This is a genomic window from Aliiglaciecola sp. CAU 1673 (genome assembly GCF_029223185.1).
GTDB lineage: Bacteria > Pseudomonadota > Gammaproteobacteria > Enterobacterales > Alteromonadaceae > Bowmanella.
Genome location: NZ_JARHUG010000001.1, coordinates 1 through 115,343 on the forward strand (window position 1 = coordinate 1; position 115,343 = coordinate 115,343).

Below are 115,343 nucleotides of genomic sequence, written 5' to 3' on the forward strand. Positions count from 1 at the left end.
TGCCTGGCGGCCATAGCGTTACGGAACCACCTGAATCCATTCCGAACTCAGAAGTGAAACGTAACAGCGGCGATGGTAGTGTGGGGTCTCCCCATGTGAGAGTAGCACACCGCCAGGCTCCCAATAAAAGCAAACCCCGGTCTTAACAGGCCGGGGTTTTTGCTTTTAGCGCTGCCGCGCAGTATCTACCAAACACCGAAGACCATACCCATCGGACTGTGGCTAGTTCCTAGTTCCAACGGCAAGCAGTCATCTGTCATTCATCCATGAAGCTGTTTCCAGGTCGGCCGTCCAGGCCTCCCGTTCAGTCGGCTGCGAATGTCCACTGGACATTCGGTCCTCCTTCACCCCCATGTGAGAAGTTGACACTAAATCTAAGTTAATCAAAATCTTGCGTAGCGCGTAGCGCGTAGCGCGTAGCGCGTAGCTCGTAGCTCGTAGCTCGTAGCTCGTAGCTCGTAGCTCGTAGCTCGTAGCTCTAACCGTCTTCCCCTTTGTTGTAAACGGGAAACATAGTGGTCGTCGGTAGGGGACTCTCTACAGGTTCTTTTGGGCGTCCCAGGTGTCTTGGGTGATGCCTTGTTCCCTTAGAGAGGCTTTTTTAATCTTATTTGTTGCTGTGCGGGGGAGTTGGTCTTCGCTAACCAAGCGAATAAATCTGGGAATAGCATAGATGGGCATGGCTTGCTTGCTTTGTTGGTAGATGGCATTGGCATCTATGCTGCCATCGGTGACGATCACGGCCATAACTTCCTGCTCTCCCCCTGGAATATCTGAGGGGACACCAAATACGGCGGCTTCCTGCACACCTTTGAATGAAAGAAGTGTTGTTTCTACTTCAAATGAAGAAATGTTTTCTCCCCGTCGGCGCAGACAATCTTTAATACGGTCAACAAAGTAGAAATAGCCGTCTTTATCGCATCGTCCTGCATCGCCGGTGTGAAACCATAGATTTCTGAAGGCTTCGAGGGTTTTCTCCGGCATCTGGTAGTAGCCACTCATAAAGCCTCCGGCTAGCTTCGGGCGGACCTGGATTTCGCCTACTGTATCTGGTGGTAGCAGTAGGTCAGTCTGGGTATCAGCAATACGCACCTCAAAGTATTTGTCATAAGCTTTGCCACAACTCCCCGGACGTGGCTTATCCATGGGTGTGTAAAGGGGAATATTGACTTCAGACATGCCATACAATTCGATCATTGGGACACCGAAACGCACCGCAAACTTTTCGATAAATACCGGTGCGGCGGGCGCAGCTGCAATCACTTTAAGCTTGTGGGCTTTATCTAGTGTTGAAGGAGGCTGACGATCGATAAATTCGCTCATCACTCCCAGCAGGTTGGTATGAGTGATGTCATATTCAGCAATATCCTTAATCCAATTAGATGCACTGAATTTACTTCGGACTACTGCCGTAGCACCGGTTATCAGGCAGGCATAGAGCTGCATAAACAGGCCGTTGGCGTGAAAGAGAGGCATGCAAATATAGTATTTGTCAGTGTCCAGAAGCTTAAGATTATCAATAGTTCCCTGGCCAAAAAGGTAGCAATGGGCATGCGGCATCATGACTGCTTTTGAGGGGCCGGTGGTGCCGGATGTAAAGAGTAAGCAGGCCAGGTCAATAAAAGTCGATTTAGGCGGAGCCGGAACGCCGCATGATTTGGTGGCTCTAAACTGCAAGTAAGAGCGCAATTCTAATGAGTCAAATGAGGGGAGCGAATCATTGCTAATTACTATTACTTGCTGTAAGTATTCGAGCCTATCCTTCACCGCGGCAAGTCTTTGTAATCCCACCGAGTCACAAGCAAGAAACCGGCACTGGCTTAGATTGAGCGCATGTATCAAATAGTCGCTAACTAATTCAGTATTAAGAGCGACCATCACGCCGTCTGCTTGATGGCAACCCAGCCACAAACTTATAAATTCCGGACAATTGGGCAGCATCATCCCAAGTTTGTCGCCAGCCTCAAAGCCAATGCTACTAAGCTGGCCGGCTATAATCTTTGCCTCTTCGAACAGTTGCTGAAAGGTAAAACTGGGGCCATCGATAAAGCTAACGGCTAGTTTTTGCGGGCGCTCAGCAGCTTGCCGAGCCAACACTTGTGGTGTCGTCCATCGTGTTACTGCTTCAAATTCCATTGCTCCATCTCACGCACTTGCCGACTGACTTCTGGCCCTCCAAAACATTTTTATACCCTAACGCAAGAGTCATAAGCCAACCACAACACTTAAGTCTTAGAGCTACTAAGCCAGTCGGAATTGCTTTATCAGAGCGTTAAGTTCGCTTGAGAGGCCATTCAGTTGAGACGCATTTTCCAGACCCTGCTTAGATTCGCTCAGGAATTGCGAGGAAACTTGCTGGATCAGATCAGTATTAGCGTTGATCTCTTCCGTCACTGAATTCTGTTGTTCGGCTGCTGTGGCGATTTGAGTTGCCATTTTGCTGATAGTTTCGATGGCGCTGGCGATTTCCTTAAAGCTGTTTGAGGCATTTGCGGCATCAACCACACTCTCTTCGGTTAATGTGTAACATCCGTTCATCATGGTGACAGCCGAGTTAGAGGTGGACTGTAACGTACTGATCATACTAGAAATTTCTTCGGTCGAAGCGTGGGTTCTTTGCGACAGTACCCTAACTTCATCGGCGACCACTGCAAATCCTCTTCCCTGTTCACCAGCCCTGGCGGCTTCTATGGCTGCGTTAAGGGCTAAGAGATTGGTTTGCTCTGAGATCCCCCTGATGGTCGCCACAATACTGTTTATCTGCTGACTACCCTTCTCCAACTCTGACAACACTTCTGAAGCTTGTTTTACCATGTTGGCCAAGTTGCCGATAGAGGATTCAAATTTGGTCGCTAGCTGTCTTCCGCTTTCACTGACTTTAACGGTGTTATCAAGCTCACCCGCGGTTTGTTCCGCACTTTGCGCAATATCGCGGGTTGCCAGAGCAAGTTGTCGTACAGCCTCCGTGACCAGGCTTATCGACTCCTGCTGTTTGTTGGCTTGAGCCGCGCTTTCTTGAGCTAGTGTTGTGCTTTGCTGTGCTTGAGTATTCAACGCGGTGGCCGTATCCGATGCGCCCAGCAATGCACTATGTAACCTTTCGAAGAATCGGTTAACGGTGTCAATCAGAGGAGTCCTGTCCTCAGTTTTAATTCGTTCTGTAAGATTACCTTCAGCCCCTTGTTTAACCAGTCCTATAACATGATTAGCGGCCAAAAACTGGGTATTGCCATCATAGATATACAAGGTGGCAACAATTGCGCCGACTACGGCAATGACTACGTGATAAACCAAGGGGGCAAGTAGTCCCCATCCGGTCTCTGATCCCCAGGAAAATACCAGTAAAGGCTGTCCAAAAAGTTCAGCACCGATGTACTGGCAATAAGTTAATGTGAGGTGATGCAGAACCGTCAGAAGCACCAGCGCTATTAGAGGCAAAATATCCCGATAACGGATAAGAATGGTAAAATTCAGGAAAAACAGGAAATGGCCTTCTCCCAAACCATTAGACTGCTGAATGGTAATGGCCATCATCGCCGTCAAGCCTGTAGCCATGATCAGGCGGGACAGCAAAGTTCCCGGAATGGTTTTGTAAGCGAGAAAACACACCGCAAAGACCAGCCCACCACCAATCATACCCAGCTTAAAGTAGCCATGATGGAATGAGGTTAGAAAAGCCACGATCACGAAGTAGCCAAAGATCGCCATCAGAACCAATTTATCGGCGGTTTTGAAGTCCGCCGCGAAGCAATCCTTCATATAGTCATTCAGGCGATTGTCGTAGCAAACTAAAAGGTTTTTTAACATGGTGTTTCCTTTACTAGAACAGGTCTGCTTCAAGGTCTGATGCGTCGAAGGTGGACGGGTTATAGGTTTTGATCAAATGCCATTGCCGTTGCTTTTGAACTAACAAGTAGGTTCGACCATCATGCATAATTTGCTCACCCTGCTGCTGGATATTTAGCCCAAAGCTGTCTTTCAGTTTAGGCAACAGCTCCTGATCTGCATGTATGCCGATAAAGTCAGGATGAAAAAAGGAGGCATAGCGCTGTGCATCAGCAGAGTTGCTATTCGCATCGATATCCACAAAAACCACTCTTGGCCATTGTGTTTGGGGAACACGGTTCAACAGATTACGTAATGTGGCCAAGGTTGTTGGGCAAATATCCGGGCAACGGGTAAAGCCGAAAAATACAATAGCCTTATCTGCTTTTTCGGTTTCCAAAAACGGCGCATAGACTGGTTTGTCGCTGGACAGCGAGGTATAGGGCAGAAGGAAGATAACCCCGATAAGAATACTAAGCAGTAGTATTCCCCAGACTGTTTTAACAAACGACATACCGGCCTAAAACTAAATGGCTCAAGGTCATAGAGTAGTAAAAACCTTAGCAATTAGTTCACTGCCTCAGTAAATATATTTCCTTGGGGATCACGAGCAGCTATTCAGTACTCATGCTCAGCGGTTGCGTGAGGAGAGGTCCTGATTTCAAACTGCCAAGACAGCGTTGCGAGTTGCTGATAACACTCTGGCTGCGTTGGCTTTTGGCGTATTTGCAACTTGTAATGCCCGGCTTTAAGCGCATAAGCCTCAGTCAGGTCTAGTGTTGCTGATTGCTGCTGGCCAGGCGCCAATACAAGGGTATCTTCCTCCGTTGGTGCCCCACGCTTGGCCATTGGGCCTTGATAAGGCAGGGGTCTGTCAGTGCTAAGATCGGTGATAAGAAATAAATCAGACCAAAAGCCTTCCAGGGGGGTGTGCCAGATTAAAATCTGTAACTCGTCTTTGCTTTGGTTAGTCAGCGTAAACTGCAAGGGGTGTGGCTGACCCTCCAGGCTTATGGGGACAACGTCAAGCTGGCAATTCAGGTTATCCGCTTGGGTATTCATACAGAGCAGTAAAAAAATGAAGCAGAGCAGGCGGTACATAGACTGGCTTTAGGCGATGAAGCATAAAGCCAGTCTAGAGGGCTTAGTCTAGTAAGCTCAAGTTAGTTTTGCTTTGGCGTGTTCTCAGCAAAATACTCATGGCTGTCGGCATTGTTCAGAGCCTGATCCGGGTCGGATATTGCCAGGCTCTTGGCGCCTGATTGGCCGTAAACTACGTCATCGGTACCGGCAACTGCGGTAAAGTGGCTTAACTCATGCACGATAGTACCCGCGCGCGAGTCGGTGCCCAGCTCAGGAGCGCTCCAGAACGCGCGGCAAAGGTAGACTGTGTAAGGCTGGTTTGGGTAAACATAGGCGTAGTAGGTCTTTTTGCAGCTGCAATCGAAGGTTTTATCCTGATTGTCGATAGCATCGTTAATGGCGTTGAAGTTTGCCACTGCTTTGGCATAACGAGCACTGGTAGCTGCGCCAAACCAGGTTTGATAACGGGCGCTGGTATTATTGGCTGAATGACTGGCCAGGTAGGCAACCGAGTCATTGGTGATCTGATCCGCTGCGGTTATGGCTGACAGAATGTCATTTTTCTGGGCGTTGTCACAACGACCAGTAAAGCAGGTACCGCCTACGCAGTCACCGCTACCACCGCCGCCAGGGCCTTTACCGTTGCCGCTGCCTTTAGTGCTGATGCCGTCCAGCCACAGAGTTACAGCATTCGAATTCAGTGCTTCTACCTGACGTTGCTGCTTCTTGATTTGGCCGTTGTTAGCATCGAACAAGTTGAATGACTTCACCTGATAGGCGATTTCATAGGTACCGGCTTCGCTTAAGTCATACAAACCGGACAGCTCGAAAGTGCGGCTGATGGTTTCGCCAGATTTCAGTTTGATGAAATCTTTATCTTCAGGGGCGGGGCGCTTGTAGTGCGGACCGAAGAAAGACACGGTTTCACCGTTACGCTTTACTTCGAAAATCGCTTCTTCTTCCAGGTCTGCGTACCAGCTCAGTAGCTTTTGCGTACCTTTTCCGGTGTTTGTGATCTGCAAGGTTGCAGTAACGTTGCCGTTATCCTGCGCAGCCACGTCCAGAGCTACATCCAGTTCCTTGTTGCCTGCTTGGGCATTAAATACAGTAAGAATGCCCAAGGCACAAAGCGCCTGGAACAACTTAGGTAAATGCTTTGACATATCATGTTCCCGTTAGAGTTATTATTTTGGGGTCAGTACTGCTCGGCCTGACTTTTGGTCTTCTCGAACCGTCAGCAAATTAATTTGCGACCGTCAGATGTTACAGAATGTAACCGAAATGAAATAGCTTTATTTTTCACCATTTTTCAGTGGCTTGCATTTGAAGTGCTAGTCATAAGCACTGCAGTCAGTCACCAAGTGAGATGTGCTACCACTTCAGAACAGCAATTCCATTTTCTGAGAAGTTCCGGGCTGATATTATAATTTGATTATCATGTTTGAGAAGGAGACTGGCTTTGGAATCGAAAACTGCCCGCTTTACCGTGTTGATGGATCCACGCAAAAAACAGGCCTTTGAGCAGCTTTGTGCAGAACAGGACATCACGCCATCCCAAGTGGTTCGCCAATTGATTCGGGATTATCTGCAAAAACATGGTGTGAGTTACGCGACAGATGAGCCTGCCAGTAAGTAGTTACAGCCATCATATTGCGGAATGATAATAACATTATAATGATGTTATAATTATTGGCCGGGCATAGTCCGCCTATACATCCCGAACGGTAAGCGTCGGGTTATTTTGCAACTGATTACAGAGAATACTGCTTATGAGCGACACCTTACCTTCATGCCCACAATGCCAGTCTGAATATACTTATGAAGACAGAGGCCTGTTTGTTTGCCCTTCTTGCGGTCATGAATGGAAAGCCGGTGCTGAAGCGGCGCAGGACGGCCCGTTGGTGCGCGATGCCAATGGTAATCAGCTGCAAGACGGCGACTATGTGACCCTGATTAAGGATCTCAAGGTAAAAGGCTCATCCTCGGTGGCCAAAATAGGCACTAAGGTAAAAATCAATCGCCTGGTGGAAGGCGACCACAATATCGACTGCAAAATCGACGGCATCGGCGCCATGATGCTTAAGTCGGAATTTGTTAAAAAAGCTTAGTCAAAAGCCACTTATTCTTCACCAAGCGCCAGTACCTGTACCAAGGTCTGGCGCTGTTCGCCCACCAAATCGGCCAAACTGTATTTCCTCAATTCCGCAATAAAAGCTGCCGTGGCTTGATGCAAAATCTGCTTTAGCTTGCAGGCCGGTAAGATACGGCAGGGCGGTTGATGGCACTCCACCACTTGCATAGAGTTTTCCAGCAACAGCACCATGTCTGCCAGATTAATCGTTGCTGGCGCTTTATTTAATACGAAACCGCCGCCTTTGCCGCGCTTGGTTCTAATCACCCCGGCCTTGCCCAACTGATGAACGATTTTGTTGAGATTATTACGGGAAACATCGTAGATCGCGCTGATCTCATCGATGCTGGCCTGTCGTCCTTCAGGCAGTAGCGCCAGGTATATAAGGGTGCGCAGCCCATAGTCTGTGTAGCGTGTCAGTTGCAAGGTGATCTCCTGATGTGATCAAAAACCATTCAATTATATTGATCCGAAAATAAGATACATCTAATATGCACATTACAAAACATGCATGTAAAAGGTATCTATATGTCGCCTGAATCAACACTGCGAATTGCCAATTTCGCATTACTCCTTTTCTTCCTCGCTTTTTGTGTGTCTGTAGTACTTGCCTACGGATTTGAAAGCCAAATACCGATGATAGTGGTGGCGCTGTTGCATGTTGCGCAGTTGGTGCTGGCCGGCCTGGTCAAAGTGGCCTATGTGGTGCGCCTGGTATCGCAGAAGCAGCTGGGGATGGAGGTTTGTTGATATGCCGCAGCCTATGCATTCCCTGGATCTTGTTGCAGAAAATCGTATCCCTCCCATCTTGCGCCAGGCCTTTCGCCCTCTTTTTCTGTCAGGTGCTGTTTTTTCGGCGCTGGCTGTTCTGGTCTGGGGAATGTATTTGTCCGGATATGTGTTGCCGCAACCCTTTGGTGGTATGCGCTTCTGGCATGCTTTTGAAATGTTATTTGGTTTCGCTGGTGCCGCAGTGGTGGGATTTCTGCTTACCGCCGTACAAAACTGGACCGGACTGAGGGCCATTCATGGCAAGGCATTGGCACTGCTAGTTGGTTTTTGGCTAGTGGCGCGGATGATGATGTTTTGCGGTCATACGCCCGCTTTTTGGTTCTTGGCTTTTGCCAACAGCGGATTCTTTTTATTGGCCGCCATCGCCATGGCCCGTTTGCTGATCGCTGCGCAAAACTACCGCAACCTGTTCTTGGTCGCCTTGTTGTTATTGATGGCAGTGGCCAGTTTATTCAGCCTGCTTTCGGTGCAACTGGGAGACAACCAATGGTTTATTACCGGTACTCGTAGCGCCTTGATGATTATAGCGACCATGATGGTGATCATTGGTGGGCGGGTTATTCCCATGTTTACCGCCAACGGCACCGGGACCTTAAGAAAGCCCGCGATTCCCTGGCTTGAAGGGTTGGCATTGTCGCTATCCTGGGGATTAGCCATCATCACGCTTTGTGGAGGGCTTAGCCGACTGCCCTCGTGGTTGCTAAGTGCGTTATTTGGCTTGGCGGCGCTGGCTAATACCCTGCGTTTGGGGCGCTGGTTAACGGCAAAAGCCTTTAACGTGCCTTTGGTGTGGTCACTGCACTTAGCTTATGCCTTTATTCCTCTGGGCTTTGCGCTGTTCTCGCTGCATTTCGCCGGTGTGGCGGTGACCTTCAGTACGGCATTGCATGCCTTAACCGCCGGTGCCATGGGCAGTCTTATTCTGGCTATGATTAGCCGGGTGTCATTGGGCCATAGCGGCCGTGCCATTGTTGCCCATCCGTTGATGAGCCTGGCCTTTATGGCGGTGGCCTTGGCGGCATTAACAAGGATCCTGCTGGGACTTATCCCTTCCTGGCAAGGGCACTGGACTTTTATGCTCAGCACCGTGCTTTGGGCCGGTGCCTATCTGCTGTTTGTAATTTTGTATTTCCCCGCGTTGACCTCGGCCAGAATCGACGGGCGACCAGGCTAGATCCCTCCATTTGCTGCGCAAGAGCCTTTCGACCTCTTGCTCGGTGATCTTATGGATTGTGGCTTGTAATATTGCTGCGCTTTTCAAACAATGGACAAAAGTATTATCACGATATTCGCCATGCACAACGCATTCACTTTGGGATCCTGGACGGTGGAACCCGATAGCTGCCAACTTAAAAATGAGGCTGTGGTTAGAAGATTGGACTTCAAGCAGATGAAGTTGTTGTGCTTCCTTGCTGCGAATCAGGGGCAAGTTGTCAGCCGGCAATTGTTGCTGGATGAGGTCTGGCGGGATCAGGTGGTGGGGGATGATGTATTAAATGTTGCCATCAGCGGTTTGCGTAAAGCCCTGGACGACGACAGTCGCCAGCCTCATTTTATTCAGACCATTCCACGCAAAGGCTACAAACTGTTGGTTGAAACCGGCAGTGTGCCGGCAATCCCAGAAGCTAAAGAGCCACCCGTAAAAAGGCCTGGGCTACTTTGGTTTGCGAGCGCCTTTTCGTTACTGGTAGTCGCACTGGCCTGGACATTGTGGCCAGGCAAAACCGAGTCAGCCCAAACACGCCTGGCCATTTTGCCATTTACATTAATTGGCGCCGATAAGGCTGACCAGTATCTTGCCGAAGGCATAACCCAAAGCCTTATCGACAGCGTGGCAGCCGATAGTCCACTTTCCCTGATATCCCTGAACTCCGTTAAGGCGGTTGATCAGCAAGTGCAATCGTTGGCGGATATTGGGACGCAGCTTGACGTTGACTGGATTGTGCAAGGCAATGTGCAAGTAGAAAAAGAGCAAATGAATATCAGCGCCAAGTTGATGAAGCCAGGATCCCAGAGCATTTCATGGCAAACCTCATTGCAGACTTCCCGGGATCAGTTATTCAGTGCCCAGCGCAAACTGGCGCAGCAAATTGCCGGGCAATTCGGGGGCAAGGAGATAAAAGCCTCAGGCGCTATGAGTGAGCAGACTTATCAGGGCGTATTGCAAGGCAATTACTATCTGAATCGCTCAGAGCTGGAGGATGCCGAGAATGCATTTCTCAATGTATTAGTCAGTAATGAAAATACCGCTGCTGCCTATTCCGGGTTAGCCCAGGTATATTTTCTGCGCGCTTATCGTGCAGCAGAAAGAACTCGCGACTATCTGGCGGTGGCTGCCCGCTATGCCAGACAAGCTTACGCATTAGCCCCAGGCGATGAGGACAGCTTGTTGAATATGGCCCTTACGGCCTTTTATGTGGATAAGGACTATACCCGGGCCGATGCGCTATTTGCCCAGGCGTATGCACAAAATCTTCACGACATCATGCTGATGGAGTGGTACCACAATTATCTGCTGGCCACGGCCAAATTTGAAAAGGCCGCGCAGGTTAATCGGCAGATGCGCTTGGCCAGTCCCCTGGTGTTTAACAAAACCGCCTACTACGACACTTTGTATTACCAGCAAGATTTTGCGGGGGCGTTGTCAGAAATTGAAGCCATCAGCCCTTACTTAAATAGCCAGCGCTGGGTGCAAGGCGCCAGTGCCTGGGTTTACCTGGCCCAACGCGACTGGCAGCGATTTGCCGACCTTGTCCCGCCGATGCTGCGTGGCTATGGCATTGATAACCAAGGCATTGAAGCCTTTTTACAGCGGCTTCAGCAGCAAGGGATAGCATCTGCTATCGGCTATTTTATTGAGCTGACCGAAGATAGATTGGATAACTACAGTAAAGCAGAACTGTGGGCCAGTGTTGGCGAAGAGCAGAAGGCCCTTGAGGCACTGACACCGTTGGTGGAAAACCAGGAACTAAGGGTATTTCGTGTCAAAGTGGAGCCGACGCTGGCCTTGTTGCAAGGCACTGCGGCTTTTGAGGCGCTGATTGCCCCGCTTAATTTACCCGCTGTTGGCAAACGTTGAAGTGGCGCCCAAGGCGCCACTTCTTCATAGGTTATTGCTGGCGGGTAAACTCGTGCACATCTACTAAAGTGCGCTTGCCGTCTTTGTCCATATAGATCTCCGATTTCCAGGATGCATCATCCGAACGAGAGTAGGACACATACATCTGTTTGGGATACAAACGGGAAAGGCCATGGGATGCAACCTGCATCTGCCAGTTGGCCGCTTCACCGGGGTTGGTCTGTTCTTGCATGACGACAGTGCCGTCTTCCATGGTCAGGTTGAAGAAAACCTTCTGCTGCTCTCTGTCCAGCCCCAACAAACCGCTGGCTTTACCATATAACTGTCCATCCCAGTAAAGCTCCATATCGACCAGCAGAGACTTATTATTTGGCGCCCAGTAATAATGGCTTCGCTCTTCGAATCGACCCTTGGCATTACCGTGGGTGCTGACGCCTCTCCATTTGCCCACCATAGGGGCAAGAAAGGCTTGTTCCATCAAGGCGATGGTGTCTACCCAATCTTTACCCGTTACCAGTTCTGGCGTCAGCGTTTGGCCGGACCAAGGGGCCCGATAAACAAAGAAGTTACGGCTCCAATCGCCCTGATCAAAGTAAATAAAGCGGCCATCGGCACTAAAGGCAGAAAAATACTGATGGTCGACCTCTGAATGGGTCAGCCGGGTTTGTTTTCGGCTATTGATATCGATGGCATAAAGATCATGTTTTCCCGCTTCGTTGGGGGCGCTGAATACAATATTCTGGCTGTCGGGTGCCCAGGTAATAAAGTCCTGACGGATATCGTCACTGGTAATCTGAGTGAGCGTGTCAAAGGCGACATCTGCGACAAAAATATCCAGGTCCTGACCATCCTCACGGTTTGAGATGAAGGCTACATGTTTGCCATCGGGGGAGACAATGGGGCTTAGGTTACTGTCTTTTCGGTCCGGTGTGAGCACGTTTTCCTTGTCGCTATTTAACCACTTTTGCACAATCTCAGAGCGTCCCTGCGGGTACATGCGGCTGTATAGAATAGACTTTCCATCCGGCATCCAAACCGCGGCATGGCCTTTTCCTTCACCCTTTGTTAGTTGTTTGACCTCGCCGTTTTCTACAAAGATTTGATAGATTTCCAGGTCCGCCATGCTGGGGCCAGCAGAATAAATCAAAGACTGTCCATCCGGAGACCAGGAAGGAACAATTTCCCATCTGTCAGGCGTGTGTGTCAGCTGTTGTTCATTGCTGCCATCCACATCGGCCAAAAAAAGGTCCGGTAGCGCTTCTCCCCGGTAAGAGTAGTAAGCCATTCTTTTACCGTCAGGCGAGATAGCCGCCTTGAAATCCTTTTGCTGCTGGGCAGCGGCATTGGTTGTGCCAAGGGCTGCCAGGCAACCCAGAGTGGCAAGTAGTGGTGCAAAGGTTTTGCGGTTCATTTTGAGACTCCAATAGTGTCGGTGCTAACCGTTTGTTTAATTCGGTTGGCAGCTTAGGCAGGCGTCGCTATCGGAGTCCTTAGGGACTTCTAAAGTTTTCTAATTTAGGTATAACCAGCTGTATTTAAATGATTTATTCCTGATCATAATCATTACGCCGTTTTGGCTGATCGCTTAAATACTGCACAAATTCCACTTCAAAGCCGTCCGGGTCAAGGTAGTAAACGTTGCGCCTAGACGGTGCCGCGGCACCTTGTTTGGCTACAGCAAATCCGGCGGCATGCAGTCGGGTGATCAATGCATCCAGATTTTGGGTAATAAAGGCAAAGTGGGCCAGGCCCACCTGATGCCCGCTCAAGTTCCGGTTATCACCTTCGCCATGATCACTAAACGCTAAATACTGATAGTCATCGCCAAAATGCAGCCATTGTCTGGGTTTCCCTGACCATTCGCCGTTGCCGCCACCGCGCACCCACCAGTGGGGAAAGGCGGCCTGATAAAAGCGCAGGGAGCGGGGAATATCTTTGACCTCCAGATTTAAGTGTTCTAGTTGAATCATTTCCTTTCTCCTTATTTGTGCTGCCAGGTCATCACAAACAGGCGGCGCCAGGCCTGTTTTTTGTTTTGTGTTTCCTTCGTTTGTTGCGTGTTTTGTTGGTTTTGCATGTCTTGTCCTCCAGTTGGTTCAGGCGTAGGCTAAAACCTCAGGTTAAGTTGAGGTAAAGCGTTTTTTTTCGCTTTTTTGGAGGGGGAACATGTTAGAGGAAGCCAATCTCACCGTTGGCGCCGTGGCCAAACGTTGTGGCGTAAAGGTGTCGACTTTGCATTTCTATGAACAAAAAGGGCTGATTCGCAGTTGGCGAAATGCCGGTAACCAGAGGCGCTATAAGCGTGATGTGCTGCGGCGGATTTCTGTGATTAAGGCGGCACAGCGACTTGGCGTTAGTCTTGAAGAGATCGCTACTGCCTTTGCCAACCTGCCCGACAACCGCACACCGGACAAAGCCGACTGGGCCAAGCTGTCTCAAGCTTGGCGGGCAGATCTGGATGCCCGTATTGCCGCCTTAACGCAGTTACGGGATTCTCTGACCGGCTGTATTGGCTGTGGCTGTTTGTCCCTTGCCCGATGCCCCCTTTATAACCCTGATGATAAGTTTGGCGAGATTGGCGTCGGAGCGGTGAAACTATTGGGGTAGAGCCTGATGGCTCAGAAACGAAGTTGGGTAAGGAGAGTGGCCTAGTTGTTATCTTCCGGTTGACGCCAGTCTTCCAGACCATAAGCGGAGAGGATTTTTTGCAATTCTCCGGAAGCGCGCAGCTGCTCTGTGCCAAGGCTTAAGATATCCGCCCAGTGTGCCGAATCTTGTTTTGCCGGAGAAAAAGCTACAAACACGTTAGCAAAGTCATCCTCCAAAGAGAGGCTGCCTGCTTGTTTGAAGGAGGAGGGTGATGATTGAGACATCATATAATGTCTAAATACGGATTCGTCCTCAATAAAAATATCTATGCGTTTGGCGGAAAGCATTTTTAAGCCGGTTTTCAAGGGGCTGCTACCGTACATCACCTGGATATAAAAGGCGTTGTTTGGGTTGGCAATATAATCGTCCAATTTCGGACCATAACTGTACTCTGAGCTGACGCCCAGTATATTGTATTGCAGGGATTCTATTCCCTGATATCGCCATTGCGCATCCTGTCTGACCCAAAAGCTGTTTTTCATCCTGCCTTGCTCCACAAGCGGGAAAACAAAGTCACGGGCATCGGCTTTTGAAGCGCCAACCACAGCATCGAACTCACCTTGCCGGGTGCCTTGAATGGCCCGACTCCAGGGCATGATACGATACTCAATCTTAATACAGTGCTGGGCAAAAATGCGCTGTGCGATCTCGATCATAAAACCAGGATGTTCACTTTTAGGGGCGCAGTTGTAGGGGCACCAGCGATCGGCAGCGATTATCAGTGTTGGAGTTGGTGAACTTGCTGCCTGGGTGCACAGACAGAAGAACAGCAACAGGACAAGAATCTTGCCTCTCATGGAAACAATTCGCTGTGCAACATTGTTACAACCCTCTGTGATGTCCTTCAAGTATTAAGCATCTATTCAATCAGTCCATTCTATAACGACGTTCAGTAGACCTCTAACCTGGCGGTACCTTTAGATGCAGAACCTGTCGTTGGCTGAGGTTGAGTCCGGCGGTACTGTTGCCATAATGCTCTTCAAATAGCGCTTTGAAGCGGCCATTTGCTTGCAACGTTTCAAGTCCTTGCTGCAAGGGGACGGCTAGGGCGTTATCGTTCTTGTGAGTAAAGAAGTAATAGTTGTTAGGAAACCTCAGTAGCAACCTGGGCTCTATCATCAGGTTGCTCTTTGTCTCTTGACGGTTCTGTCGGGCCAATTCGCCTTGCACTGTTAGTACTGAGCGGGGAAAGTAATCCGCGATACCCTCTTCCAAAGCCTTAAACATGCCTTCGTAACTCTGCTGACCATTAATGTTCAAGCCGTTGAATCTCAACAAGGCATACTCTGACCAGCTGTATTTTTGTAAGCCAACCATTGTCGACAAATCATCGAGTGACTGAATCGATTTGAAGGCTGCTTGCTTGTTCTTGTTGATCAGCAACACCCTCTCACCGTGTAAACCATAATAAAGCGGGACCTTTATTGGCTGTAAGCGCGCTTCCAATTCAGGGGTGGTGGCAAACCAGCACAGGTTGATGTGCTCATGATTTGAGAGTGCCTCAACTGCACGCTTTTGATTCATGGATTCTGCGGTATAGGTGATCTGTGCCTTTAGACCTTGTGATAGCAACGCTTCTTGTAACAGCCTGAATAAGTAACTGTTGGGCTTATCATCTCTGTATGAGTGTTTGGGTAGAGTTAATGTGACGGAACTGAACGTCTGTGTTTGAGCTTCCTGCGCAGAGGCCTTCACGCTGAATAAAGACCCCAGGCAAACCAGCCATAACATCATAACCGCACCATTCGGTTTTATCTTACTGCTTACTCCCGGCGTGGCATGGATAAGCTGAGGCTTTTGGCGATACATCGACAACTACAAGATGATAATGATGCCTCTATTATAACCCTTGTTAGAAGCATGTTTAGGCAAAACGGGATCTTTGTCACTGGCGCCATATTTCCTGACCGTGTAGCCAGCATCTTGGTCACGGCCTGGTGTGAATTGGACCTAAAAGAATGTCAGTTCAGAAGACTCATCCTGCTTTTTATCTTTACTCCCCTGATGAACGTCTGCCTGTTCCATGGTGGTGTAGGTTTTTCTGAGCGTTTGCAACCAGTTCTCGATATCGATAGTGGATGGCCGTGCATTGTTTTGCAGTTGCTCTTGCCGCTCTTTAAGGGTTCGTTCGAGTTTTACCATATCGGCGCGTATGTGACTTAGGATCTGGCTGATTCGATCCTGGAACTGTAAGCCCACCAGCACATCCTGAATATCCGTTTGCACCTGGCTTCCGGCATCGTGAAGCGCTTGCGATGACTCAATAATGTCTCCACTGGCTTGTTTAAAGTCGTCAAGCACCTTACTTATCGCCTCCTGTGCTTGTGCCATCTGCCCTTCGTCCTGTTGGGTGAATTGGGTGGTTCTGGATAAGGTCTTTTGCAGTCTTTCGTTGACCTCTTCGATACGTTTTGTAATGCGCGCGCCGGTTTCGCCTGAGCGGGTGGAGAGGGTTCTCACTTCATCTGCGACCACAGCAAAACCGCGTCCCTGCTCACCGGCCCTGGCCGCCTCAATAGCTGCATTCAGGGCTAACAAATTGGTTTGCGACGCTATTCCGGCCACTTCATCGCCCATGGTTTTTAATTCATCGGTGGTGGCGGCAAGACCGGAGATCTCTTCGAGCAGCTCTTTTCTGTTGCTCATTGCTTTTTGCAGCATATCCACGATGGTACCCAAGTCTTTGTCGGCACTGTTTAGTACTTTGCCCAGCCCTTTGTCCATGCCCCCTGCTGCCTGACTGGAGCTCTGTATGGATACCTGAAGCAATTCATGAATTTCCGAGAACTTTGCCACTAATTGGTTAATGTTGGTTTCCACTTGTTCACTGACTAAATCCTGCAATCTGGTCCAGACGGGCAGCACATCGGCTAACAATTTGTACTGATTCGCCAGAACTGTCTGGTAATCATCGGTTTTCTTTTTATCTTCTGGCGTGGGCAGGCTGTTGAAAAGTGATTGTCGCTCGGCAAGACTATGTTGCCACCACATCCCAAGTGCTGCGCCACCAAGCAAACTGCCGCAAAGCGCTAACCACCAAGGTGCAGGGCTTAGCCACAGGCACAAGCTAGGGATGGCGAAAGCCGCCAAAGCGAAGAGTTTGGCTTTACCATCAAAGGTTGATGGTGTTCGGTCCTGCATATTGTCCATAAGCCCTCCATATTTGCTTAAGCAGCGGTGCGAAGGCCCTTATCGCGAACCACTGGCTTGCTTTGACAGTCAGGTAAAGCTGTTGCCTGTTATCCGAATTCTCGCCTAATCAAAGGTAAATGGGTCAGCACGGACTCTAATACATAGCAAAGAAATCGCTAAGAGGTGGGCAATAAGGGGTAAATCCAGCCAGTTTTTCTTCCCATAGTTGCCTGCCATTCTTTACATAACCACCTATATTTACAGGGTGTTTTTAGAAACTGGATAATAAGAATGGCCAATTTTTCCCTGGTACGTGACCTGTTGACCCACAATCTAAAACTCCATCAACAAGCGGCTGCCTTTTACAAAGGATTGAGTGAAAAGACGCAAAGTGAGCGAGTCAGGATGTTTTTGAACACCCTTGCGCTACATGAGCAGCAACTCGCTAAGGAATTAAAGTCCTACGTAGAGGGAGCGCCGGACAAGGTACTGAATACCTATTTTCAATACGATCCGGGCGGGGATACCTCGGAATTATTTACCGCACCATTTGATCCCGGCCAATGCAACGAGAGCGATGTTGAATCGTTGGCCAACAAGCTCGACGATTATTTCTGCGAACTCTACAAAGACATGGTGACCTCTGCCAGCATCGCTGCAGTGAAGGAGTTGTTTGAAAATCTGTATGACCATTTGGTCGAAGAAAAGAAAAGGCTCTCCACCGATATTTATTCACTGGAAGACATGTGAAAAGTTCCGAATATCAATGTGTTAAAAACTAAATTCCGTCGTTTGGCTTTGACGAAAAGAGCATTTTGGTCAATGTTTTAGAAGACCCGTCAAACAAAAAAGAATCTCTGCCTCATTTAAGCAGTTGGGGCAATGCAGCAAGCACTAAAGGGGAGTCTGCATGGCGCTGGCATGGGCCGAACTCTGGCCAATACTGCTCTACTTTTTGTTCACTTTGACCTTATTGGCTGGCGTGATGCTGTTGTCCAGTGTGCTTGGTCCAAAAAATAAAGGCCATTCCACCGATTTGCCCTATGAGTCCGGCATCCTCTCCTATGGCGGCGCCCGGGTAAGATTTGGTAATCACTTTTTTCTCTACGCCATTTTCTTCGTGATTTTCGATATGGAAGTGTTGTTCCTTTTTGCCTGGGCCATTTCGCTTAAAGAAAGTGGCTGGATGGGGTTTATCGAAGCCTTGGTGTTTATTCTGGTGCTGCTGGTGGCACTGGTTTACTTGTGGCGTATCGGCGCTTTGCGGGTCAAAGCAGAGGAGCGTAGTTAATGGATTGGAATCTAAGTAGGCCGGGGCAGGTCAGTCATAAGCAAGATGCAATCGATACTCAGGACCCGCAGGTCAGGGAACAGGTCAAACGTTCGGTGCTAACCACCACCCTTAACAAGATGGTTAACTGGGGTCGCAAAAACAGTTTGTGGCCGATGAATTTCGGGCTTTCTTGCTGTTATGTGGAGATGGCCACCAGTTTCACTGCCCGCCACGACATTGCCCGCTTTGGGGCCGAGGTGATTCGCGCCACCCCAAGAGAGGCAGATCTGTTGGTGATATCCGGCACCGTATTTCGCAAAATGGCACCTGTGGTGAAGCATATCTATGATCAATTGCTGGAGCCGAAGTGGGTTATCTCCATGGGCTCCTGTGCCAATTCCGGCGGTATGTACGATATCTATTCTGTGGTCCAGGGGGTGGATAAATTTCTGCCGGTGGATGTTTATGTTCCAGGTTGTCCGCCTCGTCCTGAAGCGCTCATGGAAGGGCTTTTGCTGCTGCAAAATGCCATCGGCAAGGAAAACCGCCCGCTGAGCTGGGTGGTGGGAGAGGGCGGCGGCAAGCCGATTGCGATGCCCAGTCAGCGGGATACCAAGCAAGCAGGTCGCTCTTTGGCGAGCGACCTGACACCGCCGGACAGGGTCTGATATGGCTGATACTCCTTTGCCGCTTCTGCCCCAGGTACAGGTCTTAAGTAAGGACTTTGCACCAGAGCTGGAAAGCAGTAAGGACGGCGTCGAAACCTGGTGGATAACGAAGGAGGAGTTATTACCCCTTTGCTCTGTCTTAAAAAACAAGCTGCCTCAGCCATTTGATTTTCTTTACGATCTTACTGCCATTGATGAAACCCGACGCAAAAACGGGGCTCCGCAAAGGCAAGATTTAACCCTGGTTTATCTGCTTCGCTCCTATGCCCGCAATCAGGATTTGCGCCTGAAAATTGCGCTTAGAGCCGACCTTAAAGATGCGCCCAGCCTTTGCAGTGTTTGGCCTTGTGCCAATTGGTATGAACGGGAGGTCTGGGATCTCTTTGGGATCCGTTTTGACGGTCATCCCTGTTTGCGCCGGATTATGATGCCCAGTTCCTGGCAGGGGCATCCGCTTTTAAAAACGCACCCTGCGCGCGCGACCGAGATGGGCCCATTCAGTTTGCCTGACGAAGTACGGGACTTTGAGCAGGAATCCCTGCGCTTCGATCCCAAGGCCTGGGGGCTTAAGCCCACAGGTCTGGAAGATGAGTTTATGTGGCTTAACCTTGGGCCCAACCATCCCAGTGTCCATGGTGTCTTTCGCATTATGCTGCAGCTGGACGGGGAGGCCATTCGCAATGCCATTCCCGATATCGGCTATCACCATCGCGGCGCCGAAAAAATGGCTGAGCGCCAAAGCTGGCATTCCTATATCCCTTACACCGACCGTATTGATTATCTGGGCGGGGTGATGAATAACCTGCCCTATGTGATGGCGCTGGAGCGCCTTGGCGGCATCGAGGTGCCGGAGCGAGCCAAGGTCATCCGGGTGATGATGGCGGAGATTTTCCGCATCCTCAGCCACCTGCTTTTCTATGGCACTTTTGCCCAGGATGTGGGCGCTTTATCGCCGATTTTTTATATGTTTGTGGACCGCGAAAAGCTGTTCGGCATTGTCGAGGCTATCACTGGTGCGCGCATGCATCCCAGTTGGTTTCGTATCGGTGGCGTAGCCAATGACCTGCCCAATGGGTGGGACAAGATGATCCTGACCTGGCTGGATGAGATGCCAAAGAGGCTAAGAGATTACGACAAGATGGTATTGGCTAATCGCATCCTTAGAAAGCGCACTGTCGGGGTGGGCGCCTATGACAGTGCTACCGCCATCGAATGGGGGGTGACAGGCCCCGGGCTTCGGGCTACCGGCTTCGATTGGGATCTGCGTAAGGCCAGGCCCTATAGCGGTTATGAGCAATTTGAATTTGATGTGCCACTGGCGCAAAACGGCGATTGTTATGACCGTTGTCTGGTGCGGGTAGAGGAGATCCGCCAGAGCATGCGCATCATTCGCCAGTGTGTGGAGAATATGCCAGGTGGCCCCTACAAGGCCGATCACGTGCTGACCACACCGCCGCCCAAAGATCGCACCATGGAAGATATCGATACACTTATCCCGCATTTCCTTGGGGTCAGTTGGGGGCCAGTGATCCCTGCCGGGGAAGTGCACTCGGAGGTGGAAGCCACCAAAGGCAGCAATGCTTATTATGTGATCAGTGACGGCGGCAATATGAGCTATCGCACCCATATTCGTACCCCATCTTTCCCCCACTTACAGATGATCCCGGTATTGGCCAAAGGGCAAATGGTGGCGGATCTGATTGCCACTATCGGCAGTATCGACTTTGTGATGGCGGATGTAGACAGATGAACCAGAGCATCCCTATCCGCACCCTGCATGAAAGCCTTACCGAGGCCGAGCGCGAAGCCGTGGAAGCCGCTTGCAGCCATTATGAGCAGCGTCCGGCTGCCGCCATCGACGCCTTGATGATAGTGCAGCAACAACGTGGTTGGGTGGATGATGAGAGGCTCTATGCCCTGGCCGAATTGCTGGGTATGTCTGCCACCGAACTTGAAGGTGTGGCTACCTTTTACAACCATATTTACCGTCAACCAGTTGGCCGCCATGTGATCCATCTTTGCAATAGTATCAGTTGCTGGTTACAGGATGTGGGGGCGCTGGAGCAACACCTCTGTGAGCGCCTGTCAATTCGAATGGGGCAAACCTCGCAGACTGGGCAGATCACCTTGCTGCCCAATGTCTGCCTGGGCTGCTGCGATAAAGCCCCGGCCATGATGCTGGACGGTGAACTCATAATGGATCTGGATAAAGACAAACTCGACAGCATCCTCGATAAACTGCAAGGGGAAGGCAATGGATAAGCCCCTAAGCTCCCATCTGAACATCGAGCAGCCCCAGGATATTGGCGCCTATCAGGCAGTGGGCGGCTATCAGGGATTTCTGGCGGCCCTTGAGCAGGCACCTCAGAAAGTGCAGCAACAGGTCAAGGAAAGCGGTTTGAAAGGCCGCGGTGGTGCCGGCTTTGCCACCGGTGAAAAGTGGCGTTTTGTGCCCATGGGCGACGATGCGCCTAAACAGAAATACCTGATCTGCAATGCCGATGAAATGGAGCCAGGTACCTTTAAAGACCGCTGGTTGATGGAAGGCGCGCCTCATCTGCTATTGGAAGGTGTGATGATCGCCGCTTATGCCATCGGCGCGTCACAGGCCTTTATCTTTCTACGCGGTGAATACCGGTTGTGTGCCAGGCGGCTGCAACAGGCTATTGATGAAGCCAAGCAGGCGGGATTGTTGGGTGAGAATATTCGTGGCTCAGGTTTTGGGCTTAACATCCTTCTGCACCAAAGCGCCGGACGCTACATTTGTGGGGAAGAAACAGCGCTACTGAATGCCCTTGAAGGCAAGCGCGCCAATCCCCGGGCTAAACCGCCTTTTCCTCAGGTGGTCGGTCTGTTTGGACGCCCCACTATCGTCAACAATTGCGAGACTCTGTGTAACTTACCCGGAATTTTGCGGCATGGGGTGCAGTGGTATCAGCAGCTGTCCGACAGCCCCGATGCCGGCACCAAGATTTACGGTATCAGCGGGCGGGTTAAAAAGGCCGGCCTGTGGGAGCTGCCCATGGGCGTAAGCGCAGGCCATATCCTGTCTCTGGCGGGAGGTATGCAGGATGGTCGGAAGCTTCGCGGCTGGCTGCCGGGCGGCGCCTCGACAGATTTTTTGTTGCCTGAACATCTGGAACTGCCCATGGGTTTTGACGCCATTGCCAAGGCGGGCAGCCGCCTCGGTACCGGAGGCATTATTGCCCTGGATGATGGTCATTGTCCGGTGGGGATGGTGCTGAATTTACTGCAATTCTTTGCTCAGGAATCTTGCGGCTGGTGTACTCCCTGTCGCGATGGTCTGCCTTGGGCGGTGGAGATCTTAAGTCGTATGGAAGTCGGCAAGGGAACCCAAGAGGATCTCGATGAGCTGTCCCGGCTTTGTGACTTTATGTGGATTGGCAAAACCTTCTGTGCGCTGGCGCCTGGAGCGGTTGAGCCCCTTCGCAGTGCGCTGAAATACTTTGCCGATGATTTTGCTGAGCACGTAGACAAAGGGAGGTGCCGTTACCGGCATTAATGCCTATGTCAGAAAAAGTGCAAATCCATATCGATGACAAAAGCTACCAGGTGGAAGCAGGGCAAAACCTGTTGCAGGCCTGTTTGTCGTTGAAACTGGATCTGCCTTATTTTTGCTGGCACCCGGCCATGGGCTCGGTGGGTGCCTGCCGTCAATGTGCAGTGACCTTGTACAAAGATAAAGATGATGATCGCGGTAAGCTGGCCATGGCCTGCATGACGCCCGTGTCTGATGGGCTTCGGGTGGGCCTTGGCGGCAAGCAGGAGCAGGGCTTCAGAGAACAGAACATAGCAGCGCTGATGACCCGCCACCCTCATGATTGTCCTGTGTGCAGCGAAGGCGGAGAGTGTCATCTGCAGGATATGACGGTGATGACCGGCCATCATGCCAGGCACTACCAGGGGCAAAAAGTCACCTTTAACAACCAGTACCTGGGCCCGCTGATAAAACACGAGATGAACCGTTGCATCACCTGTTATCGCTGCGTGCGCTTCTATCATGATTATGCCGGGGGTAGTGATCTCTGTGCCCAGGCCTCGAAAAACCATGTGTATTTTGGTCGTCAGCAGGACGGTGTGCTGGAAAGTCCCTTTGCCGGTAACCTGGTGGAAGTCTGTCCCACCGGGGTTTTTACCGATAAACCCTTTAATGCCCATTTCAGCCGCAAATGGGATCTGCAAAGTGCGCCTTCCGTTTGCGGTCATTGTGCGGTGGGCTGTAATACTTTTATCTCTTCGCGCTACAACAGCCTGCGCCGTGTAAACAATCGCCTTAACCCACAGCTAAACGGTCATTTTCTCTGCGATATCGGTCGTTATGGCTTTGCCTATGCCAATAGCCCCAAGCGCCTAAATGAAATTAAATTAAATGGCAAACCAGCGGATTGGTCGTCAAAAGCGGTACAGGAGGCGCTTGCAGAGGGAAATTGGATTGGTATTGGCAGTGCTCAGGCCAGCCTTGAAGATAACTTTGCCTTGCAGCAGTTGGTGGGGGAAGAGAATTTTGTACCCGGCCCCGAGCCGGCGATGTGGCCACTGATGGCCATGCATCTGGCCATCGCCGGACAAAAGCCCATGGCCAGTCTGGCGCAGATAGAAGAAGCAGATGCGGTACTGATCCTCTGTGAAAACCTCAACCAAAGTGCCCCGCGCATCGCCCTTTCAGTACGCCAGGCGCTGACCAATAAGGCAAAAGATAAGGCCGAAGAACTGCAAGTCCCGCGCTGGCAAGATGCGGCGGTGCGCCAGTTGCAGAGCGACAATCCGGTGCCGCTTATTTACTTTGGTTATGGCGAGCAGGCATTGCAGCGACAGGCCTGCGTATTCTGTGTTTGTGATGATGAAGAGGCGGCAAGACAGGGCTTTGCCCTGGCTAATCTGCTGCATAATCGGGCACCGCAAAAGGCCGGTACGAAGGTATCGGCACAAACCCATCAGGCGGCAGATATTCTGCGTCAGGCGAAAAAGCCCTTAATTGTTAGCGGCTGGTCGGCCGGTAATCCGGGTTTGCTGGCAGCAGCTGCCAATATTGCCGAAGCCTTGGGCGATAAAGCCATGCTCTGTCTGGTGGCCGACAAAGCCAATAGTGTGGGGCTGGGACTTCTAGCCCAGAAAGATCAATGTGGGAATCCAGAAGAGTGCTTAGCAAGTGCTAATGCAGGTTTGTTGGTACTTGCTGACCACTCTGCGAAAAGCCGTAGATGGATGAGCAAAATTACGGAACAGGCAAGACAAGTGGTGCACCTTAGCGCATTGCAACAAGAAGGAAACAGCTCGTTGCAGTTGCCCATTGCGGCCGAGGGGGAATGCAGCGCCACCAGGGTCAATTATCAGGGCTATGCCCAGCCGCTTTGGCCGGCGGTTACGCCACCAGGGCAAAGTTTACCAGCCTGGCAATGGCTGGTGAATCTGGCCAAAACCTGGGGTCACACACTGGGGCAGGTTGAAGATTTGCGGCAACTCAGGGCCAGGATGATATCGGTATTCCCGGCTCTGCAAGCTTGCTGGGCTGATATTGATGACCCCATCGCTTTGCAAACCCCCAGAGTCAGCGGCCGTACCGCTATGCTCGCCAATCAATCGGTGCATGAACCTAAGCCGCCGATAGAAACAGAAGCACCCTACAGACAAAGCATGGAAGGACAGGTTGGTAAGGGCAATAGCCAGGCTTATAGCTGGTGGCCCGGCTGGAACTCCAATCAGTCACAGCATAAGTTCAGTCAAGAGCGGGGGGATTTATCGGCAGCTTTGCTGATCACGCCATCAGGACAGGGCTTTTGGTGGAAATGGCAGAGTGCCTGGCAAAAGATAAATGGCTATCACTGGCATCTGTTGCCTTACAAGGGGGTATTTGGCGGCGAAAGCTTAAGCCTGGAAGCGGCACCTATTGCCGAGCTATGCCCAGCACCAGGATTGTTTATCCGCGCCGATGATGCTGCCTTGTTGGGGCTGTCAGAAGGCGACCTCGTGTGCTGCGATGAAGACAGCACTTTATTTGAACTGCGCTTTACCGACGGTGTCCCTCCACACTCATTGCTGTATCAGATACCCGCTAATCACGGATTCTCTTTAAGGGGCTGCGAGTTGGTAGTGCTGGCCGATGAAGCTCAGCGTCACGCCTATCAACTGGCCAGAGATACCCAGCGAGCCGGGCAGGCTAAAGATCAACAGGCCAAACTGCGTCAGTTACTGGATCAGGACCGTCTTATCCCGGTGCGCTTTATTGAGGGGATGGGCTGATGAACTTTTGGTACAGCTTTCTGGCAATTGTGGTGTTAGTGATGTTGCTCCTGCCGACGGCGGCCATGCTGGTGTGGGTGGAAAGGCGCCTGTTGGGTTTTTGGCAGGAGCGTTTGGGGCCCAACCGCGTAGGCCCCTATGGCATACTGCAGTCGCTAGCGGATTTGATAAAGATCTTGTTTAAGCATGACTGGATCCCGCCCTTCGCCGATGCCAAAGTCTTTGTGGCGGCGCCTTTGATGGGCGCGCTCGCGGTCATGATGAGTTATGCAGTGGTGCCCATGGCCCCGGGCTGGGTAATCTCCGACAGCCATATCGGCCTGTTGTTCTTCCTGGCCATGACTTCACTGGCGGTGTATTCGGTGCTGTTGGCCGGCTGGTCTTCCAATAACAAATATGCACTGATTGGGGCCATGCGCGCAGCGGCGCAAACCATCAGTTACGAGGTCTTTATGGGGCTGTCGCTGCTTGGCGTAGTAATGCTCGCTGGCAGTTTCCGCTTAAGTGATATCGTTCTGGCTCAGCAAGAGGGCTGGTTTATTCTGCCCCAGTGCCTGGGCTTTGTATTGTTTCTGATCGCCGGTATTGCCGAAAGTCACCGCCTGCCTTTTGATTTGCCCGAAGCGGAAACGGAGCTGACCGCTGGTTTTCATACCGAGTATTCAGGCATCAAGTTTGCGCTTTTCTTCCTCGGTGAATACCTGGGGGTGATGCTGATTTCCATGATGATCACTGTGCTGTTTCTGGGTGGCTGGCTGGCGCCCTTTGGATTGGAAGGATTCATTCCCCCCATTATCTGGTTTGTGCTCAAGACCTTTGTGCTGATCAGTTTTTTTATTCTGCTGCGGGCGGCCTTACCCAGGCCCCGCTTCGATCAACTATTGGCCTTTGGTTGGTTATGGATGCTGCCGCTCTCCCTTATTAACCTGCTGGTCACCGCAGCCCTGATCCTGGGAGGGCAATAGCATGTGGAGTCAACTGATTACCTTATGGCGGGTCTTCCTGCATCTGTTTGCCAAAACCGACACCCGCGAGTATCCGGAGCAAAAGCCCTATTTGGCGCCGCGCTACCGCGGACGCATCGTGCTTACCCGTGATCCTGACGGTGAAGAGCGCTGCGTGGCTTGTAATTTATGTGCGGTGGCCTGTCCTGTGGATTGTATCGCCCTGCAGAAGACCGAAGATGAGGACGGGCGTTGGCGGCCAGCGTTTTTCCGTATTAATTTTTCCCGCTGCATTCTTTGTGGGTTATGCGAAGAAGCCTGCCCTACTTATGCCATCCAACTGACTCCCGATGTGGAAATGGCCGAATACGACAGAAACAATCTGGTCTATGAGAAAGAACATCTGCAGATTGAAGGGCAAGGCAAGTATCCGGGCTACAGCTTTTATCGTAAGGCCGGGATCAGCATTAAAGGCAAGGCCAAGGGCGAAGCCGATGGTGAGAAACCACCGGTGGATGTCAGGAGCCTACTGCCATGACTATGCAGTGGTTATTCTACATTGCCGGAGCTGTGGCCCTGTTTGCCAGTCTGCGCGCGGTTTGTCATCGTCATGCGGTGCACGCACTGTTGTATCTGGTGGTCAGCCTGCTAGCCCTGGCAATGTGTTTTTATCTGCTTGGCGCACCCTTTGCGGCGGCGTTGCAAATCATCGTTTACGCTGGGGCCATTATGGTGCTCTTTGTGTTTGCAGTGATGCTATTCAATATCACAGACAAAGATATCGAGCGGGAACGGCAATGGATCCGCTGGCAGGTTTGGGTTGGTCCGACGCTTTTAGTGTTATTGCTGTTGGCTGAAGTGGTAATGTTGATCCAGTTGCAACCTGCCGGCGCACAGCAGGAGGTGCAGTTGATTGAGGCCAAAACAGTGGGTGGCTTGCTATTCGGTCCTTATCTGTTGGCGGTCGAAATCGCCTCTTTTTTGCTGCTGGCGGCGCTGGTGGGCGGCTATCACCTGGCCAAAGCCCTAGGGAGGCCCCATGACGGTGCCCCTTGAGCATGGGCTGATATTGGTGGCTTTGCTTTGGTGTATTGGCCTGTTGGGCCTTATCACCCGGCGCAACAGCCTGTTTATGCTGATGTCCATGGAGATCATGCTTAATGCTGCCGCCTTGGCTTTTATTCTGGCCGGTAGTGTATGGCAGCAAGCCGATGGTCAGGTGATTTATATTCTGGTGCTGACCCTGGCATCTGCCGAGGTGGGATTGGGGCTGGCATTACTGATCCGTCTGCGCCGCCATGTGCCTGATCTCGATGCAGACAGGCTCAGCCGGCTTAAGGGGTAACCAAGATGCAAGACTGGTTATTCCTCATTCCATTTATACCTTTTTGTTCTTCTATCCTTTTGATGCTATTTGCCGGACGTATCAACACCTTGGCAACGTCGCTCTTGGGGGTAGGCAGCCTGGCTGTGTCGGCGGTACTTACCCTGTTGGTGGGGCTGGAGTTTTATCAACAGGGCGCGCAGAGCTGGCAGCAAAGCCTGTTTACCTGGCTGGAGCTGGATGGGGCATCCATCGGCTTTAGCTTGTATCTGGACCAGTTATCCATGTTGATGATGGGGGTGGTCTGTGGCGTGGGCTTTTTGATCCATTGGTATGCGGCGGCTTATATGGCCAGCGACCCGCATATGCCGCGCTTTTTCGCCTATATGAATCTGTTTGTGGCGGCCATGTTGGTGTTAGTGCTGGCGGACAACCTGGTGCTGCTCTATCTGGGGTGGGAAGGGGTAGGGCTGTGCAGCTTTTTGCTGATCGGCTTTTGGCAGCAGGAAAAAGCCAATGCCCGGGGGGCGCGCAAGGCCTTTGTGGTGACCCGCATCGGTGATACGGCGCTGATGCTGGGGTTGCTGATGCTCTTTGATCTTTTTGCCAGCCTCTCTATCGGCGATATCTTGACCCAAGTACCGCAATTAGGTGTGTCAAATCTTGATCAGAAACTGCTTTGGATCTGTCTGCTGTTATTAGGAGGCGCCGTCGGCAAATCGGCACAACTGCCATTGCAGACATGGTTACCCGATGCGATGGCCGGCCCTACTCCGGTCAGTGCCCTGATCCATGCGGCGACCATGGTCACCGCAGGGGTCTATTTAATTGCCAGGCTGCATCCCTTGTATCTTCAGGTTCCCTTAGCCCTGGAAATTGTCGCCTGGGTGGGCGCGCTCACCCTGGTATTAGCCGGGCTGGCCGCCTTGATGCAAAGCGATATCAAGCGCGTGCTGGCGTATTCCACCATGAGCCAAATCGGCTATATGTTTTTGGGGTTGGGGGTGATGGCCTTCGACGCGGCCATTTTCCACTTGATGACCCATGCCTTTTTTAAAGCGCTGCTATTTCTTTGTGCTGGTAGCATTATCCTTAAGCTGCACCATCAGCAGGATATTTTTAAGATGGGTGGCTTGGCCCGACAGTTACCCAAAACCAGTGGTTTGTTTCTATTGGGACTGTTGGCATTGGTAGCTGTGCCAGGCAGCGCCGGTTTTTTCAGTAAAGAAGCCATTCTGGCTGGCGCCTGGCAAGCCAGTAACCCCATGCTGTGGTATCTGGGATTGTTTGGCGCTTTGCTGACAAGCCTTTACAGTTTCAGGCTGTATTTTTTAGTCTGTCTGGGCACGCCCAGTTTTAAAGGAAAAACGCAGGATTATGGGGCGGCCAGTCATTTTATGTTACCCCTTTGGATCCTGGGAGGGCTGGCGCTGGCCGGGGGCTATATGGCTCCGCAACTGGCCGCTGTATTACCGGCATCTCCGCTGGAGCATCCCGATCTGTTGGCCATGTGGCTACCCGTTGGCTTGGCATTGGTGGGGCTCCTACTGGCCTGGTGGTGGTTCGGACCGGCAAAGCCGCCACAACCTTCCACCGCCGCTTGGGCCGCTTTGCTGAAAGATGGTCTGGGCTTCGACCGGTTATATGAAACCCTGTTCACCCGCCCGTTGCTATGGTTTAGCCGACTGAATCGCCGTGATGGATTCGACCAACTGACGTGGTTGATGGTCTGGCTAAACCTCAATATTCACCGCCTTGGTACACTAACCCAAAACGGACAGCTGCGCTGGTATCTGGCCGTTATGTTGGCAGGCGGCATTTTAATGCTGGGAGGACTGCTATGGTGGCGCTAAGCCTGCTGCTATTCCTGCCCTTAATCTTGGGCATCCTGGCCTGGGGTGCCGAGCGTGTTCGTGCCGGTAGCGCCAATTATATGAGTCTGGCCGGCCTTGGTCTGCTGCTGGTGTTCTTTCTCAGTTTGCAAGCTGAGAGTCACCTCAAACTGGTGTGGTTTGCCCGCTTTAATGTGTATTTTTCCCTTTATCTGGATGGATTGGCGCAGCTGATGATCCTGCTGACCCTGCTGCTCGCAGTGCTGGCGGTATTGGTGTCCTGGCGTGAGATCCGAAGTAATCGCGGCTTTTTTCATTTTAATCTGATGTTTAGCCTGTCCGGCATTATCGGCGTATTTCTGGCCCGGGATCTGTTTTTGTTTTTCCTGTGTTGGGAAGTGATGCTGTTGCCGATGACGGCGCTGATTTTGATTTGGGGCCACGAAGGACGTCGTTACGCTGCCTTTAAGTTCTTTATCTTTACCCAGGCCAGTAGCTTACTTATGCTGATTGCCATTATCGGCCTGGCGCTGGCACAGCTTTCGGCAAGCGGGCAATACAGCTTCGATATGCAGGCCCTTGCAAAACTGGATCTGCCTATGGCCAGTCAATGGTGGCTGATGCTGGGCTTTTTTATCGCCTTTGCGGTGAAGTTACCCTGTGTTCCATTACATACCTGGCTGCCCGATGCTCATACCCAGGCACCCACCGCCGGCAGCGTGCTCCTGGCCGGGATCCTGTTAAAAACCGGTGCGTACGGCTTTATCCGCATTTTGATGCCACTGTTCCCCGAGGCCGCACAGGCTTTTTCGCCGCTGGCGGTCAGTCTGGGCGTATTCAGCATACTCTATGGCGCCTTAATGGCCTTTAGTCAGAATGACTTTAAACGCCTGGTCGCCTATTCCAGCATCAGTCATATGGGTTTTATTCTGCTGGCCTTGTTCAGTTGGCATCCTCTGGCTTTACAAGGGGCGGTGCTGACCATGGTGGCCCATGGCATCAGCAGTGCGGCACTCTTTTGTATCGCTGGTATGTTGCAGCAACGGCTGCATAGCAGGGAGTTATCCAAGATGGGCGGACTTTGGAGTAGCGCACCGAAGATGGCGGCCCTGACACTGGTGTTTGTAATGGCCGGTATTGGTATGCCGGGGTTGGCTAACTTTAACGGGGAACTTTTGTCTCTGTTAGGTAGTTACAAAATCTTTCCTATACATGCCATGTTGGCGGCGCTCGCCATTATCGGTTCAGCCCTTTATGGTTTGCATCTGTTCCAACGTGCCTTCCAGGGACCGGCAAACCAGCAAGTGGTGGATTTGGATAAGCGCGAACTGACATTCTGTTTGTTGTTGCTGCTGGCCTTGGTGTACTTCGGCCTGCAGCCGCAGAGTCTGCTGCAAATCAGCGAACCCTGGTTGCAACAGCTTGGTCAGATCGCTACTCAAGTGGTGCGCCCATGAACCGGATCGAGTTGATATCTCTGCTTCCGGTGCTTGTTTTGGCCAGCGGTATTATGGTGCTGATGCTGCAAACCGCCAGCAGGCGTAGCGAACATCTCAGCCGCTGGATTTGCTTACTGACACTTATCCTTAGTCTGGCTGCCCAGCTTTGGCATTATCCTGATGCGGCTCAACCCATTACCAGACTACTAGCCTTTGAGCCTGTCGGTGCCTTTTTCGGCATACTGGTATTAGTGGCCGGGGTGTCAGTGACCCTTATCCAGGGACCTTATGCCGCAAAACAGCGCGAACCCGCCGAGGAATTTTATCTATTGCTGCTTTGCAGCTGCTTAGGTGCCTTATTGCTGACGCTGGCCAGCCATGTGGGCACGGTGATCTTGTCCTTAGAGCTGATGAGCCTGCCGTTTTTGGCCATGATGGCCTATAACCGCCAGCGCACGGACGCGCTAGAAGCGGCCTTTAAGTATCTGATCCTCTCTGGCGCGGCCAGTAGTCTGCTGCTGATGGGCTTTGCACTGCTCTACGTTACAGGGGGCACTCTGGAACTGGCGCATATTCTGCCCGAACAGCCGGGACTGTTGGCCAGGGCTGGATTGGTGCTGGTGATGGCCGCATTGGCCTTCAAGCTATCTCTGGTGCCCCTGCATATCTGGACCGCCGATGTTTACCAGGGAGCTAACCTAAGCGCCACCTTACTGCTCACCTCTGTATCCAAGGCTGCCGCCTTTGCGCTTCTGATCAAACTGATGCTGGCCACGCCGCCGGTGTTCGCCAGGGACCTCTATTTGATGCTCAGCCTGATGGCCATTGCCAGTATGCTGCTGGGCAATTGGTTGGCGCTGCTGCAAAACAGCATCAAACGACTAATGGCCTATTCCGCCATCGCCCATATGGGCTATGCCCTGGTGGCGGCTATTGTGGCTACCCAATCCGGTCATCGTCTGGTGGTGGAAGGCGCGGCCTATTATCTGCTGGCGTATCTGATTGCCTCTATTCTGATCTTTGGCATTTTGGCGTTACTCTCCGATTTAGGCGCCGATGCCGACAAGGATGACATCCATGATGTGAAAGGCCTGTTTTGGCAACATCCCTGGTTGGCGGTAGGCCTGAGCCTGGCCTTTTTGTCTTTGGCAGGTATGCCCATTACGGTGGGCTTTATCGGTAAGTTTTATCTGCTAACCCTGGCGGTGAAATCCGAATTGTGGTGGTTGATTGCCGCTATGCTGTTGGGCAGTGCGGTGGGCTTGTATTATTACCTGCGGGTTATCTTCAGCCTTTATGCTGAAGGCAAAAAAGGTGAAACGGCGGTAACCGGCAATCACACAAGCAGAGGCTGGCTGGGACTGATGGCGGCAGTATTGCTGCTGCTGGGTATACTGCCGGGGTTGTTGGGTGACAGACTCGGTTTGTTATTGCTGAGCTCTTAAGTAGGGCTTAAGCATGTGCATTAAGTTTTTCACTGCAAAATCCACCAGATGCTCTTTTTTCTGCTTACTCATGGAAAATTCCAATCCCAGTAAACTGCGCAGATGGTAGTCCCCTTTCAGCAAATTTAAAAAGGCCAGGGTCAGCCACATGGCTTCCTGCTCTGATAATTGAAAATCGGGTTGCTTCTGCATAATCTGGCCAACCATTTTGGCGCTTTGCTCGGGGCCTGCCTGGAAAAACAGGGCAGCCACTTGCGGTGACTGCTGCACTTCACCAATCACTACCCGGTGCATGGCAATAACATCCTCATCCAGTAGCAGCTCAATAAACTGATAAGCGAGGCGACGCATAATGTCTTCGAAGCAGAGATCTTGTTGCTGCTCGTGAGGGTCGTCCAACTGATACTGCGCCAATTTGCCGTGGATCACCGCTTGAAACAGCATCTCCTTATTGCTGAAATGGGAGTAGAGGGTTTGCTTGGAGACGCCAGCCCTGTTGGCGACCTGATCCATAGTAGTGCCGCTTAAGCCGCTTTGCAGAAACAAGCAAGCAGCCGCATCGATAATCTGTTTGCATTTGGCTGCACTTTTAGGTCGTCCCGGTTTTCGGCCCGACGCTTGGGGGGAAGTTTGTTTACTGCTCACGGGACGCGGATACCTCTGCCTTAAATAACCTTTTACAAAAACATAAACTGATCTGATTGAATAATCAAACCGTACAGTCTAGTATTTAAATCAATTGCTTTACGACTTTGCCCATTTTCTTCCAAAAGGCATCCCATGGTAAACCAAAGTTCCCATAGTAAAACAAAGCTAACACTGCTTTTGGCAGTAGTCTTACCTTTTATCCTCCTCGGCGGACTTTTGTATGCCGCCGGTCACGGTCAGCAAACCGAGGGGGAGACTGTCCATCAACCTATGCCGGTTCAGGCAGGACATTTACAGCTACAGGACAGCTATGAAGTTGAGCGTCTGGCATTAGCTAAGGTTGAAAGCCCTAATCTGGCTCAAGTGGGTTTTGAGCTGTCCGGCAAGGTAAAAACGCTGTATCGGGATGAGGGTGAGCAGGTCAATGCTGGGGAGTTGCTGGCACAGTTGGACACCGCGCGTATCGATGCCGAACTGATGCAGCTAAAAGCCAGTCTAGAGCGCACACGCGCCGACGCCAGATTGGCGGCATTGACGGAGCAACGTGTGGCCCAATTAGTGGCCCGAAAACTGGATTCTGCACAGCGTCTGGATGAGGCTAAAGAGGCTCTGGCAGCGGCACAAGCGAGAGTGAAGGAAACCGAAGCCGGCGTCGCCCGGTTGCAGGTAGAGCTTGAAAAGTCGCGCATACTGGCCCCCTTCTCCGGGACTTTAACCAGCCGCAGGGTGGATGAGGGGACGGTGGTAGCAGCAGGTACGCCGGTTTTTACCCTGCAACAAGCAAGTGGCCTGGAGGCGCGTCTCGCGCTGGGGGCACAGGACGCCAGCGCGCTGACAGTGGGACAAAAGGTAACCATGTACCGTCAGGGTGAGATCTTTGATGGCATCGTGAAATCCATTGGACGCCACCGTGCTTTGGATACTCGTACCCTGGATGTGATGGTCAGCCTTGATGATCAAAGCAGCCTTCTGGTGCCCGGTGACTTACTCGAATTTAAATTACACAAAAAAGTAAACCAACGCGGCGCCTGGGTGCCAAGACAAGCTTTGAGTACTGGTGTACGCGGATTATGGAATCTTTATCTGTTGGAGCAAGTGGAGCAGAACCACCGTATTCGTCCGCAGTTGGTAGAGGTACTGCATTTAGAGCAAGACAGGGCCTTTGTTAGCGGTGCATTGGCCGACAACACACCGCTGGTACTTAACGGCACGCAGCGGTTAGTGCCGGGGCAATTGGTGTCGGTGCAAGGGTTTACGGATGTTCTGGCGATGACGACAGGTGATGGCCATGAGTGAGAGCAGCCCTTGGTACACCGCCTTCTACCGTCGCGGTCATCTGCTGGCCTTATCTATCGTGATCTTGCTGGTAGCGGGTTTGTCTGCACTTACTCACCTTCCGCGCCTTGAAGATCCAAGAATTGACACCCGCAACGTCCTGATCCTGACGCCCTATCCTGGAGCGTCTGCCGAGCGGGTGGAGACCCTGGTTACCGATGTGTTGGAAGACGAATTACGGCAATTGCATGAAATTAAGGAAATCAAATCCACCTCGCGTAGCGGTATCTCTACGCTGTCTGTGGAATTGCAGGCTTGGGTCAATAATCACACCAATGAAGCCATCTTCTCAAAGATCCGGGATCGCTTAAATGACGCCTCTGCGCGCCTTCCCCAAGGGGCCGGGGTACCTGAATTGGATGACAAGCGCGCTGCCACCGCCTTTACCTTGGTGCTTGGCTTATTGCCCAAGGATCCACAGCACCCCAGTTTGCCGTTACTGAGTCGCTTGGCCGACGAACTGGCCGATCGCATGCGCAATGTGCCTGGTACAGAATTGGTGCGCATTTACGGTGAGCTGGATGAGGAAGTCCTGGTTAGCCTCGATAGTGCTGCCCTGGGAGCTGCACAGCTGGAATTGCAGGATATCAGCCGGTTAGTGGCCGCCAGTGATCCCAAATTGCCGGCTGGAATATTGCGAGGTGCTCAGCAAGACAGTCGCTTGCAGGTGGCTCAGGAGCTCGATAGCCTTTCACGTATTCGCGATTTACCGCTGCGGGCTTCAGACAAGGGGGGCCTGCTGCGCCTCGGCGATATCGCTGAAGTAGAGCGTGCCTGGCGCACTCCCGTCAATGACTTGGCCCTTATCAACGGCGAACGTGGGGTAATGGTGGCCGTGCGTATGCAGCCCACTGTAAGGGTTGATAACTGGGTTGCCGCCGCAAAGCAGGAACTGGCGGCATTTAACAACCAGTACGGTGGCAGTCTGCGTACCGACATCCTGTTTGACCAGAATGAATACACCCAGGCGCGGCTGTCAGATTTGACCCAAAACCTGTTGCTCGGTTGCCTGGTGGTGATGGCCGTGGTCCTGGTATTCATGGGCAAACGTTCTGCCCTGATTGTCGGTCTGGCCTTACCATTAAGTGCCGGTTTTACGCTGTTTTCGCTGAATTTCTTCGATGAGCAAATTCACCAAATGTCGATCTTCGGCATCATCATCGCCATTGGTCTTTTAATTGATAATGCCATTGTGGTCACCGACGAGATCCGCGCCAGATTGCTGGAGCCGCAAAACAGTCGCTTACAGGCATTGGTGGGCAGTCTGCGTCACCTGTTTGTGCCGCTGCTTTCTTCCACCCTGACTACGGTACTGGGCTTTATGCCGATCTTCTTACTACCTGGCAATATCGGTGATTTTGTCGGCCCTATCGCCATTAGTGTGGTGATGGCATTACTTGGCTCATTGGCCATATCACTGACCATTATTGCGGCTTTGGCCGCCCGCTACTTGCCGCGTGAAGAGGTCAAAGCCGATTCGCGCTGGTGGCGCACTGGCGTACAATGGCCGGGCCTTACCGATGCTTTTGCCAAGTTTCTGGGCACCAGTTTGAAGAATCCATTGCCAAGCCTTTCCTTGGTGGTGGGCTTGTCACTTGCCGGTTTCGTACTTGCTTCGCAACTGGGTAATGTGTTTTTCCCCAGTGCCGACCGAGACCAGTTTCAAATCTACTTCTGGATGCCAAGCGGCACGGCTATCAGTCATACCACTGAGCAGGTGCAAAAGGCCGATGCGCTGATCCGCGCCGATGAGGACGTGAAGCAAGTCACCTGGTTGGTGGGCGGCTCCAGCCCGTCGGTTTATTACAACCAGATCATGAACAAAGACGGCTCGCCGCATTTTGCCAATGCGGTTATCACGGCAACAGGCGTTGAGCAAGCAGCCGGTCTGATAGCACGCTTGCAAAGTCAGTTGGATGAAGCCTTACCCGAAGCCAAAGTGGTGGTCAGGGCTTTTGGTCAGGGACCGCCCATCTCTGCCCCTGTGGGTGTGGAAATCTATGGTCAGGATCTGGAAACCCTGGCCACATTGGGTGAGCAGGTGCGATTGGCCATGTCAGAAACGCCTGGCATTACTCAATCCATTGCTTCTATCAGCTTGGGGGAGTCAGAGTTACAACTGGCCGTCAGCCGTGAAATCGGTCAATTTACCCAATTGCCACTTACAGACATCGCTATGCAACTGCAGAGTTCACTGGAAGGCAGCCTGGGTGGCTCGGTGTTGGAAGATACAGAAGAGATCCCGGTACGAATCCGTCTAAATGCCGAACAACGCAGCGATATAGGCCAACTGGCCGGACTGCCACTGCTCAATAGTCATTTAGCAATACAGCAGCGTTGGGTGCCGGTCTCAGCCCTGGGGGACTTGAAACTGCTACCCAACATCGATGGCATTACCCGCACCAATGGTTCGCGTGTTAACAGGGTAGAGGCCTTTCTTACCCCCTCGGCCACGGCTATTGACGTTAACCGAGCGCTGAATCAAAAACTGCGGGAAGAAGGCTTTGAGCTGCCGCCGGGCTATCGTATCAAAATGGCCGGCGATGCCGATGAACAGCAGGAAGCGGTAGGCCAATTGGCAACATACTTACCTGTACTTGTGGTACTCATGTTGACTACTTTGATCCTGACGTTCCACAGTGTGCGCAATGCCTTGGTGATTGCCGCCGTGGCATTGCTTTCAACTGGTTATGGCTTGCTAAGCCTGTGGATTTCCGGCTTGCCGCTTGGCTTTAATCCCCTATTGGGCACGGCCGGTTTGATTGGTGTGGCCATTAACGGCTCTATTGTGGTGATTGCCGCCATCAACGCTAATCCACAAGCCCGTGCCGGCGACAGACGCGCCATCGTGCGCGAAACCATGGGCTGCAGCCGGCATATTCTCTCCACCACGGTGACTACAGTGGGGGGCTTCGTACCCTTGCTGCTGTTTAGCGCAGGTACCTTTTGGCCACCATTGGCGGTGGTGCTGGCAGGCGGAGTCGGCTTCTCTGTGCTGCTGTCTTTGGGATTTACCCCAGTGGTGATGGCTTGGATTGGTGCTCGTCGCGCCAGGCAGGAGCAGATCGTGCCGGAGCTTGGTGCATTCGGCAGCTGATGGCTGAACACGACGGCAAGGGGCTTTCAGGCAGGAGCCTAGAGAATCAATAGAATTGCGGACAAGTAATGAACCTTTCTAATAACAACTGCGTAACAAAATTGGTTTATAAACTGTGGAGAAAATGTATGTCGGCATTGTCTTTTATGTTTTCTGCAATAGTGACTTTATCTGTGTTTTGGTTTCTGCTGGTGATGGGGATGGAGAGTTGGGTGTATGTGGTTGTGCTACCACCGTTATTCTTCACGCTATTTATCGCACGTATGGCAAGACTGCCTCGAAAGTCCCGCATTTATGACAAGCAGTTTTTGAAAACTTTCCGTCGTTTTTAAGTGGGGCTAGATTGCGGCACGGCCCTCTTTTCGATGAAAGCCAAGCTGTGATTGTTAATGATTATTTAGGTGCAGATTCATTGTCACAGGCCTCGACAGCAGTTCCAAAAACTTTTCTTCAGGCAAAGGTTTGCTAAACCAATACCCTTGAATGGCATCGCATTGATAGTGACGCAGGAGCTTGAGTTGGTCCGCCCTTTCCACGCCTTCGGCGACGGTTTTCAAGCCCAGGTTTCTGCTTAACTGACACAGGCTGAGCACGATGGCCTGGTCAGATTTATCCTGATGCATATTGCGCACAAAAGACTGATCTATTTTCAGTTTATCCACCGGGAAGCCCTTGAGATAAGCAAGGGACGAATAACCCGTGCCAAAGTCATCAATAGACAGAGTGACCCCAATGTCCCTAAGCTCATTCAGCACCTTGGTGCCAAAGGTGCGGTTATCCATGATCATGCTTTCGGTGATTTCCAGCTCCAGCAACCTCGCCGGCAAACCAATTTTGTGCAGCAGATCCTGCACCTTCTTGGCAAAGTCCGGTTGGGCAAATTGTCTGGCTGATATATTGACGGCGATGGATTGCTCCAATCCTTGTGCTTGCCAGGACAAAGCCTTGCGACAGGCCATCTCCAGGATCCAGTCGCCGAGGGGCAGTATCAAACCACTTTTTTCGGCTAAAGGAATAAATTCGCCGGGTGAAATGGCACTGCCGTCTTCCTGAAACCAACGGATCAGTGATTCACAGCCATCCACCTGCTGAGTTTCCAGGTCAAGCTTGGGCTGAAAATGCAGCGTCAGCTTTTCATTCTCCATTGCCCGCTCCAGTTGACGGGTCACCGATAGACGTCTGGCGTGGCGACTGCCGCTGTCATGATCAAAGAAGCGGGTCACGTATTCCTGTTTACGCCCTTCATCAATGGCAATCTTGGCATGCAGCAAAAGCTCTTCTGGCAGCTGGCTGCAGCGCGGATATTCGGTGACGCCCTGGGTGATGCCGATACGCATTTGTCCCAGGGGAGTGTCAATGGGATGGGCAAAGCGGTAATTCAGCCGGTCTGACAGTTGTCGCAAAGCAAGAGATTCATTATCCAGGTCGGTAATGATCGTGAAATTGGCATCGCCGATGTGATAGAGCTGCGTTTCCATGCCCAGATCCAGCGTTTCTTTCGCTTGTTCAAAGGCTATGGCCAGCTCTTCTGCAAAAGCGCGCATGCACTGACTGGCGCCATTGAGACCGAAATTACCTACCAGTTGGCTGTAATGGGTGACGTCCAACAACACCAGGCTGAATATGTTTCCGGAATCAATCCGCTTGCCTAAGTCTTTGTTCATTTTGGCCCGGTTGGGCAGACCGCTCAGGTCTTTGTGATAGGCCTTGTGTTCCAGTTTTTGATTGGCAATGACCTGTTCGGTCACATCCTGAATATGGATATCATAGGCATCCAATTCTTTTACCCAATGCACCTCGTAACTCAGATAAGTATCCCCTATTTGGTGTTCAAACTTACCGACTTTGCTATCCGCCTTTTTTGTTAAGGCCAACTGCACCAACAAATCATCCGCCAGAAGAGCCTGGGGATTGGTATCGGTAAAGCCTAAATTTTTCATCAGCCTTTCTGAGGCTGGATTGTGATAAACCACCTGGCCTTGGGCACTCAGGCTGAGGATTGGATTGGGATTGCGCTTAGTAAAAATGGCAAGCCGCTCATTTTCGGCGCTTAAACCAACATAACGTCTGGTATAACGGCCAAGCAGAACCGTGAATAACAATAAGGCAGTGGCGAACCCGGTTACCGTCCAAACGGTTTGATCAAGTTGCTGCATGGTATCCACATAGCTCGCTTCTGCTCTTGCTTTTACCAGCTGTTTCAGTGCTTGCAACTGCGGCTGCATATTGCGTCTGGAAGCACTGATGTCTTCCAGCTTTTCTCTTGCCAGATCCCAGTCAATACGACTACTTGATAGGTTTGTATGTAACTGCTCGGCAAGCTTTTTAATTTTCTGCAGTTCCAGCAGCAGAGGGTGATTGTCGGCCGACAGACCTATGGCAATTAAAAGCCTTTCCACATTGACGATCAGGTCATCAAAGAGACCTTGGTGGGTGTCAAGATAATGAGCAGGGTCAGTGGTGGCATAGTATTCATACAGCACTCTTTCCTGTTCGCTGACTCGCATGGCAACCTCACCGAGGCCAATCAGGTTCGGCAGGCGCTTTTCTATCAAGACATTAGTGGCGTCCTTCACCGAGATGGCGGTCGAGTAAACCATTCCAGCCAATACCAAGCCGACGCCAATTACCAGGATATATAACGTCAGTGCCCGGTGTAACATCCGTTTTTTGGCTAGGGACATGTCAAATACTCTCCTTTATTAACACCATGTGACCCTGAAAAGTGCAACGGCATTTCAGTGACGACTGCTGTCTTAAGGCTGATCGTCTGGTTGTGGAAAAGTGACCGATGCCGGGGACTTTGTCTTATGCAAATATATTTTGCAAGCTTTGCTAAGGCCTGAAGCTGTTGTCCAGCTGCTATTGGACTTAGGCTTGGGTTATGATGCTTTTAACTAACTATAGGCAAAGAATCAGGCATAAATGAACACAGAGCCGGAAAATGCAAAGATAAGACTGACCCAATACAGCCATGGTGCAGGCTGTGGTTGCAAAATTGCCCCTAAGGTACTGGATCAGATTGTTCAGTCAAACCTCAGTGTACCCATGGACAGTAAACTGTTGGTGGGAAACAGCAGCAAGGATGATGCCGCTGCCTATGACTTGGGTAACGGCATGGCGGTGCTGAGTACCACTGACTTTTTTATGCCCATTGCCGATGACCCCTTTGATTTTGGCCGTATTGCCGCCACCAATGCCATCAGTGATATTTTTGCCATGGGCGGCAAGCCTATGATGGCCATCGCCATTTTGGGCTGGCCGCTGAATAAGCTGGGACCAGAGGTAGCCCGGCAAGTGGTGGAAGGTGGTCGTCAGGCCTGTCTGGACGCCGGTATTATGCTGGCAGGCGGTCACAGCATTGACTCGCCCGAGCCCATTTTCGGTCTTGCGGTCACAGGACAAGTGCCTATTTCACAGCTTAAGCAAAACAATACGGCCCAAGCCGGTTGCCGCTTATATCTGACTAAACCTTTAGGTGTAGGCGTACTAACAACGGCACAAAAACAGGGCAAGCTTAAGGATGAACACAGCCGGTTGGCCATTGAGGTGATGTGCCAGATGAACAGTATCGGCTCTACGTTAGCGGCCTATCCCTGGCTGACGGCAATGACCGATGTCACCGGTTTTGGCTTACTTGGTCATCTGCTGGAGCTTTGTGAAGGCAGCGGCTTGCGCGCGCAGTTATGGTTTGAACAAGTGCCCAAGTTGGCCCCGGTAATGGAGTATATCCAAGCAGGTGCAGTTCCCGGCGGCAGTCAGCGCAATTTTGACAGTTATGGTCACAAGATCAGCGCCTTGGCGCCAGAAGTACAGGCACTGTTATGCGATCCGCAAACCAGCGGTGGTTTGTTACTGGCGGTTAGCAAAGATGCCGAGTCTGAAGTACAGAGCATTCTCCAAAGCGAAGGATTATATGCCAAGGCGATTGGCGAGCTGCTCCCCGCTGGCGAAGGCCCCTTGGTTGAGGTGATCTGATGGCCAAAGGCTGTAAAGCAGATTCTGCCGACTATCGCGCCTTATTTTTAGCCGACACGCCCTTTATCGATTTACGTGCACCGGCCGAATTTGCCAAAGGTACTTTTCCCACTGCTATGAGCCTGCCGCTGATGACCGACAAAGAGCGAGCGGCGGTGGGCACTTGTTATAAACAGCAGGGTCAGCAAGCGGCCATCAATCTGGGGCACAAATTAGTTCAGGGGGACATCAAAGAAGCCCGGGTTAGGGCTTGGTGTGATTTTGCCAAAGCCAATCCTGATGGCTTCCTCTATTGCTGGCGTGGCGGCTTACGCTCGCAGATCAGCCAACAATGGATGGCCGAAGCGGGCGTCCTTTTTCCCAGAGTAGTGGGCGGCTATAAGGCGCTACGGCGCTTTTTAATTGATAGCCTGGAAGCCCTTGTTGCCAGCAAACAGATGTTGTTACTGGCGGGAAAGACCGGCTGTGGTAAAACCTTGCTGCTGGAGCAGCTTCCCTGGTCTTTGGATTTGGAAGCCCTGGCTAATCATAACGGCTCCAGCTTTGGGCTTCGCCTGGGCGGGCAGCCTACGCAAATTTCCTTTGAAAATGCTCTCTCCATCGCCCTGCTTAAACTGGATAGCCAAGGCTTCGAATCTGTATTGCTGGAGGATGAAAGCGCCCATATCGGCTCGTTGATGCTACCGAATAGCCTGCAGCAAAGAATGCGGCAAAGTCCGGTGATATTGCTGGAAACGCCACTCAACGAGCGGGTGGAGATTATCTTTGATGAGTATATCCGCCATCGCCTGGCCCAGCACCTTGGTGGGGAAGGGGGCTATGAAGCCTTCTGCCTGTATTTACGTAATGCCTTTAAGCGGATCCACAAGCGCCTGGGTGCGGATGCCTACCAACACATTTCATCGCTGCTTGAGCAAGCATTGGCCGCACAGCCTGACAGCGTATTGGCCGGCGAATTGCACCGCGCCTGGATTACCGAGCTGCTGGTAAGGTATTACGACCCTATGTATGAGTATCAGCTGAAAAAACGCCCCAGAGCCTGTCTTTTTCAAGGCGATAAAGCTCAGGTACTGGAGTTTCTGGCAAACTTTACGGGCTAGTGCTTAGTGCGGAGGTGAGTGGGGCCTTGCTGAACGACGTGCCATAGACTTCATCGTATATGTCAATCACTGCCTGATGACTCGCCGGATGAAACCAGTTCAGATGGGCATCAAGATAGCTTTGTTGTTGGCTTAGCTTGGCAATTTCGCGGTCAAAGATCTCCACCAGGGCTTTGCCCGCAGGTGTCTTCGAGCACAGGATATGACCTTCTACCTGCTTGGGTAGCTCTTGCAGGTGCAAAGGGATAATCAGTGAGTGCCCGCCCAGTTTTTCAGCAAAACTATGGAAAGCGTTGGGGTATTCGAGCACGGCCGCAAGGCGTCCTTCCAGCAACATGTCTACCAGTCCCACCGACATATCGGCGGCGGTGCGTACCCAAAGCTTTTCTTGCCACTTGGGATCGGCCAAGGCTTGGTCAATCTGACCGCCATAACTGCGTCCGCCGACGATGCCAAATTCCTTTTCGCCGGCGGCGTTGAGCACATCTTCCAGGGTTAGCTGGTTCTGTTTGTCGCGAATCTGCTGCCAAAGGGCTCTATCGGCACGTACATAGAGTTTGTGTCCCGGGTAGACAACTTGAGGCAGACGAGTCGCTTGGTAGAGTCTGCGCCTTTCTTCTGTCAGTAACTTACGGCCAGTACAGGCATTGGTTCTGCTGTCGAGAATACTCATGGCCCGTTCATTGTTAGCCTGAATATGTTGTACCTCAAGCTGGGGCAAGGCTTGTTGTAAAAGTACTAAAGTCGCTCCGCTCACATCGGGTGCATGGATATTTTTGTGGGTATGACCCTCTACGTCGGGGCTAATCCAAATCATTTTGGTGGGAGTGGTGCTTTCTGCTTCAGGGCGGCTTTGCACCGAAAAGCAACACAAGAGAAAAATCAGGGCGGTTAAGTATCTGTCCATTTGTTTGTCTTCCCTATACCACGGCAACAACATCATCAAAAATAGCCCAGCGTTGCCAAAGTTCAGCCCGCCTTTGCTAGAATGCGCCGATAATTTTACTGTGGATGACGTGTTGAGTACAACCGGAGTTGGCTTCATTTTAACCAGGGCACAACTGGAGTCGGCAGCGGGCATCAGCCTGGAACTCTGGTTGGCAACGTCACAAGGCCCGTTGCGCCTGCTGACTGAGCCCCAGTCTCTGACCTTCTTTATTGAACAGCGCGAGCTTCAAAAATTGCCAAGCCTTCTATCCGGGCTCGACTACCGGATAAAACCGCTACCGCTTAAAACCTTCCAGCAAACGCCGGTAGCCGCCTTGTATTTTTCCAAATCTGCCCATGGGTTTATGGCCAGAGACAGGTTAAAGGATGTGGGCATGGTGCGTTATGAAGACGACATCCGTTTAGCCGACCGCTATCTGATGGAGCGCTTTGCCTATGGCAGTGTGGCTTATCAGGGGCATCAGATGGCCTATCCTACCTGGCAGCAGATAGATCAGGCCAAAGTGAAGCCAGCCGAATACATTCCCACCCTCAGCCTTTTGTCACTGGACATTGAATGCAGTGGTCAGGGCGAGCTTTATTCTATTGGTCTGGCCACAGACAAGCTTCACAAAGTACTGATGGTGGGGCCGGCACAAGGGCAAGAAAGCTGGATAAGTTGGGTGGCCGATGAGCGTGCTTTGCTCAAGGCGCTGGTAGAGGAAATCCAGACCATCGATCCCGATCTAATTGTCGGTTGGAACCTGGTCAACTTCGATTTTCGCCTGTTGGTGCAGCGTGCCAATGCCTTGGGCATGCCGCTGCATTTTGGTCGCGCTAACGCGCCGGTACAATGGCGGGACGGTAATGACAGCAATCTTGGGTTTATCAGCATTCCCGGACGGGTCGCCATCGATGGTATCGATGCCCTTAAGACTGCCACTTACCAGTTTGATAGTTTCAGCCTGGAGCAGGTGGCGCAAAGTCTTTTGGGTAAAGGCAAAGCCATGGAAGAGGGCGCCGATCGTCTGGCCGTGATCGAACATGATTTTATTCATAACAAGTTAAAACTGGCCCGCTACAACCTGCAGGATTGCTTGCTGGTGCTGGAGATTTTCGCCCACACCAAGCTGGTAGACTTTTTAGTGCTACGCAGTCGCCTGACCGGTCTGGAACTGGATCGTATGGGTGGCTCGGTGGCGGCTTTTACCAATTTGTATCTGCCTAAGCTGCATCGCGCCGGTTATATCGCGCCTAATTTACCGGCTGATGGTGGCCTGGCCAGCCCCGGTGGCTATGTGATGGACTCCAGGCCGGGCCTTTATCGCAACCTATTGGTGCTGGATTTTAAAAGCCTGTATCCGTCGATTATTCTCACCTTTAAAATTGATCCGCTGGGGCTGGTGGAAGGTCTGTTGGATCCTGAGCAAGCCATTCCCGGTTTTCGTGGTGCGAAATTCTCCCGGGAACGGCACTTCTTACCCGATATTATTGCTTCTTTGTGGAAGCAACGGGATGAAGCCAAGCGCCTGAAAGACAGCGCCCGCTCTCAGGCCATTAAGATCCTGATGAATTCCTTCTACGGGGTGCTCGGCTCTGGTGGTTGCCGTTTCTACGATACCCGTCTGGCCAGCTCCATCACCTTGCGCGGTCATGAGATTATGCAAACCACCGCAGCCTGGATAAAAGAGCAGGGCTATGAGGTTATCTATGGTGATACCGACTCAACCTTTGTGTGGCTGGGGGATGATAAAGATGAGGTGCAGGCGCAACGCATCGGCAAGGATCTGGCGGCGCTGATCAATCGGCGCTGGCAACACAAGCTGGCTCAAGAGCTGCAACTAGACAGCCATCTGGAAATTGAATTTGAGACCCACTTTAAGCGCTTTTTAATGCCCACCATTCGTGGCTCGGAGCTTGGCAGCAAGAAGCGCTATGCCGGCCTTAAAAGTACACCACAAGGCGACAAGCTGGTGTTCAAGGGCCTGGAGTCGGTGCGCTCGGACTGGACCGAGCTGGCCCGGGAATTTCAGCAACAGTTATATGAAAAGGTATTTGCCGGGGAAGCAGTGGCGGATTACATCCGCAGCGTTATGGATAGCACCCGGCGCGGTGAATACGACCACAAGCTGGTCTACCGTAAACGTTTGCGTCGGCCCCTTGGCCAGTATGTGAAAAATGTACCGCCCCATGTGCGCGCGGCCAGGTTGGCCGACGAACAGAATCAAGCGCTTGGCAAGCCCCTGCAGTATCAACAGCGAGGCTGGATCCGCTACCTGATGACGGTACAAGGGCCCGAGCCGGTGGAGTATCGGCACAGCCCCCTGGACTATGAGCACTATATCGACAAACAGCTTCGGCCTGTGGCAGAAGGAATTCTGCCTTTTGTGGATTTGAGCTTTGATGCCTTAGCCAGTGAGCAGATGGGCTTGTTCTAGATCTGGATTAAGGTCTGCTGTAACTGGGCATCTTGGCTGCGATTTTCCAGCAGTAGGGCCTTGGCCATGGCCTGAGGGATGGCTTCAAATTGTACCTCGGTACCGTGCAGGCACTGCGAAAGTCTTGCACAATCCAGGGACAGCACCGCCCCCAGCTTAGGATAGCCGCCGATGGTCTGCCGATCGTGTAACAGCACGATGGGCTGACCATCGCCAGGCAGCTGCACTGCCCCTAAGCAGATCCCTTCCGACCACAGGCTTTTGAAGTCATGGGCAATGGCCTCTCCTTTCAATCTATAGCCCATACGGTCTGCCTGGCTGCTGATACGGTAGCTGTGGGTAAAGAAAGCCTGTTTCTGTTCCTGGTTAAAGTTCGCATATTGATAGCCTGGCACCAGGCGCAGCAGAAGTCCTTGTCCATAATGGGGATGATGAGCGGGTGGCAGCATCCAGCCGGCTCGTTGCTTGTCCTCACGGGCGGGCAGCATATCGCCTTTTTTAAGTTTATTGCCATGTAGTCCGCCAATCCCCTCACGTACTACCGTAGTGGCGCTGCCAAACTGCGGGGCAACGCAAAAACCGCCACTGACAGCCACATAACTGCGCACTCCCTGCCTGGTCCGTCCCAGCTTGATGGTATCCCCTTCCTGAACTGAAAAACTTTGCCAAAGCGCTTGAGGCTGGCCATTTACTGACACCTCGACCACGGCCCCGGTTACGCAAAGCCGGGTCTGAATACGGGCCTGCAGGGTGAGCCCGCCAAGGCTGACCTCCAGCGCCTGGGCATGATCGTTATTTTCCAAAAGGCGGTTGGCCCAACGATAGGCAAAGGGATCCATGGGGCCACCCTGGGTCAGCCCCAGATGTGCAAAACCGAAGCGCCCCTTATCCACCACAATAGAAAACAGGCCGCCGTCCAACACTTCAAAGGCATCTGCGAGGATGTCGTTCATAGCTTGCCGCCTAAATCCAGGAAGCTTTGACGGTCAATGGCTTTGAAGCAGATACGATCGCCCACGCTAAAGGCCATGGGCGGGTCCTGGGCCGGGTCAAACAATGTTGAAGGGCAAAGCCCAATCAGATTCCAACCGCCGGGAGAGGCATCGGGATAAACCGCGGTTTGGCGATCGGCAATGGCCACCGCGCCTTTTGGCACCTTTTTCCTGGGAGTGGCCAGTCTTGGCATGGCGATACGTTTATCCACCTCGCCAAGATAGGCAAAACCTGGAGCAAAACCTATGGCATAAACCCGGTATTCCACTTGTTGGTGCAGGGCAATCACCTCATCGATGGAGAGCTTGGCCTGCCGGGCCAGACTGCCTAAGTCAGCGCCGCTTTCCTCACTGTAATACACCGGCAATTCGATGAGCTTGCCTGCTGTCAGGTTTGCTTGCTCGGTTTGGGGCAGACACAGCATCAGAGCATCACGGATTTGCCGGGGCTCAATGTTAAGGGGGTCAAACAGAATCAAAAGACTGTGGTAGCTGGGCACCAACTCCAGCAGATCCTCACCAAGAGCGCGGTATAGCTTGGGTATCAATGCAGCCAGGCGTGCAGTAATGCTGTCGCTGGGATTATCTGCCAGATAAAGAATGAGCGCTCCTTCGCCGGCGCTTTGGAGCCTGGGATAACTCATGCGTCTAACAAATCGCGAATATGTTTGACCATGGCCACGGCCTGTGGGTTATCGCCATGTACGCATAGGCTGTCGGCCTCAAGCTTCAGCGCTTTGCCGCTGAGGGTGATCACCTTCCCTTCTTTAACCAGGGAGGTGACCTGCGCCAGGGTTTGCTCGGTATCTAACACCGCATCGGCTTGGTTGCGTGGTAGCAGACGGCCATCAGCCTGGTAGCGCCTGTCGGCGAAGGCCTCAAACAATAACTCAATGCCAAAGGGGCCGGCTTCCCGGCGGTATTGCTGTGCCTGGCTGTCGGCTTGCAACATCAGTTTTAATGACCGGGGGTAGCTGCGAATGGCCTCGTAAATAGTGCGCCGGGTTTCCAGGTTATTCATCATATCGTGGTACATGGCGCCATGGGGTTTGACATAGGTGATAGCTATTCCCTGCACTTTGGCCATGGCATCGAGTGCACCGATTTGGTAGTGCAGCAGATTAATCAACTCCTGCGAAGTGCAATGCAAGGTACGACGACCAAAGCCAATCAGATCCGGATAGGCGGGGTGAGCGCCTACTTCTACCTGATACTCGGCGGCCAGCTGCAAGGTGCGATGCATTACATCGGGATCGCCGGCATGAAAGCCGCAGGCGATATTGGCCTGGTGAATATGGGGCATCACTTCCTCATCCAGCCCCATTTTCCAGTTGCCGTAACTCTCGCCTAGATCGCAATTGAGCTTCATCTGTACCTCTGTCACGTGCTTTCTTCCAGCATAACAAATTAGAGCGATGGCGGCAGGGTCACCGGTAACTGTCCCTGAGGCTTGGATTTGCCTGCCAGCGCCCGGGCAAGAGCATCAAAGGTCGGGCCTTGTATTTGCGGTGTCTTGCTGTTGCTCTGTAGTTCGTGGGTGTTATACGCATAGCTCGCCAATACCACGTCAGCCCGATGACCTAATTGGGCTATATCGTAAGGTGCGCGCAGGCTGACCAGAATGCTCTGCTTACCCTCTGATTGGGCTTGTAGCAGTAATCTGGGAAGCAAATGCCGGCGCTCTTCTTCATTGACCACAGCGCCGGATAAGTCCCAATCCCAGGGGCCCCATTCGCTGCTGCTTTGTGCCGGGTTGATATTGGCTAACAGTAAGGCATCCGCCTTTTTAATCGCCGCGAAGGCTTTGCTTTCTTCAAAGCTACGAAGGCTGCTGCAACTGGTGGTAAGGGCAGGCATTTCCCGTGCAAGGGCCTGGGTGAGGGCCAGACATTTGCCCCAATCAGGTAGCACTAAATGCAGACTTTTCACCTTCTTCGCCAAGGCCGCGCTTTGGCCTTTAACCAGGGTCAGCGAGGCATCGGCCAATTGGGCTTCCAAGGTCTTCAGGGCTGGGTCGGTAAGTGCTGCATTTGCCTTGGCCAACGCCTGGCTCACCGGTGTACCCAGGTTATCTGAAAATGCCATGTTGGTTTTGGCTTCGCGAATACGTTTGGCCGATGCACCGATGGCCCTGGCGTCCAGTTCGCCACTTTTAACCGCCGCTTCAAGGGCATCCAGGAGTATGGACAGGCGTGTCATCGCCTTGGGGCTATTGAGTAGTAGTGGCATCAGCGCGATATCGGCACCGGCCTTGAAGGTTTCAATAACGGCCTGCTCCGGCTCAAAAAAGTGGGCAACGCCTGCCATATCCAGGGCATCGGTGACAATCAGGCCCTGGTAGCCTAATTCGTCGCGCAATAGATCGGTTAAAATGGCTTTGGACAAGGTGGCGGGTCGCAGCATGCTCTCACCACGCTTATTGACGATTTTACTGCTATCCAAGGCCGGATACTGGATATGGGCGGTCATCAGCATCTTTACTTCACCGGCGCTAATCAGGCGCTGGAAGGGCAAAAGATCGGCCCTTTCAATGGTGGCCTTGTCATGATCCACCCGGGGCAGGCCGGTATGGCTGTCTACTTCCGTATCACCATGGCCGGGGAAATGTTTGACCGCGCCCATGACTCCTTGTTGTTGCATCGCCTTTAGTTGGGCCAGACCCAATTCGGCGACCATCACCGGATCTGCCGAAAACGCGCGCACATTAATCACCGGATTGTCCGGGTTGACGTTAACATCCAGCGTCGGCGCAAAATTCAGGTTAAAACCCAGGGCCTTTAACTGTTGGGCCAGAGCATGACCGGTTTGCTCTGCGAACTGCATACCGTGCCTGGCATAAGTGGCGCCTATGGCCATATTGCCGGAAAACGCCGGTGTTAGTTGTCTGGGGATGCGGGCGACCCGGCCGCCTTCCTGATCGATAGCCAAAAACAAGGGCACACCAGCCTTGGATTTGGCATTAGCCTGCTGCAAGGCTCGATTCAGGTTGATGATTTGCTCAAGGGACTGCAGGTTTTCGCCGAACAGGATCACGCCGCCAACCCCTTCTTTGGCCAGTAACTTAGCGGCCTCTTTTGGCAATTCAGTCATCGGCGTACGACAAGGTTTTTTACTGTCCTGACAAAAGTAACGAAAGTCGATGATTAATTTTTGCGCCAGATCCTGACGCAGGCTGTTGGCCTGGGCTGGGTTGGTGCACAGAGCAAGGATAAAAAACAACAGGGTAGTGGCGCGCATAGAGATTATTTATTGGTATAGGCGGGAAACCGACATTAGATAAGATAGTATGCCAGGAAGCTTGGCCATACAACGCGGGACTGTAGTTAAAGCATGGAGAGTCAATTTGCCTGGCTGGATTGGACGGTATTTGCCGCCTATGCCCTGTTGATGCTGGGTAGCGGCTGGTACTTTAGTCGCCGCCAGGCGGCGTCCAGCCGGGAATATTTTCTGGCCGGTAACCAGATGCCGGTGTGGATGGTGGCCATTTCGGTGTTGGCTACCTCCCAATCGGCGGCCACATTCTTGGGCGGTCCGGAGCAGGGCTATCGCAGCGATTTAAGCTATCTGGCCACCAATATCGGTGCCATGATTGCCGCACTGCTGGTGGCTTACTGGCTAATTCCCAAGTTTTATGCACTGCGGGTGACCACGGTGTATGAGTTGCTGGAGCAACGTTTTGGCGCCGGCGCCAAATCCCAGGCCAGTTTGCTCTATCTGTTTGGGCGGGTGTTTGCCAGCGGTGCGCGCCTGTTTATGGCTGCACTGGCGCTGGCCATGATCCTGTTTAACGATATTCACGCTTCCTCGGTACTCAGCGCCCTATTGGTACTGACTCTGGTTGGCCTGCTGTATTCGCTGGTGGGTGGCATTCGCTCGGTGATTTATTCCGATGTGATCCACTGCGCTCTATATGTAGGCGCGGCGCTATTGGTGCTGGGCTATCTGTTTATGCAAATGCCGCTGGAATGGTCGCAGATGCTATCGGCTTTGGAACATCCGCTGGACAGGGAATTATCCAAATTTACCCTGATCGATACGCGGCTGGATTTTGGTCCCGGTGGGGTGTTTAGCCTGTGGTCGGCGCTGACCGGTTTTGTGCTATTGAATATCGCCGCCTTTGGGTTAGATCAGGATATGACCCAGCGCATGCTCAGTTGCAAAGATGCCAGGCAAGGTGCCAAGGCACTACTGTGGTCAGTGGTATGGGTGATCCCGGTGATGTTGGTGTTTATCCTGATTGGCTTGTTGCTGTATCTCTTTTACCAGCGTCCGGATTTAATGGGCAGCGCCAGCGGCCTTGAAACACCCAGCTTCGAGGGCGAGCCGATTGGCGTGTTTATGTACTATGTGCTTAATGAGTTGCCCGCGGGCCTTAAAGGCTTGGTGGCGGTGGGGGTCATCGCGGCGGCCTTATCTACTCTCAATTCCGGGTTGAATGCCATGTCATCGGTGTTGGTAGAGGATTTGTACCGGCCCTGGCGGGCGCGCCGCGGGGCTTTGCCGGAAAAACACTATGTGCGCGCCGGACAATGGGGCATGGTAATAGCCGCCTTAGCGCTTTGCGCCATGGCGGCATTGTGTTTTTATTGGCAGCGCTACTCAGATATGCCGCTGTTGGCCTTTGCCTTAAGTGTGATGGTGTTTTCCTACAGCGGCCTGCTGGGCGTATACTTCACCGCTTTGTTTACCCATCGCGGCAGTCCGGCATCTGTGGCGGCGGCATTGGCCACAGGATTTTTGTTTACCCTGGCTATGCAGCCCTATTTGATGGCGTGGTATTTACCCGCGCAATGGCAATTTGAATTGGGTTTTAGTTGGCAACTTTGCCTGGGGGCATTGGTCGCCACAATGGTGTGTCTGATGGGGAAAAGCCCCCAATCCGAGAGACGTATTTGATGAGTTGGCAATATTTTTTAGGTATTGACGGTGGCGCCAGTAAAACGGTAGGGCGTCTGCATTGTGTTCAAAGCGGTGAACGGTTTGAAGGCCGCGCCGAGCCGTCCTCCCTGACCCTGGGAGTAGAAAAAGCGGTAGCAGAGATAGTCAAGCTGGCGCAAGACCTGTGCAAGCAAGCCCATTGCAGCACTCAGGATATTTATTTGGTATGTGGTTTGGCCGGTGCCGGTGAAGCGGCGCTAAATCAACAGGCAACAAAAGCGTTGTCGGCCTATTTCGGCGAGGTGGAAGTGCTGACCGATGCCAAAACCTCGGCCTATGGCGCCAATCTGGGCGAGCCAGTGGCAGTGGTAGCGCTGGGCACCGGCTCGGTGGCCATGACATTGGACAAGCAAGGCCGGGAGAGACAGATTGGCGGCTGGGGATTATTGGTAGGCGATGAAGGTGGCGGTGCTCGTCTGGGGGTCAATGCCGTCAGTGCCTTGCTTTGGGAATTGGATATCCATGCAAAGCCTGTGACCGACACTGGCCGCTATTTGCAATCCCAACTGGGACAGGATGCTGATGCCATTTTGGGTTGGTTACGCAGGGCAACACCGACTTCCTACGCGGCGCTGGTGCCTGCCATCCTCGAAAAAATGGAGTGGTGTCCTTTGGCGCAAAGCCTGTTTCAGCAGCATATGCAGGCGGTGGTGCGTTTAATCAAAGCCACCGGCGACAACTTGCCCGTGGTGCTAACCGGGGGACTTGCCGATATCAGCCTAAAGCACCTTAATGAGCCCCTGAAATCCCGTGTGATTACTGCTCGTGGTACCTCGCTGGATGGTGCTTGTCTGTTGGCCGAGCGTGCTATTGCCTTAGCGGAGGCCTGAAATGTCCAATAATCTGCTGACTGAGCTTGCATCCCTGCAATCGGAGGGGCGCAACTCCCGCACCATGGATTTGGATCTGTTGCCCACGTCGCAAATGCTGGAGCGTATCAACGAGCAGGACCAAAGCGTGGCGCTGGCCGTGCAGGCGGTGCTGCCGCAAATCGCCCAGGCAGTGGATTGGATTGCTGATGCTTTTGCATCAGGCGGGCGGCTGATTTATCAGGGGGCCGGGACCAGCGGCCGTCTTGGAGTGCTGGATGCTGTGGAGTGCCCACCTACCTTCGGCGTGTCGCCGGAATTGGTCGTGGGACTGCTTGCCGGTGGCGAAAAAGCCATGTTTAAGGCGGTAGAAGGGGCCGAAGATAATCAGGAGTTGGGCAAGCAGGACCTACAGGCCATTAGTGTAAGCCCAAAAGATGTGCTGGTGGGTATTGCCGCCAGCGGCCGCACCCCTTATGTGCTGGGCGGCCTGGCTTATGCCAGGGAACTGGGGGTTAAAACCGTTGGACTGTCCTGTAATCCCGGCTCTAAGGTTGCACAGGCGGCAGAACTGGCTATTTCCGTAGCGGTGGGGCCTGAGGCCCTGACCGGCTCCACCAGAATGAAGTCAGGTACTGCACAGAAAATGGTGCTGAATATGCTTTCCACCGGCGCCATGATCCGAAGCGGCAAAAGCTATGAAAATCTGATGGTGGATGTGGCTGCCACCAATGAAAAGCTTAAGGCCAGAGCGGTTCGAATTGTGATGCAGGCCACGGCCTGTAATGAACAATCGGCCAGGAAGGCGCTGGAACAGGCTGAAAATCAAGCCAAGCTAGCCATCTTGTTGGTGTTAACCAACTTAGACAGAGAAGCGGGTAAGGCTTTGCTGGCCAAGCATCAGGGCTTTTTACGCAAAGCGGTGCAAGCATGGCGAGGTTAATGCCAACAGTATTTCTTCTGATATTCTGCGGGTTCTTGTTTGGTTTGCCTGCTTTGGCTGGCTGTTCGGCCGATTCGACACCCGTTTTCAGGCTCGGTGCTGAACAAAGCGAGCGCTATTTGCCGCAGCTTAAAGACAAACGCATCGGTCTGATTGTTAATCAGACCGCCAGGGTGGGTGAGCAGCATCTGCTGGATTTTCTGTTAGAAAGTGGCGTTAAGGTGGCCAGGGTCTTTGCTCCGGAGCATGGCTTTCGTGGCGAAGCCGATGCCGGTGCCAGCATTGACGGCGGTGTGGACTCCCGCACCGGTACGCCTATTTACTCCATCTATGGTGAGCGCAAACAGCCAGCGCCCGACGCCTTAAACGACTTGGATATCCTGGTTTTCGATATTCAGGATGTGGGCGTACGCTATTACACCTACATCAGCTCCATGCATCTGATGATGGAAGCGGCCGCTGATGCCGGCTTACCCTTTATGGTGCTGGACAGGCCCAATCCGAATGGCGCTTATGTGGATGGCCCTGTGCTTGAACCTGCTTTTCGTTCCTTTGTGGGGATGCATGAGATTCCGCTGCTGCACGGTATGACGGTGGGAGAGTTGGCGCAAATGATAGTCGGTGAGGGCTGGCTGAAAAGTGAAAAGCCCCTCTCTCTTAGCGTTATTCCCATGCAGGGCTATCAGCGAGAGATGTCCTATGACTTGCCCATCAAACCCAGTCCGAATTTGCCCAATGCCCAGGCGGTAGCCCTTTATCCTTCGCTGGGCTTTTTCGAAGCCACCCCTATCAGCATTGGTCGGGGTACTGACTTTCCGTTCCAGGTCATAGGCCACGATACAATCCAGCCACCAGGGGCCGTTTTCAGCTTTACCCCTGTCTCCAAACCCGGCGCCAGTAAACCCAAACTACAAGATACGCCGCTGTTAGGGGAGGATTTACGTCAATATCCGGCAAATGGCTTGGACTTAAGCCATCTTTTGCGTTGGTATCAGGTCTTTGCCAAAAAGGGCGAAGCCTTTTTCGACGCCCCCGCCTTTATGGATAAGCTGGCCGGCACCGATAAATTGCGCCTGGCCATCGAAGCCGGTCAAAGCGAAGCCGAAATCCGTGCCAGCTGGCAGCCAAAACTAGACGGCTTTAATGTAAAACGCCAAGCTTATCTGCTTTATCCTTGACCACCCTATTTCTGGCGGCAAGTGGAATTAGTGCTCATGAGGATTCCTTTTATACACCATGAATGCCAGTCAGATACGAACTAGCCTTATCCTCATTGCCGTGTTGATAGGATGAAAATAAGGCATACCATTAACCTTTCTGACGATGGCAGTCAGATTATTAGTTTTTAATCAGATTTTTTTGGCAGGCCTAAGTAAATCAATGCAAAAATAACATTTGCAAAAGGTATTAAGCCAAGGATTATCGCTGTTCTTGCTGAGTAATTTTTCGATTTAGCCATCACAACGTTAATTAATATGCAAGCTATTGAATAAATAAATACGGATATCCAAAGGGGAGAGATGGTTCCGTCATGTAACATATCTAGCATGATTATCCTTCTTAATGCTCTAAAATAACGACATAGTATGTTCTGGCGCCGGCGCCAACACTTACATTGACAACCCTAACCCCATACATAGAAGCCCTATTTATATAGTCATTCATTGAATCAACAGAATTAAAGGTATATTCACCAGAGAAGGATTCTCCAGCATCGGAAATCATATTGCCGTCAACATCACTTGAACTGTTTTCTTTATAATCGAGTCGCAGCTTAGCCTGGTTTGCATGTGGTGCAGTCATTATTAATGTGCTGCCATCTTCAAATTCGAAAATATACTCTAAGCCATTGATGGGATTGTAAAAATGTCCAGCAAGTACAACCCCGAGTGTGGAAAGCCAATAACTCACCGGATGATTGTCATGAAACCAGTCATCTAGTCTTTCTCTATTGCTTGTATTTCTTGCAATATCCCATGCACTAGTAAATCCACTTTCGCCCGGTACAAAGACCTTCTTAAGCGCAAAGACTTCGTTTCTGGAAGCATCGTCTACTTTAGCTTGGAGATCGCTCGGGACAGAGACTGGTGAAGAAGTGGAAACAACATCAATTTCACCGTTATTATTTAAACTATACTGAACCGATATTCTCCATCCTGATATTTGAGCTGTCTTAAAATTTGCAACGAATATATCATCAGTGTACCCATTGCTTGTTACATTTCCTTCGGCTGCACTTCTGGCCACTGAATGCATTTGAAACTGATTGATGCAAGTGTTGCAAGTTAAATATTGTTCGGCGCTTGCTTTAATAGAAAGAGCTAGAGTTGTAATAAAGACTAAAACCAGAAATCTCATCTATCTTCCGTTGATCTTGACTTTTTAAACCTAATCTACATTTATCCATTTCACTGGTAATATATCTTGCAAAAAAAAGTTGTCAACTTGCTTTTCGGTGCAAGCTATATTACTGCCGTAATTGTGACCCTTCTTGCCGCCTCTTCATATTGCTATTAACCTAGTTCGAAGGTATTCACTCGGCTTACCCCATGGATTTCGACGGATTTTGCCGCGCACTGCGCCAGTTTTTGCCTGAAAAGGCGATCATCGATGACCTTTCCCTGCGGTTGGCGCACGCCGGGGATGCCAGCTTTTATCATCTGGTACCCAAGCTTCTGGTACGTATCGATGATATCGAGCAGATGCAGCGGCTGCTCTCCTGTTCCGGTGAATTCCGGGTGCCGGTCACCTTCAGGGCGGCGGGTACCAGTTTGTCCGGTCAGGCGGTAACCGATTCGGTACTGGTGTTACTGACATCTAATTGGCGACAGGCCGAGGTACTGGAAAAGGGCGCAAAAATCCGTTTGCAGCCTGGTGTTATTGGTGCCCGCGCCAATGAGATGTTAAAGCCCTTCGGCTATAAACTGGGGCCGGATCCGGCCTCTATTGATAGCTGCAAGATTGGCGGGATAGCTGCTAATAATGCTTCGGGTATGTGCTGTGGGGTTAAGCATAACAGTTACCATACGGTGGAGCAGATGCGTCTTCTGTTGGCCGACGGGACGCTGGTGGATACCGCATCACCCGATTGCCTGGAAGTGCTGACCCGCCGACATCCCAAACTGTTGGCCGGGCTCTCCAGATTGTCCCGGGTATTGCAGGCGACCCCCTCGCTGGCCGACAAGGTGCGGCACAAATATCGCCTTAAAAACACCACCGGCTATGGCATCAATGCGCTATTGGACTTTGATTGCCCGATTGAGCAAATCAAGCACCTGATGATTGGCTCGGAGGGGACTTTAGGTTTTATCGCCGATATCACTTACCAATCGGTGCCCCTTGCCCCTTATCAAACCAGCGGCCTTTTCGTTTTTGATCATATCGAACATTGTTGCGAGCTGGTGTCCGCGCTTCGCCAGCTGGATGTACAGGCGGTGGAGTTGATGGATGCCAGCGCTTTGGCTGCGGTTGCGCAAAAGCAGGGAATGCCAAAGTGGCAGGGGGAGCTGCCAGAGGAAGCTGCCGCGTTACTGATTCAATTGGGTGCGTCAGATAATGAGACACTGGCCAGGCAACAAGTCGAAGTACAGGCGTTATTGGAAAATAGCCGCCAGAGACTGATATGCGCCGCGCCTTTTTGTCAGGGTGAGCAAGAACAGTTGCTTTGGGCCATTCGCAAAGGGCTGTTTCCTGCCGTGGGCGCCAACCGCGAACCTGGTACGACTGTGATCATCGAAGATGTGGCGGTACCTATCGAATACCTGGCTAAAGCGGTAGAACGACTGCATGGCCTGTTTGCACAATATGACTACCACCGCGCCATAATTTTTGGACATGCCCTCGAGGGGAATCTGCACTTCGTTTTTACCCAGGCATTTGATAATGACGAGCAGGTTGGCCGCTACGATGCCATGATGCAGGCGGTAGCGGAGGAGATCCTTGCGTTTGGTGGTGCGCTGAAAGCAGAGCACGGCACTGGCCGCAATATGGCGCCTTTCGTGCGCCAGGAGTGGGGCGACGAGCTTTATGGCATTATGCGCGAACTGAAACGCCTGTTTGACCCCAGGGGCACGCTCAACCCTGGCGTAATTATTAATGACGATCCGAAAGCACATCTTAAACACCTGAAGGCCATACCTGCGGTAGATGCGCAAATTGACGAATGTATCGAATGCGGGTTTTGTGAGCCGGTTTGTCCTTCCAAAGAACTCACCCTGACGCCCAGGCAGCGTATTGCCCTATGGCGGCAGTTGTCACAAAAAAATGGTCTTGATCCTAAAAGCCGCCAGCAGGTGGGAGAAGATTATCAGTACCTTGGCATCGACAGTTGCGCGGCCACCGGGCTATGCGCCAGTCGTTGTCCCGTAGGTATTGATACCGGGGCCTTTATTAAGTCTCTGAGAGGCCGGCGCCAAGCCTCCCCACTAAGTCGCTTTAGCGCTACACATTGGAAAATGACCGGACAACTGGCCCGCTTTGCCCTTAAAAGCGCCGCCATTAGCCGCGATCTGCTCGGTGAAGCTGTCACCGAAAAGATTTCCAATGGCCTTTACGACATCAGTGTCAAAGGGGTACCCAAATGGAATCCAGCCTTACCAGGACCGGCGGAAAATGTGGTTGAGCTTGCCGGCAGGGGGCAACCGGTGATTTATTTCCCCAGTTGCGCCAATCGTTGGTTTGGTGTGCAACCTGGGGCGCAAGATGAAAGGCCTGTATTTCAGGTGATCGCTTCGGTGCTGAAAAAGGCCGGTTATCACATGTTGTTAGTCGATGATGCCGACGTCCTGTGTTGTGGCCAACCCTGGGAGAGCCAGGGGCAGACAACTTTGGCCAATAGCAAACTTGAGGAAGCCCGGGACAAGTTGATAGCCATGGCGGATGATAAAAGCGTGCCGGTGCTTATCGATGCTGCCAGTTGCGCCTTGCAACTCAGACGAGCATCAACGGGTCTGGAAATCCATGATCCCGCCAGCTTTATCCGCGATAAAGTGCTTCCCAAGCTGCATATCCGCCCGCTTTCCGAGCCTGTTATGCTGCATATCAGTTGCTCGGCAAAACGACAGGGTTCTGAGCAGGCGCTGCTTGAAGTAGCCAAAGCCTGCAGTACAAAAGTGATTGTGCCTAAGGATATTCACTGTTGTGGATTTGCCGGCAATAAGGGCCTGACCTTACCGGAGCTCAATCAAAGTGCCCTGACCGGGCTTAAGGCCCAAGTGCCCGGTGATTGTCATCAGGGTATTTCTGACAATCGCACCTGCGAAATTGGCCTGAGCCAACATAGCGGCGTTCCCTACCAGTCGGTTTTCTACCTCCTCGATAAGGTCAGTCACAGTCTTGGCTATACTGGTGATAAAGCTCAAGAAAAGTAAGTGATGTGAACATTTTACGGCGCATATTGCTGTCGTGGTTATTGTTGATCTCCGGCATTTGCAAAGCCGAAGTATGGGTCTTGGATATTCGGGATGCCATCGGCGTAGCCACGGCCGAATATGTCATATCCGGGTTGGATGCTGCCCATCAGGCGCAGGCCTCTTTGGTGGTGCTACGCATGGACACCCCAGGCGGCCTGGACCAGTCAATGCGAGCCATTATCCAGGGCATTCTGGCTTCTGAAATTCCGGTGGTGGGGTTCGTGGCTCCAAAAGGGGCCAGAGCAGCAAGTGCCGGTACCTATATCCTGTATGCCAGTCATCTGGCGGCCATGGCCCCGGCTACCACATTAGGTGCGGCAACCCCGGTGCAAATCGGTGGCGGACAACCCGCCTCGCCGTCGGGACAAGATCAGGGAAAACAGCCGGCAAGCGCTATGGAGAGAAAAATCCTCAATGATGCAATTGCCTATATTCAGGGACTGGCTGAACTTCGTCAGCGCAATAAGGAATGGGCCGCTGCAGCGGTGCGTGATGCCGCCAGCCTGTCGGCGCAGGACGCCCTGGAGCAGCAAGTCATCAATGTTGTCGCGGAAGATTTGCCCGCCTTATTGAATCAGCTTGATGGACAAAAGGTGGTGGTGCACGAAAAGCCCCTGACATTGTCTCTGGCCGGTCAGCAAGTGCGGCTTTTTGAAGCCTCCTGGCGTCATCAGTTTTTATCTGTTCTTACCAATCCCAATGTGGCCTATATCCTGATGCTGCTCGGCATTTACGGTCTGATTTTTGAGTTTTCCAATCCAGGCATGGGTGGCCCCGGCATTGTGGGCGGCATTTGTATTTTGCTGGCTCTTTATGCCTTTCAGGTGTTGCCGGTCAATTATGCCGGGGTGGCGATGATCGCTCTGGGAGTGGGCCTGATGATAGCTGAGGCCGTGGTACCAAGCTTTGGCATCCTGGGCATTGGCGGTGCAGTAGCCTTGGTGATGGGCTCAATTATGCTGATGGATACACCTCATCCCGATTTTCAGATTGCTTACCCTTTAATAGGGGCGGTGGTGCTGGCCAGCGCTGCTTTTACCTTTCTGACCATCGGCATGCTTATCAAAACCCGGCGCAATCCGGTGGTATCCGGGGCTGAACATTTGTTGGGCGCAGAAGGCGAAGTGGAACAGCTTGCTACGCAAGGGGTGCTGGCAAGGGTGGATGGCGAGTTATGGGAGGTCAGATGCCGGCAGCCGCTAGCCATTGGCGATAAGATCAAGGTCAGGAGCATCGATGGCCTGGTGCTGGAGGTGGAGAAAACCAAGGGGAAAACCGATGAATAGTCCGATTGTAATACCTTATTTCTGGATGGCGCTGATATTCCTGCTGGTGATGTTTGTGGTGTCCATGTTCCGCGTGCTAAGAGAATACGAACGCGGTGTGATTTTCTTACTTGGCCGTTTCCAGGAGGTTAAAGGTCCAGGGCTGATTATTGTCATCCCCTTTATCCAGCAGATGGTCCGCGTAGATTTGCGCACGGTGGTGATGGATGTGCCCACTCAGGATGTGATTTCCCGTGATAATGTGTCGGTCAAGGTCAACGCAGTGGTCTATTTCCGGGTGGTCGATCCACAAAAGTCCATTATTCAGGTGGAGGACTATTTGGCGGCTACCAGTCAGCTCTCACAAACTACCCTGCGTTCGGTGCTTGGGCAGCATGAACTGGACGATATGCTGGCTGAACGTGAAAAGCTGAATACCCATATACAGGGGATCCTGGACAGGCAGACAGATGCCTGGGGAATCAAAGTCTCCAATGTCGAAATTAAGCATGTGGATTTGGATGAGAGCATGATCCGCGCCATTGCAAGACAAGCCGAGGCCGAGCGTACACGACGGGCCAAGGTTATCCATGCGCTGGGCGAGCATGAAGCCGCAGAGAAACTGTTAAGCGCGGCCAAGACCCTGTCTGAGCAGTCCCAGGCGCTGCAGCTTCGCTATTTGCAGACCCTTACGGAGATTGCTGGCGACAAGAGCAATACCATTATCTTTCCGGTGCCTATTCACCTGATGGAAAATTTGCAGACCTTGTTAAAGGACAAAACCGATTAACCTTTTTGGCTACAGGCAAATACAAAACGCTACAAACTGATAAAGATTCCGTTTCCCGTCTTGCCTATGCTACCAGCAGCGATATACGGGAGGGAAAATGGCTAAATATTTTGTGTTGCTGATCGGGGTGATGGGATTTACAAGCGGTGCCTGGGCCACAGTAGTGGAATTTAGAACAGTCCTGGGCAGTTTTCAGGTGCAGCTGTTCGACCAGCACACACCGAAAACGGTGCAGAACTTTCTGGGGTATGCGAATGCCGGTGCCTTTGAAGATACGCTGGTGCATCGTTCAGTGTCGGGCTTTGTGGTGCAAAGTGGCGGTTTTCAATTCAGCGGTGAAATGCCACCGGATCCCATCAGCGTAGGGCCGGCCGTAGTCAACGAGCCAGTCTTCTCCAATGTGCGCGGCACCATTGCCATGGCCAAGCAGGCCGGCAATCCCAACAGCGCCACCTCACAGTGGTTTATTAATCTTGCGGATAACAGTTTAAATTTAGACGGTCAGAACGGTGGTTTTACCGTGTTTGGACGAGTGCTGGGTGACGGTATGCAGGTAGTCGATGCCATTGCTTCGTTACCCACTTTTAACCTGGGGCAGCCTTTTAATGAGTTGCCACTTCGAGACTACACGGCGGGTGATGCCCAACAAGGTACCGAAGTGCAGGGAGACAACTTGGTTCTGATAGAAGACATTGTGGTTGTTGATGCCGGTACCAGCAGTGGCGGTACCTTGCCACCAGCCAATAGTCAGGGCGGTGACAACATGGGGAGTGCCGGTGGTGCCGGCAATTGGCTTTGGGTTTTCGCGCTATGGCTTTTCCGCGGTATCAACAGGCGCGCTCAGCGAAACTGATGATTGGTTAATTAAACGATGGAAGGTCGGCCAATAAGGAAGACCTTCTTCTGCCAGCCATTGCTCGATGCCTTGCAAAAAGCGTTGTGATTGACGCAATTGGGGGATGGCCTGATTGATGCTTTCAATGGCATGACGCCCCCATTCACTGTTACTGCAGCCAATGGCGCCTATTACAAAATCGTGCTGATTTTCGGCAATGGGCAATGCGCTGACCTCAAGCCCGCGTGTCTTTTGGTAATGGCGACCCACGACCGCATAGTCGATGGTGTAATCCAGCCTTCCTTTCTCTATCAGTTCCAAGACCCCGGAGGCACCAAGGCTTGCCGATATATCCTGGTGGGTAAAAGAGGCCCGGGGGTTGTCATCAATGATGGATTGCAGCGGTTGACTGTATTTGCGACCCATGGTCAGTCCCAGGCGATAATTGTGGTTGGCCAACAGGGATTGCAGAGAGACCGGGTTGCCAAACTGGGCTTCCAGTCGTTTCGCTATTTCAGGGCGGGTAAGCAACCGGTGCGGCGGATAAAAATGGGTCGCATTGCTGTAGAGCGTAGAGTCAGTATCTTCCCTTTTTATCATACAGGGGAAGCAAAGTGGTGCTTTCTGCTCGCGCAACATCGCAATACGCGGATGTGGCATGACCGTGAAATGATGCTCTATTGTGGGCATGGCATCGGATATTGCGCTGGTCAAGTGGTCACAGAAACCCTGCCCCGCAAGCTCACCGCTGACAATATGAAAGGGTGGGGCGTCGGGAATGGCCCACTGAATGCTTGCCTTCGAATCGACTTCCCTATCTGGTTGCTGTGCCAGCACGCTGCTCGCTAGTAGCGTCAACAACAGCCAGAAATGCATGTCGACCTCAAAACGAAGAGATAGTTGATTTTAATATACGGTAAAAGTGCGTTTGAACCGACTTTTTCTTTACTTTGTCGAAGGGCAGGGGGTTAGGCCTTACTTGTCGCTGCCAAGTTCGATATGCTCAGGCGCTTTTTTTATTGCCATGATCGCTCAAGTGAAATGCTCTGTAGCATGCAGATCATGGTGGATATTCTGTAGTAAGGAATTGCCTATGAAGACACGCCTGCTCCTCCTCGGTGCGGTTGCGCTTGGTGCTGTTGCGCTAAATGCTTCTGCCGATGCCATTCGCCAGACTAAAGGGGATTTCGAAGATAAATTCCGTCAACTGGATGAAGTGCTGCCCACCGCTAACATATATCGAAATGCTGCCGGAGAGCCCGGTCATCAATATTGGCAGCAGCAAGTGGACTACAAAATTCAGGCACGTCTGGACGAAGACAAACGCCGCTTAAGCGCTGTGCAGCAAATAAGGTATTTCAACAACTCGCCGGATACACTGCGTTATTTGTGGCTGCAACTGGAACAGAATGAGCTTAAAGCGGACTCTATGTCCGAATTGTCCAATGCTTTTGCCGGCATTGGCCGTCGTGGCCCGGCAACTCAAGCGGGCGACGGTGAAACACCGGCCAAGCTGAGCCTGGATGAACTGCGTCGCCAGCAATTTTTGGCCGACAACCAGATGGGCTTTGATATAGCTGAAGTCAAAGACGCCAAAGGCCGCAAACTGAAGGTCACAATCGTCGGTACCAATATGCGAGTCGATCTGCTGGAGCCACTAAAATCTGGCCAGCAATTAGACTTTACTCTGAGCTATGCCTTTAACCTGCCGGAAGAAAATGCGGTTTCGGCTCGGGGCGGCTATGAGCATTTCCCCAAAGACGCCCGTGAAGGTGGCAATGATATTTTTCAGTTAGCCCAGTGGTTCCCACGTTTGCATGCTTACACCGATTATGAAGCCTGGACCAATAAGGAGTTCTTGGGACGCGGTGAATTTACCCTGGAGTTCGGTAACTACGAGGTGGAAATTGATGTACCGGCGGACCATATCGTCGCGGCCACTGGTACCTTGCAAAACGCCGATGCAGTGTTGTCCAGCGAACAGCGTAAACGCTTAAAGCAAGCTGAAACTGCCAAGCGTCCGGTGTTTGTGGTGACTGAAGAAGAAGCCCTTGAGAACGAAAAAGAAGGCACCAATAAGCGCAAGGTATGGAAATTCAAGGCCGACAAAGTGCGAGACTTTGCCTGGGCTTCTTCCCGTAAATTCATGTGGGATGCCCGCGGCTACGCCCAAGGGGGCGATGAGATGCCGCTGGTGATGGCCATGTCTTTTTATCCTAAGGAAGGTGGCGACCTGTGGAAGAAATACTCCACTGAGTCGGTGATCCACACCATGCAAGTTTACTCCCGTTTCTCCTTCGATTATCCCTATCCGGTGGCGCAGTCGGTAAACGGTCCGGTGGGCGGTATGGAATATCCGATGATTACCTTTAATGGTCCGCGCACCGAATTACAGGATGATGGCACCCGTACCTATTCCCAGGCAGAGAAGCGCTATTTGATTGGTGTGGTGATCCATGAAATCGGCCATATTTACTTCCCCATGGTGGTTAACTCGGATGAGCGCCAGTGGACCTGGATGGATGAGGGGCTAAACAGCTTCCTCGATGGTGTGGCTGGACGTGAGTGGGATCCTGAGATCCCATGGGGGGTAGAGCCGCGAGATATCACTGACTATATGAAATCTACCAATCAAGTGCCGGTGATGACCCAGTCGGACAGCATCCTGCAGTTTGGTCCCAATGCCTATACCAAACCCGCTGCCGCCCTGAATATTCTGCGCGAAACCATTATGGGCCGTGAGCTGTTTGACTTCGCCTTTAAGGAGTATGCCCGTCGCTGGAAGTACAAGCGTCCAACCCCGGCAGATTTCTTCCGCACTATGGAAGAGGCCAGTGGCGTGGATTTAGATTGGTTCTGGCGCGGCTGGTTCTACAGCACCGATCATGTGGATATCAGCATCGACAAGATCTACAAGCTACGCATTGATACCGAGGATCCGGATATCGACTTCGAGCGTCGTCGTTTGGAAGAGAAAAACAAACCTTTATCTTTAACGGTGGAGCGCAACCGCGTTGAAGGTATCGAACTGTGGGTCGACAAAAACCAGGATCTGGATGACTTCTACGACAAAAACGACCGCTTTACCGTGACCAACAAAGAGCGCAATCAATATCGCAAGTTCCTGAAAGACCTTGAAGATTGGGAGCGCGAGGCGTTTGAGCGCGCGGTTAAGGAAGATAAAAATTACTACGTGATGGAGTTTTCTAACCTGGGCGGCTTGGTGATGCCTATTATCCTGCAACTGGACTACACGGACGGTAGCAGTGAGATGATGCGCATCCCTGCCGAGATCTGGCGCCGCAGTCCTAAAGCGGTGAAGAAATTGATCGTGACAGACAAGGACAAAGAACTGAAGCAGGTTACTGTCGATCCGCGTTGGGAAACCGCCGATGTGGATGTGGAAAACAACCACTATCCACGCCAGATCATTCCTTCCCGGGTTGAAGCCTATAAGGCCAAGAAATCGGATGATCTGATTCGTCGTGACATCATGCAGGACATCAAGACCAAGCTGAAGTCTGACGAGGAAGACAAGAAGGATGACAACTAAGATGTTAAGGCGGCTATGTGTCTTGATATTAGCTGGCAGCCTTTGGCTGCCGGCGTTCGCCCATCAGCAGAAGGCGGCCATCACCAAAGTCTTGTTTAATAGCCGCACCGGGCATATTGAAGTTATGCATCGTTTTTATATGCATGATGCCGAGCATGCGGTGGGTGAGATTTTCGGCGGCAAAGCCGACATCATGAAATCTGCCGAAACACAGCAGCAGTTTGCCGACTATGTTACCGAGCGCTTCGAGCTACTCCAGCAAGACAAGGGGTTGCCTTTGTCGCTGGTGGGCTTTGAACTGGAAGGCAAGTTCTTCTGGGTTTACCAGGAAACTCCTATTCCTGTGGAACTGACAAACCTTTCAGTGCGCCACAATGCGCTTCGCGATATTTGGCCTAGTCAGGTTAACCTGGTCAATATTGAAGGCCGTGAGGAGCTCAAAAGCCTGACCTTCCATGGCAGCGCCGAGCTACTAAAAGTCGAGTTTTAACTCTGGAGGGGGTCAGGTCTTGAAATTTGCAGAATTGCTGCAAATTTCAAGACCTGACCCCATTTTTTTGACCCCATTTTTTAGCTGGGGCCAAAGGTTGGCTCTATGCGTTGTTTTTGATGTTTCGGATTGCCTCTTGCGCTGAGGATGCCGGCTTTTACCGGTTTAGTGAAAGTGACGACTAACGCCAGTAAGGGTAAAGCGAACAAGGTCGAGAAGACCATGGCACAAAGCGTGTCTAAAAGGATGACGAAGCGTGCCAGGTATAGCCAGCGGAGGCTAACAGACAACAAAAATAACAGGGAGAAAAGTAAAATCGGCAGCCAGGGTGCCAGAAATTCGCCAGCAGCGTGGGCACTATAGGCGGTGGCTGTGGGTGTCTTCGAATGGCTGATAAAGCGTATCAGATAGTCAAATAGCTCGGACTCCCCCATCGGCTTGTCGATACCGATAAATACCAGCACCAATACCGATAGCGAAAGCAGAAATCTCAGCCAATAGAAAGTCAGAGTGAGCGCGTACATTTGATGGCCCGGAAGAAGCTTTAAAAGCAAAAGATGCTGGAAATGCGGCGCAGAAAATATCTCAGAATTGGTCTTTCAGCAAGGATTGTCGTTGGTCAAATCACAGCTGCTACTTTGCCGGTTTTTAGCGTTAACAATCTCCACTACTAAGTCTTAACTTTTTCATGAAAATCATGAACTAAACTAGATGTTAAATTCAGTAAAAAGGAAAGATTATGCACGCTTTGAGAATGTGTTGGAGCATCTTGCTTTGTTTTGCGCTGGTGGCTTGTGCATCCATGGGGGATGGCAGCAAGGCCGAGAAGCAGCAGAAGATTTTGTCGATGAAAGAGGAAGTGTTAACCCGGCTTTTTAAGGAAAAGCCTGATACCCGTGCCCAAATCAATGCCGCTCCAGGCTATGCTGTTTTCAGCAATGCCAATGTTAATTTGATCCTGTTGTCGGCCGGCACCGGCTATGGGGTAGTAAAGGATATGCAAAGTGGTAAGCATACCTACATGAACATGGCTGAAGGTGGCGTAGGTTTTGGCCTGGGAGCTAAGGATTATCGTATTGTCATGGTTTTCCACACTCATGACGCTCTACAACGCTTTATCGACAGCGGTTGGGCTTTCGGAGGGCACGCCGATGCAGCCGCCAAGGCTGCTGATAAGGGTGTATCGGCCGAAGCCGAAGCGCAAACCGGTGATGTTACCCTGTATACCCTGACAGAATCCGGGTTAGCCCTTCAAGCGACCGTCAAAGGGGTCAAATTCTGGGTGGATGAAGCGTTGAACTGATGAGCTGAGGGCCTGTAGCTGGGCACATATTATGTCAAATGCTCTTTTTGAATTCCTTTATGGGAATCAGAAATAGTGGCATAAATCCTGGGCCTTATGTTATTCAAAGCTATCAAAGCGCCACTTCTCTTTGAGTTTACGGATAAGTTGAGGGTTCTCGTCCATAAAATGTCGGAACTCTTCAATGATGTCTTTGTGCTTGAATGAAGCTAAATGCCAGTAACCACTGCCTTGCGGGGCATCCTCAGCAAGTGTGATGGGAGGGCTTTTCTCTCCCATGATTGCGCGCCAATAGTAATTAGCTATACGGCTATTCATGTAGGCACCGTCAATCCGCTCCCTTATTAACATCAAATAAAGACTGTTGTAATCAGTTGCCTCTATAGTACGGATTGTTTTGGCATGAATATCTTCAAAATAAGGGTAGGGCGTGAAACCCAAAGGGACACCCAAGACTTTCAATTTGAGATGGGCATCTTGTGCATTCTGTTTGAGAACGATTAGACCATCGGTAAATTCCAGCATGGGAGCGTAGGCGATATCCAGTCCTGCTTTCAAGTCCTGCACCCAATTAGGATTCTGCGGAAATATCAGCCCCAATTTGCCATCAACAAAATCCTGATCCATGCGCTTTAACGGCAGCACAACATATTCAAAACGATAGGGTTTTCCGTCCAGGAATGCATCCATGATGTCTCTGCCTAAACCAGAGTAGACTCCCCCTTGATACTGGGAGTATGGGAGAAAATGCGGGTAGTCCTCAACGCCGACCGTATAAATCTGCTCATCTGACTTAACATGGGCGCAGAAAAATATGCTGAAAGTTAACAACAGTGAATAGATCGTTGCTGCGTACATGGATAGAAATCAGTTGTTGGGGCAAAGATCAGCTTAGTGTGGTTGGACAGCAATTGCTATGTGCTTGCTCAGAAACTGAAGCCTTGGCTACTGAACTGAACTTTTATAGCCTGCCAGCCTCTATTGTTTACCGCAATGGACTGTCCATCTCTGAATCTTGTCAAAATCTCTGTTTTCCAAACATCAACTCGCATTTTTTATTGCCCTGTCGCTGCTACTGCACGTGTTACTGGCGCTGTGGCTAGCCAGTCAAAACAGTGATGTTACCCCCAACACTGCTAAGCAGCCTGCCATTGTGGCCAGGTTGTATATGCCCACGCCTCCAGTGACCGTCCCTGAGCCGCTGGAACAGCCAGAGCCTGTGAAAGTCCCGGATAAGAATGACATTGCAGCTACTGATCCTATTACCGAAATGCCGGCTGAAGCTCCGCCTGAGCAAGCTCCAGGGCAGCCAACGGAAGTAAGTGAGAAGAGCGCCGTGCCTCAAGAGGAAATCAGGGGGGAGTCCGCCAAAACGAGAAACACATCTGATAACAACCAGCCCTTTAATCTGAATTCATTAGTCCGGCGACAGCTTGGCAATATGCAACAAATGCAGCGTCAACAACTGGGGGAGCAAGCCGCCAGAGAATTCCGTCAGCAACAGACCAACCCAATCGGCCATATCCCCGATATTCAGCCAATGCAAAGCGAAGAGGAAACGTTTCTGGAGTCACAGCGTATCGAGGCGAACTGTGACAACAATGCTAAAGCCGCGATTGCAGGCGTGTTGAGTTTGATGGGAGGGCAAGTGCGTTGCAGTCGTCCACCGGATTTCCAGCAGTATATTGACAGGCGACTGAACAAAAACCCCTAGCCTCTGATATTGCGCTTATTTCAGTCAGATTCTAAGCAGTAAAAACTGAACTAAAGCGGGAGTTTAAATTCTGCTTAGGAACGGTCAAAATACAGCGGTTCTCCTCTGGGTGAGCCATGCGAGATATGCTGCCACAAACGGCACTCTCAAGTGAATATGATTGCATTTATATTGCATGAAAATGCTGGTAACTTACCGGCCTGTTTTTGACCAGTAATAATCTGGTCATTGGGTAGCCGGCGATCCGGCATGTTTGCCGACGGCAGGAACCGTCGGTGTTTAGGGGGATACATGTCTATCAATATCGCCAAGTTCGGGGGGACGAGTGTTGCCAACATTGAGGCAATGCGTCATTGCGCCCAAATTGTCATTAACAATCCGGCGACCCGGGTCGTAGTGGTGAGTGCCGCTGCCGGGGTGACCAACTATTTGGTGCAGTTGGCCAGCGAAGAGCTGACGTCGGATCAGAAAGAAACCATACTCGGCAAAATAGAAACTATCGAATTTGCCATTTTAACCGGGCTAGAAACGCCTTCCCCTGTCAGCATCAAGTTGAATGAACTGCTGAGCCTTCTGAGAGAACTGGCGTTCCACGAAGAAATCCTCCACCGACCTGACCTTAAGGACGCTATTTTGTCCTTAGGTGAGCGTATGTCCTCTTTGCTGTTTGCTGAACTGCTGTGCCAAATGGGCTGTGAAGCAGAGAATTTTGATGCTCGCAATGTAATCAAAACTGATAGTGAGTTTGGTGAAGCCGAGCCCGACATCGCTTTGATTGGTGAGCAGGCCGGTAAATTAATGAAGCCAGAACTGTCGCGCTGTGTATTGGTCACTCAGGGCTTTATCGGCTCCGACTGCAATGACAATACCACCACACTGGGGCGCGGCGGTTCAGACTATACGGCGGCATTGCTGGCAGAAGCACTGAATGCCGCTACCTGCGAGATTTGGACCGATGTGATCGGTGTGTATACCACCGACCCCCGTATTACCGATAAAGCGCGTCCGCTGCCGGAGTTGAGCTTTGAAGAAGCCGCCGAGATGGCAACCTTTGGCGCCAAGGTATTGCACCCGGCAACCATGGTACCGGCTGTGCGCAAGAATATCCGTGTATTCGTAGGCTCCAGCCGTGAGCCCAATAAAGGCGGCACCTGGATTTCCAGAGACTGTGAGCATGAGCCTCATTACCGGGCCATTACCCGGCGCAAAGATCAGGTGCTGGTGACGGTCAAGACCCCGAATATGCTCTTTGCCTCCGGATTTTTACAGGAAGTCTTTTCCATCCTGGCCAATCAGCATCTGAGTGTGGATTTGGTGACCACCTCAGAAATTGCGGTGTCGCTGACTATCGACAATCCCAGTAATTCGGTGCGTTCGACCTTGAATCAGGAAACCATCGGTCGCCTGAAAGAGATCAGCGAAGTCACAGTAGAGCAAGGCTATGACCTGATTACCGTAGTGGGCAACAATATGCACAGTGCCGCTGGGGTCTCGAGCAAAATTTTTGCTGCCGTAAAGGATTTCAATCTGCGCCTGATTTGCTACGGTGCCAATCCGCACAATATTTCTTTCCTGGTGAAAGAGAAGGACAGCACGAACGTGGTCAAAGCGCTGCATCAAGACCTGTTTGAGCAGGAGCAAATGCCCAGCCACAGCGTTGGCTTTAAACGGCATCAACATGCCAATCATGGCTGAGTGAATCAAGTGAAGCAAACCAGGCCGCTGTATCAAGCGGCCTTTTTATATGCCGCTTGTCGGCGTTGGTCCCAAGTAGCCGAAATTGATCGTCAGATTTGTCTCGTTAAGAACCTTATGCGCTTCCTTCATCACATCTTTTTCTGCCGTTAGTGGCGGATTGTTAGCGTCTCTAGCATCGGCGGACTGCACCCACAGACATTTTCCATGTGAACGGCAGAATCATCGGCCGAGAGATGACAACAATAAACACTGGAGATGTGATATGCGAGCAAGGTTCAACAAACACCTCACTGCCATTGCTGTGGCTGCTTCACTTGGCATTGCCCAACCGGTCATTGCCAATACGACGTCCAATATTGTCGGTACAGTACAGGCCCAAAGCCCTCAGGACTTGATGGTGACAGCCACAGACAAGGCTACCGGCCGAAGCCGTGAAATCAGCATTGATGCTGACGGGGAGTTTCGCTTTGCCCAACTCCCCCCAGGTCAGTATGTAGTGACCATCAGCCGTAACGGTGCGGTAGTTGCTTCTCAGGATATTCGCCTGAGTCTGGGCAGCAATGCCAATCCGGTATTCAATCTGATGTCGGCAGATACCGAAGTCATTGAAGTGACAGGCGCCAGGGTGTCCGCGGTGGATCTATCTACCACCGACTCGGGGCTGGTTATCGGTGAAGTGGAGCTTGACCGTATGCCGGTACCACGCAACCTGACCGGTGTTTCGCTGCTGGCGGCAGGCACCGTCTCCGGCGACTCCAATTTTAGCTCGCCCAATGATGGTGGGTTAGCTTCTTTTGGTGGTTCATCGGTTGCCGAGAACTCTTGTTATATCAACGGAATGGAGGTGACAAACACCAGCCAGGGCTTAGGCTGCGGCTCGGTACCCTTCGAATTTTACAAGGAATTTCAGGTTAAAACCGGGGGCTATTCCGCACAATTCGGCCGTACTACCGGCGGTGTTATCAATGCCATCACCAAAAGCGGTTCCAATGAATGGGAATTTGCTGCCACGACACTCTATACACCCAAGGCATTAAGAGAAGACGGCCAGGTATCTTATGGCGGAGGTGGTGCCAATGGGCCGGTGATTTTCCGCGATACCCGAAATGATGAGTACGGTGAATTTGAGTACACCTTGTCTGCATCAGGTCCCATTATTGAAGATAAGTTGTTCTTTTACGCTATCGTCAACCCAAGGGATGTTGAGAACAATTTTGCCTTTCAGTCCAGTGCGCGACAGCAGTATTCACCGGACAATCGCTTTATTAAACGGAATGCCAGTGGTGGTGATAACCTTTTTTGGGGAGCTAAGTTTGACTGGTTTGTCACCGATGATCACAAGCTCAGCCTGTTTGGTTATTCAGATCGCAATGACACTACCTCTGAAACCTATCGCTATGACCCCATCACCGAGCAAGTGGGGGACTTACTGGGCACCACCTTGCGTAAGCGGGGCGGTGACGTCAAAAGCTTAAGCTATGTGGGCAATTTCACCGAGGATTTAACCATTTCTGCATTGGTGGGGGAGATTGAAACCGAGTACACCAATGAGCCGGATAACCTTGATTGCCCCTCGGTTGCAGATACGCGAGATATACCGGAAGCGCAGCGGATCAGCAGCTGTGGCACAGGCGGACGCTCTGGCGACAATATCGATACCAACACCCAGTATCGTTTTGATGTGGAATATTATGTAGGCGACCATTTGCTTCGTATAGGCTATGACAAGCAGGAGCGCGATACCTTCCACACCACCGAAGATATCACAGGCCATAACTGGACCTATTCCACCTTACTGCCTAACGCCAGTATCCAGGGTAATAGTGGAGCACTTTATACCAACAATACCGGCGCACCTTTGGACTATGTTTCCGATCGCATATTCCAGGGAGGTGGTTCCTTTACCACGGATCTCAATGCCTGGTATATCGAAGACGAATGGCAGGTAACCGATAACCTCAAGCTGAACATCGGTGTGCGCCAGGACGAGTTCATCAACAAGGGCTCCACCGGCAAGACCTTTGTGTCCTTTAAAACCGATGTGGCGCCTCGCCTCGGCTTTAGCTGGGATCCCACCGGTGCCGGTAACTCAAAGGTCTATGGTACCTGGGGGCGTTACTATCTGCCGGTACCGAATAACACCAACTATCGCGCTGCGGCCGGTATCAGTGACAGCACCACTTACTATACCTTCAGCGGTAGCGATTCGACGGGTGCGCCAACCGGTCTGACGCCCATCGCTGTGGGCAACAGTACTGTAGTCAATTCCGTGCCAAACCCGGTGGTGCAGGATATCTTTCTGTCTGAAGAGGCGGAGCCTTTTAGTAAAGATGAGCTGATCTTGGGTTATGAGCAGCAACTGAATGATGACATGGCCGTATCGGTGCGGGGTATTCGTCGTGAAGTTGCCACCGGGCTAGATGATTACTGTGGTCCGCTGGCCCCTGTTAACTGCGTGCTTCTGACACCTGGCAAAGCCAATACCTGGTGGCAGGATGATGATAATGACAGTGTGCCCGATGAGGGTTCTCGCCGCACTTTTAGCGCCGAGGAGATTGGTCTGCCAGAGGCGAAGAACGAGTACACTGCTATCCAGACCGAATTTAAATACCGGGCCGATGCCCTGCGCTTGAATGTTGGATATACCTGGAGCCGCAGTGTCGGTAACTTCGAAGGCGCGGTGAAATCCGATATCGGCCAGCGGGATCCGGGAGTAACCCAGGATTTCGATTTCCCGGCCCTGATGGATGGCGCCGAAGGTTATCAGGCCAATGACAGACGCCATGTATTCAAGTTCTTCGGATCTTATGATGTGACCGAAGATCTGACCCTTGGCTTTAACTCCACCTTGTCCAGCGGTCGTCCGTTGTCGGCCTTTGGTCAGGGGTATCCGGATCATACGCCGACCATTTACGGCAGCTATGGCGATACCTTCTATCTCTACACCAATCAATGTCCTGATGCCAACGGCGATGGGCAATGCCAGCAGGACGAGAAGCTGTATACCCGCGTACCGCGCGGTACCCTGGGACGAACTCCATGGACCTTTAACCTGGATCTTTCGGCAAGCTACAGCTTTGAGCTAAGTGGTGTCGATATGCGCGCCAATCTGAATGTCTATAACATCCTCAATGCCGGCGGCGTGGTTTCACAGAATGAACACTACGAAGGCCGTCGTTCAGAGGGCAGTTACAACCCTTACTATGGCGCGGCCTACTACTGGCAAACGCCCAGGTATGTGCAGATTGGAGTTGAGGCCAGATTCTAAGATGCCTCAGCTGTTATAAAAGCAAAGGCCGGCATTGACCGGCCTTTTTTCATCATTTTATCCCTCAATTCCGCATCTCGGCGTAGCGCTTTTCTGCATTGACCAAGGCAAAGGTAGAGTGTGGTCACAACCAAAGTCCGAGGAGATTAGCATGGTTCGTTGCATGATAGTGGAAGATGAAGCCTTATCCAGAGAACGCGTTGCTTCGCTGGTAACAAGGCGCCCTGGTTGGGAGTTGGTTTCCCAGGCCCAGGCTTTTGAGGAGGCAAGGGAGCAGTTGCTGAAGTGGCAGCCGCAGGTCTGTTTTATGGATATCGAAATTATTGGCGGCAGCGGCCTGGAACTGGTCGCCCAACTGCGTCATGAGCTTAGCTGTTATTGGGTGTTCACCACCGCCTACAGCCAGCATGCCATCAAGGCATTTGAATATGAAGCCCGGGATTATCTTTTAAAGCCTTATGATGATAGCCGTTTTGACTGCATGATGAACAAGCTTGAAGCCAGACTTATGTCCGGTAAGACGCTTTTGTCTGAGCAGCACAGCGATACATTGGCCCGACACAATAAGGCTGACTACGTAGACCGTTTAGCAATTCGCTCTGTAGGGAATATGTATTTTGTGCGGGTTGAAGATATTGTGTGGGTAAAAGGCGCAGGCAACTACCTGGAAATTCATTGCCGCGACAAAGTGCATTTGTACCGTGAAACCATGTCCAACCTACAGGCATGTTTGGACCCCAACCGGTTTGTGCGGATTCACCGCTGCGCCATGATAAACCTGGACTGTCTGTGCGCCATTAACAGCGAGCTGGGGCGTTACAGCAATCTTGAAATGAATAATGGTGAAGAAGTCAGGATAGGGCAAAGTTATCGTAAAGCGTTGTTCAGGCAACTTGGAATAGAAAATGAGCAGTGAATTATCATTCGAAGAGATTTTTCCATCGGAACAGGGGGAAGGGGAGAAGATATCCGGCGCAGCCAAGCCCAACTACTGGCTGTTGCAAGGCCTGGGCTGGCTCTTTTACTACCTGGTAATGGCCGTGGACAATATTATTTTCTATGGTGAGTACAATGTTCTGGGGCTGAAGATCTTGTATGTAACCTTGCCGATTGCGCTGGTGGGTTTTCTTGTCACTCTGCCGATGCGTCATCTTTTTCGCCGTTGCTGGGGATTACCGACCTTATCGCTGGGGCTGGTGATACTGTTCACCAGCCTGATTGCTTCCTTTCTGTGGGCCATACCCAAAAATATCATCCTGTCCTATCAGTTTGAGGACGAATTCCAGCGTTTGCTAAATGGTGATCTGGATCCGCTCACCCTCTTTATGAACTTCAGCTTCTCCTTTTTTATCCTGATGGTATGGAGCAGCCTGTATTTCGGCATTAACTACCATTTTCGTCTGATAGAAGCCCAGGCGCTGCGCTACCGGGCCGCGAAACTCAGTCATGTGGCGCAGATCCGTATGCTGCGTTACCAGATTAACCCGCATTTTCTGTTTAATACCCTCAACGCGGTCTCCACTTTAGTAATGCGCGGGGACAAACAACGATGTAACCGCATGCTCAGTCAGCTCGCCACCTTTCTGCGGTTTTCACTGGATAGCGACCCGGAGAAAAAAATCCCGTTACTTGATGAAATCCAGGCATTGATGCTGTATCTCGACATCGAAAAAACCCGCTTCGGCGAGCGTTTGCATGTGGAACTGCATGTGGCTCCGCAAACCGAGCAGTGTCGGGTTCCCAGCCTGCTGATACAGCCATTGGTGGAAAACTGTATCAAGCATGCCATCGCCAAAATGGCCACCGGCGGGAAAATTGTAATTCGCACCTGGCTGGAGCATAACTTGTTACATTTGCAAGTTGCGGACAACGGCCCATTGACGGATCTTAATCTCATTAATAACAACGGTGTCGGCTTACAGAATATCATCCAGAGGCTTGAAGTTCTGTATGGCGCCAATCAGCGGTTTGTGGTTGAACAGGTGCGTCCTCAGGGGTTAAGCGTCACCATAGTCATCCCCAACGAAGGAGAATGATGGACAAAGTCAGGGTTTTGATTGTTGACGATGAAGAACTGGCCAGGGAAGGACTGCAATTGCATCTACAGGATATAGAGGGGGTGGAAGTACTGGCTTGTTGCGCCAATGGTCGTGAAGCCCTTGAGGCCGTTGAGCGCTTAATGCCGGAACTGCTGCTGGTGGACATCGAAATGCCGCTGATGAATGGCATTGAGCTTGTGGCAGAGATCAATCGCCGTGGCTGGCAGCTGGAAGCCATCTATGTCACTGCTTTTGACAAGTTTGCCGCCACTGCCTACGGCCAAGGTGTAAAAGACTATCTGCTCAAACCAATAGATGCTGAAAGCGTGAAACAATCTGTTGATGGTTTCAGACGCCGTCGTCGGGAGCGCGAGGCGGAAATGCAATTGCAAAAGCTGGAAGGATTGATCCGCCAGCGCACCGGCAAGACTTTGGGTGCGGTGCAATCGCAACTGGAAAATGCACCGCTGCGCGATTTGCCCACTCTCAACCCTTATCTGTCACTGAAGAATGGGACGCAATGGTTCCGGATCAAAATTGCAGATATCTGTTGGGTAGAGGCCGCCGGTGACTTTGTGTGCGTGCATTCGGATAAGGACTCACAAATTGCCCGTCAGACCCTGACCAATATTGCAAGCTTTCTTGACCCGGATTGCTTCTGTAGGGTCAGCCGGTCGGCTATTATAAATCTCAATAAATTGGAACAACTAACACCCAATGCAAATGGTGAATATCACGCCCAATTGACCTCGGGTGCTCTGGTTAAGGTCAGCCGCATTTATAAATCCAATCTTCCTGAGCTGCGCCGCCACTAGTTTCTTTCTTTAGTAGCTCCCTGGAATGTCCGTGGTTAAGTAATCCGTCTTAGCTGCAGATTAACCATCAGACAGTGGGCTCCAGAAAGGTGACTTCGCCGGTTTCCAATGAATAATTGGCGCCGACAATCAGCAAATCTTCGTTATCGACCATTTGCTCGAGAATGTCAGAGCCGCTTCTGAGCATGTTGGCTGACATCCTCACATTCGCCAGCACCGCCTGATTCACTAATTCATCCGGTTTATTGACCAGATCTGTCGAAAGCAGACCTTCTACTGCAGGGCTAATGCGCTTAACAATAGTGCGTAGGTTTTTGGATTGGCTGTCTTTGGGGCGGCGCAATTGGTCCAGGGTGGCTTTAATGGCACCGCAATGGCTGTGGCCCATCACCACGACCAAACGGGTACCGAATTGCTCGGCGGCAAACTCGACGCTGCCAATCTGGGTAGGGGCAACAATATTGCCGGCAACCCTGATCACAAACAGATCGCCCAGTCCCTGATCGAAGATCATTTCTACCGGCACCCTGGAGTCCGAGCAGCCGATAATCACTGCAAAGGGCGTTTGGCTACCGACCATCTCAGCCCGGCGGTTTTGGCTTACCAACGTATCGAGGCTGCGCACGCCAGCGACAAAACGCTGGTTACCTTCTTTAAGTCTTTGTAATGCATCTTGTGCGCTGATCAAAACCCTCTCCCGCTGATGAACTCGCGGGACATTCTAGAGAGAAGTGCTGATCAGGTACATACATTTGCATAGAGTCGCTCAGCAAGTCGGATGAGCACCTCAGGTTGTGGTTGAGTGTGGGCAAAGGTGCGCAATCCGTAAATACCCATCACTAAATACTCAGATAGGAAGACCGGATCGCTGTCTTTAGGCAATTCGCCATCGGCAATGGCGGCCTGAAATTGGTGCTGCAAGCTATTTTGCCAGGCTTTGAGGTGATCGCTGAGAATGTGCTGCACTTCCGGATCTTGTTCGGCAAGCTCGGTGATAGCCTTGGTTAGCAGGCAACTTTGGCTGGTATTGCAAGACAAACACTCTTGCACCACACCATCTAAATAGTCTTTGAGCTTGGCCAGCACTGGCTTTTTACTTGAAAACACGGTGGCCATTTGCGACGTACGATCGGCGCGATATTGCTCCACTGCTGCCAACAACAAACCTTTTTTATTGCCAAATGCGCAGTAGATGGAACCGGGATGCAGTCCTGTTGCCGCCGTCAAATCCTGCATGCTGGTCTTGTTGTAACCTTTGTGCATAAAAGCGTGCATGGCGCTTCGAAGCACTTGCTGGCGATCGAATTCGGCATTTCTCATGAGGACATTCCTGATCCGGCTATGGCTTGGAACAGTATAAAAGAACTTGAATAAACGTTCAAAAAATATATTGAATGAATGCTCAAGAAATCGTATCTTGAATAAACACTCAATAATCAGTGAGACTCTTATGACAGATATTCTCTTTAGTGCTTATCGGCTAAATGACCAACTGACTCTTAACAATCGCATTCTGATGGCTCCTCTGACCCGCTGTATGGCTGATGATGAGTTGGTGCCTACACAAGCCATGGCCGATTACTATGCCAAGCGTGCCGATGCCGGATTGATTGTCAGCGAAGCCACCATTATTCGCCCGGACGGTCAGGGCTATCCCAACACCCCGGGATTGTTTACAGAGGCACAAATTGAAGGTTGGAAAACAGTAACCTCAGCCGTGCATGCCAAAGGTGGCAAGATTTTCGCCCAGTTGTGGCATACCGGCCGTGTCGCTCATCCCCATTTTTTCAATGGCTCAGAAGTGTTGTCGGCCTCAGCGACCAGGGTGGAAGGCAGCGTACCGCGCATGCGTCACCTTGAATATATTCAGGCCAGCGCAGCCACCGAGCTGCAAATCGCTGATTTGGTCAGGGACTACGTGCAGGCCGCAGCCAATGCATTGGAAGCGGGTTTTGACGGCGTAGAGATCCACGGTGCCAATGGCTATTTGATTGACCAGTTTCTGCACCATGACAGTAACAAACGCACCGACGCTTACGGCGGTACGCCGGAGAATATGTCGCGTTTTGCGCTGGAAGTGGTGGATGCCATCGCCTCGCGCATTGGTAAAGAGCGCACTGCTCTGAGAGTCTCCCCCGGAGCCTACTTCAATATGGCGCCGGACAGTCGTGACAAGGCTGTATTTGACTACTTGCTGTCTGAACTGGAAAACCGCGATCTGGCCTACCTGCATATTGGTATTTTCGATGACAGCATGGAGTTTGACTATTTGGGCGGACGTGTATCGGCTTACGTGCGCAAACACTACAATAAAACACTGGTAGGCGTGGGTGGTTACACCGCCGTTTCGGCAGCGCAAGCGATTGAAGCTGATGCCTTCGATCTTATCGCTATCGGTCGTCCCTTTATCGCCAACCCGGATTTCGTTACCAGGGTGAAGCAAGATTTGGAGTTGGTGCCGTACAGTGACACCATGCTAGCGACCTTGGATTAATCCAGTCAGTTTGATACTGATATAAAATGCCGCCTTACTGGCGGCATTTTTGTATAGAGGCGAGCGTTATTCAGCTAAGATTAAGGCCCCTGAGGTAGCGTGATTACTATCAAGTTAAAAAGGATTCGAGGTTCACATGAAAAAGACCATTCTGGCAGTTTCTCTTTCAGCATTAGTGCTGGGCGGCTGCGCATCTACGGCCAGCAATACACAAAAAGGGGCTGCCATCGGCGCCGTTGCCGGTGCCTTGCTGGGTAAAGGCACTGGCGATCATGCCAAGAGCCGCTATGTATGGGGCGCCGCCGTGGGCGCTATTGCCGGTAGTGCCATTGGCGCTTATATGGACAAACAGGAAAAGGAATTGCGTGATGAGATGGCCAACAGCGGCGTGCAAGTGCACCGTGACGGCGATGAGTTAAGGCTGCAGATGCCAGGAAAGGTCACCTTTGCTACCGGTAGTGCCAATATCTCTTCTTCTTTCTATGCGGTATTAGATGACGTAGCTAATGTGCTCAACAAGTATCCCAAGACCACGGTCGTGGTGGAAGGCCATACCGATGACGTCGGCAGTGCTGAGAGCAACCAGTCTCTGTCAGAAGCCAGAGCCAATGCCGTACGCGGCTATTTGGTCAGTCGCCAGGTGGATGCGCGTCGCATCACTACCATTGGTATGGGTGAATACCAGCCGGTGGTACCTAACGACAGTGATGCAAACCGCCAGACCAACCGCCGCGTTGAAGTGAAGATTATTCCCAACAAAGAACAGGGCTAATCTTCTGTAAATGTATAAAAGCCGCCAATCATTGGCGGCTTTTTGCTACTCCATCGACAGCTCTTTATCGTGTCGGTAAATATTGTAATGACGCTCTTCAAAGTGCGATGCCCATCGCTTGAGCATCTCTTTGGCTTTCTCTTCTGCGCCCATATGTTTGCCCATAAAGGCTGCAAAGGATTCGGCTGGCGGTGCCATGCTGGCATAGTCGGCATAGGGAACGGCTAAGCTCATAGAACCACCGTTACTCACGCTGGAGGCCCATGCCCAGTTATAGGGCCAGTTATGTTGTTTGGCCAAATCGCTCATCAGCTTTTTGTCAGCCTCCATTTCCTGCCAATGGCCCATTTTGACCTGATACCAACTTACTCCCACATAGTTGTATTTGGTGTCTTCAGGCCAATGACTGTTTTGGGTGTCTACCACACTTAAATAATGCTCGTACTTGTGTACTTTGGGATCTACATTTTTATTCCAATGTTTCATCGGATCTTTTTCTATGGACCAGTTGCGGTAGCTGTCCAGGTCTTTCCATTGAAAACAGCAGGCTCGAATGACATAGCTATTTAAGCCATCACCCAAAACCGGCCGGTACACATTCCATTTGCGTGGATCGCCCAGTTTGACACGCTGGGCCATATGTTCCTTAAGTCCTTTTTCAAAAGCATCCTGCATATCCGCTTTGGGCGTCATCACCCAAACTTCCGCGAGCATTTCAGGAGATTTATCCTGCGCGTGCAGGTAAAAGGGCAGTAAGGCGAGAGAGAGTAAAAACAGCAAAGGACGAGAGATTGGCTTTCGCTTGTTCATCTTAATTTCCTCTTGATGTTGTTTTTTCCGAGCCCAAAGAGTGCAGCAATGTTGTGGCCCGACTTCAAACCCTAGCAAAACGTCCCTGGATTTCCTCTTGGGCTTGCAATTGATGGTGACTAAACTGTAAACACCCCTGTTGTCCAGCCACAGAAAAACTCTGGTTTCAGGCTGCTGATGACTTCTGCTTTGCTGCCTTTTGCCCTAGCATAGAGAGAGTTTTCCGGAAAAGGGCTGGGAGTGGCCGTGTTAAGACTATTTGTGCTGTGTTTTGGACTGATGTTGGTGACAGGCTGCGCGACTACGGCAGAAAAAGGCTCCGACAAAGTGGCGAGCAAACGCAGTGAAAACCTGGGGGTAATGGAAAAGCAAACTTTGCTGAGTCAGTATCCTGCCTTTACCCTGGAGTACCAGAACTATTATCCGTCGCAGGCGGATATTGCAGCCATGGCGGCGTTGCAAGATAAGGAAATTCTGGTGCTGTTCGGCACCTGGTGTCATGACAGCGAACGGGAAGTACCCAGGCTGTTGAAGTTGATTGATGAATCAGGCGTTAATCTGCGCAAATTAACTTTGGTGGCAGTGGATATGGATAAGACTGAGCCTGGTAATCTGCATCTGGTGTATGGTTTGCGCTTTACCCCGACAATAATCCTGATTGAAGACGGACTGGAGGTCGCCCGTATCGTTGAGCGTCCTAATCAATCTATCGCTAAGGATTTCGTGGATGCCTTAACCCAACGCAGAGTGCGTTAGAGGGGTTTGCCAGCCAGCACAAAGCTGGCTGGCCATTAACCTTGTGATTGCCTATTGACCGCTGTAGGCATTACCTTCCCTGATGTTTTTCAGCAGAACTTTTCCAGAGCCGTCAGCATGCACCACCACTTGCTTTGCGTCATCTACTTCGATGTTACCTGATCCATCCTCCATACTCACCACGCCACCGACAGCACGTACCTGGATATTGCCCGAGCCATCCTCAATATCGAGGTTACCGGAGATCGCGTTGATTTCCATATCACCCGAGTTGTCGCGCACTTCTGCATCGCCGGTGACTGAGGCTAATACAATTTCACCAGAACCGTCGTGAATCGTCACATTGCTGCCAATGCCATAGATATCGAGATCGCCGGAGCCGTCATCCACTCTCAATGTTTTAGCAATGTTGTGAATGCGGGCATCGCCAGAACCATCATCAATTTTTACTTGTCCGCCGATATTTTCAATGTCCATGCTGCCGGAACCATCGCCAACATACAGAGACAGGTGATACGGCATCGACACTTGCAGATCCATATGTAAATCATCATGCCGGTTATGACCTTTTGAAAAAAGCCTGGCCTGATCCCCATCTACCTGCAGTTCAAACCAATAGTCATCTGCATCTATAGGATGGTCCTTTGGACAATAGATACGTACTTTGGCGGTGATTTCAGATAGCGCTTGTACGCCGCGCACCTGAAGGTCGCCGGCACCGGCATCTATCACCAGTTTTTGCAGTTGCTGTGCAGGGGCAGAAAGCTCTTTGGTTTCCTCTGCACTAAGTGGTGCAACGGCTAACAAACCAAGTGATAAGAGCAGAGATGATTTCAATAGAGGAGCCATTTCCTATTCCTTGTTGAGAATGCGTTCCTTACTTCGTCGTAAAGTGCGAGGCAAAGGTTTAAAGTGTCTTAAAATTTTCATCAGTGCAAGAAAAAGGCCCCGAATGGGGCCTATTGCAACTTAGGATAAACGACTGCGAAAATCTTCATATTCGAACTTTCGCACCAGTTCGAACGTGCCATCTTTGCGAAGAATCCCAATCCCAGGATGTTCTACCCCATTAAAGAAGGTGGTTTTGACCATGGTGTAGTGGATCATGTCCTCGAATATTATGCGATCGCCTACTTTGAGTTCATGATCGAAGCTGTAACTGTCGATCACATCCCCGGCCAGACAGGAGTTACCGCCAAGTTTATAGGTAAAGGCTTTCTCCTCAGGTTTGCCTGCACCGCGAATAGCTGGGCGATAGGGCATCTCCAGTACATCTGGCATATGTGCGGTGGCAGAGATATCCAAAATGGCGATGGGGCCCTCATTGTGGACGATATCCACCACTTCGCTAACGAGTGGACCGGTTTGCCAGGCCACGGCCGAGCCCGGCTCAAGGATAATCTCCAGATCGTATTTTTCGCGGAAGGCTCTCAGGGTCTTAATCAGATGATCCACATCATAGCCCTTACGGGTCATCAGGTGGCCACCGCCCAAGTTCAGCCATTTTAACTTGGGTAAGTATTTGGCAAAGCGTTTTTCGACCGCAGCCAGGGTACGCTCGGCAGCAAAAGAATCACACTCGCAAAGGTTGTGCACATGGAAACCTTCGATGGCAGACAAATCTATCCCTTCCAGATCCTTAGCCATCACTCCTAAGCGTGAACCGGGGGCACTAGGGTCATACAGCTCGGTCTCGGCTTCACGATGCTCCGGGTTGATACGCAGGCCCATCGAGATACCTGCTGCAGCTACCTGGTCCTTGTAGCGTGCAAACTGAGTCAGGCTGTTAAAGGAAATATGGTTTACCAGTTGGCACAACTCGTCGATATCGCCCTGTTTATAAGCCGGGGAATAGGCATGTACTTCCTTGCCCATCTCGAACTTAGCCAGCTTGGCTTCCCAAACTGAACTGGCGGTACAACCCTTAAGGTACTGACCCACCAAAGGGAAGGTAGACCACATGGAAAAGCCTTTAAGGGCCAGGATAATAGTGACGCCAGCCTCGTCCTGCACCCGTTTCATCAGCTGCAGATTGGCTTCCAGTTTGGCTTCCTCACAGACATAGCAAGGCGAGGGAATTTGGGGATTCATAATGGGATCGTTCAAGGCTGCAATCCTCAAAAATTAACCACAGAGTCACAGAGGACACGGAGATAGTCAGACGATTAAAGTCTCTGTGGTCTCCGTGTCTCTGTGGTGATGCCCTTATTTCTTAAACGGGCTCTCGCATTCAATCACATGCCAGGGCAGGCCGTGCTTGTTGAGCATATCCATGAAAGGATCGGGATCGAACTGTTCCATGTTCCACACGCCAGGCTTTTTCCAGGTGCCGTTCAGCATCAGGGCGGCGCCAATCATGGCCGGAACGCCAGTGGTGTAGGACACCGCCTGAGCACCTACTTCTTCGTGGCAGGCATGGTGATCGCAGTTATTGTAGATAAAGATGGTTTTCTCTTTGCCATCCTTGATACCGGTAATGTAGGTACCGATACAAGTCATGCCGCTATAGCCTTCGGACAATGACCCCGGATTAGGCAGCACGGCCTTAAGGAATTCCAGAGGCACGATTTGCTGACCCTTGAAATCAATCGGCTTGATACTGGTCATGCCGATGCCTTCCAGTACACGCAGGTGGGTCAGATAGGCTTCGCCAAAGGTCATCCAGAAGCGCGCGCGCTTGAGGGTAGGGAAGTGCTTAACCAGAGATTCCAACTCTTCGTGGAACATCAGGTAAGAGGCACGCACGCCGATATTCTGATAATCCAGATCTTCACGTACGGACAGCGGATCGGTTTCTTTCCACTCGCCGTTTTCCCAGTAACGACCACGTTGTGTGATTTCGCGGATATTGATTTCCGGATTGAAGTTGGTAGCAAAGGCTTTACCGTGGTCGCCGCCGTTACAATCAACGATATCCAGGTAGTGAATTTCATCGAAATAATGCTTGGACGCATAGGCGGTGTACACGTTGGTCACACCTGGGTCGAAGCCGCTGCCAAGCAATGCCATCAGGCCGGCCTTTTCGAAGCGCTCCTGATAGGCCCATTGCCAGGAGTATTCAAACTTGGCTTCGTCGATAGGCTCATAGTTGGCCGTATCCAGATAATCCACACCAGTTTCCAAGCAGGCATCCATAATCGGCAGATCCTGGTAGGGGAGTGCCAGGTTGACAACGAGCTTAGGTTGAACCTTGCGGATAAGCTCAGCCACTTGCTTGGCATCATCAGCATCTACGGCGAATACGCCTTTGACCCGGTCGATACCGCATTCTTTCTGCAGTGCTTCACACTTTGACAAGGTGCGGCTGGCCAGATAAATCTCTTCGAAATGCTCAGGTAAACGCGCGCACTTCTTAACGGTGACTGTGCTGACGCCACCGGCGCCAATAATCAAAACGCGAGACATAAGGCAATATCCTCTTAAAGTTAATTCTGTGGTCAAGGTGCTGAAGTCATCATCCTTGCCCAAAAAACCAGCCAGAAAAAGGCTAGCTGCGACCGGCCCAAAAGTGCGGCCGAAAGACAAAACGCTGAATGCTATCAGCTATTGCGTTGCTGGCAAGCCCCAATGCAATACTGGCGCAAATCTTAGTGTAAAGAGCGGCTTTTAACAGCTAACACAACCACCTTAATGGCCGCTTTTCGCCACACAGCCTAAAGGTTATGATCTCTCTGGTATAAATTTGAGTGACCAGGTGGCCAATTGCTGATTAACAGCGAGTTGCGTGAACAAAGCGCACGATTTGAAAGATGGATGCTTGAGCAGGCATTACCCCTGTGGGCAGCTAAAGGCGTCGATACCGTCAGCGGCGGCTGTTTTGAAACCATGCTAGCCACGGGAGAGGCGGATAAAGACGTAGATCGGCGCACCCGGGTACAAGGACGGCAGATGTTTGTGTTCGCCGCCGCCGCAGAACAAGGCTGGCTTACACAAGGCCGGGAGTTGGTGGAAGGGATACAGGATTATCTTGACCGTTATGCGGGCCATCCGGCGTTACCTGGCGCCTATGTCTTTAAACTGAATAGTCAGCACCAGCCAGTAGATAGCAAGCTTGATACCTACGATTGTGCGTTCTTCCTGTTAGCCTGGGCTTATCAGTACAAGGTGTTTGCTGATCCTAAGGCGAGCGCAAGAGCAACCGCACTGATGGCGTTACTGGACAACCAATTTGCCGCCGACAGTGGCGGTTATTTGGAAGGCGATTACTCCTCGCCAATCAGGCGGCAAAATCCCCATATGCACCTGTTTGAAGCTTTTTTAGCCTGGTATGAGGCAAGTGGTGAAAAGGTTTGGCTAAAAAGAGCCGCCAATATACTGGTCTTGTTTAAACGCCATTTTTTTGAGGCCGAAAAAGGCGTGTTATACGAGTATTTCGATGCAGCGCTAAACAAGGCCCAAAGCGCAGAAGGTGAAGTAGTTGAGCCAGGGCACCTGATGGAATGGGTGTGGCTGCTGCGTGAATATGAACGTTTTAGCGGTGAACCTCTGGATGGTTATTGCAATGCGTTATATGCAACAGGCCTGAGATTGGGGATGGACAACGAGTGTGGACTGCTGTTCGATGAAATCAACGCCACGGGCCAGGTACTCAAAGTCAGCAAACGGCTGTGGACGGTGACTGAGCTTATCAAAGCACATCTGGCGCAAGCCAAAGCCGGTAACCTGCAGGCCGAGCAGGCGGCTGCTGAGGCCATCGAAGCACTGTTTCGATGCCACTTGGGTACGCAAATTCCGGGCTGGTATATCGAGCGGTTGGACAACGAAAACAGACCTGTTGAACAACCGGCACCGGCCACCTCCATGTATCATCTGATGATGGCCTGCTTAGAAACGGTAAAATACTGCAAGAAGAAATAGCGCTTTATTTTCGCTCATTAGTGAATAGCGCGGAAACCTGACTTTAACCTTAGTCTTCGGGTAAACTGCCAAGCGTTTTTCGCCTGACGGCGGGTTTTAATTGTGAGGTATTGTTTTGCTGGCAGAAGACACCAAGGATAATCTGGACCTTCCTCAGTCTAAGGGCTGGTTCAATCGTTTTCTGGCCACTGTTGAGTGGCTGGGTAATCTGTTACCCCATCCCATTACCCTGTTTGCCTGCTTCGCGCTGTTTATTGTGCTGTTAAGTGGCGTGTTGGGGTATTTTGAGGTCAGTGTGGCTGATCCCAGGCCCGTTGGAGCTGCCGGTCGTGAAGCTGACGGCATTATCGAGGTCATTTCCCTGGTAAGTGCCGAAGGGTTGCAGCGCATTGTCACCGGGCTGGTGACTAACTTTACCGGTTTTGCGCCTTTGGGCACCGTACTGGTGGCGCTTTTAGGTGTCTCCATTGCAGAGCATTCGGGATTACTATCGGCGGCGATGCGTGGGTTGGTGATGAATGCCTCCCCTCGCATGGTAACGGTGACTGTGGTATTTGCCGGCGTGGTGTCCAATACCGCCGCTGAACTTGGCTATGTGGTGCTTATCCCGCTTGCAGCCATGATCTTCCATTCCCTTGGGCGTCATCCGTTGGCCGGCCTGGCCGCGGCTTTTGCCGGGGTATCGGGGGGATACAGTGCCAACCTGTTATTGGGTACCGTAGATCCGCTTTTATCCGGGATCACCGAAGCGGCAGCCCATATGATCGACCCCGAATACGCTGTGGGCCCGGAAGTGAACTGGTACTTCATGTTTATCAGTACCTTCCTGATTGCCATTTTGGGGGCCTGGGTCACGGAAAAAATTGTTGAGCCCAGACTTGGCCAATATGATCCCTCTGAGGCTTCTGTCGAGCTGGACAAACAACAGATGGAGCCGCTAACCAGCGACGAAAAGCGCGCGCTCAAAGGAGCGGGTTTGGCATTTGCTACTGTGGCAGCCTTGCTGGCGCTGACGGTGGTGCCGGAGTGGGGAATCTTACGCCATCCACAAACCGGTGAAGTGGCCGGCTCTCCCTTTCTCAAAGGTATCGTCGCCTTTATTTTTATCAGCTTTGCCATTCCCGGGTTTGTTTACGGCAAACTGGTTGGTCGCATGCGCTCTGACCGGGACGTGGTCAACGCCATGTCCAAGGGTATGAGCACCATGGGCATGTACATCGTTTTGGTCTTCTTTGCTGCCCAGTTTGTCGCCTTCTTCAATTGGACCAATCTGGGCACGGTGCTGGCGGTCAAGGGAGCTGCTACATTGCAGGCGCTGGGATTGGACGGTCCTGAAGTCTTTGTGCTCTTTATCCTGATGTGTGGGGTGGTTAACCTGTCGCTTGGCAGCGCTTCGGCACAGTGGGCGGTCACCGCGCCTATCTTCGTCCCTATGTTGATGCTGGTGGGCTTTGCCCCTGAGGTGATCCAGGCCGCCTATCGCATCGGCGATTCGGTCACTAACCTGATTACTCCGATGATGAGCTACTTCGGCCTGATCCTGGCCATGGCCAGTCGCTATAAGAAAGATATCGGCATCGGCACTCTGGTGGCGACCATGCTGCCCTATTCGATGATCTTTTTCGTCGGCTGGACCCTACTCTTCTACCTTTGGGTATTCGTGCTGGGTATGCCGGTAGGGCCGGGCGCCGCTACCTATTATCAGCCCTGAACATAGGGATTTTCGGGAGTCGTTAATGAAGTATCGAAGCCATGACACATTCAGCCATAGCCAGGCCGATAAAATCGGGGTGCTAATCACCAATTTGGGCACCCCTGATGCGCCTGCGCCCAAGGCGTTGCGTCGTTACCTAAAGGAGTTTTTGTGGGATCCCAGGGTAGTGGAAGTTCCCCGACCCCTGTGGTGGCTGATCCTTAACGGCATTATCCTTAATATTCGTCCCCGTCGCTCGGCCAAAGCCTATGCTGGCGTGTGGACAGAACAAGGATCGCCACTGCTTATCCATACCCAAGCCCAATGCCAGGCGATTCGGAAAAGATTAGTGGAAAATTGGGGGGATGCTATAGAAGTGGATTTTGCCATGCGCTATGGCAACCCCAGCATCGAAGCAAAGGTGCAAGCAATGCTATGCAAAGGTGTGCGTAAGCTATTAGTGCTGCCCATGTACCCGCAGTATTGTGCCTCAACTACGGCTTCGACCTTTGATGCATTGTCTGACACGCTAAAACAAACCCGTTGGATGCCCGAGCTCAGATTTATCACGCAATACCATGACGATCCTGGCTATATCCAGGCCTTGGTGGATAAGATAAAGGCCCATTGGCAGCAGCATGGTAAGGCAGACAAATTACTGTTTTCCTACCATGGGATCCCTAAGCGGTACTTATTAAATGGTGATCCCTATCACTGCCAATGCCACAAAACCAGCCGCTTGGTCGCCATCAAACTGGGCCTGGCAGAAGGGCAGTATATAACCACCTTTCAGTCACGATTTGGTCGCGAAGAATGGCTCAAGCCTTATACCGATGAAACCCTAAAGGCGCTGCCGTCCAAAGGGGTGAAATCGGTCCAGGTTGTTTGTCCTGGCTTTAGTGCCGACTGCCTGGAGACCATCGAAGAAATAGGTCAAGAGAACCGCGATTATTTTCTAGAGGCTGGTGGAAAAGCCTATCAATATATTGATGCGCTGAATGCCGATGAGCAGCATATTGATGCGTTGGTTCACTTGCTTGAGAAAAACCTGCAGGGCTGGCAGGTAAAGCAGGATCTGGCGCTACGAGAGCAATTGGCTAAAGCGGCTGGCGCGGCTAAATAAATTTCTCCACCACCGCTTTGATACGCTGCATATTAAAGGGCTTGACGATAAATCCGACAGCCCCTTCGCTGACCGCTTTTTTTACATTATCGGCGGTGCCATGGGCGCTAATCATCACAATTTTGATGTTTTTATGCAGTGCCCTTAACTCTTGTAGCAGGGTCAAGCCGTCCATGCCCGGCATCTGAATATCCAAAAACACCAAGTCGATATGCTGTTTCTCGTAAAGCAACACAGCCTGCTCGGGTGAGTGGGATTCGATGACATTACACTGAAATAAGTTACGCAGGGTGCTGCGCAAAAATGCCCGCACATCGGCGTCATCATCGACTACCAACACCGTGAAGCTGGAATGGTTTTTGTCCACATCGACCTCGCTAATGTAACTGCTTGCTGGCTGCCATCAGGGCAGCATACAACTCGCCAGCGGCCTTAAAGTCTGTCACATTTTCCATGCTTTTGGCTAACTGTGTCAGTGTGGCCTGTTCAAACAATGCCGCTGCGCCCTTAAGGGTATGAGCGGCCTGCTGTAATTGTGGCAAATCCTGTTGCTGTATGGCTTGTTTTATGGCGTCCAACCTTGCCGGCAGACTGCTGATAAATCTGGCTTTAAGGGCGATCATTTCCTTACTTGACTGCAAAGGAGGCTTCTCGCCCTGTTCTTCGGGCAAGAGAAATTGTTGCATCAATCGGAAGAAGTGATCCCGCACTATGGGCTTGGCGAGATGCCCTGCAAAACCTTGTTGCAGATAGCTCTCCACATCGTGGGTCATGGCATTGGCTGTCAGCGCAATAACCGGTGTATCAATGCCTGCTGAACGCAATAAGCGCAGTGCTTCAGCGCCATTCATCACCGGCATATTAATATCGGTCAGAATTAAATCAAAATGCTCGGCTAAGGATTTTTCCAATAGCTGTGCCCCATCGCTAACCTGCGTTACCTGTACGCCTAGGGTTTGCAGCATTCGGCAAACCAGCTCTCTGCCCTCATTGTAATCATCGGCCAACAACACTCTGCCACTGAGTTTGCTGACCTTGCTTTTGCCTGCATGTTGTTGGGATATTTTTTGCGGTGAAAGGGGGATAGTTGTTAGCCACTGATTGTCAGGACCTTCGTGCAGATTCATATGAAATATAAAACAGCTGCCTTGTCCCTTCTCGCTCAACAGACTGATGTCGCCCCCCAGTTTAAGCGCAAGGTCTTTGGATATAGCTAAGCCCAGTCCCGTTCCGCCATGAAGGCGGTTCACTGAGGCTTCGGCTTGTGTGAAGGCATCAAAAAGCAAGGTCTGTTGCTCTTTGGCGATGCCTATGCCACTGTCTTTGACCTCGAAAATCAGGGTCCGCGGCTCGCAGCTGATGCGGATTTGCACAAATCCCTTCTCGGTAAACTTGATCGCGTTGCCGACCAAATTCACCAGAATCTGCTTTAATCTGGTTGGATCGGTGATGATTTGTGAGGGCAATGGGAATTGTGGCGAAAGTTGAAATGCCAGCCCCTTTTTAAGGGCTTTATCAGCAAATAGCACCCGAATTTCTTCCAGCATCCCCATCAGATCTACTGGCAACTTTTCAATTTCCAGTCGGTTGTCTTCAATTTTGGCCAGATCCAGAATGTCATTCAGTAATTCCAGCAGATGCTTGCCGTTTTGACTGATAGCCGCAAGAGCCTGTTGCTGTTCATCTTCTCTGAATTCCCCGGCGAGAATGGCCTCGGCATAACCAATAACGGTGGTCAATGGCGTGCGGATTTCATGACTCATATTGGCCAAAAAGCGACTTTTTGCTTCATCGGCTAAGGCCAGCTCCTGAGAAACCTGTTGCAATTTTTGGCGCTGGTGGATGATTTCCAGCTGCGCATTGACCCTGGCTTTTACCACCTCGGGCGAAAAGGGTTTGGCGATATAATCTTTGGCCCCAAGGCGCAGGCCTTTTTCTTCATCATGAGCACTGTCCAGACCGGTGACAAAAATAACCGGAATATCTTTAGTGCTGGCATTTGTTTGTAACGCTTTGAGAGTTTCGAAACCGTCCAGTTCAGGCATGACCACATCAAGCAGTATCAGATCCGGTTTTAGTTTGCAGGCTTTATCCAGCGCCTGATAGCCACTAATGGCCAAGGCAATATCCATGTCCTGCCGTAACAGTTCACTTAAAAGCCTGAGATTGGCTTTCTCGTCGTCAACCAGCAAAGCGACGGGGCGATTGGTATCCATAATTTGAAACATCCTTATCCATTCCAGACCACCTGGTTTTTCCCCTGGTGTTTTGCCTGGTAAAGCAACTCATCTGCCTTTTTCAGCGCATCTTCTATTCTGTCACCCATCTTGGGTTGGCAGGTATAGCCCCCCACACTGATGGTCACCGACAACCCTGGCTCCTGCGGTAGCCTGGGTGACATTAGTGACGCGACATGGAGGCGACACGACTCCATGATGTCCCGACTGCTTCCGTGGTCAGATGCACACAGTAGCGCCACAAACTCTTCGCCACCATACCTGGCCACCAGGTCTTTTGGACGTCTGAGCTGAGCGGCAATCACGGCGGCCACTTCCTGCAACAAGATATCGCCGACGGCATGGCCATGGCTGTCGTTAAACTGTTTAAAGTTATCGATATCGATCATCACCAGGGACAACGCTGATTTTTCCCTGATGGCAGCCAGCCACTCACGGTTGAGGATTTCTTCAAATTTACGGCGATTAGCTAATGAGGTGAGTGGATCAATATTTGCCAGTTGCTCCAGCATTCGACGTTGCTGCACTAATTCCAGATGCAAACGGATGCGAGCCAGCACAATAGTGCTATGAAAGGGTTTCTGAATGTAGTCACGGGCACCAAGCAGCAGGCCTTTTTCTTCATGACGTGAGTCGCCCAGCGCAGTAATGAAAATCACCGGAATAGCACTGGTTGCTTGGTGCTGTTTGAGTTTGGCAATGACCTCAAAGCCATCCATTTGCGGCATTACCACATCCAGTAAAATCAAATCGGGCAGATATTCGGTAGCCTTACGGATCCCTTGTGGCCCATTTGCAGCCAGAACGATATCCACCTCTTCACGCAAGATTTCACTGAGGACTTTCAGATTCGCCTTTTCATCATCAATGATAAGTACCCGGGGCTTAACGGCTTGCAGTGGTGGGTAAGAAGATGCCGGTGGGATGGGCGTTCGACTTATCACCTGGTCGGAGACTTGGTCATGGGAAATGGGCATAAGCGTTCACCCATACCTCATCAGCAAGGGGGCCGGACCAGGTGCCACAGAGACAGACGCGCTATTCATGATGTTGCCTCTGAAGCTCTTCAAGCAACTCGTTGGCAATATGACTTGCCTGTTCAAACTCAATATCCTGCACTTTTTGGATCATGGTGTTGACTCTGGGTCCGTAGCTTTTCAGGCCGCTTAATTTTTGTAACAGTGGCAGATAGTCTTCAGCCGATAGATCAGAGCGTAGCAGCAATGGCAGCATTTTTTGCAATGTTTGCATCAATGCCAAGGGGCTGATGTCAATCTCTAGATTGACTTCAACTTCACCAAATACGCGAGCCAACCCAGAGATTAATTGAGTTAATCGGGCATTGATGTCCTCAAGCAACTCCTTTTGGAAGCTGCCGCCGTCGAGCAGCTGTTCAAGACGGGCGCAGGCTTTGGACAACGAGAAGGCGCCAATGTACAGGGCGGTAGATTTGAGTGTATGCACATATCTGAATAAGGTCGGCCATTCTTTTTTGTTGGCCAGGTCGCTAAATTTTTCCGGCGTATGGCGATGTTCTTCCAAAAAGTCTCTAAGCAGACTCATATAGAGTTCCTGCTTACCGCTGAGATTACGCAGCGCTTTTTTGGCGTCCAGTTCTTCCACTTCTTTAAAGCGCTCAATGTCCAGACTTTGCTCTTTTGCAACGGGTATGCTGGGTGGCAGTGGTTCGCCAGGCTTCAGGTAATGACTCAGGGTCTTAAACAAGCTGTCTGGATCAAGGGGTTTGCACATATGATCATTCATGCCGGCATCCCGGCTCTTTTGCACATCGCTTTCCATCACGTGAGCGGTCATGGCAATGACAGGGGTATCCAGCATCAGTTGATTGCGGATAAGCCTGGAGGCCGTCAGGCCATCCATTTCCGGCATCTGAATATCCATCAGAATAATGTCGAATTGACCTTCCTGTAATTTTTCTAAGGCCTCAAGTCCGTTTTCGGCCGTGGTTACCTGAATCCCTGAATCTCTCAAAAAGCCTTCGGCAACCTGGCGGTTAATGGCGTTATCCTCAACCAATAGCAGACGGTAGCGAGAAAAATCCGGCACACTTTCCAACTTTGTTGCAGAGGAACCCAAGTTTTCCTGGTCTTGGGCAATAACACCCATTAAGGCATCAACCAGAATGGAGAGGTTGATGGGCTTTTCCAAAAACTGTTGGATGATATTGCTGTCGATTCGACTGCGAGCCTCCTGACGGTCGTAGGCCGACACCATCAGAATATGAGGTGAGTTGCACAGGGTCAGCGCTTTGATGCGCTTTGAGGTTTCTATTCCATCCAGGCCCGGCATCCGCCAATCCATTAAGATCAAGTCATAGGGGCTACCGTCTTCACTAGCGGCGCTCACTAACCTGATGGCTTCCTCGCCATTTTTGGCTTGATCGCAAGCTATTCCTAATTCGCTGAGCATTTCTGCCAGCACCCGTCTGGCCACCGGCATATCGTCCACCACCAAGGTTTTTAGTTTGGCCAGTTTGCTGCGATCCAAATTGATAATAGGCAGGGCATGGGTTGATTTTTTGACCTTGATAGTAAAGTGGAAGGTGGAACCTTGTCCTATTTCACTCTCTGCCCAGATTTTTCCGCCCATCAATTCACAAAGTTGTTTGCAGATGGTTAAGCCTAATCCTGTACCGCCGTACTTGCGGGTCATGGAGTCATCGGCCTGACTAAAGGGCTGAAAGAGTTTTGCCTGCTGCGCCGGACTCATGCCGATGCCGCTGTCAATGATGCTAAACGCCAGGGTGGTATCGGTTTCGTCTTGTTCCAGGCTTCTGGCTTTAATGCAGACCACCCCGTGATCGGTAAATTTCACTGCATTGCTAATCAGGTTGACCAGTATCTGTTGGATGCGCAGGGGGTCGCCAATCAGGTTGGTAGGAATACTGGTTTCCAAATCCGTGACAATTTCGATGCCCTTGCCATGGGCCTTAAGAGCATTGATATTGACTGCCCGTTGCACCAGCCTGGCAATAGAAAACTGGGTCATCTCCAAGCGCAGTTTATTGGCTTCTACCTTGGAAACATCAAGGATATCGTTGACCAGTCCCAGCAATACCTCCCCCGATTCCTGTATTTTTTGCAAGTAATCCTGCTGTTCTTTGTTTAAGGGCGTTTTGGTGGCCAGGCGACTAAGACCAATCACCGCGTTAATGGGGGTGCGAATTTCATGGCTCATTTTGGCCAAGAAAGATGATTTGGCTTCGGTGGCTTCTTCGGCCTTGGCTTTGGCCTCTACCAGAGCTTTTTCTGCGGTTTTTCTATCGGAAATATCCTGGGCCACTAATACCAGACTTTTGGCGCTTTCATCTGGGCCGAGCAGTTTAGCTTTGACTTCACACCATAGAAGGTGACCATCTTTATGTCTTAACTTAAGGTCTGCATGGTAGGGCTCGCCCTGGAAAATTTGTTCATAGGCTTCCTGACGATTGCGTTCAAAATCAGCCTCAGACTCATGAATGATCAGTGTCGATCGCCCCTCCAATTCTTCCTGGCGATATCCAAATATTTGTTCAAAGCCATTGTTGCAGCGCAGGATTTTGCCATCGCGGATAAAGGCAATACCCGTCATGGCATTGTCGAGAATAGCTTGCTGCTCAATCAGGCTGACATGCAGGTCTGCGGTACGCTCCTCGACTTTACGCTCCAGGTTGGTATTTAGCTCGTTGAGGGCAACGACTTTCTTTTCTAATTCCTCTGCCAACTGTTTATTTTTGAAGTTAATCAACCTGACTTTTTCCGCCAGTGCAAAGGCCAACAACAAGCTATCTGCTGTATTTCCTAACAGCCCCAGTAAGTAAATATTCACATTCAAGCCGGGCAATAAGCCCAGATTCATCAAATTACCCACCATATTCGGTAGCACTACCGAGGCAAAGGCCAACACAAAGTAGCGGGCTGGTCTAAATCCCCTGCGCCAGGAGAGGATACCTGCGTAAAGCCCGAGGATCAGGATCACACTGGTACCCACTGTCGCCAGCAACAGACCCGCTGCCGGGTTGAAAGCCGCAATAGGGGCGCCAACAGCACAGAACAACACATTGCCTTTCAGTATTTTGGTGATGCGTGGGGAGCGTCTTTGAAGTTGTAAGAATTCAATGGCAAATAAACAGGTGAAGATGGCGCCAAGCAAGTAAGGCGGCATCAGAAACATCGGGAAGTGGCTATGGAAAAGGTATTCAGGAACGCCAAACACATGGCTCCATCCCCATAAAAAACTGAGGGTGGCCAAGGCGTAGTAAAGATAGAGACGCTCGCCACTACCGAGAAAGATAAAGAAGTTATAGATACCTAAAGCCAGACAAATGCCAAGGCTTATCAGCATGATCAGATTTTCATGACTGAGGTGGTCCTGCATGCCTTCACTTGGGCCTACCAGGACTTTAATAGGTGCGAAGAAATAGTCGCTTTCAAAGAGTATCACCAGGGTTTCTGTGGCGCCTGGGGCGAGTTTAATCTCGCCTCCATAGTGAAAATCCAGGCTGTTAGCATGACGATAACCAGAGAGCACTTCTTGAGTGCTTTGTATGGCAAAGCTTTTGATGCGAATGCTGTCTACCACCGAACCATAGGGATAGATATACCAGAAGGATTCGTCCGTATCGTTATGCAGGCTGAATACGGCAACGTAGCGGTCGCCGAAATGGTTGGTGGTGCCGTGGGGATGCAGCGAATCAAGCCAAACCGGCAAGGCTGCCGCGCTGTCGGGAAGTTGTCCTTGGGGGAAGGCGTAATATTCTATTTGGTCCGCCAGATTAACCCTATCCACTTCACTTAGCTTGAATGCAGGGACTTCGGCAGCGATACACCGAAGTGAAACCACTATCAGTAGTGGCAAGAGTATTAGGTATCTGATCATCCAATTATTTTTGTGCACAGCTTGTTCCCGATAAGCAGTGTAAGCCATTCATTTGGCATTTTTGTTCAGTTGGCTTGGCCACACTAGAAACGGTAATTTACCTCTACCCCCAGCTGCCTGGCTTCGCCTTTAAAGTCCTGTAGCATGCCAAGTAATCCCATCAAATCAAAGCGCAGATGACTATATTCTTTGTCGGTGATGTTTTTGCCCCATAAGGCCAAAGTCCAGTCCTCAAACTCATAAGCTATGCGAGCGTTCCAGAGGGTATAGCCGCCTTGCCTGGCATAGGGGTTTTCGTTCTGGTCAAAGTAAAAAGCCGATTGATAGTCAAAATTCAACTGCAGTTGCAGTTCGCCGTCTGACAGCGGCAATACATAGTCAAAAAAGCCGTTACCATTCCATTTTGAGGTAAATGGCAGGCGGTTATCGATGATGCGATTGCCGCCGGCATCGACAAACTCTTTCAGTTCGGCTTTGGGCAGGTAACCTATGCCTAACTGGCTTCTGAAAGCCTCGCTAAGCTGCCATGACATTTCAGCTTCTGCGCCGTAAATGCGCGAACGGCCGACGTTATCCAGCAACTGAATGGGAGGCGCATTAGGGTTGACTGCAGCCTGATTCATAAAGACCTGTTGGTCCTGATAGGCGTAGTTAAAGAGGGCAAATTGCAGCATGGCGTTGCGCTTATCCCAATAGGCTCTGCCGCCTACTTCAAAAGCATTAAGTGATTCGCTGCCATAGTCATTCCGTGCCGCTTCTGCCTGGCTGGTGATAATGGCGCCGTTATAACCACCGCTCTTAAAGCCTCGGGAAAAACTGGCATAAGTATTCAGCGAGGGGTGCCAAATATGGTTTATCGCCACTTTTCCCGACCAATTGCTGTCACTTACCACGCCGGGCTCATTCCAGCCTGGAACGTTTATACCGGTTTGATCACCCACCGCAGTGGCCACATTTATGGTGCCAATAGCGCGATAGCGGGTTTCCTCATCGGAGTAGCGAAGCCCTACCGACAAGGTGGTGGCCTCACTTAACTCATAATCCAAATGCGCAAAGGCGGCATTGGCTTTTGTGTCAATTTCGTTGTCATACATAAACTGCGCGGCAAAGCTGAAGAGCTCGGGGGCGCTGCGAAAATCCCTGAACAGGTCAATAAAGTTGTCCTGCGTGAGGGATTCTCTGAGGTAAAAGACGCCGGCGATAAGGTAGGCATCATCAAACTGACGGTGGTAGCGAAACTCCTGACTGAACAGGTCTGAATACAGATCCTGACCGCCTTCGGCAAGGCCCGCAGGACTGCCGTCGCTATTAAAGAAATGTACGCGGTCCAGCTCGCTATAGCCGGTGACGGAATAAAGTTCGGATTTATCATCGAGGCGATAGCGTAGATTGATATCGGCTCCCAGCGTATCGGAGGTGTGTGGGCTGTTGTTATTGATATTGTTATTCACCGCCACGTCGTAGAAATTATCTGAGCCGTCATTAAAGCCAAAGGCGTCAGTACACAGGGCAGAACCTGCTTCTGCGGGAGTGCAAAGCACTGCGGCTTGCCCAGTCACCGGGTTGGCTGGTGTTTTAATTACGCCAATATTACCCACCGGCTTCACAATGCCATCCCATTGTCCCCAATATACTTTGGCGAACACTTCCAGGTCATCATAGTCGGCCAATATTGACCAGCGAGCTTGGGTTTGACGCATATCAGCCTGTGGTGCAGGGGCATATAAGTTGTTAACGGAGTAATCGTAGTCACGGTGGCTAACGGCCAGGCGGGTGGCAATATGCTCGTTAACAGGAAGATTCACCGCCCCGTCGAACTTCAACAAGTTTTGTTCGCCGACCCCGGCATTGATATAGCCACCAAAGTCATGCTCCGGGCGTTTGCTGTTAATCAGAATGGCGCCGCCGGTGGTATTACGACCAAACAGGGTGCCTTGAGGACCACGCAGGATTTCAACGCTCTCCAGATCGTATAAATTCAGGATCAGGCCATTGGCAGAGCCAGGTGCCACACCGTCCTGATAAAGGCCGATGGGTGAGGTGGTGGAGGTGTTGTAGTCCAGGCTGCCTACGCCACGGATATTAAGGGCCGGCGGTGTGCCTTCGGCAGCGTTTTGGGTGATCTTGAAATTAACCGTTTGTCCCGACAACTCCGTCGTGTCTTTGATATTCTGCTCAGCCAACGATTCGCCGTCCAGATAGCGAACAGACAAAGCGACATCGTCCAGTGATTGTTGATGTTTTTGTGCATTAACCCGGATAACTTCAACACTATCCGAGTCGGCAGCCTGTACCGTCAATGGTTGATACAGAGGCAGTGAAACCAGACACAGACAAAATCGCGGTATGTGCATTTTTAGCCTTATTATTAGAGTGCAATGCGCATCCTTGCAACTATGGTTTTTGCCGCTATTTTCTTAGAATTTCAATCTAAAGATCGCGAAATCTATCCCATTTAACCGGTTATTAAAAGTCCTTCTCACCAGCGATGCGTTGTGGATATCCGCTAATTGCCCTGGAGGTTTGCATGCCCGCCATGGTAGCTGCTTCCACACAACCTGCATTGAGACCCGTTTTGATCCAATCACCGGTAATATACAGATTATCGAAGCCTGCTTCATGGGTGTCCAAACGGGTTTCGCTGCTATTAACCACTGACAAAACATAATGCTCGGAAGGATCAATATTGGCTCGCCAATACTGGCTGTCAAATCTGCCTTGTCCTGTTTGCCCATTGGGATCGATCAAAATGGACCAATCAAATTGGCCTTCCCCGGCTACCTTGGGCCACAAATTGTAGATGGCGCCCGTCAGATTGCTGATGGCATTTTGTTTTACCTGCTCATAGCAACGCTCAGGGAAGGCAAAGTCGGCCGGTGGCGGGAAGTCTTTCATCGGCATGGCGCTACAAAAATAGGCCACATTTTTAGGCTCCAAGCTGGCCGGCCAGGTCTCTTTATCCAGCAGTTGATCCATCGACGCCCAAGTATCAAAGGGCTCTACAAACCCGCTTAATACCGGTTCTTCGCCACTTGGCGGCATACAGCACCAGCCCAATTCGGACAAGCTCTTATCACTCCATACCTGATAAGCCTGGGTAACCACGGTTTTTACCCTGTCGCTCATGCGTTTGAGCCCCGGGCTTTGCGCCAGCAGGTCTTCGCACAGATAAGGCAAAGAGCCAATGGAAATGCCAAATACCACCAGATCAAAGTCCTCGCCCTGTCGCAAGGTCTTCTGCGGTAGTGGCTTGTGGAAATGGTTTTGATAAATCTGCGGCCAATTTGTCCAAAAAGATTCCAGGTTGATATTGTTGGCTTTGAGTAAATCAGCTTGAGCGGGGTCCAGTTGCTCGTAATTGGGTCTGTCCGGCCAGCAGTCAATCGGAATGTCATAGCCTTTAACCGGCACGGGCACTAGTGGATTGTAGCCACTTAGTCCTTCTTTGAGAGCCACTTGCTGGGTCATCTTAATGCTATCCACTATGCCGTTGTGGGCTGTCAGCTCCTCAACCTTGTGGAAAAATTCAAATTTTACCCCGCGCGCCTTAAGCGCCTGATAAAAGGGAGTAAAGATGGTATCGCCCATACCGGCCTGCATCTTCCACATGACCGCGCCCTTGTAATTAAAGGCAATGCGCATCATGCAGCGAATGATGGTGCCAGCTTCCACATTGGGCTTATTAAAATCGCCGTCTTCATAGGCGAACACCAAATCGTAAAAACCGCGCACTGGCGCTGAATTGACCGTGTACTTCACGTTGGCACTGTGATCGGTCAGCCACTGCCGGTAGTCCTTGTCATTAATCACGTCAAAGCCATGCTCGAAGACATCGTCTTCAATCATGCCGATCAGAACGGTCAGGCCCAGGTCCAGCGAAATAAACAGCCGGCGGATATCATCGTTGTCATCCAACCATTCACAGAATTCCTGGTTAAGCCACTGGCGTAGTTTCTTAAGCAAACGGTGTATGGCGTGATGGTCGTCTTTATCACGCTTTGAGAGTTGTTTGGGTAAGGCTTTAAGGAAGGATTCCAAATGTTCGGCGGTATCTTTAACATCATCCACCAATTCCCTGGCTTCCACGCGAATTTTGTTGGCAACCCGCTCAAGCCAGGACTCATCTTCCTCGTGCTCTTGGGTCGGGAGCCGATTATGGCGGTGGAGCTTGGCTTCCTGACGTAAATCAGTAATGCCCCGTTTTATCCACATAAAGGCCGTGCGAAACAGATCCCAGATATCCAGCTCATCATCTATCTGTCCGGGCACCAGCTTGTTGGTGGGAAAATCGATAGGCCAGGTTTTCCACTGCTTGTCGATGTATTCCTGCAGCACAATATAGCTATGGGGTTTAAAGGCATCCTGCCAGGTGCGCATGGGATCACCCTGAGGTCTGTCCAACAGCTGGTACGCTTTTTTAATGGTATGAAAGGCATTGTCATAGAAGCCAAACCAGATATGCAGGCCGTGTTCCTGGATGCGCTCGGCATAGTCAGGGTTACGACCGCTGGCACCTTTTCCTCCTAACCGCCAACCCAATTGGTAGACGGTAATATCGTACTTCAGCTGCCAATCTTTCTGATCGGTCAGATAAAAAGCGCTGGTCATGGCGCCAACACCGCCGCCCAATATGGCGATTTTTTGTTTCTTGCTCATGCGCTGTCCTTATTTAATGTCGAGAGCGGCTTCCTGATTAAAATCAAACAGGATGTTGAAAGGGAGTAAAGGGCGTTGATATCCCAGAGGGATACCGAACATCTTGTCCAGCGGGAACATATCGACCTGATTTAGGGTAAAGGCAAATTCGTGGAAGTAGATGCAGCCCGAGTGCACCTTTTGCACCACCGAAGGGGAGTGCAACACATTCTGGTAAAGGGCCTGTGTGGCATCGCCATTGGGCAGCTGTTTAAACAGTAATTGGTCTACTTGTGGCCTGAACAGGCCGCCTAGCATCTGCTTGAAAAAAGAAAACTCCATATCGAAGAAGTTCACATCCATGTCTTCCAACAGATCCAGTCCCTCTTTGACCAAATCAAAAAAGTTTTTAATCGGGCTTTCGCGGTCCTTTTTGACCAGTTTGACGTTAAAAAGCTCACAAGGCGCCATCTTGGTATCCGGCGAGTAGCGTTGGAATGCATCCAAAGTGATATTGAAAAAGTTGGGTTCACCGCCGATGGCTGGCATCTGGTAGTCGCAAAGGTATTTATTAAATCCCCAGGTTTCACGCCCGTTAATTAGGGCGTAGACGTTATTCACGCAGATAAAGGCGGGATACCAATACAGGTGTTCGATATCGTCACCGTCCATACGTGCCACCGGGATCCAGACAATCACATCGGTTTCCTGGAAATAGCCCTGATCTGCCCAAGGCTCAGTAGTGGGTTTGATGTTTTCGATATCGGTAAAGGTCAGCATGCAATAGGGCGAAATAGCCTTGAAGTTCAAGCCATTAACCTGACCGATGGTGTCATCGAGAAAGGTTTGAATGGTGCTGCTGCAGCCTTTGATAAAGAAACCGTACATATTGGCATTAAGCATTCTGCACGGAGGCTGTGCAATCACACTGCCAGGGAACTGGGCGTAGGGTAGGGCGGCCATTTTCTCTCCTTTTTTCTTAATCCAAGGGCAGACACCGATAGCTCAGTTAAGCACCAGTCTCGGTGTTGTCAAACCAACCTCACAGAAGAAACACATCTAAAGCAATCACGCAGATAATTGATTTATAAATATTAATAGTTTCCTCTAAGCATAAAGAGGTAAAAAATATTGTCATCTTTTCTTTTGGGGTCAGGTCTTGAATTTTGCAGAAACTAGGGTGCCAGCTAGGCTTAGCTCATTAGATCAAGAAGAGAGAATAAATGAGTCGTCCTTTACGAGTGGAGTATCCTGGCGCGCTGTACCATGTCACCTCCAGGGGCAATGATCAGCAGGCTATTTACCGGCAGGATGCCGATTATCAAAGATTTATTCAGTTGCTTGAGGATGTATGTAAGCGGTTTAACTGGCGTATCTATGCCTACTGCCTGATGCCAAATCACTATCATCTTCTGGTGGAAACACCAGAGGCTAATTTGTCCCGGGGAATGCGCCAATTGAACGGGGTCTATACACAAAAGTTTAATCGGGTTCATAAGCGGGTTGGTCACCTGTTTCAGGGGCGTTTCAAAGCGATTCTGGTAGACAAAGACAGCTATTTGTTGGAGCTAAGTCGCTATATTGTGCTTAATCCGGTGCGTGCAAATGGCCTTGCAAATTCACCTGAGGAGTGGCCCTGGAGCAGCTACCGGGCCATGATAGGGGAGGCGGAGCCGCAGCCATGGTTGGTGGCTACACCCTTACTTGAGCATTTCCATAAAAAAACTAAAAAAGCCATTAAGAAGTATCAGGCCTTTGTAGCTGAAGGTGTGGGCGTGCAGGTGTGGGACAAGCTACAGTCGCAAATCTTTCTCGGCAGTAAAGACTTTATACAGCAGCATAAGCAAGGGGTGGCTGATGAGATTCTGCCGGAGGTGCCGGCTGCCCAGCGCCGACCACCGGCAAAACCTTTGCAGGAATATGTAGCGGCTGATAATAGTGCCAAAGCAAACATGGCAAAGGCTTATCTGAGTGGGGCCTATACGATGAAGCAGATAGCCGATGCCTTTGATGTTCATTACTCTACCGTGAGTCGCGCCGTTGCAAATTTCAAGACCTGACCCCAAGTTGTTTTTGTTGGTGTTGCTATTCTTGCCGTCTTTGGTGTGGGCGTCACCACCGATGCGGGTGATATTTGTTAATCCCGGTAGTGAGGATCCTGGTGTGACCGGACCTTTTTGGTCTCAGGTCAGTGCTTTTATGCAGGAAGCCGCCAAGGATTTGGGGGTGGAGCTGCAAATTGAATACGCCAACCGCGACAGATTATTGATGGTTGCTTTGGTGGAAAAGGCCATGGCATCGCCGGCCGATTATCTGCTACTGGTTAATGAAAATAGCGTCTTGGACGCACTGACACCGGCCCTGGAAAAACAACAACGCCACTATTTCTTGTTCAACAATGGTCTGGATAAAACGACCGACACCTCAAACCTGAATTACTACCTAGGCGAGCTCAGTGCCGATTTGGCGGCAAGTGGCTATGGTATGGTGAAGGATATGATGGCGCTGGTTAAGACCCGTCCAGCCACTTTGCTGGCCTTACATGGCGATCAGCGTTCACTGTCTTCTCAGTTAAGGGCTGATGGGTTGCTTCGGGGGCTCAGAGAGTTCTCAGGTGATCTAACCCTGCTACATCAAGAGCATGCACATTGGTCTGAGGAGCAGGCCTATACCAAGGCCTTTGCATTTTTTAGCCGGTTTGGCAGGGTGGATATGGTGTGGGCTGCCAATGATGCGATCGCCTATGGAGCGATGCATGCCGCTAAAGATGCAGGACTTAATATGGGGACTGAAATCTTTTTTGCTGGCATTAACTGGGATCCCACACCTGACTATGCGCCAGCAAACTATATCAGCTACGGTGGGCATATGTTGTTAGGTGCCTTTGCGTTGGTGTTGCTGGACAGTCACCATAGTGGGCGGTATGCGTTGGATAACCACTACAAGCAACAGCTTGCAGTTTCGGTCAGTAATCATACACAGACCGCCAAACATCTAACTCAGCTGATTAGCAGCGGACAGATTGGTCAGTTGGACTTTCGGCAGTTAAGTCCCAGATTTACCGATAACCCGAAGCCAATGTGTTTGCAAGCGTTGGTATCCACAGCTGCAAAATCCACTGCAATGCCAGGTCAGTCTAAAGTTTCAAAAAAATAGATTTCCTGCAGCAGGGTACGCAGCCGACCGTCCTCTCGCATTTCAACCAGCTTCTCGTTGATCTTGTCAAAAGCGGCTTGGTGCAGTGGGTGACAAATAATATTGTCGTTTATCACCAATGGCGCAAACGCCGGGTCGTAAGGGAAATGTCGTTCGAGGCCCAATGACCGGTAAGCTCTGATCACATCCGGATAGAATATAAGCGCCTTCCTGATCCTGCTTAGTTGCAGCATTTTTATATTCTGCTCTTCCGAGTCCACGTAGTAGATCTCACCGGCACGAGCCATCATCGCCTTAATGGTCTCATTGGTGGGGCCGCCCCGTATAATGCCGATGGCGTCTTGCTGACTAATATCTTCAACGCGGCTGGCAACCGGTGTGCCCGGTTTTGACACCACACGCACCAATGCCTGATTAATGGGAGCACTGCTGAGGTAATCCATTTGGGCAAGTGCCGGCTTTAATTCATCGAAGGTATCTTCACCGGGACTATAGCAGGCAAATTTACCCTGCACGAAGCCCAGCTTGGCCCTTGCCATGGGCATAACAATAATTTCGTACTGTGCGGCTAAGCCAGTTTCCAGCAAGATTTGGCTAAGAAGATTATGGTAAACGCCATTGTCGGGCCTACCTTCGGCGTCCAGGGTGCCAGGTTGATTGAACAATGAAACAAGCTGGCCCGCCGCGATAATATGCTTGCCGCCATTCTCACTGTGGGCTTGGCCGCACAGCATAAGTGCCATCAGCCACAAGCCCGCTTTGCGTTTCCATTTATGGGTCAAGATTGGCTCCAGCAGCAAATATATGAGGCCCAGGCACGAACACTACATTTATGCATATTAAATCGCCGGCTTGCCAGTGGATAGGAGCAAATATTGTTGCCACTTTGTCGCTGCTATCTACAAACGATAATCCAACGACAGATAAACAGAGCGTGGAAGACCGACAAAATAGCGATACTGGCCAAAACCAATATCGGCACGTTCGGCATAGTCTGTATCCAACAGGTTCAGTACTCGAAGGCCGAACCGCCATTGGCGATCCAACGCGCAACTGGCGCGCAGATTAAGCACATCATGGCCTGGATAATCGGCACTATTTTGTGGGTCGAGGTAATAACGTCCCATGTGCTGCCATTCCAGTTCGAGTTGTTTCCCGGTGGCCGGTTGCCAGTCCAGGCGCATATTCCACATTTGCCTGGGAGCAGTATCAATATCATTGCCTCGAATGCTCTCTTCGCCGAGGTTGAGATCGTTGGCATAACGGTGCTTGGCAAAGGTACCATCTGCGCTTAGCTGCCACTGCGCGTTTAGCGCCAGGGTAAAACTCAATTCCAATCCGTGGTGGCGGGTTTGTCCGTTATCCACGTTTTGTCTGTCACTGTCCTGGAAAATATGGTTACGCTTATTCATGGCAAAGGCACTGAGATCCATATTCAGCGAGGCAAATTGCGCGCGCCAGCCAAGTTCAACGCTGTCCAGTTGTTCAGTGTCTAAGCTGGCCAGTACTTGTCCACTTTGCAATCGAAACAGTTCGCTGGTTTGTGGTGCCCGAAAGCCGCGGCTGAGATTGGCATACAGTTGGTCGCTGCTATCTAGATAGTGAACTACTCCCAGGCTGGGGGAGAGACTCTTGAAATCGGGTTTCTGGCTAACGGGCCGATAAAAACGGCATTTGCTGACTTCTGGCGCGCAAGCACTGCCTGCGGGCACCAAGGTTTGATAATCGTATTGCTGATAGTCGTAACGCAGCGCTGCGTTGAGCTGCCATTGTTCTGAAGGTCGCCAGCGCAAACCGGCAAAAGGGGACAGATTGCGTGCAATTACCTGATAGTCATAGTGGCTGCCCTTTGGCAATGCAGGACTAAAGGACTCGGCTTGGATCTCTTTCAACCAACCATCTGTCCATTCCATATCCATACCCGCTAACCAGGATATTGTGTTCGTAGCGCCAAATAATTGCGTCTGCAGTCCCGCACTTTTATGGCCGTTTTCTTCGGTTGGTTGCCAGGGCACAAAGTGTTGCAGAAAGGCCATACGCTGGGCCCGCAAAAAGGGGGTCATCTGTAGCGTAACGCCATTATCCATTTGATATTGGATATTGGACTGTGTGCGCCAGGACCACGCATCCCGGTAGGCCTCAGGATTGGCATTCTGACGACGTAAGTTTTCGTCTTTATAGGTATCTTTTCCTTCAATGTAACCGGCCGTTTCCTGGTTCAGGTTAGTAAAGGACATCAGACTCTTTACCTGCCATTGGCCGCTATGCCAGCCATGCACCAGGTTCAATTTTTGCTGGTCGTAACCTGAATCTGCCTGATAACCGCCGTCATGAGCCAGATTGCCGTATACCAGGATTTGCTCGTTGCCCGCACTGAACTTGACCCTTGCATATTGATTGGGACCTCCCTCAAGAGCCAAAGATGCGGCGCCAGCATCTGGCAAATCGGGACTTAATATGTGGATGGTGCCATGCACTGCATTGGAGCCATATAATGCGCTGTGTGGGCCACGGAGCACCTCTATAGCGCCGGCCTGCTCAGTGTTCACTTCGAACAGTTGGTTGGCGTTGCAAAAACCACTGGAGCGGGTAGGAATGCCATCTTCCAGCACCAAAAATGCCCCGCATGAACCGGCGCCGGTCAACACCGGGGAACGAATGGCCGTCAAATGTTCCTGACCGTTGCCGCGACTTACCCAAGCACCAGGGACTCTGGACAGGGTTTCGCTGATATGAATTTGACCAAGCAGGGACAGTTCTTCTTGCTCAAGGCGAGTCAGGCTGAGGGAAAGTTGCTCCTGCGGCTGTGACTGACGGCTGGCAGTGACGCTGATGCGTTCTATTTCATTAGCATAAAGGGAGCTGGCGCTAAGCAGGGCGATCGAGGCCAAGAGTCTGAAAGTCATAGAAAAAACATTGGGTAATCAGTGGGGCAAAGGATACCTAAATCAAGCCTTTGGCCCAAGGCATGTTGTCGTGCAGCTTAGTTTATTGTTTTCAGATAAAAAAGGGGCGGGCCACGGAGAGCCCGCCCTAATACCAAACCTGTGGTTGGTAAGCCCAAAGAAGACCAGTAGACTCGGGCTGTAGTGCGAGAGTTAATTTAGTGCAAATGATAACTATTATCAACAATTAATTTGAAACTTGTTGGGTAGTTAGTTAACCAATTGATATATAAGAATTAATCTCGCGTTAAATAAAGGGGGGACAGAGTTCCACTGTCCATCTGGCCGGAAGCAGGCTACTTAGGTGCTATCAATACTTGGCCGCTCAGTGGTTTGCTGGACGGCACAGCGACGACATCCTTAATTTCAGTGCGCCCTGGGCTTACCATTAATCTCTCCAGCCTTGCCGCAATCATGTCTTGCCCGGCGTCGGCTGCAAAATAGGCCACCGGCTCGTCATTGCAATGCAGATTGCGGGCTATGTAGGTCAGCTTATAGCCAGATTGATCGACAGCGGTGATAAAGCCAATAGTATTTTGGGTAACGGCGCTGACACAGAGTCGGCTGGCTACGGACTGATCGGCTGCTTCATAGGTGGCCGCCTGGGACATCAGGGGGGCAGCCATGAGTGTGGTGGCAATCGCCAAAGTACGGTAGTTGAACATGATGAATCCCTCGTTTGCGTTAGGGGCGTTGTGCCCAGATTAAGTGTCGCGTGCCCAGGGAAATATGTTGTAAATGACCGGTGAGCAGACGTAACAGCCTTTAAAGGCCGTGACATCTTTGTGGCAAGATATTGATTTACGGATGATTAATCGCACATAAAAAAGATTCGGCCAGTGGACGATTTACACCTATAAATAACGCACCATGGTAATTGAGGAACTCAAAATCCGTCGTTTTGTGCGCATTTCCTGCATTTTTTATCCGCTAGCAGCCATGCTTAGGGCGAAGAGGCACCTGTAGGTTTCTGATCACAGAAAATGCCGACGATCAGAAGGCAACTGTGCATTAAGTCAGCGGTTGCTGTGTGTCTGTGAATGTTTACTAATCCTATTGAATTGTTGGTTCAGGTTGTTCACAAGAACTCCAAGTGCGATAATAAACGCAAATTATTCTTAGTTGTAAATGTGATATGAACCGAGTCATCACCAAGCTGTTACTGATAGCCACGATGCTGCTGCCTATCGGATTACACGCCGCCCAGCAGGGGCCTGAACGTATTTTGCACCTGTTGGCGTATGTGGGGGTGGACTACCCAATGACCGTGGCTGACGGCAGAGTGGTGGATGAAGGGGAATATGCCGAACAGGTCGAGTTTGCAAGGGTTGCCGAAGAAATTCTGTTGCAGTTACCCAGGGTAGACACCAGCGATACCTTGTTAAATCAGATTAACACTCTGCAACTGGCTATTGCACAGAAGCAGCAGGGCAGCGATATCAAAGCGCTGACCGGTGAGATCAGTAAGACCCTTACCCAGGCCTACAACATCAAGCTCAGCCCCAGAAAGGCTCCCAGACCAGATTCAGTCGCTCAACTCTATCAGGCGCAATGCGCCATGTGCCACGGCAGCACCGGGCTAGGTGATGGTATTGCCGGGCAAGGCATGGAGCCGGCACCGGCAAACTTCCATGATCGCGAACGCATGAGCGAACTGAGTCTGTTTGGTTTATACAACACCATCACCCTGGGTGTTGAAGGTACAGGTATGGCCTCTTATGCACAGTCGCTAAACGATGATCAGCGCTGGGCGTTAGCTGCTTTTGTGGCTGGTTATGTGACCGATACCCCGGTTGATGCCGTGGCTTCTCCCTTTAGCCTGGATGAGTTGGCCACGATGACGCCTAATCAGGTTGCTGCTGATGGTCGCGATGTCGACGCATTTGTGCAACTGCGTGCACACCCAGATCAAATCCTTTCATCCGGTCCAGACCCCTTGGCGTTTGCGCAAATGACATTGCAGAAGTCATGGCAGGCGGCTGAGGCTGGCGATCGGGAGTTAGCCTACGAGTTGTCCATCAATGCCTATCTGGAAGGCTTTGAATTGACTGAATCCGGCCTACGCAACCTCGATGCGCCGCTGACCAGGCATATTGAAAAATCCATGTTTGCCTACCGCGATGGTCTGCGCTCTGGATTACCACAAGCACAATTGGAGAGTCTCTATCAGGCCGCCATGCAAGGTCTGGAACAAGCGGCTCTGTCCTTGGGGCAAGGGGAGCTTTCTCCCTGGTTAAGTTTTGTCGCATCGCTGATTATTCTGCTTCGTGAAGGATTGGAAGCCATTTTGGTACTGGCGGCCATTTTTGCTTTCCTGAGTCGTGCTGGCGCTACACAAAGCCTGAAATACGTGCATGGCGGCTGGATGGCGGCCCTGGGGCTTGGTCTTGTCACCTGGCTGGTGGCGAGCTTTGTGTTAGATATCTCCGGTGCCAGTCGGGAAATTACCGAAGGGGTAGCGGCACTGGTGGCCATGGTGGTGCTGTTATGGGTCGGAATCTGGATGCATTCAAAGGCCCATGCCAATTCCTGGCAGGATTACATCAAGCAAAAACTCTCGGCCAGCCTTAGCTCTGGACAAAACTGGGGTTTTGCGTTGCTGGCCTTTATCGCCGTATATCGTGAGATCTTTGAGATTGTGCTTTTCTACCAAACACTTTGGTTGCAGGCTGGTGAAACCGGACATAGCGCAGTGTTGTGGGGGGTATTGGTCGCCCTGGTAGGGTTGGGGCTGCTCGGCTGGGCCATATTCAAAGCGGCAATGCGCTTGCCTGTAGCAGGCTTCTTTAAGGTCAATGCAGTGATTATGTTTGTGTTGGCATTGATATTTGCTGGTCGCGGTATCGCCGCATTGCAGGAAATGGGGGCGCTGGCAAGCAAACCTCTGAATATGCCATCTGTTGAGTGGCTGGGTTTGTACGCCGACGGCATGACCCTGGCCACCCAAGGTGCCATCCTTGCGCTGATTGCCCTGATGGTGTGGCTGCAACGCAAACCGCAATAACTTTCCTTTTGGGGTCAGGTCTTGAAATTTGCAGAACTCTGCAAATTTCAAGACCTGACCCCCATTCTATAAGTTGCTGAATTTGTACTGCAGGCCCAGTTGCAGGCGGTTAGTTTTACTTTCCTGATATCGCTCGATTTTGGCAAACCAGCTTAACGCGCTTTTGGGGCTGAACTTGCCTTTCAGTTCCGCGGCCAGGGCGTAACCGGTGTCGAGGAAGTCTTCGGTTAACTCAGCTCTTAAACCTAAGTCTTCATCAGTGTGGCTAACGTGGGCAAAGAGCTGGGTTTTTTGTCCCCATAGATCAAGGTTCTTACCCAGACTGACTAAAACTTTTAATCTGTTGCTGTCCAGCTTATCGATGACTTCCACCGCGTAGATGGTATCTTTGTCGGTGCGATGGCGCAGTTCACCACGCACGTAGTTGCTGCCAGTCATTCTCTCCAGGCTGATCTCATAGCCGGTTCTGGGGCTGAGTCGCCCGGAATACTCCATTTCAAAGTAATTGAAGTTCTCAAACGCCTGAAATGCATTGGGGTCGTCCACATGGGCCAACTCTCCCGCCACCAGTTCCAGTCTGCCATCGGAGAGGGGAAGTACATGGCGAAGCCCGGTGATCCAGCCATGTTGGGAAAGACCGGTAGACGCCACATCACCTTTGTAGGTTGGAATCACCCCCACTTCGGTCTTGCCTTCGCCTTGTTGGTAACGCAAATACAGACGACGCAGATAGAAATGGTCGCTATTGCCGTCATCCACTGTGTTATAGCTTGACGAAAAGGCATTACCGGTTACGGCAAAGGCATGCACACTCCAGTTGTCATCGAATTGATACTGTGGATAGAAGCGCAGACGATATTGGGCTCGCGAATCTCTCTCTGTGCGCTTGTCCGCGCGGCTGGAAAAATCCCATTTGGCGCCAAAACCATGCTCATCGGCTGCCACGGGCTGGCATGGCAGTATGAAAAGCAGACAGAAAAATAGTCGAACGTTATGCAAAATCACTCCATTTACCTGGTAACAACCAAAGTATTTTTTGTCTTTGATTTTTATAAGATTATCGTCGATTTTTAAGATGAGATCCTTATCGACAAGTGAGGCATGCCAATGTTCCATTGCCTACTTCTGCGAATCAGTAAGATCTATAATGTAAATACTAGCCCAGTTGGGGAATGCTCATGTTTCGCGTCCTGCTCATTTGCCTTTTTCTGACCAGTGGATACGCCGGTGCCGACAGCACATCGTTGCAAGAATCGATGACGCCATTACCCAAGTTAACTATCCTCACCGAAGATTACGGTCCTTTTAATTATTTGGATACGGGCGAGCTTAAGGGGTTTTCTTCTGAGTTGGTGCGCATGATCTTAACCGATCTGGGAAGTGATATATCCCAGCACGATATGCAGGTCATGCCTTGGGCACGGGCCTATCAGATAGCGCTGGTCAGGCCCAATACCCTGATTTACACCATCACCCATACCGAGCAGCGAGATATGCTGTTTAGGTGGGTGGGGCCCTTGCTGTCCACCCGCGTGGTGATAGTCGCCAAGAAAGATAAAGGCCTGAGAGGTAAGAGCTTTGAGGAACTACAACAGCATCCTGTGGGGGCCATTCGGGACGATGTGGGCGAGCAGTTGCTGGTGGAACAAGGTTTTCCCCTAGAGCGCATCGTGAGTAACAGTAATCCCTTGTATATGGTTGAAATGTTGAACAAAGATCGCATCGATGCCCTGGCCCATGGGGAGATTGCCAGTAACTGGTATTTGTTGAAGTCAGGACAAAGCCTGGATGATTTTGAAGTGGTTTATACGCTCAAAGAATCTCACCAGTATCTGGCTTTCAATCGCAATACGTCAAAAGCGCTGGTTGATCTGGTGCAGGAAGCCTTTATGCGGATAAAGCTTTCGCCACGATATGAGGCGCTGATGGCCAAATATCCGGCCATATCACATCGTTTTAGCAGTAGTCGACAACGTTCTGCAGCAGAGGCGATAGCTGTCCAACGCTAAAGTTTTCCTCTGCTTATGAAATAAGCGGACGACAGATTAATAGTAAGATTCAATTTACCAAACAAGGATTTACTGCTATCTAACAGGCAAGCACAAGAACTTGATACAGAAGATGCCAAGAGCTGCCCTCGTCTCCCTGTCCTCTCCCCTTCTTAGCCTGGTGGTGTATTCCATTGGTCACGGCATGATGACCACGCTGCTGACTTTACGGATGGCCGAAGAAATGGTCTCGGTACAATGGATTGGTGCGGTATCGGCCTCCTATTTTGCCGGCTTGCTGGTAGGCTCTTTCGTTAACAGCAAGGTGATTCTGCGGGTAGGACATGTGCGGGCCTATGCCGCCTACGCGTCGTTACTCTGTAGCCTGGCTTTGCTCTATGGTTTGGTTTTCGACCCTATGGTGTGGATGGGGCTGCGCTTGCTTGGTGGTTTCGCCGCAGGCGGTCTGTTTGTAGTGATCGAGTCATGGATCATGGTCAGTGCTCCGGTCAAGCTGCGTGGCCGCATAATGGCCATCTACATGGTGCTCTTTTACGCGGCCATGGCCAGCGGTCAGATGCTGCTAAAACATGTGGACATCATGGTGCTGGTACCTTTTGCTTTGTCGGCGTTGGCGGCCTCTTTGTCGGTGATCCCGCTGATGTTATCCAAAGTGGATATGCCGCAAATCACCCGCCATGAAAAGCTGTCTGTATTCACACTGATGAAGTTAACCCCTACCGGGGTGATGAGCTGCTTTGTGTCAGGCCTTTATCTCAGCGTTGCCTATGGTCTGCTACCGCTTTTTTTCGCGCAAGTGGGATACAACGTCGAGGATATTGCCAACATGATGGCGGTCATGATCATCGGTGGCATGTGTTTGCAATATCCCCTGGGAAGGCTTTCCGACCGTCTGGACAGGCGCATAGTCTTGGTCGGCCTGTTTGTCAGCACGCTAGTTATCAGTCTGATGTTTGTACTTTTTGGCGTGGAGGATTTCCCGCTTTTTACCAGCATTTTGGTATTTATGCTGGGGGGCACTATTTTCGCCATCTATCCTATCAGTTTGAGCCAGGCCTGTGATGAGCTGCCCACAAGCCAGGTGATCTCCGGCAATCAGGGCTTGCTGCTGGTGTACAGCATCGGTGCCATGATAGGACCGCTGTTGGCGCCGTTGTTCCTGATGATGCTAGGCGCCAGTGGCATGTTCAGCTACTTCGGTTTAATGGCTTTGCTGACCCTGTCATTCCTTTATTGGCGCCTGTCAGTGCGTCCTGCTGTGCCTTTGGAAGCACATCGAGCGTTCTCGGCTTCTACTCCCAACACTCCGGTGATGGCCGAATTGGACCCCCGTGCAGAAGGCGCTGCACAAGAGACAATCGCAACTGCGCGCGAAGAAGAACAGGTCGATACTTTGCAGCGTTGATACCCTGGTATGGCCACAGGGCCGCAAATAGGGATGGCATGGATGCTATGATCTTGTTTCAGTATTGCATGCATTCTGAAAAAGAGAATTCCTTATGAAAAACATTGTTAGCAGATCCTTGGTCATGTCTTCGCTGGTTGGCTTCCTGACGGCGTGTGGTGGTGGCTCAGGCTCTGACACTGGCTCCCTGACACCGCCGCCTGCTCCTGCACCCACTTCCACAACCTTTTCCTTAGGTGTATCCGATGCGCCGGTTGATGATGCTTTGGCTGTGGTTGTCTACTTTGATGAGGTTGAACTGATTGGTAATGCCGATCCTATTCGCTTTACCGTGAGTGACGGCAACGGCGGACCAAGAATGGTGGATTTATTGACGGTGCAGGGCAGCAACTTTGCCAGCTTGGTAAGCAATGAGGAAATTCCACTCGGCGAATATACACAGCTTCGGTTGTCTGTCACTGACGCTTCCTATATCGAGATGGAGCAGGGGACCTTTCCCCTGAAAGTGCCCAGTGGCGAACTTAAGCTTGATGGCTTTACCGCCCTTGCCAATGTGACTGCTGCCTATACTGTGGAGTTTGTTCTTCGAAAGTCATTGGTTGATCCTAAAGGACAACCCTCGATTTTCCTGAAACCCAGGGGTGTCAGGCTGGTGGCTAACGCCGAAGTGGGGGTGTTGGAAGGCACAGTCGCTGAATCCCTGGTTCTGGACCCCAGTTGCAGTGAAAAAGCCGACCCGCTTGAAGGTAATGCTATTTATTTATTCGAGGGTACCGGGCTAGGTTTCACCAACTTAGGTGATGATGCGGACGCTCCGGTCGACCCAAATGAGATATCCCCCTTCTCGGTGGCAGAGGTGAAGTACAATGAAGACTCCGCCAGCTATCAATATCAGATGGGTTATGTACCTCAAGGCTCGTACACCTTGGCCTTCACTTGTCATGCGGCGGTGGATGAGCCTGAAACTGACGAGGGTACCGAACAGGGATTTGCGTTCCTAACGGCTAAAGAGGCAAACGTTAGCGCACAGCAGACCACTGTCGTGGACTTTCCGTAAAGCCGATGGCGCACCGGTGCCTCGCTGGTGCACCTTCCTTGGATGAGACAAAATCCATAATTGCGCAAAAACCGCCGATCCAAATGTTCTCTTGAACGTATCGGAGCCAAATCATTTTTTTCGGTTTGAGTGATGCAAATTTATCGTTATCTATTGGTATTCCTCGTTTTCGGGCTTTTATCCGCCTGTACCAGCCCCCCCAAAGGTGTGCAGCCAGTGACTGGATTCGAGCTTAATCGCTATCTTGGCAAGTGGTATGAAATTGCCCGCCTGGATCACTCCTTTGAGCGGGGATTGTCCCATATACAAGCTAATTACAGTCTGAGGGATGACGGTGGCGTTAAGGTCATTAACCTAGGTTGGGATACAGAAAAAGGGCAGTGGCGGGAGGCCGAAGGCAAGGCCTATTTTGTCGATGATAAGGACACTGGCCATCTCAAAGTGTCCTTTTTTGGCCCTTTCTATGGCGCCTATGTGATCTTGGCTTTGGATAAAGTGAATTATCAGTATGCCCTGGTCAGCGGTCCCGACAGGGACTATCTATGGATTTTGGCACGCACGCCACAGTTGGAGAAGGCTGTTGTCGACCAGTTGCTGGATGCTGCCAAGTCAGCCGGCTTTGCAACAGAAAACTTAATTTGGGTTGATCACAGTGTGACAAAGGCCGTAAAGGAGTCGTAGTCACTGATTGTCAGACAGGCCTTGCAGGATGGTTTCCAACTGGACTAGCGCCTCCTGATATTGGAAGTTGTCCAACTGCTCTTTCAACAGCGCTGCTTGCTCTTTGAAACTTGCCTGTAGCGCCTCTACCAGCTCAGATTTGAGAGTCTCATCCACAATTTGCGCAGTTCTCAGAAGCGTTCTTACCTCGTTGATCACGTCCCGCAAAGGGCGGGTTGGTGCAGTCGCTGACGTGGTTTTTTCAGTGCCCAACAGGGCGACCACGGCAGCTGTTTTGTCCAATTGCGCAATCACAGATTCCAGCCGCCATATTCCTTCGGCTTTCAACTTGCCCTCGGCCTCGGCTGCTTGATCGGCCAGCGTCATTGCGCCAATAGTGGCGGCAGATCCCTTCAAGGTATGTAGTTGGCGGATGGTCTCTTCAGCGTCAGCTTGGCCGCTTGTGAGGGTCTCTTTGGTGTTGTGCAGATCCTCGGCAAAACGTTGTAATAGTTTTCTCAGTAATGTCCAGTTTCCACCCAGTCGTTGTGCTGCAGCTTCTAAGTCAAAGCCCGGTAACGAGAAGGCC

Annotated in this window: 96 protein-coding genes and 1 rRNA gene (1 of these 97 running past the window's edge); 57 read left to right on the top strand and 40 right to left on the bottom strand. The window is 51.2% G+C overall.

The window, feature by feature from the left end:
- Nucleotides 1–2 precede the first annotated feature (2 nt).
- Nucleotides 3–118, top strand: a 5S ribosomal RNA gene (gene rrf, locus P2G88_RS00005).
- A 419-nt stretch (nt 119–537) separates the two neighbouring features.
- Here the strand turns inward: rrf and P2G88_RS00010 are convergent.
- From P2G88_RS00010 to P2G88_RS00030, 5 genes are all read right to left on the bottom strand, one after another.
- Nucleotides 538–2,136, bottom strand: a complete 1,599-nt coding sequence (locus P2G88_RS00010; protein WP_275793500.1) for an AMP-binding protein — start codon at nt 2,134–2,136, stop codon at nt 538–540.
- 105 nt (nt 2,137–2,241) lie between these two features.
- Nucleotides 2,242–3,807, bottom strand: a complete 1,566-nt coding sequence (locus tag P2G88_RS00015) for a methyl-accepting chemotaxis protein (protein WP_275793502.1) — start codon at nt 3,805–3,807, stop codon at nt 2,242–2,244.
- Between the two features lie 13 nt (nt 3,808–3,820).
- The gene (locus P2G88_RS00020; RefSeq protein ID WP_275793503.1) at nt 3,821–4,339 is read right to left on the bottom strand and encodes an SCO family protein; all 519 of its coding nucleotides are present in this window, start codon (nt 4,337–4,339) and stop codon (nt 3,821–3,823) included.
- 104 nt (nt 4,340–4,443) lie between these two features.
- Nucleotides 4,444–4,887, bottom strand: coding sequence for a hypothetical protein (locus P2G88_RS00025; RefSeq protein WP_275793504.1), 444 nt, complete (start codon nt 4,885–4,887; stop codon nt 4,444–4,446).
- 101 nt (nt 4,888–4,988) lie between these two features.
- Complete coding sequence (locus tag P2G88_RS00030; protein WP_275793505.1) at nt 4,989–6,071, bottom strand: M35 family metallo-endopeptidase; 1,083 nt, start codon at nt 6,069–6,071, stop codon at nt 4,989–4,991.
- Between the two features lie 296 nt (nt 6,072–6,367).
- On the opposite strand from P2G88_RS00030, the gene P2G88_RS00035 reads away from it, so the two are divergent.
- Both P2G88_RS00035 and P2G88_RS00040 read left to right on the top strand, forming a co-directional pair.
- Nucleotides 6,368–6,544: a CopG family transcriptional regulator gene (locus tag P2G88_RS00035; protein ID WP_275793506.1), complete on the top strand. Its 177-nt coding sequence runs from the start codon at nt 6,368–6,370 to the stop codon at nt 6,542–6,544.
- Between the two features lie 133 nt (nt 6,545–6,677).
- Nucleotides 6,678–7,016, top strand: coding sequence for a zinc ribbon domain-containing protein YjdM (locus tag P2G88_RS00040; RefSeq protein WP_275793507.1), 339 nt, complete (start codon nt 6,678–6,680; stop codon nt 7,014–7,016).
- Between the two features lie 11 nt (nt 7,017–7,027).
- Here the strand turns inward: P2G88_RS00040 and P2G88_RS00045 are convergent, their stop codons facing one another.
- The gene (locus tag P2G88_RS00045; protein ID WP_275793509.1) at nt 7,028–7,465 is read right to left on the bottom strand and encodes an Rrf2 family transcriptional regulator; all 438 of its coding nucleotides are present in this window, start codon (nt 7,463–7,465) and stop codon (nt 7,028–7,030) included.
- 102 nt (nt 7,466–7,567) lie between these two features.
- Here P2G88_RS00045 and P2G88_RS00050 point away from each other — a divergent pair, with 102 nt between their 5' ends.
- The 3 genes from P2G88_RS00050 (at nt 7,568) to P2G88_RS00060 (ending at nt 10,910) form a co-directional block, all read left to right on the top strand.
- Entirely contained in the window at nt 7,568–7,789 is a 222-nt protein-coding gene (locus tag P2G88_RS00050) for a hypothetical protein (RefSeq protein ID WP_275793511.1), read from the top strand.
- Nucleotide 7,790: 1 nt separating this feature from the next.
- Entirely contained in the window at nt 7,791–9,005 is a 1,215-nt protein-coding gene (locus P2G88_RS00055; RefSeq protein ID WP_275793512.1) for an NnrS family protein, read from the top strand.
- Between the two features lie 216 nt (nt 9,006–9,221).
- Nucleotides 9,222–10,910: a winged helix-turn-helix domain-containing protein gene (locus P2G88_RS00060; RefSeq protein ID WP_275793514.1), complete on the top strand. Its 1,689-nt coding sequence runs from the start codon at nt 9,222–9,224 to the stop codon at nt 10,908–10,910.
- Nucleotides 10,911–10,941: 31 nt separating this feature from the next.
- Here the strand turns inward: P2G88_RS00060 and P2G88_RS00065 are convergent, their stop codons facing one another.
- Together P2G88_RS00065 and P2G88_RS00070 are read right to left on the bottom strand one after the other, a co-directional pair.
- Nucleotides 10,942–12,321 (bottom strand): DPP IV N-terminal domain-containing protein, encoded by a 1,380-nt coding sequence (locus tag P2G88_RS00065; protein ID WP_275793515.1) that lies wholly within the window; start codon nt 12,319–12,321, stop codon nt 10,942–10,944.
- A gap of 133 nt (nt 12,322–12,454) precedes the next feature.
- Nucleotides 12,455–12,880 (bottom strand): VOC family protein, encoded by a 426-nt coding sequence (locus P2G88_RS00070; protein WP_275793517.1) that lies wholly within the window; start codon nt 12,878–12,880, stop codon nt 12,455–12,457.
- A gap of 196 nt (nt 12,881–13,076) precedes the next feature.
- Between P2G88_RS00070 and soxR the strand changes: the two genes are divergently transcribed.
- Nucleotides 13,077–13,517 (top strand): redox-sensitive transcriptional activator SoxR, encoded by a 441-nt coding sequence (soxR, locus tag P2G88_RS00075; RefSeq protein WP_275793518.1) that lies wholly within the window; start codon nt 13,077–13,079, stop codon nt 13,515–13,517.
- A gap of 41 nt (nt 13,518–13,558) precedes the next feature.
- Here soxR and P2G88_RS00080 read toward each other — a convergent pair whose 3' ends face one another.
- From P2G88_RS00080 to P2G88_RS00090, 3 genes are all read right to left on the bottom strand, one after another.
- Nucleotides 13,559–14,356 carry a transporter substrate-binding domain-containing protein gene (locus tag P2G88_RS00080; RefSeq protein ID WP_275793519.1) on the bottom strand — a complete coding sequence of 266 codons (798 nt, stop codon included), beginning with the start codon at nt 14,354–14,356 and terminating at the stop codon, nt 13,559–13,561.
- A gap of 103 nt (nt 14,357–14,459) precedes the next feature.
- Complete coding sequence (locus P2G88_RS00085) at nt 14,460–15,293, bottom strand: transporter substrate-binding domain-containing protein (RefSeq protein WP_275793520.1); 834 nt, start codon at nt 15,291–15,293, stop codon at nt 14,460–14,462.
- Nucleotides 15,294–15,509: 216 nt separating this feature from the next.
- Complete coding sequence (locus tag P2G88_RS00090) at nt 15,510–16,709, bottom strand: methyl-accepting chemotaxis protein (protein WP_275793521.1); 1,200 nt, start codon at nt 16,707–16,709, stop codon at nt 15,510–15,512.
- A gap of 273 nt (nt 16,710–16,982) precedes the next feature.
- On the opposite strand from P2G88_RS00090, the gene P2G88_RS00095 reads away from it, so the two are divergent.
- From P2G88_RS00095 to P2G88_RS00160, 14 genes are all read left to right on the top strand, one after another.
- Nucleotides 16,983–17,441: a hypothetical protein gene (locus tag P2G88_RS00095; RefSeq protein WP_275793522.1), complete on the top strand. Its 459-nt coding sequence runs from the start codon at nt 16,983–16,985 to the stop codon at nt 17,439–17,441.
- 160 nt (nt 17,442–17,601) lie between these two features.
- Nucleotides 17,602–17,982 carry an NADH-quinone oxidoreductase subunit A gene (ndhC, locus tag P2G88_RS00100; protein WP_275793523.1) on the top strand — a complete coding sequence of 127 codons (381 nt, stop codon included), beginning with the start codon at nt 17,602–17,604 and terminating at the stop codon, nt 17,980–17,982.
- Nucleotides 17,982–18,632, top strand: a complete 651-nt coding sequence (locus P2G88_RS00105; protein WP_275793524.1) for an NADH-quinone oxidoreductase subunit B — start codon at nt 17,982–17,984, stop codon at nt 18,630–18,632. The genes ndhC and P2G88_RS00105 overlap by 1 nt, the downstream gene beginning before the upstream one ends.
- A 1-nt stretch (nt 18,633) precedes the next feature.
- Entirely contained in the window at nt 18,634–20,382 is a 1,749-nt protein-coding gene (gene nuoC, locus P2G88_RS00110; protein ID WP_275793525.1) for an NADH-quinone oxidoreductase subunit C/D, read from the top strand.
- Complete coding sequence (gene nuoE / locus P2G88_RS00115; RefSeq protein ID WP_275793527.1) at nt 20,379–20,894, top strand: NADH-quinone oxidoreductase subunit NuoE; 516 nt, start codon at nt 20,379–20,381, stop codon at nt 20,892–20,894. Before nuoC ends, nuoE begins: the two co-directional genes overlap by 4 nt.
- Entirely contained in the window at nt 20,887–22,155 is a 1,269-nt protein-coding gene (nuoF, locus tag P2G88_RS00120; RefSeq protein WP_275793528.1) for an NADH-quinone oxidoreductase subunit NuoF, read from the top strand. The genes nuoE and nuoF overlap by 8 nt, the downstream gene beginning before the upstream one ends.
- Nucleotides 22,156–22,160: 5 nt before the next feature.
- Nucleotides 22,161–24,893 (top strand): NADH-quinone oxidoreductase subunit NuoG, encoded by a 2,733-nt coding sequence (gene nuoG / locus P2G88_RS00125; RefSeq protein WP_275793529.1) that lies wholly within the window; start codon nt 22,161–22,163, stop codon nt 24,891–24,893.
- Complete coding sequence (gene nuoH, locus P2G88_RS00130) at nt 24,893–25,858, top strand: NADH-quinone oxidoreductase subunit NuoH (protein ID WP_275793530.1); 966 nt, start codon at nt 24,893–24,895, stop codon at nt 25,856–25,858. Before nuoG ends, nuoH begins: the two co-directional genes overlap by 1 nt.
- Before the next feature lies 1 nt (nt 25,859).
- Nucleotides 25,860–26,375, top strand: a complete 516-nt coding sequence (gene nuoI, locus P2G88_RS00135) for an NADH-quinone oxidoreductase subunit NuoI (protein WP_275793531.1) — start codon at nt 25,860–25,862, stop codon at nt 26,373–26,375.
- A 2-nt stretch (nt 26,376–26,377) separates the two neighbouring features.
- The gene (gene nuoJ / locus P2G88_RS00140; protein WP_275793532.1) at nt 26,378–26,893 is read left to right on the top strand and encodes an NADH-quinone oxidoreductase subunit J; all 516 of its coding nucleotides are present in this window, start codon (nt 26,378–26,380) and stop codon (nt 26,891–26,893) included.
- Nucleotides 26,877–27,182 carry an NADH-quinone oxidoreductase subunit NuoK gene (gene nuoK / locus P2G88_RS00145; protein ID WP_275793533.1) on the top strand — a complete coding sequence of 102 codons (306 nt, stop codon included), beginning with the start codon at nt 26,877–26,879 and terminating at the stop codon, nt 27,180–27,182. The genes nuoJ and nuoK overlap by 17 nt, the downstream gene beginning before the upstream one ends.
- A gap of 5 nt (nt 27,183–27,187) precedes the next feature.
- The gene (gene nuoL, locus P2G88_RS00150; protein WP_275793534.1) at nt 27,188–29,014 is read left to right on the top strand and encodes an NADH-quinone oxidoreductase subunit L; all 1,827 of its coding nucleotides are present in this window, start codon (nt 27,188–27,190) and stop codon (nt 29,012–29,014) included.
- Complete coding sequence (locus P2G88_RS00155) at nt 29,002–30,450, top strand: NADH-quinone oxidoreductase subunit M (protein WP_275793535.1); 1,449 nt, start codon at nt 29,002–29,004, stop codon at nt 30,448–30,450. The genes nuoL and P2G88_RS00155 overlap by 13 nt, the downstream gene beginning before the upstream one ends.
- Nucleotides 30,447–31,877, top strand: coding sequence for an NADH-quinone oxidoreductase subunit N (locus P2G88_RS00160; RefSeq protein WP_275793537.1), 1,431 nt, complete (start codon nt 30,447–30,449; stop codon nt 31,875–31,877). The genes P2G88_RS00155 and P2G88_RS00160 overlap by 4 nt, the downstream gene beginning before the upstream one ends.
- Here P2G88_RS00160 and P2G88_RS00165 read toward each other — a convergent pair.
- Entirely contained in the window at nt 31,860–32,522 is a 663-nt protein-coding gene (locus P2G88_RS00165; protein WP_275793538.1) for a TetR/AcrR family transcriptional regulator, read from the bottom strand. The genes P2G88_RS00160 and P2G88_RS00165 overlap by 18 nt on opposite strands.
- Before the next feature lie 180 nt (nt 32,523–32,702).
- Here P2G88_RS00165 and P2G88_RS00170 point away from each other — a divergent pair, with 180 nt between their 5' ends.
- The 3 genes from P2G88_RS00170 (at nt 32,703) to P2G88_RS00180 (ending at nt 37,289) form a co-directional block, all read left to right on the top strand.
- Nucleotides 32,703–33,821, top strand: coding sequence for an efflux RND transporter periplasmic adaptor subunit (locus tag P2G88_RS00170; RefSeq protein ID WP_275793539.1), 1,119 nt, complete (start codon nt 32,703–32,705; stop codon nt 33,819–33,821).
- Complete coding sequence (locus tag P2G88_RS00175; protein ID WP_275793905.1) at nt 33,808–36,957, top strand: efflux RND transporter permease subunit; 3,150 nt, start codon at nt 33,808–33,810, stop codon at nt 36,955–36,957. The genes P2G88_RS00170 and P2G88_RS00175 overlap by 14 nt, the downstream gene beginning before the upstream one ends.
- A 128-nt stretch (nt 36,958–37,085) precedes the next feature.
- On the top strand, nt 37,086–37,289 hold the full coding sequence (locus tag P2G88_RS00180) for a hypothetical protein (protein ID WP_275793540.1): 204 nt from the start codon (nt 37,086–37,088) through the stop codon (nt 37,287–37,289).
- Nucleotides 37,290–37,343: 54 nt separating this feature from the next.
- Here the strand turns inward: P2G88_RS00180 and P2G88_RS00185 are convergent, their stop codons facing one another.
- Nucleotides 37,344–39,641 (bottom strand): bifunctional diguanylate cyclase/phosphodiesterase, encoded by a 2,298-nt coding sequence (locus P2G88_RS00185; protein ID WP_275793542.1) that lies wholly within the window; start codon nt 39,639–39,641, stop codon nt 37,344–37,346.
- A 241-nt stretch (nt 39,642–39,882) separates the two neighbouring features.
- On the opposite strand from P2G88_RS00185, the gene selD reads away from it, so the two are divergent.
- Together selD and mnmH are read left to right on the top strand one after the other, a co-directional pair.
- Nucleotides 39,883–40,935, top strand: a complete 1,053-nt coding sequence (selD, locus tag P2G88_RS00190; protein ID WP_275793543.1) for a selenide, water dikinase SelD — start codon at nt 39,883–39,885, stop codon at nt 40,933–40,935.
- Complete coding sequence (mnmH, locus tag P2G88_RS00195; RefSeq protein WP_275793544.1) at nt 40,935–42,035, top strand: tRNA 2-selenouridine(34) synthase MnmH; 1,101 nt, start codon at nt 40,935–40,937, stop codon at nt 42,033–42,035. Before selD ends, mnmH begins: the two co-directional genes overlap by 1 nt.
- Here the strand turns inward: mnmH and P2G88_RS00200 are convergent.
- Complete coding sequence (locus tag P2G88_RS00200; RefSeq protein WP_275793545.1) at nt 42,025–42,942, bottom strand: hypothetical protein; 918 nt, start codon at nt 42,940–42,942, stop codon at nt 42,025–42,027. The two genes, mnmH and P2G88_RS00200, sit on opposite strands and share 11 nt — an antisense overlap.
- A 112-nt stretch (nt 42,943–43,054) precedes the next feature.
- On the opposite strand from P2G88_RS00200, the gene P2G88_RS00205 reads away from it, so the two are divergent.
- The gene (locus P2G88_RS00205) at nt 43,055–45,400 is read left to right on the top strand and encodes a DNA polymerase II (RefSeq protein ID WP_275793546.1); all 2,346 of its coding nucleotides are present in this window, start codon (nt 43,055–43,057) and stop codon (nt 45,398–45,400) included.
- On the opposite strand, the gene P2G88_RS00210 is transcribed toward P2G88_RS00205, so the two are convergent.
- From P2G88_RS00210 to P2G88_RS00225, 4 genes are read right to left on the bottom strand one after another with little or no spacing between them, the layout of a single operon-like run.
- Complete coding sequence (locus P2G88_RS00210; protein ID WP_275793548.1) at nt 45,397–46,353, bottom strand: biotin-dependent carboxyltransferase family protein; 957 nt, start codon at nt 46,351–46,353, stop codon at nt 45,397–45,399. The two genes, P2G88_RS00205 and P2G88_RS00210, sit on opposite strands and share 4 nt — an antisense overlap.
- The gene (gene pxpB, locus P2G88_RS00215; RefSeq protein ID WP_275793549.1) at nt 46,350–47,036 is read right to left on the bottom strand and encodes a 5-oxoprolinase subunit PxpB; all 687 of its coding nucleotides are present in this window, start codon (nt 47,034–47,036) and stop codon (nt 46,350–46,352) included. The genes P2G88_RS00210 and pxpB overlap by 4 nt, the downstream gene beginning before the upstream one ends.
- Entirely contained in the window at nt 47,033–47,761 is a 729-nt protein-coding gene (locus tag P2G88_RS00220) for a 5-oxoprolinase subunit PxpA (RefSeq protein ID WP_275793906.1), read from the bottom strand. The genes pxpB and P2G88_RS00220 overlap by 4 nt, the downstream gene beginning before the upstream one ends.
- Nucleotides 47,762–47,799: 38 nt before the next feature.
- A complete protein-coding gene (locus tag P2G88_RS00225; RefSeq protein ID WP_275793550.1) occupies nt 47,800–49,629 on the bottom strand; it encodes a glycoside hydrolase family 3 N-terminal domain-containing protein in 1,830 nt (609 codons plus the stop codon).
- 93 nt (nt 49,630–49,722) lie between these two features.
- On the opposite strand from P2G88_RS00225, the gene P2G88_RS00230 reads away from it, so the two are divergent.
- Genes P2G88_RS00230 through P2G88_RS00245 form a run of 4 tightly spaced genes read left to right on the top strand, consistent with a single transcriptional unit; the run spans nt 49,723 to nt 54,260 of the window.
- Nucleotides 49,723–51,288, top strand: coding sequence for a sodium:solute symporter (locus P2G88_RS00230; protein ID WP_275793551.1), 1,566 nt, complete (start codon nt 49,723–49,725; stop codon nt 51,286–51,288).
- Entirely contained in the window at nt 51,288–52,160 is an 873-nt protein-coding gene (locus P2G88_RS00235) for a BadF/BadG/BcrA/BcrD ATPase family protein (RefSeq protein ID WP_275793552.1), read from the top strand. The genes P2G88_RS00230 and P2G88_RS00235 overlap by 1 nt, the downstream gene beginning before the upstream one ends.
- A gap of 1 nt (nt 52,161) precedes the next feature.
- A complete protein-coding gene (gene murQ, locus P2G88_RS00240) occupies nt 52,162–53,082 on the top strand; it encodes an N-acetylmuramic acid 6-phosphate etherase (RefSeq protein ID WP_275793553.1) in 921 nt (306 codons plus the stop codon).
- Nucleotides 53,082–54,260, top strand: a complete 1,179-nt coding sequence (locus P2G88_RS00245; RefSeq protein WP_275793554.1) for a DUF1343 domain-containing protein — start codon at nt 53,082–53,084, stop codon at nt 54,258–54,260. Before murQ ends, P2G88_RS00245 begins: the two co-directional genes overlap by 1 nt.
- Nucleotides 54,261–54,642: 382 nt before the next feature.
- Here P2G88_RS00245 and P2G88_RS00250 read toward each other — a convergent pair whose 3' ends face one another.
- On the bottom strand, nt 54,643–55,440 hold the full coding sequence (locus P2G88_RS00250) for a hypothetical protein (protein ID WP_275793555.1): 798 nt from the start codon (nt 55,438–55,440) through the stop codon (nt 54,643–54,645).
- A 191-nt stretch (nt 55,441–55,631) separates the two neighbouring features.
- Here P2G88_RS00250 and P2G88_RS00255 point away from each other — a divergent pair, with 191 nt between their 5' ends.
- The 4 genes from P2G88_RS00255 (at nt 55,632) to P2G88_RS00270 (ending at nt 61,401) form a co-directional block, all read left to right on the top strand.
- A complete protein-coding gene (locus P2G88_RS00255; RefSeq protein WP_275793556.1) occupies nt 55,632–58,451 on the top strand; it encodes an FAD-binding and (Fe-S)-binding domain-containing protein in 2,820 nt (939 codons plus the stop codon).
- A 5-nt stretch (nt 58,452–58,456) separates the two neighbouring features.
- Nucleotides 58,457–59,779 (top strand): nodulation protein NfeD, encoded by a 1,323-nt coding sequence (locus P2G88_RS00260; RefSeq protein WP_275793557.1) that lies wholly within the window; start codon nt 58,457–58,459, stop codon nt 59,777–59,779.
- Nucleotides 59,772–60,548, top strand: a complete 777-nt coding sequence (locus tag P2G88_RS00265; RefSeq protein WP_275793558.1) for a slipin family protein — start codon at nt 59,772–59,774, stop codon at nt 60,546–60,548. The genes P2G88_RS00260 and P2G88_RS00265 overlap by 8 nt, the downstream gene beginning before the upstream one ends.
- Before the next feature lie 97 nt (nt 60,549–60,645).
- Nucleotides 60,646–61,401, top strand: coding sequence for a peptidylprolyl isomerase (locus P2G88_RS00270; RefSeq protein WP_275793559.1), 756 nt, complete (start codon nt 60,646–60,648; stop codon nt 61,399–61,401).
- Here P2G88_RS00270 and P2G88_RS00275 read toward each other — a convergent pair.
- On the bottom strand, nt 61,357–62,259 hold the full coding sequence (locus tag P2G88_RS00275) for a TIGR02285 family protein (protein ID WP_275793561.1): 903 nt from the start codon (nt 62,257–62,259) through the stop codon (nt 61,357–61,359). The two genes, P2G88_RS00270 and P2G88_RS00275, sit on opposite strands and share 45 nt — an antisense overlap.
- A 217-nt stretch (nt 62,260–62,476) precedes the next feature.
- On the opposite strand from P2G88_RS00275, the gene P2G88_RS00280 reads away from it, so the two are divergent.
- The gene (locus P2G88_RS00280; protein WP_275793562.1) at nt 62,477–64,936 is read left to right on the top strand and encodes a M1 family metallopeptidase; all 2,460 of its coding nucleotides are present in this window, start codon (nt 62,477–62,479) and stop codon (nt 64,934–64,936) included.
- 1 nt (nt 64,937) lies between these two features.
- Nucleotides 64,938–65,426: a DUF6702 family protein gene (locus tag P2G88_RS00285; protein WP_275793907.1), complete on the top strand. Its 489-nt coding sequence runs from the start codon at nt 64,938–64,940 to the stop codon at nt 65,424–65,426.
- 80 nt (nt 65,427–65,506) lie between these two features.
- Here the strand turns inward: P2G88_RS00285 and P2G88_RS00290 are convergent, their stop codons facing one another.
- Nucleotides 65,507–65,950: a hypothetical protein gene (locus P2G88_RS00290; protein ID WP_275793564.1), complete on the bottom strand. Its 444-nt coding sequence runs from the start codon at nt 65,948–65,950 to the stop codon at nt 65,507–65,509.
- Between the two features lie 215 nt (nt 65,951–66,165).
- Here P2G88_RS00290 and P2G88_RS00295 point away from each other — a divergent pair, with 215 nt between their 5' ends.
- Nucleotides 66,166–66,729, top strand: coding sequence for a YSC84-related protein (locus P2G88_RS00295; RefSeq protein ID WP_275793565.1), 564 nt, complete (start codon nt 66,166–66,168; stop codon nt 66,727–66,729).
- A 99-nt stretch (nt 66,730–66,828) separates the two neighbouring features.
- Here the strand turns inward: P2G88_RS00295 and P2G88_RS00300 are convergent, their stop codons facing one another.
- Nucleotides 66,829–67,587, bottom strand: coding sequence for a hypothetical protein (locus tag P2G88_RS00300; protein WP_275793566.1), 759 nt, complete (start codon nt 67,585–67,587; stop codon nt 66,829–66,831).
- Nucleotides 67,588–67,744: 157 nt separating this feature from the next.
- Here P2G88_RS00300 and P2G88_RS00305 point away from each other — a divergent pair, with 157 nt between their 5' ends.
- The 6 genes from P2G88_RS00305 to P2G88_RS00330 all read left to right on the top strand — a co-directional run bounded on the left by P2G88_RS00305 (nt 67,745) and on the right by P2G88_RS00330 (nt 76,263).
- On the top strand, nt 67,745–68,443 hold the full coding sequence (locus P2G88_RS00305; RefSeq protein WP_275793567.1) for a hypothetical protein: 699 nt from the start codon (nt 67,745–67,747) through the stop codon (nt 68,441–68,443).
- Nucleotides 68,444–68,734: 291 nt separating this feature from the next.
- Nucleotides 68,735–70,138 (top strand): lysine-sensitive aspartokinase 3, encoded by a 1,404-nt coding sequence (lysC, locus tag P2G88_RS00310; protein ID WP_275793568.1) that lies wholly within the window; start codon nt 68,735–68,737, stop codon nt 70,136–70,138.
- Nucleotides 70,139–70,403: 265 nt separating this feature from the next.
- Nucleotides 70,404–73,409 (top strand): TonB-dependent receptor, encoded by a 3,006-nt coding sequence (locus P2G88_RS00315; protein WP_275793569.1) that lies wholly within the window; start codon nt 70,404–70,406, stop codon nt 73,407–73,409.
- A 151-nt stretch (nt 73,410–73,560) separates the two neighbouring features.
- Nucleotides 73,561–74,325, top strand: a complete 765-nt coding sequence (locus P2G88_RS00320; RefSeq protein WP_275793570.1) for a LytTR family DNA-binding domain-containing protein — start codon at nt 73,561–73,563, stop codon at nt 74,323–74,325.
- Complete coding sequence (locus P2G88_RS00325) at nt 74,315–75,445, top strand: histidine kinase (protein WP_275793571.1); 1,131 nt, start codon at nt 74,315–74,317, stop codon at nt 75,443–75,445. Before P2G88_RS00320 ends, P2G88_RS00325 begins: the two co-directional genes overlap by 11 nt.
- Nucleotides 75,445–76,263: a LytTR family DNA-binding domain-containing protein gene (locus P2G88_RS00330; protein WP_275793572.1), complete on the top strand. Its 819-nt coding sequence runs from the start codon at nt 75,445–75,447 to the stop codon at nt 76,261–76,263. Before P2G88_RS00325 ends, P2G88_RS00330 begins: the two co-directional genes overlap by 1 nt.
- Before the next feature lie 67 nt (nt 76,264–76,330).
- On the opposite strand, the gene P2G88_RS00335 is transcribed toward P2G88_RS00330, so the two are convergent.
- Together P2G88_RS00335 and P2G88_RS00340 are read right to left on the bottom strand one after the other, a co-directional pair.
- Entirely contained in the window at nt 76,331–76,951 is a 621-nt protein-coding gene (locus P2G88_RS00335; RefSeq protein ID WP_275793573.1) for a carbonic anhydrase, read from the bottom strand.
- Nucleotides 76,952–77,001: 50 nt separating this feature from the next.
- The gene (locus P2G88_RS00340; RefSeq protein WP_275793574.1) at nt 77,002–77,583 is read right to left on the bottom strand and encodes a TetR/AcrR family transcriptional regulator; all 582 of its coding nucleotides are present in this window, start codon (nt 77,581–77,583) and stop codon (nt 77,002–77,004) included.
- Nucleotides 77,584–77,713: 130 nt separating this feature from the next.
- Between P2G88_RS00340 and P2G88_RS00345 the strand changes: the two genes are divergently transcribed.
- Nucleotides 77,714–78,757 (top strand): alkene reductase, encoded by a 1,044-nt coding sequence (locus P2G88_RS00345; protein ID WP_275793575.1) that lies wholly within the window; start codon nt 77,714–77,716, stop codon nt 78,755–78,757.
- A 136-nt stretch (nt 78,758–78,893) separates the two neighbouring features.
- Nucleotides 78,894–79,529, top strand: a complete 636-nt coding sequence (locus tag P2G88_RS00350; protein ID WP_275793576.1) for an OmpA family protein — start codon at nt 78,894–78,896, stop codon at nt 79,527–79,529.
- Between the two features lie 45 nt (nt 79,530–79,574).
- Here P2G88_RS00350 and P2G88_RS00355 read toward each other — a convergent pair whose 3' ends face one another.
- Complete coding sequence (locus P2G88_RS00355; RefSeq protein ID WP_275793577.1) at nt 79,575–80,339, bottom strand: hypothetical protein; 765 nt, start codon at nt 80,337–80,339, stop codon at nt 79,575–79,577.
- A gap of 246 nt (nt 80,340–80,585) precedes the next feature.
- Here P2G88_RS00355 and P2G88_RS00360 point away from each other — a divergent pair, with 246 nt between their 5' ends.
- Nucleotides 80,586–81,095 carry a thioredoxin family protein gene (locus tag P2G88_RS00360; RefSeq protein WP_275793578.1) on the top strand — a complete coding sequence of 170 codons (510 nt, stop codon included), beginning with the start codon at nt 80,586–80,588 and terminating at the stop codon, nt 81,093–81,095.
- A 51-nt stretch (nt 81,096–81,146) separates the two neighbouring features.
- Here P2G88_RS00360 and P2G88_RS00365 read toward each other — a convergent pair whose 3' ends face one another.
- From P2G88_RS00365 to P2G88_RS00375, 3 genes are all read right to left on the bottom strand, one after another.
- The gene (locus P2G88_RS00365; protein WP_275793580.1) at nt 81,147–81,944 is read right to left on the bottom strand and encodes a hypothetical protein; all 798 of its coding nucleotides are present in this window, start codon (nt 81,942–81,944) and stop codon (nt 81,147–81,149) included.
- A gap of 120 nt (nt 81,945–82,064) precedes the next feature.
- The gene (gene nspC, locus P2G88_RS00370; RefSeq protein WP_275793582.1) at nt 82,065–83,201 is read right to left on the bottom strand and encodes a carboxynorspermidine decarboxylase; all 1,137 of its coding nucleotides are present in this window, start codon (nt 83,199–83,201) and stop codon (nt 82,065–82,067) included.
- Between the two features lie 99 nt (nt 83,202–83,300).
- A complete protein-coding gene (locus P2G88_RS00375; RefSeq protein ID WP_275793583.1) occupies nt 83,301–84,500 on the bottom strand; it encodes a saccharopine dehydrogenase family protein in 1,200 nt (399 codons plus the stop codon).
- Nucleotides 84,501–84,797: 297 nt separating this feature from the next.
- Between P2G88_RS00375 and P2G88_RS00380 the strand changes: the two genes are divergently transcribed.
- From P2G88_RS00380 to hemH, 3 genes are all read left to right on the top strand, one after another.
- Nucleotides 84,798–85,952 (top strand): AGE family epimerase/isomerase, encoded by a 1,155-nt coding sequence (locus tag P2G88_RS00380; RefSeq protein WP_275793584.1) that lies wholly within the window; start codon nt 84,798–84,800, stop codon nt 85,950–85,952.
- 115 nt (nt 85,953–86,067) lie between these two features.
- Nucleotides 86,068–87,663 (top strand): AbgT family transporter, encoded by a 1,596-nt coding sequence (locus tag P2G88_RS00385; protein WP_275793586.1) that lies wholly within the window; start codon nt 86,068–86,070, stop codon nt 87,661–87,663.
- 25 nt (nt 87,664–87,688) lie between these two features.
- Nucleotides 87,689–88,768 carry a ferrochelatase gene (gene hemH, locus P2G88_RS00390; protein ID WP_275793587.1) on the top strand — a complete coding sequence of 360 codons (1,080 nt, stop codon included), beginning with the start codon at nt 87,689–87,691 and terminating at the stop codon, nt 88,766–88,768.
- On the opposite strand, the gene P2G88_RS00395 is transcribed toward hemH, so the two are convergent.
- From P2G88_RS00395 to P2G88_RS00425, 7 genes are all read right to left on the bottom strand, one after another.
- On the bottom strand, nt 88,761–89,135 hold the full coding sequence (locus P2G88_RS00395; protein ID WP_275793588.1) for a response regulator: 375 nt from the start codon (nt 89,133–89,135) through the stop codon (nt 88,761–88,763). The two genes, hemH and P2G88_RS00395, sit on opposite strands and share 8 nt — an antisense overlap.
- A gap of 10 nt (nt 89,136–89,145) precedes the next feature.
- Nucleotides 89,146–90,984, bottom strand: coding sequence for a response regulator (locus P2G88_RS00400; protein WP_275793590.1), 1,839 nt, complete (start codon nt 90,982–90,984; stop codon nt 89,146–89,148).
- Nucleotides 90,985–90,998: 14 nt separating this feature from the next.
- Entirely contained in the window at nt 90,999–91,982 is a 984-nt protein-coding gene (locus P2G88_RS00405) for a diguanylate cyclase (protein WP_275793591.1), read from the bottom strand.
- Between the two features lie 61 nt (nt 91,983–92,043).
- Entirely contained in the window at nt 92,044–95,883 is a 3,840-nt protein-coding gene (locus tag P2G88_RS00410) for a response regulator (protein WP_275793592.1), read from the bottom strand.
- A gap of 83 nt (nt 95,884–95,966) precedes the next feature.
- Complete coding sequence (locus P2G88_RS00415) at nt 95,967–98,237, bottom strand: TonB-dependent receptor (protein WP_275793594.1); 2,271 nt, start codon at nt 98,235–98,237, stop codon at nt 95,967–95,969.
- Nucleotides 98,238–98,349: 112 nt separating this feature from the next.
- A complete protein-coding gene (locus P2G88_RS00420; RefSeq protein WP_275793595.1) occupies nt 98,350–100,539 on the bottom strand; it encodes an NAD(P)-binding protein in 2,190 nt (729 codons plus the stop codon).
- Between the two features lie 9 nt (nt 100,540–100,548).
- A complete protein-coding gene (locus P2G88_RS00425; protein ID WP_275793596.1) occupies nt 100,549–101,481 on the bottom strand; it encodes an acetoacetate decarboxylase in 933 nt (310 codons plus the stop codon).
- A 260-nt stretch (nt 101,482–101,741) separates the two neighbouring features.
- Here P2G88_RS00425 and P2G88_RS00430 point away from each other — a divergent pair, with 260 nt between their 5' ends.
- Nucleotides 101,742–102,578, top strand: a complete 837-nt coding sequence (locus P2G88_RS00430; RefSeq protein ID WP_275793597.1) for a transposase — start codon at nt 101,742–101,744, stop codon at nt 102,576–102,578.
- The gene (locus P2G88_RS00435; protein ID WP_275793599.1) at nt 102,559–103,674 is read left to right on the top strand and encodes an ABC transporter substrate-binding protein; all 1,116 of its coding nucleotides are present in this window, start codon (nt 102,559–102,561) and stop codon (nt 103,672–103,674) included. The genes P2G88_RS00430 and P2G88_RS00435 overlap by 20 nt, the downstream gene beginning before the upstream one ends.
- Here P2G88_RS00435 and P2G88_RS00440 read toward each other — a convergent pair.
- From P2G88_RS00440 to P2G88_RS00450, 3 genes are all read right to left on the bottom strand, one after another.
- Nucleotides 103,650–104,456, bottom strand: coding sequence for a hypothetical protein (locus P2G88_RS00440; protein WP_275793600.1), 807 nt, complete (start codon nt 104,454–104,456; stop codon nt 103,650–103,652). The two genes, P2G88_RS00435 and P2G88_RS00440, sit on opposite strands and share 25 nt — an antisense overlap.
- Nucleotides 104,457–104,573: 117 nt before the next feature.
- Entirely contained in the window at nt 104,574–106,580 is a 2,007-nt protein-coding gene (locus P2G88_RS00445; RefSeq protein ID WP_275793601.1) for a TonB-dependent receptor, read from the bottom strand.
- A 335-nt stretch (nt 106,581–106,915) separates the two neighbouring features.
- Complete coding sequence (locus P2G88_RS00450; protein ID WP_275793602.1) at nt 106,916–107,284, bottom strand: DUF3718 domain-containing protein; 369 nt, start codon at nt 107,282–107,284, stop codon at nt 106,916–106,918.
- A 470-nt stretch (nt 107,285–107,754) separates the two neighbouring features.
- Here P2G88_RS00450 and P2G88_RS00455 point away from each other — a divergent pair, with 470 nt between their 5' ends.
- Nucleotides 107,755–109,623, top strand: coding sequence for an FTR1 family protein (locus P2G88_RS00455; RefSeq protein ID WP_275793603.1), 1,869 nt, complete (start codon nt 107,755–107,757; stop codon nt 109,621–109,623).
- Nucleotides 109,624–109,689: 66 nt separating this feature from the next.
- On the opposite strand, the gene P2G88_RS00460 is transcribed toward P2G88_RS00455, so the two are convergent.
- Nucleotides 109,690–110,739, bottom strand: a complete 1,050-nt coding sequence (locus P2G88_RS00460; protein ID WP_275793604.1) for a hypothetical protein — start codon at nt 110,737–110,739, stop codon at nt 109,690–109,692.
- Nucleotides 110,740–110,801: 62 nt separating this feature from the next.
- Here P2G88_RS00460 and P2G88_RS00465 point away from each other — a divergent pair, with 62 nt between their 5' ends.
- From P2G88_RS00465 to P2G88_RS00480, 4 genes are all read left to right on the top strand, one after another.
- The gene (locus P2G88_RS00465; RefSeq protein WP_275793605.1) at nt 110,802–111,632 is read left to right on the top strand and encodes a transporter substrate-binding domain-containing protein; all 831 of its coding nucleotides are present in this window, start codon (nt 110,802–110,804) and stop codon (nt 111,630–111,632) included.
- Nucleotides 111,633–111,744: 112 nt separating this feature from the next.
- Entirely contained in the window at nt 111,745–113,037 is a 1,293-nt protein-coding gene (locus tag P2G88_RS00470; RefSeq protein WP_275793606.1) for an MFS transporter, read from the top strand.
- A gap of 94 nt (nt 113,038–113,131) precedes the next feature.
- Nucleotides 113,132–114,094, top strand: a complete 963-nt coding sequence (locus tag P2G88_RS00475) for a DUF4382 domain-containing protein (RefSeq protein WP_275793607.1) — start codon at nt 113,132–113,134, stop codon at nt 114,092–114,094.
- A 138-nt stretch (nt 114,095–114,232) separates the two neighbouring features.
- The gene (locus P2G88_RS00480) at nt 114,233–114,775 is read left to right on the top strand and encodes a lipocalin family protein (RefSeq protein WP_275793908.1); all 543 of its coding nucleotides are present in this window, start codon (nt 114,233–114,235) and stop codon (nt 114,773–114,775) included.
- Here the strand turns inward: P2G88_RS00480 and P2G88_RS00485 are convergent, their stop codons facing one another.
- Nucleotides 114,776–115,343, bottom strand: partial view of a response regulator gene (locus P2G88_RS00485; RefSeq protein ID WP_275793609.1) — the 3' portion only. Its footprint extends 3,902 nt past the window's final position; 568 of the gene's 4,470 nt are visible here — the last part of the coding sequence; its start codon lies beyond the right edge, outside the window; it ends in the stop codon at nt 114,776–114,778. It lies immediately after the preceding gene.

What these genes read in the sequence shown, in the direction of transcription:
- P2G88_RS00275 (WP_275793561.1), bottom strand. Translation starts at nt 62,259, where the DNA reads ATGCATTTCTGGCTGTTGTTGACGCTACTAGCGAGCAGCGTGCTGGCA.
- P2G88_RS00250 (WP_275793555.1), bottom strand. Translation starts at nt 55,440, where the DNA reads ATGAGATTTCTGGTTTTAGTCTTTATTACAACTCTAGCTCTTTCTATT.
- P2G88_RS00105 (WP_275793524.1), top strand. Translation starts at nt 17,982, where the DNA reads ATGGATTGGAATCTAAGTAGGCCGGGGCAGGTCAGTCATAAGCAAGAT.
- P2G88_RS00430 (WP_275793597.1), top strand. Translation starts at nt 101,742, where the DNA reads ATGAGTCGTCCTTTACGAGTGGAGTATCCTGGCGCGCTGTACCATGTC.
- P2G88_RS00350 (WP_275793576.1), top strand. Translation starts at nt 78,894, where the DNA reads ATGAAAAAGACCATTCTGGCAGTTTCTCTTTCAGCATTAGTGCTGGGC.
- P2G88_RS00010 (WP_275793500.1), bottom strand. Translation starts at nt 2,136, where the DNA reads ATGGAATTTGAAGCAGTAACACGATGGACGACACCACAAGTGTTGGCT.
- P2G88_RS00345 (WP_275793575.1), top strand. Translation starts at nt 77,714, where the DNA reads ATGACAGATATTCTCTTTAGTGCTTATCGGCTAAATGACCAACTGACT.
- P2G88_RS00285 (WP_275793907.1), top strand. Translation starts at nt 64,938, where the DNA reads ATGTTAAGGCGGCTATGTGTCTTGATATTAGCTGGCAGCCTTTGGCTG.
- P2G88_RS00085 (WP_275793520.1), bottom strand. Translation starts at nt 15,293, where the DNA reads ATGATGTTATGGCTGGTTTGCCTGGGGTCTTTATTCAGCGTGAAGGCC.
- P2G88_RS00230 (WP_275793551.1), top strand. Translation starts at nt 49,723, where the DNA reads ATGGAGAGTCAATTTGCCTGGCTGGATTGGACGGTATTTGCCGCCTAT.
- P2G88_RS00095 (WP_275793522.1), top strand. Translation starts at nt 16,983, where the DNA reads ATGGCCAATTTTTCCCTGGTACGTGACCTGTTGACCCACAATCTAAAA.
- nuoE (WP_275793527.1), top strand. Translation starts at nt 20,379, where the DNA reads ATGAACCAGAGCATCCCTATCCGCACCCTGCATGAAAGCCTTACCGAG.
- P2G88_RS00300 (WP_275793566.1), bottom strand. Translation starts at nt 67,587, where the DNA reads ATGTACGCAGCAACGATCTATTCACTGTTGTTAACTTTCAGCATATTT.
- P2G88_RS00090 (WP_275793521.1), bottom strand. Translation starts at nt 16,709, where the DNA reads ATGGACAATATGCAGGACCGAACACCATCAACCTTTGATGGTAAAGCC.
- P2G88_RS00180 (WP_275793540.1), top strand. Translation starts at nt 37,086, where the DNA reads ATGTCGGCATTGTCTTTTATGTTTTCTGCAATAGTGACTTTATCTGTG.
- P2G88_RS00295 (WP_275793565.1), top strand. Translation starts at nt 66,166, where the DNA reads ATGCACGCTTTGAGAATGTGTTGGAGCATCTTGCTTTGTTTTGCGCTG.
- P2G88_RS00425 (WP_275793596.1), bottom strand. Translation starts at nt 101,481, where the DNA reads ATGGCCGCCCTACCCTACGCCCAGTTCCCTGGCAGTGTGATTGCACAG.
- nuoL (WP_275793534.1), top strand. Translation starts at nt 27,188, where the DNA reads ATGCAAGACTGGTTATTCCTCATTCCATTTATACCTTTTTGTTCTTCT.
- P2G88_RS00015 (WP_275793502.1), bottom strand. Translation starts at nt 3,807, where the DNA reads ATGTTAAAAAACCTTTTAGTTTGCTACGACAATCGCCTGAATGACTAT.
- nuoG (WP_275793529.1), top strand. Translation starts at nt 22,161, where the DNA reads ATGTCAGAAAAAGTGCAAATCCATATCGATGACAAAAGCTACCAGGTG.
- P2G88_RS00155 (WP_275793535.1), top strand. Translation starts at nt 29,002, where the DNA reads ATGGTGGCGCTAAGCCTGCTGCTATTCCTGCCCTTAATCTTGGGCATC.
- ndhC (WP_275793523.1), top strand. Translation starts at nt 17,602, where the DNA reads ATGGCGCTGGCATGGGCCGAACTCTGGCCAATACTGCTCTACTTTTTG.
- nuoF (WP_275793528.1), top strand. Translation starts at nt 20,887, where the DNA reads ATGGATAAGCCCCTAAGCTCCCATCTGAACATCGAGCAGCCCCAGGAT.
- P2G88_RS00450 (WP_275793602.1), bottom strand. Translation starts at nt 107,284, where the DNA reads ATGTTCAACTACCGTACTTTGGCGATTGCCACCACACTCATGGCTGCC.
- P2G88_RS00455 (WP_275793603.1), top strand. Translation starts at nt 107,755, where the DNA reads ATGAACCGAGTCATCACCAAGCTGTTACTGATAGCCACGATGCTGCTG.
- P2G88_RS00060 (WP_275793514.1), top strand. Translation starts at nt 9,222, where the DNA reads ATGAAGTTGTTGTGCTTCCTTGCTGCGAATCAGGGGCAAGTTGTCAGC.
- P2G88_RS00405 (WP_275793591.1), bottom strand. Translation starts at nt 91,982, where the DNA reads ATGCCCATTTCCCATGACCAAGTCTCCGACCAGGTGATAAGTCGAACG.
- P2G88_RS00320 (WP_275793570.1), top strand. Translation starts at nt 73,561, where the DNA reads ATGGTTCGTTGCATGATAGTGGAAGATGAAGCCTTATCCAGAGAACGC.
- P2G88_RS00040 (WP_275793507.1), top strand. Translation starts at nt 6,678, where the DNA reads ATGAGCGACACCTTACCTTCATGCCCACAATGCCAGTCTGAATATACT.
- P2G88_RS00185 (WP_275793542.1), bottom strand. Translation starts at nt 39,641, where the DNA reads ATGTCCCTAGCCAAAAAACGGATGTTACACCGGGCACTGACGTTATAT.
- P2G88_RS00280 (WP_275793562.1), top strand. Translation starts at nt 62,477, where the DNA reads ATGAAGACACGCCTGCTCCTCCTCGGTGCGGTTGCGCTTGGTGCTGTT.
- nuoJ (WP_275793532.1), top strand. Translation starts at nt 26,378, where the DNA reads ATGCAGTGGTTATTCTACATTGCCGGAGCTGTGGCCCTGTTTGCCAGT.
- P2G88_RS00470 (WP_275793606.1), top strand. Translation starts at nt 111,745, where the DNA reads ATGCCAAGAGCTGCCCTCGTCTCCCTGTCCTCTCCCCTTCTTAGCCTG.
- selD (WP_275793543.1), top strand. Translation starts at nt 39,883, where the DNA reads ATGAACACAGAGCCGGAAAATGCAAAGATAAGACTGACCCAATACAGC.
- P2G88_RS00080 (WP_275793519.1), bottom strand. Translation starts at nt 14,356, where the DNA reads ATGAGAGGCAAGATTCTTGTCCTGTTGCTGTTCTTCTGTCTGTGCACC.
- P2G88_RS00315 (WP_275793569.1), top strand. Translation starts at nt 70,404, where the DNA reads ATGCGAGCAAGGTTCAACAAACACCTCACTGCCATTGCTGTGGCTGCT.
- P2G88_RS00290 (WP_275793564.1), bottom strand. Translation starts at nt 65,950, where the DNA reads ATGTACGCGCTCACTCTGACTTTCTATTGGCTGAGATTTCTGCTTTCG.
- P2G88_RS00465 (WP_275793605.1), top strand. Translation starts at nt 110,802, where the DNA reads ATGTTTCGCGTCCTGCTCATTTGCCTTTTTCTGACCAGTGGATACGCC.
- P2G88_RS00200 (WP_275793545.1), bottom strand. Translation starts at nt 42,942, where the DNA reads ATGGACAGATACTTAACCGCCCTGATTTTTCTCTTGTGTTGCTTTTCG.
- mnmH (WP_275793544.1), top strand. Translation starts at nt 40,935, where the DNA reads ATGGCCAAAGGCTGTAAAGCAGATTCTGCCGACTATCGCGCCTTATTT.
- P2G88_RS00220 (WP_275793906.1), bottom strand. Translation starts at nt 47,761, where the DNA reads ATGAAGCTCAATTGCGATCTAGGCGAGAGTTACGGCAACTGGAAAATG.
- P2G88_RS00415 (WP_275793594.1), bottom strand. Translation starts at nt 98,237, where the DNA reads ATGCACATACCGCGATTTTGTCTGTGTCTGGTTTCACTGCCTCTGTAT.
- P2G88_RS00365 (WP_275793580.1), bottom strand. Translation starts at nt 81,944, where the DNA reads ATGGCTCCTCTATTGAAATCATCTCTGCTCTTATCACTTGGTTTGTTA.
- P2G88_RS00175 (WP_275793905.1), top strand. Translation starts at nt 33,808, where the DNA reads ATGGCCATGAGTGAGAGCAGCCCTTGGTACACCGCCTTCTACCGTCGC.
- P2G88_RS00020 (WP_275793503.1), bottom strand. Translation starts at nt 4,339, where the DNA reads ATGTCGTTTGTTAAAACAGTCTGGGGAATACTACTGCTTAGTATTCTT.
- nuoI (WP_275793531.1), top strand. Translation starts at nt 25,860, where the DNA reads ATGTGGAGTCAACTGATTACCTTATGGCGGGTCTTCCTGCATCTGTTT.
- P2G88_RS00225 (WP_275793550.1), bottom strand. Translation starts at nt 49,629, where the DNA reads ATGCGCGCCACTACCCTGTTGTTTTTTATCCTTGCTCTGTGCACCAAC.
- lysC (WP_275793568.1), top strand. Translation starts at nt 68,735, where the DNA reads ATGTCTATCAATATCGCCAAGTTCGGGGGGACGAGTGTTGCCAACATT.
- P2G88_RS00065 (WP_275793515.1), bottom strand. Translation starts at nt 12,321, where the DNA reads ATGAACCGCAAAACCTTTGCACCACTACTTGCCACTCTGGGTTGCCTG.
- P2G88_RS00375 (WP_275793583.1), bottom strand. Translation starts at nt 84,500, where the DNA reads ATGTCTCGCGTTTTGATTATTGGCGCCGGTGGCGTCAGCACAGTCACC.
- P2G88_RS00030 (WP_275793505.1), bottom strand. Translation starts at nt 6,071, where the DNA reads ATGTCAAAGCATTTACCTAAGTTGTTCCAGGCGCTTTGTGCCTTGGGC.
- soxR (WP_275793518.1), top strand. Translation starts at nt 13,077, where the DNA reads ATGTTAGAGGAAGCCAATCTCACCGTTGGCGCCGTGGCCAAACGTTGT.
- P2G88_RS00050 (WP_275793511.1), top strand. Translation starts at nt 7,568, where the DNA reads ATGTCGCCTGAATCAACACTGCGAATTGCCAATTTCGCATTACTCCTT.
- P2G88_RS00330 (WP_275793572.1), top strand. Translation starts at nt 75,445, where the DNA reads ATGGACAAAGTCAGGGTTTTGATTGTTGACGATGAAGAACTGGCCAGG.
- P2G88_RS00325 (WP_275793571.1), top strand. Translation starts at nt 74,315, where the DNA reads ATGAGCAGTGAATTATCATTCGAAGAGATTTTTCCATCGGAACAGGGG.
- P2G88_RS00235 (WP_275793552.1), top strand. Translation starts at nt 51,288, where the DNA reads ATGAGTTGGCAATATTTTTTAGGTATTGACGGTGGCGCCAGTAAAACG.
- P2G88_RS00460 (WP_275793604.1), bottom strand. Translation starts at nt 110,739, where the DNA reads ATGGAACATTGGCATGCCTCACTTGTCGATAAGGATCTCATCTTAAAA.
- P2G88_RS00265 (WP_275793558.1), top strand. Translation starts at nt 59,772, where the DNA reads ATGAATAGTCCGATTGTAATACCTTATTTCTGGATGGCGCTGATATTC.
- P2G88_RS00355 (WP_275793577.1), bottom strand. Translation starts at nt 80,339, where the DNA reads ATGAACAAGCGAAAGCCAATCTCTCGTCCTTTGCTGTTTTTACTCTCT.
- P2G88_RS00160 (WP_275793537.1), top strand. Translation starts at nt 30,447, where the DNA reads ATGAACCGGATCGAGTTGATATCTCTGCTTCCGGTGCTTGTTTTGGCC.
- P2G88_RS00055 (WP_275793512.1), top strand. Translation starts at nt 7,791, where the DNA reads ATGCCGCAGCCTATGCATTCCCTGGATCTTGTTGCAGAAAATCGTATC.
- P2G88_RS00245 (WP_275793554.1), top strand. Translation starts at nt 53,082, where the DNA reads ATGCCAACAGTATTTCTTCTGATATTCTGCGGGTTCTTGTTTGGTTTG.
- hemH (WP_275793587.1), top strand. Translation starts at nt 87,689, where the DNA reads ATGAAGTATCGAAGCCATGACACATTCAGCCATAGCCAGGCCGATAAA.
- nuoH (WP_275793530.1), top strand. Translation starts at nt 24,893, where the DNA reads ATGAACTTTTGGTACAGCTTTCTGGCAATTGTGGTGTTAGTGATGTTG.
- P2G88_RS00025 (WP_275793504.1), bottom strand. Translation starts at nt 4,887, where the DNA reads ATGAATACCCAAGCGGATAACCTGAATTGCCAGCTTGACGTTGTCCCC.
- P2G88_RS00420 (WP_275793595.1), bottom strand. Translation starts at nt 100,539, where the DNA reads ATGAGCAAGAAACAAAAAATCGCCATATTGGGCGGCGGTGTTGGCGCC.
- P2G88_RS00255 (WP_275793556.1), top strand. Translation starts at nt 55,632, where the DNA reads ATGGATTTCGACGGATTTTGCCGCGCACTGCGCCAGTTTTTGCCTGAA.
- P2G88_RS00210 (WP_275793548.1), bottom strand. Translation starts at nt 46,353, where the DNA reads ATGAACGACATCCTCGCAGATGCCTTTGAAGTGTTGGACGGCGGCCTG.
- nuoC (WP_275793525.1), top strand. Translation starts at nt 18,634, where the DNA reads ATGGCTGATACTCCTTTGCCGCTTCTGCCCCAGGTACAGGTCTTAAGT.
- P2G88_RS00445 (WP_275793601.1), bottom strand. Translation starts at nt 106,580, where the DNA reads ATGACTTTCAGACTCTTGGCCTCGATCGCCCTGCTTAGCGCCAGCTCC.
- nuoK (WP_275793533.1), top strand. Translation starts at nt 26,877, where the DNA reads ATGACGGTGCCCCTTGAGCATGGGCTGATATTGGTGGCTTTGCTTTGG.
- murQ (WP_275793553.1), top strand. Translation starts at nt 52,162, where the DNA reads ATGTCCAATAATCTGCTGACTGAGCTTGCATCCCTGCAATCGGAGGGG.
- P2G88_RS00270 (WP_275793559.1), top strand. Translation starts at nt 60,646, where the DNA reads ATGGCTAAATATTTTGTGTTGCTGATCGGGGTGATGGGATTTACAAGC.
- pxpB (WP_275793549.1), bottom strand. Translation starts at nt 47,036, where the DNA reads ATGAGTTATCCCAGGCTCCAAAGCGCCGGCGAAGGAGCGCTCATTCTT.
- P2G88_RS00400 (WP_275793590.1), bottom strand. Translation starts at nt 90,984, where the DNA reads ATGGATACCAATCGCCCCGTCGCTTTGCTGGTTGACGACGAGAAAGCC.
- P2G88_RS00475 (WP_275793607.1), top strand. Translation starts at nt 113,132, where the DNA reads ATGAAAAACATTGTTAGCAGATCCTTGGTCATGTCTTCGCTGGTTGGC.
- P2G88_RS00070 (WP_275793517.1), bottom strand. Translation starts at nt 12,880, where the DNA reads ATGATTCAACTAGAACACTTAAATCTGGAGGTCAAAGATATTCCCCGC.
- P2G88_RS00410 (WP_275793592.1), bottom strand. Translation starts at nt 95,883, where the DNA reads ATGATCAGATACCTAATACTCTTGCCACTACTGATAGTGGTTTCACTT.
- P2G88_RS00340 (WP_275793574.1), bottom strand. Translation starts at nt 77,583, where the DNA reads ATGAGAAATGCCGAATTCGATCGCCAGCAAGTGCTTCGAAGCGCCATG.